The following is a 112,205-nucleotide window of genomic DNA, read 5'->3' as shown; positions in this document are numbered from 1 at the left end:
TAGCACATGTAAATAAGAACAGTATTCGTGGAACATACAATCATGCACAATATATTGAAAATCGAAAAACAATGTTGCAATGGTATAGTGATAAACTAAAGGGAGTACAACTCCCTTATCATTTACTTGACATTGTTATAGCTCATAAGATCTTGTTCCAATCGCTCGCTATTGTAGTATTTGTCCTCGTTAAAGGCTATTATCTGACCATCATTTCTAAACCAATATTTCTTTATACCACTATTCACTTCGATCGCGTACTTCATGAATTCATCCCACTTTAATTCTAAAACAACCAAATTATCACTTAGCGATTCAAGATTTCCATCTGGGAATAATTCATTGTAATAGTAAAGCTTAGCATAGTGCGATTTATTTATTCTTCTCAAATTAAGGTGATGATTTCTTTTTTCCAGTCTACCTGTTAACGCATTAAAAACATGATAAGCAATAAAAAACCTATGTAACTCTTCATCCGTAAGTCTCAATTTTGACAAAGAGTTTTTCTGGAATAATTTCTTTTGCGATCCTTGGTTAATATGACCATTCGCAGAAAAATAGATGCGGAGAAAAAGATTTCGCTCTATCACTTGATAAGATTCGATATAACCACTTTTCAAACCATCTGCAAATTCGCCTCTTTTCCTTTCATATAGTAAACCATATTTATCAAACACTATTTTTTGTACTTTCTGATGAATTGAATCATTTGCGAAACGATCCGCATTAATAACAGGAGTTTGCTTATTGGTCGTCTCTGAGATAGCATCAATTAACTCTAACTTGTCGGTATGACTATCATTATCAATTAATGTTATAACCTTTAGTAAAACTTCTTTACCATCAAATATTGCCTCAACATCATTATCTATATTCTCCTCATAAATCCTACTGAGGATATACGAGGTCTGCCCACCATTTATTATCTGAGGATTCTTAACGCTTAATTGTGCTTTATTTTTCTGGCCAATCCTTTCATTGATATATGTTTCATCGAAAATCATTGTTATTCCATTATTATACAATGCGAACTCATTTGTTTCGCTTCCAAGAATTGTCTTTCTTATTGAGTTATTAACAATTTGCCCCTCCAACTCCAAGTAACTTCTCGGATTGTATTTTAAAATTGAATTTTTATATTTACTCATTATTTTAGCGATTTCAATAACAGGGGCAAACAAAACTGTTATCTCACAATCACTAACTTTTGTTTTTACGGTATAACTAATCTTGCTACCTGCATTTTTATTAGATAAATCCATTGGTATACATATATCATGCGCAGTGAACAATGTTCCGGACACTACAGGAAATACTAATTCACTGTAAGTTCGTGTATAGTCGAAAACTATCGAAGCGTATCCATCAGTTATACTCAATAAACTTCAAAGTGCAGATTGTTTCAGGGAGCCACATTAAGTCCTGCAGATGAAAATATTTATTTTTGACTTTATTGAGTATTTTAACCTTGGTCTTTATTATCAGCAGCCATTAACTCCAGCAGATTTCCATCAGGATCCCGAAAGAAAACAGATTGTGATGGCTGACCTGAACTCGTTTCACGGGGCACCGGGCCATGGATTATTTCGATATCGTTTTTCTCAAGTAGCTCTAACACGCTGAGAATTGTCCCTCCCCACCGGAAGCATAAATCAGCACTCCCTGGCATTGGCCTTTTAGCTACAAGTTCCACGCCATTCTCAACCTGATGTAAACTCAGGACAATATCACCCAGCGATACCTGCCTTACAAGCAGTTTCCCAAAGGGGGCGTACTCTGCATGAATTTTTGCACCAAACAATTTATCGTAAAAACAGTAAGATACTTCAAGGTCGGCAACAGTTATTGCAACATGATCAATGAGAGTTATTTTGTTCACAGGTGAACACCTTACGCTATACGTCGTTATGTCTCTGACACGGAACTGAGCACCTGAAAATTGTCGTTGATACGACAGCCCAGTTTCTGCCCCAGTTCCGGCAGGGTTCGTTCAAAAAATCCTCTTATCGCGTCCCTGAAGGCTTTCGCTGACGCAAAATACCGGTTATTCCGCACATGCTCATTCATCACCTTCCACAACCGTTCTGTCGGGTTCAGGTTCGGGCTGTACGGCGGCAGATAATGCAGTTCAATATTCATCACGAAGGCCCAGTCCTTAACCAGCGATGCCCGGTGATAAGGCGCACCGTCCAGTATCAGATGCACTTTCTGCGACACCGGATAAGTCTGGCGAACTGCAATAAAAAAACGGCAGATAGCATCCGCATTAATCTGCGGATAATCACGGGTCACCGTCCGGGCCAGGTCGTTCACGCTGAGGGCGCTGATGATGTTCAGGCGGGTCCGGCTCCCGGTGGTTTTCACCGCTTTCAGTTCCCCCTTTCTTATCCAGCCACAGCTCAGCTTCGTTGACTGCGTCGGATGTACCGCATCCATAAACAGAATGGGTTCGCTGTCACCGGCAGCCTGCTTCAGCGCTTCATAATGCGTCATGAACTGCTGCTGTTGTGCCGGGCAGAACTTATGGGGAATACCTGACGGTTTTTTCCAGGTGAACCCGTTGCGGTGAAGCCACTTATTCATACCCGGAATGCTGTAGCGCACACCGAAGCGGTCACGGACAAGCGACACGATACTGGCCGTCGTGATGTGAACAGTGTCAGTCAGAAGCTGACGAAGTTCGGCAGACTCCCCGGGAGTCAGATGCTCCTGCGAACCGCCGTTATCAGAGGTGAGCTTACCGTCGCTGAGATAATCCGATAGATGACGCAGAACCGTGGTCTCATGAATGAGCTGAGACTGCGCAATCATGGCAGGAGACCAGCCCTGAGCAGAAAGCAGCACGCAGCGTATCCGGTCGCAGACACGGCGGTCACGACTCTGCCGGTGCTGAGCCTCAAGGGCGGCAATCTGTGCGGAGGTCAGTTTTACGTTCATGGCCTGAGCATGATCCTCAGCACCGACGAAATCAAGCAGTTTCAATGATCACGGGTATAGTTTCTTTAAACGATTCTGAGGTATGTCCTTTAAATTAGCCAAAATTATAATCTTATAAGAATACCTAGCAATATCTGACAACTCACTTATTTCTCTTTGTAGTTGTTTGATTTTCCCATTATATGAATTACCATTATCATCACGATCATTCCCACCGAGTATATTATCAACATCCATACAAAGTATTTCATCGTAGGATATGTCCTTTGACTCAAAGTTATCTTTAGTTGTTCTGAATTTAGACTGTATTATATAAATATGCTTGGATTCATTATCGATATAATATCCATCTATTCCACCATCATAACTTCCGTCAGTTATAAACCTTTCTCGCTCAACAAAACTCATTAATCCAAAGCTTACCTTTAAATACAAGTGAATATATGCTCTTGCTCTAGCGGAATTTACCTTCTCTATATCTGATGAATCGGGCCTATAGGTCTTAGTTTGCTTATCTGGAGCTTCATATCTTATCTTGTCCAAAATACTAACTAGCATCTGATACTTCATAAAATCCTCAACATAATAGTTAATGTGAAGATAAAATAAACATGTGATCTACAAAAATCAATGAAAGCAATCACATGAATGAAAAATTATGACTAGTTTAAAATTCTTGAGCTAGTGAACTTAAAGGCACTGGGAGCGAACATTAAATATCTACATCAGCGCGCAATGCTCTCCCCACCACGCCTGCCCGCTTAAGGAACCGCTTTTAATGCAGGTGCAAAGGTGGCCTCAGGCTGCGCCGCTATCATCCCGCGCCAGCCACGTAACTATCTCTATCACGCCTATCTGGTCTATATGGAATCGCAGGGTTACAAAAATGTGCTCAGTCTGAAAATGTTTGGACTTGGATTGCCGTTAATGCTGAAAGAGTACGGACTGAATTAAGATAAACGACGGACAAATCAGGACATGCAGACCAACCTGACCCTCAGGGAGGAAAGCAACGCTGACTGGCTGCTGAAATGCGGAGAAAGAACGGCGTAATGACCAATTCGAACCGGCGAAAGCCGGTTCTTTACGCCCATTCTTCACCATTAGTGAAGAATATTCGTCACCCCGCACTCACCTATCACCACCTAATGAATTGATTAATAAAGATAAATATTTTTCATTTAGATTGTGATGAGTTATCTGCAAAATCATTAATTGTTTTGCATCGAAATGAGGTAAGTTATAAACTGCATTAATCGTATAAAAATCGAGCATGCATGATGCTTACTACTCAACAAAAGCATGTTTTGGAAACAGATGGGCATATATTCATTTCGGAATTTCTGATGTAGCCCCCTGAAACACCGGACAGTAGCTGTATCTCCAGATAAGAGATAGGCTTAAATATATGTCTAACAACCATGTTAATTTTGAGATGACCGGGATCCTGTTAGGGCAAGAAGCCCGTAAGCGTAAGACTCCGCAAGAGAAAATTGCCATCATCCAGCAAACAATGGAGCCGGGTATGAATGTCTCCCACGTTGCTCGTCTGCACGGTATTCAGCCCAGTCTGCTGTTTAAATGGAAGAAGCAATATCAGGAAGGTAGCCTCACCGCCGTTGCGGCCGGAGAGGAAGTGGTTCCGGCTTCGGAGCTGGCGACTGCACTCAAACAGGTCCGGGAACTACAGCGTCTCCTGGGTAAGAAGACGATGGAAGTTGAGATCCTCAAAGAAGCGGTGGAGTACGGCCAGTCGCGAAAATGGATAGCGCACGCGCCCTTGTTGCCAAAGGACGGGGAATAGCTCTGGTTAGTCGCACCATGAGCGTGTCGCGTGCGCAGTTATCACTGCGGGTGAGCCGCTCTGCCGACTGGCAGGACAGGCGCAGCAACCAGCGTAATGACGAAGCTGATGCAGAGATACTGTCGGAGATCCTCGGCATCATCAGCGACATGCCCAGCTACGGTTACCGGCGGGTGTGGGGTATCCTGCGTAAGCAACGCCGTGTAGAGGGACTTCCACCGGTGAACGCCAAACGGCTTTACAGGATAATGAGCGAGCATAACCTGCTGTTGTTGCGTGATAAACCAGAGCGTCCGAAGCGGGAGCATAAAGGCAAAATCGCGGTAGCGGAAAGCGATATGCGCTGGTGTTCAGACGGCTTCGAGTTCGGTTGTGACAACGGCGAGAAGCTTCGGGTGACGTTCGCACTGGACTGTTGCGACCGGGAGGCCATAGACTGGGCAGCGAGCACGGGAGGCTACGACAGTTCAACGGTACAGGATGTGATGCTGAGGTCAGTGGAAAGGCGCTTCGGTAGCACGCTGCCGGGTAAACCAGTGCAGTGGCTGACAGATAACGGTTCAGCGTACACCGCGCATGAAACGAAGAAGTTCGCGCGAGAACTGAATCTGGAGCCGTGTACAACAGCGGTGAGCAGCCCACAAAGTAACGGCATGGCCGAACGGTTCGTGAAAACGATGAAGGAAGATTACATCGCGTTCATGCCAAAACCAGATGTGGGAACAGCGCTACAGAACCTTGCAGCGGCGTTCAATCACTACAATGAAAATCACCCGCACAGTGCGCTGGGATATCACTCTCCGAGAGAGTACCGGCGGCAGCGGGCATCGTTAACTTAAGATACAAAAGCTGTCCGGAGATGGCGGGTCAAGATCAAATGCAAACAGGCAGTCCAGGCAATAAAGAAATCAGGATTAATACGCGTGATACAAAACCGTGAGTCTGTTCAAACTCGTTTTTGAGCAGGCGAGAGGTTGGACAAGCCCGGCAGGCGCGTCAGTCGGTCACATTGGAATATACTTCATGTATACCATTCATAAACAGGAACTCTCATATTATTGTGACCACATAAGTGATACCATGAATACCAATACCACTTAAACGTTACCACAAGGCCAAAAAATGTTCGTTTTCGGTTATCTCCGGGCATCGACATCAGAGCAGGATGCCAGTCGTGCGAAAAATGCACTGAAAGCATTCGCTAACCAGCACGGTCAACGTATTGCCGGCTGGTATATTGATAATGTATCCGGAACGACAATGAACCGCCCTCAACTGGTCAGGCTTCTTGAGGATGCGGAACCCGGTGATGTCATTCTCATCGAACAGGTCGACAGACTTACACGCCTGGATGATGCCGGCTGGGAGACTCTCAGAAAACAGCTCACCGACAAACAGCTGGCCATAGTCAGTCTTGACCTGCCAACCAGCCATCTGGCGCTGACCCGTGTCGCCAGCGATGATTTTACCCGCAGCATGCTGAAGGCCGTCAATGGCATGATGCTGGATATGCTTGCGGCCATCGCAAGAAAAGATTACGAGGACCGGCGACGTCGTCAGGCGGAAGGCATCAGTAAGGCAAAGGCGGAGGGCAGATACCGGGGCAGGGTGGCCGATGCGCAGAAACATGACCTGATACGCACTTTACGCCTGGCTCATGGAAAATCGCTGCGGGAAACTGCCCGCCTGGCAGGCGTATCCAGAATGACTGTAATTCGCGTCTGCAACAAAGAAAAAGCGTAAAGAAGAGGTGCAGGACCACCCCGGCACCGTCCTCTGAAGCCGTGGGCATTCCGCTCTCTGCCTGTGTCAGCGTTTTCCGCGCTGTGATAACATAACCGGGTCATTTTTCAGAGCCAGGGTTGATGAAGAAAAAAAGCAGCACTCCCACTCCCCACGATGCCACATTCCGGCAGTTTCTGACCCAGCCGGATATTGCCCGGGATTTCATGGAACTCCATCTCCCTACAGAGTTACGCGCCATCTGCGACCTCAGCACGCTGAAACTGGAATCCGGTTCGTTTGTCGAGGATGACCTGCGGCAGTATTTCAGCGATGTCCTCTACAGCCTGAAAACCACCTCCGGTGAGGGATACATTCATGTTCTCATCGAGCATCAGTCTTCCCCGGATAAACACATGGCCTCCAGAATGTTCCGCTACGCCATTGCCGCGATGCAGCGCCACCTTGACGCGGGCCACAGGAAATTACCGCTGGTGATTCCGGTGCTGTTCTACAGCGGCAAGCGCAGCCCGTATCCGTACTCCACCCGGTGGCTCGACGGGTTTGACGACCCGGAACTTGCAGGCAGACTCTACACCCGTCCTTTTCCGCTGGTTGATGTGACCGTCATTCCGGATGAGGAAATTGCCGGCCACCGCAGTATGGCTGCTCTGACCCTGCTGCAGAAGCATATTCATCATCGGGACCTTGCAGAACTGGTGGACAGGCTGGCGGCGATTTTGCTGGCCGGATATCTTTCTTCATCCCAGGTATTATCGCTGGTACACTATATCGTACAGGCAGGCGAAACATCGGACGCCGAAGCCTTTGTACGCGAACTGGCACAGCGTGTGCCGCAACACGGAGACGCACTCATGACCATCGCACAACAGCTTGAGCAGAAGGGCATCGAGAAGGGCATCGAGAAGGGCATCCAGTTGGGTGAACAACGTGGTATCGAAAAAGGTGAGCGTGAAGCCTCGCTGAAAATTGCCCGTGCCATGCTGGTCAATGGCCTCGATCTCGATTCGGTCATGAAGATGACCGGTCTGACCGCTGACGACCTTGCGCAGATCCGCCACTAATCATCCTTTCCTCACACACCCAGTCTGGTATCAGCGTAAACTGGTGGGACAGGGAGGCACACTCTTCAGGCTCTGCCTGCCAGCCACAGCGATTAAAGGTCGAGTCCGTCAAGGTGGTGTAAATTCAGTTACAGTCTTCCGGTCCGGTAATGGGCCCGTTATGCGCTGAGTGGCAGCGCTTCGATTACTTCGGTTTCACCAGTCTGGTCTATCTCCGCCATGCTGTGTTGTGGCAGGTAGCGGTTCTGCAACAGCCATTCTTCGTTCTGCTCCGTCAGCACCGCACCCAGCAGCCGCATGATGCTCTCTTCGTTGGGGAAGATGCCCACCACATCAGCACGCCGTTTCACCTCTTTGTTCAGACGCTCCAGTGTGTTCGTGGAGTGGATTTTCACCCGGTGCGCTTTCGGGAAGCCGAAGTACCCCAGCACGTCTGCTTCCGCCTCGTCCATCATCTCCGTGACTGCCGGCGCGCTTTTTTCCAGCTGGCCGGCGACCTCACGCCAGGTCGCATGGGCACTTTTCTCATCGGTCTGCACGAACACCTGTTGCGTAAGCGTTCAGCGAGTGCCGTATTGACGGCTATTTATTGGTGAGATCCACGTTCCAGGGCAGAAGTTCAGCCACTTTGTTGCTGGGCCACTCCGGCAGAACGCTCAGGATATGGCGTAGGTAAGCCTCCGGGTCGATGCCATTCAGCCTGCACGTACCGATCAGACCGTACAGCAGGGCTCCACGCTCACCACCGTGATCGCTCCCGAAGAAGATATAATTTTTCTTGCCAAGGCAGACAGCTCGCAGCGCGCGTTCTGCCACGTTGTTATCAGGCTCTGCCAGGCCATCATCGCAGTAGTAGCACAGCGCATCCCACTGGTTCAGGGCATATGCGAACGCCTCCCCCAGCCGGGATTTTTTCGACAGCGTTGCGCTTTTCTCCTCCAACCACACATGCAGGGATGCCAGCAGCGGCTTACTCCGGGACTGCCTGGCTGCCAGCCGCTCAGTTGCCGGGAGGCCGCGTATTTCCTCTTCTACCGCGTACAGTTCACCGATACGTTTCAGGGCTTCCTCTGCTGTGACCGTCTGAGTACTTATATAGACGTCGTGGATTTTTCGGCGCGCGTGGGCCCAGCAGGCTGCTTCTGTTAGCGGGCCGCCGTCACGCTCTGCACTGAACAACCTGTCGTAACCAGCGAAGGCATCGGCCTGCAGAACGCCATGGTAATGGCGAAGATGTTGTTGAGGATGTTTCCCCTGCCGATCCGGCGAGAAGGCGAACCACGCTGCGGGCGGGTCTGACGACCCCGCGTTCCGGTCATTGCGAACGTACGTCCAGATGCGCCCGGTTTTCGTCTTCTTTCTGCCCGGTGCCAGTACCGGCACCGGAGTGTCATCCGTATGCAGTTTGCGGCAGTCCATCACGTAGCGGTAAAGAGCCTCATCCAGCGGGATCATCAACCGGCAACAGGCATCCACCCAGTTGGAGAGCAGAGCCCGGCTCAGATCCACGCCCTGACGGGCAAAGATTTCGCACTGGCGATATAGCGGCAGGTGTTCACAGTATTTGGCCGTTAACACCCGGGCCAGCAGACCCGGACCGGCGATACCCCGATCGATAGGGCGTGATGGCGCAGGCGCTTCAACGATGCAGTCGCATCGGGTGCAGGCCTTTTTCACCCTGACCGTGCGGATCACTTTCAGAGCGCTGGAGACCAGCTCCAGTTGCTCTGCGCTGACTTCTCTGAGGTATGCCATATCGCTGCCGCAGTCCGGACAGCAGGTTTCGGCGGGCTCCAGCCTGTTTATTTCGCGTGGAAGATGGTCAGGCAGAGGACGGCGATGGCGCGACTGTCGAAGCTGACGCGGAACCTGCTGATCGTTATCCCGGCCGTTGTAACGATCGCTTTGCTGCTCCTGCTGTTTCAGCAGGGCTTCGGCGTCTTCAACCTGTCGGCGAAGTTTTTCGGAGCGGGTACCGAACAGCATCCGCCGTAGTTTTTCTATCTGTGCCCGCAGATGCTCTATTTCGCGCTCTTCGTTCTCTATTTTCTCTTCTGCGCGGGCCAGCGCAGAACGCAGGAACGACTCAGTCTCTGCAACGAGGCTGAGCCGACTGTCTTTCTGGCGAAGCGCGTCTTCCAGCGCGGCGATACGGGCGATATAGTCCTGACTCATGACCTCATTTATAATGCGGTCATGCTCTTTTTACAACATTGTCAGTGAGTTAAGTCGGGCTGTTTTTGGCTGACGCCAGTCCAGCTTATCGAGGAGCATGGCGAGTTGTGAGCGGGTGATGGCGATTTTACCCTCGCGTACAGCAGGCCAGATGAACTGGCCTTCCTCCAGCCGTTTGGTAAACAGGCACAGACCGTCAGCATCAGCCCAGAGGATCTTCACGGTGTCACCTTTGCGGCCACGGAAGATAAACAGGTGCCCGGAGAACGGATTTTCATCAAGTGCATGCTGTACCAGCTCGCCCAGTCCATTGAACGATTTACGCATATCCGTGACGCCAGCAACCAGCCAGATACGGGTGCCTGACGGGAGGGATATCATTGGCTTCTCCCGGTCAGCTCGCGGAGCAGCACGGCCAGCAACTCCGGTGACGGGTTCTCAAGCGTCATTTTGCCGTGGCGGAACTCGACGCAACAGGAGGAGGCGTTCAGCGCTGAGAACTGAGCTGGCTCAGTGTTCATCCTGCCAGATGGAGTCGGATCAGGTACAACCTCAACAGGTAGTATCGTTGGTAGTGATGAAGTCACTACGGTAGCCGGAAGGCGGCGCGATATGCGGCCTTCATTCTGCCAGAGCCGCAGCCATTTGAAGATGACGTTATCATTAACGCCGTTTTCACGGGCAATCTGAGCAACGCAGGCGCCGGGACGGGAAGCCAGTTCAACCATACGGAGCTTGAAGTCATTCGAATAATTCTTGCGGGGTTCTTTTCGCCAGTATTGGGATTCCATACTTAGATGTCCGTCTGTAACAAGTGGGCGTCTAAGTTACCAGTACTGGTTTAATGGCTACATACGGCACTGGGTTTACGCTTACCCTGTTGCAGCGCCGCGCGCACCACTGACTGGTTCGCCCTGCTGACGCGCCCCATCACATTACGCATGAAGTGGACCCGGCAGCGCTGCCAGCTGGCACAGAACACCTGCTGTATTGCCGCTTTCAGCCCGCTGTGCGAGTCGGAGATAACCAGCTTCACGCCTTCCAGGCCGCGTTCCTTCAGGCTCAGCAGGAAGGCCAGCCAGAACGCTTTGGCTTCTGACTCGCCGATATCCATCCTGATCTGGTCAAGTTAAACAGGACACTTTTTTCTCAGCCATCTGTTCATATCGCACTGGCGATAAATACCCATTCGAAGCATGGTTTCTGTCAAGATTGTAATAACGCATATAGTCTGCAACATCACGTTTCATACCTGCCCGCGTCTGCTGCGGGATCAACAGCACCCATTCATGTTTCAAACTGCCCCAAAAACGCTCCATTACCGCGTTATCCCAGCAGGCGCCAACATCTCCCATGCTGCTTCTGAGTCCGTAACTGGTTAACTGCGTTTGGAAGCGCTTGCTGGTATACTGCGCTCCACGATCGGTATGGACGACCAGCCCTGTCGGTGGATTGCGCAGGTTGTAAGCCTGCATGAGAGCCCGGCAAACCAGCGACGATGTCATTCTCTTGTCAATGTGCCAACCGACGATCCGGCGGGAATATAAATCCATGATCGCAGCCAGGTACAACCAGCCTTCACCCGTTTTCAGATACGTAATATCACTCACCCATATCTGGTCCGGTCCGGGAGGATTGAAGTTCTGATTCAACAGATTTGGTGCAAAATCAGCCCCTTTCTTCGGTTTCGTTGTGACCTTCCAGGCACGGCGTTGCCGGCAGAGAAGTCCCTCTTCGCTCATGATTTTTCTAACGCGCCAACGACTTATGGTGACGCCTTCTTCACGGAGCTTTTTAACCAGCGTTCGGCTCCCGGCACTTTCCCGACTGGCAGAGAATAACGCCTTGAGCATCACCCTGACTGCGGTATCTTTCGGCGGGCAGGCTATCGGCTTTTTTCGCCAGGCATACCATGCGGACGGGCTAATGCGCATCACGCGACAAAGCGTCCGTAGCCTGTAATTACCTGCGTTATCGAGGATAAACTGGTATCTCACGACATGTGCTTCGCAAAGAAGGCGCTCGCCTTTTTTAATATTTCCTTCTCAATGCGTAACTCTTTGTTTTCTAGACGTAGCCTTCGGAGTTCAGCTTGTTCATCTTCACTAAGCGGACTTTCATGGCGCTGGCGCGCGGCGGCGACCCAACTGCGCAATGTTTTGGCGCTGATCCCCAAAGAAGTTGCGGCACGCGCAATGGAGTAATTTTGCGTCAGCACCAGGGCCACCGTTTCCTTCTTAAATTCTGGCGTAAACTTTCGCTTCTGATTCACTAAACACCTCCATTTTGGATGTAAGTTTAGTGTCCTGATTATTCGACCACAGCATCCCGATAATCTCCCGGCGACCGTCCAGGCTGACCGCGCAGGCGATTATAACGGCCACGCTGACCACCCGGCCGTTCTTGCGGACCTTCACGTAGGTCGCATCCAGCCACAGGTAGGGCCATTCCCCTTCCGGCGGTCACTGCAGGAAGGCCTGCACACGCTCATCGATGCCGCGGCAGATGGACGACACCTGGCTGCGGGAGATGCCGGTCATTCCCATCGACTGGACCAGGGCGTCCACCTTGCGGGTGGAGACGCCATTTATCCACGCCTCCTGGATAACCGCGTTGAGCGCCTTCTCCGACAGCCTGCGGGCCTCGAGGAAGGACGGGAAGTACGAGCCTTCCCGCAGCTTCGGGATGCGCAGGTCCAGCGTACCGAGCCGGGTGTTGTACTGGCGGTCACGATAGCCGTTGCGGTAGGTCTCACGCTCATCACTGCGCTCATGGGGCTCCGCGTTGATGCGCTGGGTGACTGATGTAGCCCCCTGAAACACCGGACAGTAGCTGTATCTCCAGATAAGAGATAGGCTTAAATATATGTCTAACAACCATGTTAATTTTGAGATGACCGGGATCCTGTTAGGGCAAGAAGCCCGTAAGCGTAAGACTCCGCAAGAGAAAATTGCCATCATCCAGCAAACAATGGAGCCGGGTATGAATGTCTCCCACGTTGCTCGTCTGCACGGTATTCAGCCCAGTCTGCTGTTTAAATGGAAGAAGCAATATCAGGAAGGTAGCCTCACCGCCGTTGCGGCCGGAGAGGAAGTGGTTCCGGCTTCGGAGCTGGCGACTGCACTCAAACAGGTCCGGGAACTACAGCGTCTCCTGGGTAAGAAGACGATGGAAGTTGAGATCCTCAAAGAAGCGGTGGAGTACGGCCAGTCGCGAAAATGGATAGCGCACGCGCCCTTGTTGCCAAAGGACGGGGAATAGCTCTGGTTAGTCGCACCATGAGCGTGTCGCGTGCGCAGTTATCACTGCGGGTGAGCCGCTCTGCCGACTGGCAGGACAGGCGCAGCAACCGGCGTAATGACGAAGCTGATGCAGAGATACTGTCGGAGATCCTCGGCATCATCAGCGACATGCCCAGCTACGGTTACCGGCGGGTGTGGGGTATCCTGCGTAAGCAACGCCGTGTAGAGGGACTTCCACCGGTGAACGCCAAACGGCTTTACAGGATAATGAGCGAGCATAACCTGCTGTTGTTGCGTGATAAACCAGAGCGTCCGAAGCGGGAGCATAAAGGCAAAATCGCGGTAGCGGAAAGCGATATGCGCTGGTGTTCAGACGGCTTCGAGTTCGGTTGTGACAACGGCGAGAAGCTTCGGGTGACGTTCGCACTGGACTGTTGCGACCGGGAGGCCATAGACTGGGCAGCGAGCACGGGAGGCTACGACAGTTCAACGGTACAGGATGTGATGCTGAGGTCAGTGGAAAGGCGCTTCGGTAGCACGCTGCCGGGTAAACCAGTGCAGTGGCTGACAGATAACGGTTCAGCGTACACCGCGCATGAAACTGATCTGGTCAAGTTAAACAGGACACTTTTTTCTCAGCCATCTGTTCATATCGCACTGGCGATAAATACCCATTCGAAGCATGGTTTCTGTCAAGATTGTAATAACGCATATAGTCTGCAACATCACGTTTCATACCTGCCCGCGTCTGCTGCGGGATCAACAGCACCCATTCATGTTTCAAACTGCCCCAAAAACGCTCCATTACCGCGTTATCCCAGCAGGCGCCAACATCTCCCATGCTGCTTCTGAGTCCGTAACTGGTTAACAGCGTTTGGAAGCGCTTGCTGGTATACTGCGCTCCACGATCGGTATGGACGACCAGCCCTGTCGGTGGATTGCGCAGGTTGTAAGCCTGCATGAGAGCCCGGCAAACCAGCGACGATGTCATTCTCTTGTCAATGTGCCAACCGACGATCCGGCGGGAATATAAATCCATGATCGCAGCCAGGTACAACCAGCCTTCACCCGTTTTCAGATACGTAATATCACTCACCCATATCTGGTCCGGTCCGGGAGGATTGAAGTTCTGATTCAACAGATTTGGTGCAAAATCAGCCCCTTTCTTCGGTTTCGTTGTGACCTTCCAGGCGCGGCGTTGCCGGCAGAGAAGTCCCTCTTCGCTCATGATTTTTCTAACGCGCCAACGACTTATGGTGACGCCTTCTTCACGGAGCTTTTTAACCAGCGTTCGGCTCCCGGCACTTTCCCGACTGGCAGAGAATAACGCCTTGAGCATCACCCTGACTGCGGTATCTTTCGGCGGGCAGGCTATCGGCTTTTTTCGCCAGGCATACCATGCGGACGGGCTAATGCGCATCACGCGACAAAGCGTCCGTAGCCTGTAATTACCTGCGTTATCGAGGATAAACTGGTATCTCACGACATGTGCTTCGCAAAGAAGGCGCTCGCCTTTTTTAATATTTCCTTCTCAATGCGTAACTCTTTGTTTTCTAGACGTAGCCTTCGGAGTTCAGCTTGTTCATCTTCACTAAGCGGACTTTCATGGCGCTGGCGCGCGGCGGCGACCCAACTGCGCAATGTTTTGGCGCTGATCCCCAAAGAAGTTGCGGCACGCGCAATGGAGTAATTTTGCGTCAGCACCAGGGCCACCGTTTCCTTCTTAAATTCTGGCGTAAATTTTCGCTTCTGATTCACTAAACACCTCCATTTTGGATGTAAGTTTAGTGTCCTGATTATTCGACCACAGCAAACGAAGAAGTTCGCGCGGTCGAGTCCGTCAAGGTGGTGTAAATTCAGTTACAGTCTTCCGGTCCGGTAATGGGCCCGTTATGCGCTGAGTGGCAGCGCTTCGATTACTTCGGTTTCACCAGTCTGGTCTATCTCCGCCATGCTGTGTTGTGGCAGGTAGCGGTTCTGCAACAGCCATTCTTCGTTCTGCTCCGTCAGCACCGCACCCAGCAGCCGCATGATGCTCTCTTCGTTGGGGAAGATACCCACCACATCAGCACGCCGTTTCACCTCTTTGTTCAGACGCTCCAGTGTGTTCGTGGAGTGGATTTTCACCCGGTGCGCTTTCGGGAAGCCGAAGTACCCCAGCACGTCTGCTTCCGCCTCGTCCATCATCTCCGTGACTGCCGGCGCGCTTTTTTCCAGCTGGCCGGCGACCTCACGCCAGGTCGCATGGGCACTTTTCTCATCGGTCTGCACGAACACCTGTTGCAGCGCCGCGCGCACCACTGACTGGTTCGCCCTGCTGACGCGCCCCATCACATTACGCATGAAGTGGACCCGGCAGCGCTGCCAGCTGGCACAGAACACCTGCTGTATTGCCGCTTTCAGCCCGCTGTGCGAGTCGGAGATAACCAGCTTCACGCCTTCCAGGCCGCGTTCCTTCAGGTTCAGCAGGAAGGCCAGCCAGAACGCTTTGGCTTCTGACTCGCCGATACCCATCCCGATAATCTCCCGGCGACCGTCCAGGCTGACCGCGCAGGCGATTATAACGGCCACGCTGACCACCCGGCCGTTCTTGCGGACCTTCACGTAGGTCGCATCCAGCCACAGGTAGGGCCATTCCCCTTCCGGCGGTCGCTGCAGGAAGGCCTGCACACGCTCATCGATGCCGCGGCAGATGGACGACACCTGGCTGCGGGAGATGCCGGTCATTCCCATCGACCGGACCAGGGCGTCCACCTTGCGGGTGGAGACGCCATTTATCCACGCCTCCTGGATAACCGCGTTGAGCGCCTTCTCCGACAGCCTGCGGGCCTCGAGGAAGGACGGGAAGTACGAGCCTTCCCGCAGCTTCGGGATGCGCAGGTCCAGCGTACCGAGCCGGGTGTTGTACTGGCGGTCACGATAGCCGTTGCGGTAGGTCTCACGCTCATCACTGCGCTCATGGGGCTCCGCGTTGATGCGCTGGGTGACATCGGCTTCCATGATGCGGTTGAGCATAAATGCGGTGAGTTCACGCAGAAAGTCCTCACCGCCGGGTTGCATCAGGGTATTGGTGAATGTCATGCTGTTGTCAGCCATCGGTTTGTTCCTTTTGGATAATGTCTTCATACCATTATTACCTTACCGGATAAGCCGATGGCTCTCACCATCCTTCCGAATTTACACCACGTCCTAAGACTCTACCGTTCGCGCGAGAACTGAATCTGGAGCCGTGTACAACAGCGGTGAGCAGCCCACAAAGTAACGGCATGGCCGAACGGTTCGTGAAAACGATGAAGGAAGATTACATCGCGTTCATGCCAAAACCAGATGTGGGAACAGCGCTACAGAACCTTGCAGCGGCGTTCAATCACTACAATGAAAATCACCCGCACAGTGCGCTGGGATATCACTCTCCGAGAGAGTACCGGCGGCAGCGGGCATCGTTAACTTAAGATACAAAAGCTGTCCGGAGATGGCGGGTCAAGATCAAGTATCCAGATCTGTAATTAGTTCAAGGAGATAATCATAATGCTCACGCAGCTTCTGCAGTAATCTTGCAAGGTAGGGCGGAAATTTGTTTGTCTCCAGAATTTCTGCAAAATTCTTTATCAACGCAGGACCTTTTGGGGCGCAGACACCAAACTCCAGTAAAAAAGCATGCATCTGATTGGTGGTTTTCACCTTATCCCTGACAAGCGATTCTCTTACCCGATGCAAGGCGTGCATCACCTGCTGAGACTCCGTTCTGGGCTGAACAAACCTCATTGACGGTCGTGATGCCGCTTCGCAGATGGCTTCTGCATCAACAAAGTCGTTTTTGTTACTTTTGACGAACGGGCGAACAAACTGGGGCGAGATTAGCTTTGGTGTATGACCCAGCTCGGTCAGTTTACGCACCATAAAATGAGCACCACCACAGGCCTCCATCGCGATGGTTGTTGCCGGGCATGTTGCCAGAAATTCAAACAGTTTTGGTCTGGTGAATTTTTTGCGATAAACCGCTTTTCCATGGCGATCCTGACAATGGATGTGGAAAGAGTTTTTACCCAGGTCGATACCAATGAGCGCAATGTTTTCCATGATAGTTCTCCGAATGAAAGCCTACCCTCAGCATAGTTCCGAGAAGAAGGGAGTGACCATCTCATTAACTCAATCGGCCCTTATTGGGTTTCCTAACCATGAACAAATCAGCAAACTGACCGGGTGGTCACCGAACCGGGTGAATGCTTCGGTGATGGCGGTTTCTATCGCCAGTACGTTTGCCGGTATGGGTAAAGCGAACGTCGGCAACCAGTACCTGTCATCCAAACTGGTAGGGCCAACCAGCGCCTGGAAAGGGTATCTGGTCAATGAGAAGACTATTCAGCAGGCGGCTACGTTTAAGAGCAGGGTCACAGAATTGAGGGCTGGTTTGCCATCAGATCCGAAACGCAGTGGTAACGTCGCAGTGGCCAGCATCAATGTAGAAGGCATGCCTAAGGAAATGGCGGCACACAGTAGTGTCAGTACTGCAGGAAAAGGTCTTGTAGGTAAGGGGGCAACAATTTCAAATATAGTGAACTCCCTAATAAGGCAGGGGAATTGATAGCACGCAATACCGATTCCGAATATAAAATACTTGATAATCTTGCTGATAAGCTAGGTAAAAACGTCGCTGCAAAAGGGTCTGTAACTATACCCAATAAACTTCAAGATGCATGATGCCATCTTGTGAGTCCGTCATAACAACGGCACTTTGTGGCAACACAACATGCATCTTGAAGTATCGTGAGTATATCTTTACAGAACGTCCTGCTTGTGGGAGTTGCCTAGGTGTGATTGAACAATTCCAGCATAAATACCCCGGCATTAAAGTAGATGTTTTGGATAACAACGGTATTGTTTTGAGGCCAGGAGCAAAAAAATGGGTCATGACTCAAATTTAGTGTTGTAGTATGCTTTGCTTTTTGGATTTCTGATGGCAAAGATTGATGTGGTATGCCCACGTTGTACCAGAACACAGAATGTCATTCGTAACGGGCATTCGGCTTCCGGGAGCCTGTACATAGATTTGTGTAATTGCCTGATTTTGATATGTTCAATCCAACATCAAAAGCAGGTTGATTTATGGACGAAAAACGGCACTGTTGCAAAGTTCGCGATAATGTGCCACGGGTTCAGATCGGAAGGGTTACGCCAGTACCAGCGCAGCCGTTTTTCCATTTCAGGTGCATAACGCTGAACCCAGCGGTAAATCGTGGAATGATCAACGTTGACACCGCGTTCGGCCATCATCTCCTGCAGTTCACGATAACTGATGCCGTATTTACAGTACCAGCGTACCGCCCACAGGATGATGTCGCGCTGAAAATGCCGGCCTTTGAATGGGTTCATGTGCTGCTCCGTCAGCAAAAAGGTGAAGATGAGTTTATCACCAGCAGATTTTTGCAACAGTGCCGTTTTTTTTGACATAACATTGGCCTCGTGAAATTTCACTCAGTTTTGGACAGCAGTGCTAAAGGGCGTCCGAAACAGGACATTTTCGTACGGTTGGCCCTCAAACCCCGATCACCGGAACATCAAACGACGGACGCGACCGATGCCAGGATTCAAATCGTTTCGGCGGGCCCGGTGCCTGTTGGCAGGCATTGAGCTGGTAAAAATGATCCGTAAAGGACAGCTTCATCATCCTGCGGGCGAAGGATTGTCGCCTGCAGAGCAATTTTATCTGTTGGCCGCCTAAAAAAAGACAACATGACTTCTGCTGACCTGTTGTCGTTAATGCGACAGAACCAAAAAAACAGCATGTTACCTGACGGCGTCTTAATGCGACAGAATCTTTTTTAACCCTTTTTGCCGCAGCTTAACGCTGAGCCGCCAGTCGGGCACGGATCTGCGAAAGCGATTCATAGCCGTACAGTTTGCCGTCAAGAAAGCGCGTTTTTAACTCTCCCTGTAGTTCCTGTTCCTGCGTTTGTCCATCGTGCAGCTGCAGTTCTCCCATAGCATCCCTATCAACGCGTAGCAGACCGCGCGCCGAACGTTTGAGGCCATTGTCGGTTTTCGGCTCCTTGAAGAGGGCTCTCCCCTCGCCATTCACCTCCCCCCAGGTCGCCTTCATCGCGAAGCCAAAGGTATCGCGAGTATTGTACTGGTAGGTAAATGACCCCACGCCGAATACTATGTTAGAGCTGGCAAAACCTTTCGCTTCCAGGCGCCGCAGGATCTCATTGGCTCTGGCGAGAGTAATAGAATCTCCGTAAATCAGGCCAACGTGAGAATCGAGCACTTTGTACCCTTTTTCGTTGATCGTGCCTCCGAAGATTTCCCACAACACCTCAACGGATCCTTTTTCCTCGGCGCTGCGTTCGCTTCGAGTGTCGTCATCAGCAGAGGTTCCGCAAAGAATATTAACCGGATCTCCGCTGTCCGGACGGAATACCACTCGCCCTTGACGCTGCATAATAATCGCCTGCAGCTCGCGGGTATATTCAGTCAGCACCTGCCAGTAGTCCCAGGTATCCGAAACGATAGAGACGAACCCCTGCGGGTGTACATCGGTAATCAGCCGACGAAAAGTCTCTATTTCCTGCTCGCGCTCGCCCATACACATCACGCTATGTTCCGTGGCTGGAATGCTGGCACCGATAAGCTCATCTTCGCTGCTGGTGTAATAATTGCGGGCATACAACAGCGAAGGCAGACTGTCAGTACCTTTGAAGCTAACCAGATGTCCGCAGCCCGAGAGCGCGGTGTCATGTAGCCCGGACATTCCACGAAATGAAAAGTCGTGACATTGAAAATCGAGGTGAGCAAGGTCATTACAGGTTTTCTCCGCCCAGCGTTCGCAAATCAGACGATAGTGATGGGCAATGGTGGCATTGGTTGACGCTTTCCACAGCTCCGCAGAAAGCACAGTCTCCAGATAGTTTACCAGCCAAAAGAACTCAGCCTGCGTATTGGTAATGGTCAGCACCGGTACTCTCATCGGTACTTTCATCCCTTCGTCCAGCGCTTTTATATGCAGCGGTAAATACCCCAATCGATGCAGCGCGCGAATATGCCCCACATCAACCGCGTCGCGACCCAGATAACCGTCCATCACCTGCTTATACTCGCTAACGACCTCCTCTTCCGGGCGTGCAAAAAAAGCTTCGTTAAATAAATCCACCAAAAACCACTGCATAAAACCCTGCAAACCAAAAAACACTAGCTTGCCATCCGCCAGCGGCGACTGAAAAAAACGATCGCTACGCGGCGTGAAGTTAGAATAAACCCTCGTTGTACCCTGTGGGTACTGCATGTGATGGGAAACCTTATAACCGTCAATAGCCAGAATCGGATTGATTTTCATCTTGTTATCTCCAATGTGTACGGTAAATGGCATCAATATCGATTAGCTCCAGCTGCGGGTGAGCCAAGGCCTGAGAAGTAAAAGAGGTAGTGGTGTAAATAGCATCGATGCCGTTATTCAGCAGATGCTCTATACCTTTGGAAAAAACGCCGTGGGTGACATACAAACTCACGCTGCGGGCGCCAGCCTCTCGCAGTACCTGTGCCGAGCCGATAAAGGTGCCGCCTGCATCGCACAGGTCGTCGACAATAAGGACATCTTTACCCGCTACATCCCCGGCCAACAGGGAAAAGCCAGTCAATGCGCCGCTGGCAAGATCACGCTCTTTACTGAGGATCGCGAACTCCCCAGCTCCGCAGGCTTTAACGACAGGATGAATTTTCTTCAGCGCGCCGGCATCCGGCGCCACCAGTATCAGCTTCCCGGCAGCAATGGCTTGACGCAGAACAGCGCTTTGTAGAAGACAGTGCTCCTGAGCAATAGCAACCATATTATTGACTGCAGCCGCCGCAGCATCACTATGCGGGTCAAGAACCAAAATTTTGTCAAAGCCAAGAGCATTAAGCTGATGGGCAAAGACCTTCAAGGCAAAGCTGTCACCCGGCACCATATGGCGATCCTGACGTGCCCACGGCAGCCAAGGGAGTTCCAGATGACTAAACTCCACGTCGGTCACATGGCGTACAGCCTCCACCAACTGCGCCAACAGCATAAAATCATTCATGTCGCGTAGAGCAACCGCCCGGATGCGCATCAGACGGGCGGTTGACGGCAGTTCATCGCGCACCTTCAGCCAAACTGCGCCATCAGGATAGACGGCACTGGCAATCGTAAAGGCCTTATTATCCAGTTGTAGTGTAAACTTTTCGCTCATAATGACCTCTTTCTATCAAATCGTGTCCCTAAGACAAAATTAATAATGTCCTTAAGACACATTAAATGCAAGTGATAAATTTAGCTCAATCCAATACCAAGATTAATCATCTGAAAAATAATATTAAAATAGAAGCTTGCTGCCCTGAAAGCGGCTGGTACACTTGTGAGCGTTGTTTTTCTGCTGCGAGTGCTTTATGGTCACCGATGCCGACTACCTGAATCACTACGACGCCAGTCGTTTCCCATCGCCGCTGGTCACTGTGGACAGCGTCCTGTTCACCTTGCATCAACGGTCGCTTTGTGTGCTGCTGGTCAAGCGGGCAAACCAGCCCAAGAAGGGTCTGTGGGGGCTACCCGGCGGCTTTATCGACATGAAGCACGACGACTCGACGCGAGCAACTGCATGTCGGAAGCTGACGGAGAAAACCGGTGTTACCCCCTCATGGCTGGAACAGCTGGACACTTTCTCTGGCCCGGATCGCGATCCGCGTGGCTGGAGTCTGACTATCGCCTGGTTTGCATTAATCTCATGGTGCGATTGTCAGCCGCATATTGCCAGCGTCAGCGATGCCAGCTGGGTGCCGGTGGAACAGCTGGACGGCTATTCACTAGCCTTCGATCATAAAAAGATAATCGACGCCGGGCTGCATCGATTACGTCAAAAAACGATGTATTCTTTATTACCTGTTTACTGTTTACCAGATACATTTACTCATGGTCAGCTACTGGATGCAACGGAAATCATCCTTGGTCAGCCTATCCAGCGAAAAAGCTTGATCCGGCGCTTCGAAGCATCAGGGATGTTTGAGGAGACCGGGAAAACAGCAGCAACTGGCGCGCGGAAAGCGCGGCTGTGGCGACGTAAACCCGGTGTCGATATTCATCTCTTTTCCCGTAACCTGCTTACCGATTAGCCGTATGTAGTGGTGTGATGGACGCCCCTTACTAGGCTGTGTCCCTTAATCCCATGAGTTATACTAACCGGCTGTTTCCTCATCATTTTTAACTATGACTCGTTACGACCTGGTGGATTCAAGTTCGAAGTGCAACGCTAAGCCGCCATTCTTAGCTCTGCAAAAACCACTGAAGGTTGCCGGAACCCCAGACATTTTCGTGGCCTGCTATTCAACGCTCCCTGGTACCTGCGGAGCTCCTCATCCGTAACCGCCGTCAGGTCAGTCCCTTTCGGGATAAACTGCCTCAACAGGCCATTAGTATTTTCGTTCTGACCCCGCTCCCATGAGGCATAGGGGTGAGCGAAGTAGGTTTCCGTTTCCAGCGCTGCCGCGATCTCTTTGTGCCGGGTAAACACCCTGCCATTGTCAAACGTGATGGTATGGCAGACATCTTTGTAGCCGCCCGGCATCGAGATAATGGCGGCGGCCACCTCGGACGAGTCTTTCGAAAACACTTTTTTCGTCAGATACATTCGTCTTTTACGCTCGACCAGCGTAACGATTGCGCCAGTGCCTTGCTTGCCCAAAACAAGATCCGCGTCCCAGTCCGCCAGTCGGCTGCGGGTATCAACAACGGCTGGTCTCTGCTCGATGGACACGGCGTCAGGTATCGGGCTCCGCTTTTTGCCATATCCTTTGCGATACCGGCGCTTACTTATCTGGTCAATTTAAACAGGACACTTTTTTCTCAGCCATCTGTTCATATCGCACTGGCGATAAATACCCATTCGAAGCATGGTTTCTGTCAAGATTGTAATAACGCATATAGTCTGCAACATCACGTTTCATACCTGCCCGCGTCTGCTGCGGGATCAACAGCACCCATTCATGTTTCAAACTGCCCCAAAAACGCTCCATTACCGCGTTATCCCAGCAGGCGCCAACATCTCCCATGCTGCTTCTGAGTCCGTAACTGGTTAACTGCGTTTGGAAGCGCTTGCTGGTATACTGCGCTCCACGATCGGTATGGACGACCAGCCCTGTCGGTGGATTGCGCAGGTTGTAAGCCTGCATGAGAGCCCGGCAAACCAGCGACGATGTCATTCTCTTGTCAATGTGCCAACCGACGATCCGGCGGGAATATAAATCCATGATCGCAGCCAGGTACAACCAGCCTTCACCCGTTTTCAGATACGTAATATCACTCACCCATATCTGGTCCGGTCCGGGAGGATTGAAGTTCTGATTCAACAGATTTGGTGCAAAATCAGCCCCTTTCTTCGGTTTCGTTGTGACCTTCCAGGCACGGCGTTGCCGGCAGAGAAGTCCCTCTTCGCTCATGATTTTTCTAACGCACCAACGACTTATGGTGACGCCTTCTTCACGGAGCTTTTTAACCAGCGTTCGGCTCCCGGCACTTTCCCGACTGGCAGAGAATAACGCCTTGAGCATCACCCTGACTGCGGTATCTTTCGACGGGCAGGCTATCGGCTTTTTTCGCCAGGCATACCATGCGGACGGGCTAATGCGCATCACGCGACAAAGCGTCCGTAGCCTGTAATTACCTGCGTTATCGAGGATAAACTGGTATCTCACGACATGTGCTTCGCAAAGAAGGCGCTCGCCTTTTTTAATATTTCCTTCTCAATGCGTAACTCTTTGTTTTCTAGACGTAGCCTTCGGAGTTCAGCTTGTTCATCTTCACTAAGCGGACTTTCATGGCGCTGGCGCGCGGCGGCGACCCAACTGCGCAATGTTTTGGCGCTGATCCCCAAAGAAGTTGCGGCACGCGCAATGGAGTAATTTTGCGTCAGCACCAGGGCCACCGTTTCCTTCTTAAATTCTGGCGTAAACTTTCGCTTCTGATTCACTAAACACCTCCATTTTGGATGTAAGTTTAGTGTCCTGATTATTCGACCACAGCAGACTGCCCTGGTCGCTGTGGAACATCACGCCCGCTGGCCGACCGCGTAGTTCCCAGGCCATCTGCAACGCTTTGACCGTCAGTGCCGAGTCCGGCGACGTCGACATCGCCCAGCCCACCGGTTTACGGGCGAACAGATCCAGCACGACCGCCAGATACGCCCAGCATTTTCCCGTCCAGATGTAGGTCACGTCACCGCACCAGACCAGGTCTGGTGAGGTGACCGCGAACTGGCGGTTGAGATGGTTGGGTATCTCAACATGTTCGTTGCCGCCGCGTTTGTATTTGTGCGCCGGTACCTGGCAACTGGCTATGTCCAGCTCTTTCATCAGCTTACCGGCCAGCCAGCGTCCCATTTTGACACCAGAGTCCCTGGTGACGATGGAAGCGATGCTTCGGGCACCGGCAGAGCCGCCGCTGGCGTTCCAGGCCTCCATAACCTGGCTGTGTTTAGCCACGCGCTCACCGTCGGGCTCATTGGCCGAAGCCTGCCAGTACCTGTAGCTGCTGCGATGAACTTCAAAAGTCTGGCACAACGCGGAAACCGGATACCGCGCTCTCAGCCTGTCGACTACCGTGAACCGTTGAGTGAGTCCGACATTAAGAGAGCCGTAGCCTTTTTTAGGATTTCATTTTCCATTTCAAGACGTTGGATTTATTTCTTCATTTCACGCAACTCGAGCTGCTCTGGCGTCAGAGGAAGTCCGGCAGGCGTTTTACCCTGGCGCTCGAGTTTCAGCTTATTAACCCAGCGGGTAATAGCTGAATGGCTGACATTAACCGCCTCAGCGGCCTTTAAGTAGGTATAGCCGTGGTCGACAACCAGCTTTGCTGCTTCGAGCTTAAATTCTGCCGTGAAATGTTTAGCCATTTGATCACCTGTCGTGTTGTTGGGGTGAGCATATCACCTCCGACCAGGTGGCCAGTATCAGTGTGCCACTACACCTTGAAGTTTTTTGGGTATATCTGCGTCATATTCTTATCCCATTCGCCATCCTCCGTTAACAGGGATGATAGCGCCAGTGACAAAAGAACCCGCCTCGGAAACCAGCCACATAACTGCTCCAGCAATATCGGCTGGGGTTCCTGGACGCCCCATGGGCGTCTCTGAGACGATGGCAGACACGCGCTCTGAAGGCCACGCTCTGGTAAAGCCAGTTTCAGCGATAAATCCCGGCGCAATGACATTCGCCGTGATTCCCCGGGGAGCAAGCTCACGGGCAAGGGCATAGGTTAACCCGTGAAGACCTGATTTTGCGGCTGCATAAGCAAGACTGCCAGGACGGCTGCCACCTCTTTGTGCTCCTATGGAGCTGATATTGATGATACGGCCCCCGGGACTCGTCAGAAGGCTGGATGCACTATGAGCCATCAAAAAACTCCCCTTGAGATTGGCTCCGACAACCTCATCCCAGCTAGATTCTGCTTCATCGGATGAGGTATCAAGGCTGACGCTACGAGTAAATCCGGCGGCGTTCACTAGCACATCAATTCGCCCGGTTTCGGCAATAGCTGCCCGCACGTCCATGCTCTTGCTGACATCGACCCGCTTCCAGGAGGCAGAAGAGCCCAGCTCTGTCACAGCAGCCTGAAGCGTCGCTTCGTTCCTTCCCATAATGGTGACGAGATAACCGTCCCTAACGAGGCTTTTCGCTATTCCAAAACCTATGCCACTGCTGCCTCCGGTTACAATCGCTTTTTTTTGTTCAATAGCCATCTGTATATAGACCTCATTTATTCAGAATTTATCTGGTTGGTTGGTTGGTTGGTTGGTTGGTTGGTTGGTTGGTCAGGAATTTAATGACTGAATAAAGGAAAAAACTTCTGCCCGACGTACTGCGATCTAAATGTACAAAGTGAGTAGCCTGTGGAATCAATACCGCCTCTGCTACAGGAGCATCTTCAAGAACGGCATCCACGTCTTCAGGTCGGCTCCAGAAATCCAGCGCGGAACGGATAAACAAGACAGGAACCGAAACAAGAGAATTTGCCGACCACTGCTTTCTGCCCGTTGCCAGCTCAAAACTGTCCGCCAATGCACCAGTCGGTGCCCGGAAAGACGGAGGTGTTCTGTCCCATGATGTTATGTCAGAGTCTAAAGCGGCATCCCCATAAGCACGTTTCACAGCGTCATCCCGCCACCGACTCTTATCTTTCACAGGAATGCTGTTATCCCAGGCCGTAAACAGGCTTTTCCGCGTGTTCAGGCGCCATCCTCCAAATTTTTCGGTATTAAAATTCCCAGAATGCCCTGGGGTGTCGAGAGGAGAACCATACCCTAGTGTGGGATGATGACTGCTTCCTCCATAAAGACTGTTATATAAAATAAGGCTTTTAACTGTATGCGGATACTGAGATGCATAAGCGCCTCCCCATTGTCCACCGGTTGCCCATCCCAGCAAGCTTACGCGGTTAGACTGGCTCCACATCTGGATGGAACGAACCGTTACTTTCAGGTCACTGACTGCGTCAGCTGTACTTATAAGGGGGGGGGGAGTGGTTAGGCGGCAAATCCATTTCAGCTGGCCGGCTTGACTTTCCGTAGCCCCGCAAATCGAGTATGTAAACCTGGAATCCGGCGCGGGCGAGGTCCTCTGCCAGTGAGCCGCCTTTAACTGGCAGGTCAAAAGAAGCAAGGCCGGGAACGCGGGCTCCGTGGATTAAAAGAACCGGGGCGTATAGTGACCTTTGCCCGGATATCAGATTCACCTCCCTTACGAAGAGTTGCCCGCCTCCCTTCAGGGTAATATACCGGTCAGTACGTATGACCATCGACGGATGGGAATTATCCGGGGCGGAAAATGCCGAAGCTGAGCACAACAGCAGAGTAAAACTCCCGCACCGTAACCATCGTAATAACATGAGAAATATCATTATTCCCCTCCCCCTGCTCCCGGTCTACGAAGAAATCAGTTTATAAGTATTTTCACTGAGATTTTAAATGTGTCTAATACTATATTGAGGCCATCAAAATACTTTCGAGGTATCGCTCATGCTCACCCTTCGGCATCTCCGGCAGTTCCTGATGGTTACAGAAACGATGAATATTCGTAAGGCCGCTGAACGCCTGAATATGGCTCAGCCCCCCCTGACAGCAGCGATTCGTCATATGGAGGACATGCTGGGCACCCGCCTTTTTGAGCGAACAAATCGTATAACGGCCCTCACTCCAGCAGGTAAAGTTCTGCAGAAGGAAGCGATTACGACGCTGGAGCAGATGGAAAGGACATTGCTGCTGACCAGACGTGCAGCCCGGGGTATGACAGAAACCCTACGTATCGGGTTTGTAGCTACCGCCGTCAGATATTTGATGCCCGAAATGATCACACGTTTGCACATCTCATGTCCTGAAATTGTTCTTGAACTGAAGGAGATGACAACTGCCCGACAGGTTTCGGCTCTTATCGGAGGAACTCTTGACGTGGGGATAGTGGTATTACCTGTTCCTGAATATGCCGCACAGAAACTGTCGTATCATGGATGTTTCAGTTGCCGGCTAATGGCTGTTTTACCACAGAAGCACCCGGCTGCAGTAAGCAGAACTCTGCCACTTTCTGCTCTTGCCGGGGAACCCTGGATATTATTTCCGGAACATGAAGGGCCCGGCCTTTATCGTTCGATTATTGAGAGCTGTGAAAAGAAAGGATTTACTCCGGAGATTGTCCAGCGAGCCTCACAGATGGAAACTATTGTAGCCCTTGTAGCTTCGGGACGGGGAGTCAGTCTGGTCCCTGAATTTATGCAAAAAAATGGATGGAAAAATGTTTCTTTTTGTACTCTTACCGAAGAGCAGGTACTGTACCAAGTTGCCTTAGTTCATATGCAGGAAAGCACCAATCCAAATATTGCTGCTTTGGTCGAGGGCGGATTCAAGTTCGAAATGCAACGCTAAGCCGCCATTCTTACCCTGTACACGATTCTGTGTAAATGCCTTTTCTCAGAAGTGACCGTCCAGGCGGTCACCGAACTCGATAATAAAGCGGCTCATCGCCATACGCCAGTCCCTCAGAGGCATCGTCCATTTCTGTGAGGCTGCCTGGATGGCCAGCCACACCACCTTTTTCACTGACTCATCCGTCGGGAACACCTTACGCTTTTTGATGGCATGCCGGATCATACTGTTCAGCGACTCAATAGCGTTGGTTGTGTAGATGACTTTGCGGATGTCTGCCGGGTAAGCGAAGAGCGTCGCCAGGTTGGTCCAGTTGGCCTGCCAGCTGCGGCTTATTTGGGGATAGCGACTGTCCCATGCCCCGCAGAACGCATCCAGGGCCTGTAGCCCTGCCTCTTCCGTCGGGGCCTGATAGATGGCCTTCAGGTCACGGGTGACAGCTTTGTAATCCTTCCACGAGACGAACCGCAGGCTGTTGCGCACCATATGCACGATGCACAGCTGGATGCGGGCTTCCGGATACACCGTGTTGATGGCGTCCGGGAAGCCCTTCAGACCGTCGACACAGGCGATGAGGATGTCATTCAGGCCGCGATTCTTCAGTTCTGTCAGCACATTGAGCCAGAACTTCGCACCCTCGTTTTCGGCCAGCCACATCCCCAACAGTTCTTTCTGGCCTTCGATATTGATACCCAGCGCCAGGAACACGGATTTATTGATGACGCGGCTGTCCTGCCGGACTTTCAGGACGATACAGTCAAGATAAACAATGGGACAGACTGCATCCAGTGGACGATTTTGCCATTCGACAACCTGCTCAATGACAGCATCGGTGACCTTTGAGACCAGGGCCGGTGAGACATCCGCGTCATACAGCTCTTTGAACGCCGCGGCTATCTCACGGGTGGTCATCCCTTTGGCGTACAACGATAAAATCTGGTTATCCATCCCGGTGATCCGGGTCTGGTTTTTCTTCACCAGTGATCTTGACCCGCCATCTCCGGACAGCTTTTGTATCTTAAGTTAACGATGCCCGCTGCCGCCGGTACTCTCTCGGAGAGTGATATCCCAGCGCACTGTGCGGGTGATTTTCATTGTAGTGATTGAACGCCGCTGCAAGGTTCTGTAGCGCTGTTCCCACATCTGGTTTTGGCATGAACGCGATGTAATCTTCCTTCATCGTTTTCACGAACCGTTCGGCCATGCCGTTACTTTGTGGGCTGCTCACCGCTGTTGTACACGGCTCCAGATTCAGTTCTCGCGCGAACTTCTTCGTTTCATGCGCGGTGTACGCTGAACCGTTATCTGTCAGCCACTGCACTGGTTTACCCGGCAGCGTGCTACCGAAGCGCCTTTCCACTGACCTCAGCATCACATCCTGTACCGTTGAACTGTCGTAGCCTCCCGTGCTCGCTGCCCAGTCTATGGCCTCCCGGTCGCAACAGTCCAGTGCGAACGTCACCCGAAGCTTCTCGCCGTTGTCACAACCGAACTCGAAGCCGTCTGAACACCAGCGCATATCGCTTTCCGCTACCGCGATTTTGCCTTTATGCTCCCGCTTCGGACGCTCTGGTTTATCACGCAACAACAGCAGGTTATGCTCGCTCATTATCCTGTAAAGCCGTTTGGCGTTCACCGGTGGAAGTCCCTCTACACGGCGTTGCTTACGCAGGATACCCCACACCCGCCGGTAACCGTAGCTGGGCATGTCGCTGATGATGCCGAGGATCTCCGACAGTATCTCTGCATCAGCTTCGTCATTACGCTGGTTGCTGCGCCTGTCCTGCCAGTCGGCAGAGCGGCTCACCCGCAGTGATAACTGCGCACGCGACACGCTCATGGTGCGACTAACCAGAGCTATTCCCCGTCCTTTGGCAACAAGGGCGCGTGCGCTATCCATTTTCGCGACTGGCCGTACTCCACCGCTTCTTTGAGGATCTCAACTTCCATCGTCTTCTTACCCAGGAGACGCTGTAGTTCCCGGACCTGTTTGAGTGCAGTCGCCAGCTCCGAAGCCGGAACCACTTCCTCTCCGGCCGCAACGGCGGTGAGGCTACCTTCCTGATATTGCTTCTTCCATTTAAACAGCAGACTGGGCTGAATACCGTGCAGACGAGCAACGTGGGAGACATTCATACCCGGCTCCATTGTTTGCTGGATGATGGCAATTTTCTCTTGCGGAGTCTTACGCTTACGGGCTTCTTGCCCTAACAGGATCCCGGTCATCTCAAAATTAACATGGTTGTTAGACATATATTTAAGCCTATCTCTTATCTGGAGATACAGCTACTGTCCGGTGTTTCAGGGGGCTACATCATAGAGACACAAAAACTTAATTCTCATAACGTCAAAAGCAGTGATCCTGAGCGTCGGAATCCGTGGTCGGATTCATCGGAATATGCACGCAGCCTGCGGGAACAGCGTGACGACCTCGGCGCGTGTCAAGGTAGTTGTCGCCTCAGTTAATTCATGCAGCCAGGGTTTCCCGCTCCGGATTTAGCCACACCTCATCCTGTCGGCTCCAGTTGCGCGTTGGCCCAGACCAGCGATGCGGGGTCTGCATTTTTGCTGCTTCATACACCGATTTCCGTTGTGCAAGCAGCGCATGATCTTCACCCCTGTGCCGCTGGCCTGGCGTGACGTAGCGGATGCCGCTGTGCCGGTGTTCTTCGTTGTACCAGCCGACGCGCGCATCTTCCAGCGTCGCGAACCCCTTATCCGGCCATGCCGGCACGTATTTCAGCGTCCTGAACAGTGACTCTACATGTGCGTTGTCATTGCTCACCCGCGGCCGGCTGTGTGACGGCGTGATCTTTAGTTCTGCAAGCTTCACCTGCAGCACCTGCGACTTCATTGGCGCACCGTTATCTGCATGCAGCACCAGCGGCTCCTGCCAGCAACTCTCGCTCAGCACCGTCCGTTTCAACAGATCTGCCGCATACTCACCGCTTTCAACCAGGTACACTTCGTAACCCACGATTTTACGACTGAATACATCTTCTATCAGGTACAGGTAGAACCAGTGGCCCGCCGTCTGCGACTTCAGCCAGGTGATGTCCCATGACCACACCTGTCTGGGGGCTGTCGCCTTCCAGGTCGACAGTGGTTTGCTCTGCGGGGCCTTCTGCCGGCCACGGTGCGTGGTTTCTCCCGCTCGCCGCAGCACCCGGTAGAACGTTGATTCACTGGCGATATAGCGGTTCTCATCAGCCAGCACCGGAACGATTTGCGATGGCGGCAGGCTGGCGAACCGGGGTTCATGGCAGATGGCCAGCACCTGCTTTTCCTCTTCAGCACTGAGCTTGTTTTTCGGGGCCGGCCGTGGCGTCGAGGTTCGCCGAACGTCCGGTATCTGCTGCCAGCGTTGCAGGGTCCGCTCGCTCAGCCCAACGCAGCGGGAGGCTTCACTCAGTCGGGCCCCGCCAGCGACGGCTTCCTGCACTATCGTCATCAACCGTAGCCTGCCGGCAGTGCGCGTCATTCGACCTCGTTTTATTCGTCGAACAACGCCTTCAGCTTTTTTTCCAGGAGCAACAGCGCTGCAGCTTCGGCAAGCGCTTTATCCTTACGGGCAATTTCACGGTTAAATTGTTGGTTTTCTTTTCTTAATCGTTTTATTTCGGCTTTTTCTTCTCGCTGACCGGGTTGCATTAACTCGTCCTTCCACTGCTGAATTTTCTCAGGATACAGGCCCTTACGGCGACAGTATTCAGCTACAGCATGGGCAGAAAGCGGGGTCGTTTCAGCCAGTACAGCAAAACGCGCTTCCTGAGACCACTCACTGGGAGGTGTTTTCTGTCCGGATACCGGCAGAGTGGAAATATGCTGTGGTCGAATAATCAGGACACTAAACTTACATCCAAAATGGAGGTGTTTAGTGAATCAGAAGCGAAAATTTACGCCAGAATTTAAGAAGGAAACGGTGGCCCTGGTGCTGACGCAAAATTACTCCATTGCGCGTGCCGCAACTTCTTTGGGGATCAGCGCCAAAACATTGCGCAGTTGGGTCGCCGCCGCGCGCCAGCGCCATGAAAGTCCGCTTAGTGAAGATGAACAAGCTGAACTCCGAAGGCTACGTCTAGAAAACAAAGAGTTACGCATTGAGAAGGAAATATTAAAAAAGGCGAGCGCCTTCTTTGCGAAGCACATGTCGTGAGATACCAGTTTATCCTCGATAACGCAGGTAATTACAGGCTACGGACGCTTTGTCGCGTGATGCGCATTAGCCCGTCCGCATGGTATGCCTGGCGAAAAAAGCCGATAGCCTGCCCGTCGAAAGATACCGCAGTCAGGGTGATGCTCAAGGCGTTATTCTCTGCCAGTCGGGAAAGTGCCGGGAGCCGAACGCTGGTTAAAAAGCTCCGTGAAGAAGGCGTCACCATAAGTCGTTGGCGCGTTAGAAAAATCATGAGCGAAGAGGGACTTCTCTGCCGGCAACGCCGTGCCTGGAAGGTCACAACGAAACCGAAGAAAGGGGCTGATTTTGCACCAAATCTGTTGAATCAGAACTTCAATCCTCCCGGACCGGACCAGATATGGGTGAGTGATATTACGTATCTGAAAACGGGTGAAGGCTGGTTGTACCTGGCTGCGATCATGGATTTATATTCCCGCCGGATCGTCGGTTGGCACATTGACAAGAGAATGACATCGTCGCTGGTTTGCCGGGCTCTCATGCAGGCTTACAACCTGCGCAATCCACCGACAGGACTGGTCGTCCATACCGATCGTGGAGCGCAGTATACCAGCAAGCGCTTCCAAACGCTGTTAACCAGTTACGGACTCAGAAGCAGCATGGGAGATGTTGGCGCCTGCTGGGATAACGCGGTAATGGAGCGTTTTTGGGGCAGTTTGAAACATGAATGGATGCTGTTGATCCCGCAGCAGACGCGGGCAGGTATGAAACGTGATGTTGCAGACTATATGCGTTATTACAATCTTGACAGAAACCATGCTTCGAATGGGTATTTATCGCCAGTGCGATATGAACAGATGGCTGAGAAAAAAGTGTCCTGTTTAACTTGACCAGATCAATACCCGCCTCTGAGCGCCAGTGGTAAAGCGTTTTTATTGGGATCTCCTCCTGGCGTGATAACTGGCTGACTGGTTGATTATGCGGTGGAAGCATTCTGGCGATCACAGCCGCTTTACGCTCAGGTGAATAGATTTTCATTGTCGTCTCCGGCCCCCTAGATTTTTTTCAGTCAGAGGCGACAACTACCCTGACATGGGGGGGCGAATTAAATCGGAATCAATGGTCGGTTTGGGTCGGAAAACGCAAGCAGGCCGTCCTCGAAGAATGTACGCCAGATACCGTCACGGTGCTCATCGTCAATTTCGTTAACAACATCATCAAAGATGATGACTGGACAGCCCTCGAGATCGGTAAGAATGTAGTCTACGGACATCAAAGGTGTCGGTTGCTGCAGATCATGGGATGATCGACAATACGGCTTATCGCCTGCGCCAGGGACTCCGCACTATCTTGTGTTAGGCAATTAGCACGTATCATGCGATATCCCAACGCAAGGCTGAACTGCCAATCCAAGTCGAATAAATGATAGTGGCGCCCGTCCTGTGGATCACACCATTGCACAGCAGGATCTTCATAAGCTGCGCCGATGAAATCTATGTACGAGCCAAATGGCGGCATTTCTTGCAATGGTAGATCCGAATCAGGCACACAGGGAGCTAGTAGATCCTCACCGGCACCTACAAATGGCTTAGAACCATCGTAGGCCAACAGCACTAAGCAGAAACTGGTCGGGTGGTCATCGTACTCGGAGCGCGCTCTGGTATCCAGGCAAGCGCGTGCCGTAGGGCCTAAGTAGTAGTGCGGGCTACTCCAATTGCTCTGCTCATCATGCGAAAAAAAATATGGTTCGAGATCCACACCATGGGCAGCCATCAATGCAAATGTTTCGCGAATAGTATCATTATGCCGCACGGGCAAAGCATCCGGCAAATAACCTGACGCCTTGTACCGCTGGATTACATCACCTGTATTGCGTGCATCACTGCAGCATAAGTAAGAATTAGCTTCTTTGCTAGCTATTGCGATGCTCAGATTGTACAAATCTTCATATGGCACAAGGTCTCCACGTAGCTCCAATATATAGCGATCGGTCAACAGACGCTCTTCGAGTGCTGGCCAGTCAGGCGGCGACAAATGCGGATAACGAGGAAATATGAACTGGTGGTGTGTGGACATATAAGATGTTCCTCCGGGTGAGGGTAGAGTCTTAGTACGAGGTGTAAATTCGGCAGTATGGTGGAGGCCATCGGCTTATCCGGTAAGGTAATGATTATGAAGACAATCATGTACAGGGTCAAGAGTGTAAATTTGGGTATCATATGTGACCGCTCTAGACCCTGTACATGATTCTGTGTAAATGCCTTTTCTCAGAAGTGACCGTCCAGGCGGTCACCGAACTCGATAATAAAGCGGCTCATTGCCATACGCCAGTCCCTCAGCGGCATCGTCCATTTCTGTGATGCCGCCTGGATTGCCAGCCACACCACCTTTTTCACCGCGTCGTCTGTCGGGAATACCTTCCGTTTCTTGATTGCATGCCGGATCACGCTGTTCAGCGACTCGATGGCGTTGGTCGTGTAGATCACCTTGCGGATGTCTGCCGGGTAAGCGAAGAACGTCGTCAGGTTGGTCCAGTTTGCCTGCCAACTCCGGCTTATCTGCGGGTAGCGGCTGTCCCAGGCACTGGAGAACGCTTCCAAAGCCTGCAAGCCGGCCTCTTCCGTGGCAGCCTGATAGATGGCTTTCAGGTCACGGGTCACTGCTTTGTAGTCCTTCCAGGAGACGAACCGCAGGCTGTTGCGCACCATATGCACGATACACAGCTGAATGCGGGCTTCCGGATACACCGCGTTGATGGCGTCGGGGAAGCCTTTCAGCCCGTCAACACAGGCGATGAGGATATCGTTCAGACCACGGTTTTTCAGCTCTGTCAGCACATTAAGCCAGAACTTCGCACCCTCATTTTCGGCCAGCCACATACCCAGCAGTTCTTTCTGGCCTTCGATATTGATACCCAGTGCCAGGAACACAGATTTGTTGATAACGCGGCTGTCCTGCCGGACTTTCAGGACGATACAGTCAAGATAAACAATGGGACAGACTGCATCCAGTGGACGATTTTGCCATTCGACAACCTGCTCAATGACAGCATCGGTGACCTTTGAGACCAGGGCCGGTGAGACATCCGCGTCATACAGCTCTTTGAACGCGGCGGCGATCTCACGGGTGGTCATCCCTTTGGCGTACAACGATAAAATTTGGTTATCCATCCCGGTGATCCGGGTCTGGTTTTTCTTTACCAGTTGAGCCATCGCGATCGCGCGGTGTACGCAGCTCCAGCGGGCCATCGCCAGTGATAACTGTCTTTTGGGTATAGCCGTTGCGGGCGTTGGTCGCCGGTTTGGGCTGATGTTTATCGTAGCCGAGGTGATGGGTCATTTCGGCGTTGAGCGCCGCCTCAACACTGATTTTTTTGAGCAGGCGATCGAACTGGTTGAGATCGTCAGGGGTTTTGAGATTTTTGGCCAGTTCATTAGCCAGAGCCTGCAACTGTTTTTCGTCCATAAATTAACCTGTTTTTGATGTTGGATTGAACATATCAAAATCAGGCAATTACACAAATCTATGTACAGGCTCTTTATACAAAAAGTTCATACTCAATTGGGCAGATATCGCTCCTTTGATATTTCCCGGTGTAGATATACTTAATGGCTCCGGAGCTGACTGGTTGATTCATCATAAAGATAAAATGCTCCGGAGCACATGCTTCACTTTTGCCCATAGTAGGCGTTTGGCCCGTGCTTACGCATAAAGTGTTTGTCCATCAGCCAGCGATCTATGGGCTTCAGCTGCGGATTGATGTTACGAGCCATCCAAGCTATCCGCGCCACTTCTTCCATCACCACTGCGTTGTGTACCGCATCGTGAGCATCTTTTCCCCAGGCAAAAGGCCCGTGCTGATGCACCACAATCCCTGGCGTATGCAGCGGCTCCACCGCGCCTAGGGTTTCGATAATCACGAGCCCGGTGTTCAGCTCGTAAGCCTCTTCAACCTCCCTGGCGCTTAACGCCCTGGTGCAGGGAATGTCACCCAAGAAGTAGTCCGCATGGGTCGTACCTAGTGCGGGAATGGCCAGCCCCGCCTGCGCCCAGGCCGTTGCGTGCGTTGAGTGGGTATGCACCACGCCACCGAGATCCGGATAGCGACGGTACATCGCCAGATGTGTGGCAGTATCGGAAGAAGGACGGTACTGGCCTTCAACCACGTTGCCTTCCAGATCCACAACCACCATATCGTCGACTTTCATGGACTCGTAAGCGACGCCGCTGGGCTTAATCGCCACCCGCCCGCATTCGCGGTCGATAGCACTAACGTTGCCCCAGGTAAAGGTCACCAGCCCATAGCGTGGCAAATCCATATTGGCTTCGAAGACCTGCTGTTTGAGCTTTTGCATTATACCACCTCCACCAGGCCAGATCTGGCCATCTGAGCCTTCACCCAATCGCGCGCCTTCGCCACTTCAGCTGCAGGATCGTCTGTTGTTTCGCTCCACATTTCAATCAGGTAAGGTCCGCAGTAACCGGTTTGTTTAAGCGTTGCGAAACAGCGTTCGAAATCAACAATTCCTTCGCCAAACGGGACGTTTTTAAACACGCCGGGTTTAGTGTCCTTCACATGCACCGCCACGATATGCCCTATCCCGGCCTGCAGCTCCATCTGCACATCGTTATCCCATGCCGACAGGTTGCCAATATCCGGATAAATCTGGAACCAAGGATTATTCAGATAATGAGCGTATCCCAGCGCCTTACTGATCGAATTCATCAACGGGTAATCCATGATCTCCATTGCCAATGTGACCTGCGCACGGCTCGCCATTTCGACGCTCTCTTTTAGCCCGTCGCGGAAACGACGGCGCGTCTCGTTGTTGGCTTCCTGATAGTAAACGTCGTAACCCGCCAGTTGGATAACGCGAATACCCACATCCTGCGCCAGCCGAATCGCTTTGCGCATAACCTCCAGGCCCTGAGTCCGAACCGCGTCGTCTTCGCTACCGAGCGGAAAGCGGCGATGGGCGCTCAGGCACATAGAGGGTACCCGCACCCCGGTTTCAGCAATCGCGTTGACCAGCGCAAGGCGCTGCTCCCAGCTCCAGTCGAGCCGCTCCAGACGGGCGTCAGTTTCATCTACCGACATTTCGACGAAATCAAAGCCGAGCTCTTTCGCCAGCCGCAGGCGTTCCTGCCAGCACTCTCCTGCTGGGAGCGCTTTTTCATAGATGCCGAGCGGGATTTGTTTTGACAGCATGACCGCTCCTTAGCCCCACAACTGGGCGATAGAACGTTTAAACTGTCGGGCGGCTTCTACCGGGGAAGCAGCGTCGCGAATACTGCGACCGGCGATAAAGACGTGAATGGGAATACCTTTAAACAGCGGTAAGTCTTCCAGCGCCAGGCCGCCGGTGACGGTGACTTTAAAACCCATTTCGGACAAGCATTTGATAGCGCTGATATCCGCCTCGCCCCACGCCACACCGGCCGCCTGGGCATCCCGGCTACGGTGATAGACCACCTGCTGAATACCCGCTTCGCGCCACTCCTGTGCCTGCTCCCAGGTCCAGTAGCCGGTCAGTTCGATCTGGACGTCACCGTTGAACTCTTTCGCGACGTCCAGCGCGCCTTTGGTGGTATTGATGTCCGCGCAGCAGATCACGGTGACCCAATCGGCGTTGGCTTCAAAGCACATGCGGGAGAGAATTTTACCTGCATCGGCGATTTTGGCGTCCGCCAGCACGATTTTATTGGGATAGAGCGCCTTCAGATCGCGAACGGCGCGTACGCCTTCAGCCACACAAAGAATGGTACCGACTTCAATAATGTCCACTTCATCGGCTATGAGGCGCGTCGTTTCATACGCGGAAGACATGGATTGGTTATCGAGCGCAACCTGCAACATAGGTAATGACATTTTAGTGTTCCTTTTAAACGGCTGCTGCCGTGGCGTTATCAATTAATTCCAGCACTTCCTGCGCGGTGCGGCAGGTGCGTAAACGGTCAAAATTTGCTTCATCTTCAAACAGATTGACGATCTGCATGATGCCGATTTCCTGATGGGTATTGGCATCCACGGCCGCCATGGTGATCAGAATATCGACCGGGTCGTTATCCTCATGATTAAAAACCAGCGGCGTTTTCAGCGTGACCAGCGCAAAACCGGTTTTCTTAACTCCCTCTTCCGGGCGACCGTGCGGCATCGCCAGACCGGGAGCAATCACAAAATAGGGGCCATGCTGGGCTATGCCATCCAGAATGGCCTGGTAGTAGCGCGGCTCTACGACATCAGCCTGCACCAGTAAATCAACGCCCAGCTTTACAGCCTCCTGCCAAGTACTGGCATCAGCCTGCAAAAGGATGGAGTTATTCTCCACAAGCGAATCACGTAATTTCATTTGACGTCCTTACTTCACATCCTGCGGGAAATGCGCTTTGATTACTTCCAGCAGTTTTGGGCCAAAATCCGCCGGCGACAGCATGTTGCGCACGCCAACCACGTATTTGTTGCCAGAGACGCTAATCTCACCGGCAATATGAGTGGAGGCAATGATGATATCCGCACCGCCTAATTCACTTTTGTATTCACCCACCGCGCAACTGTTCACGGTGTGATCGATATTTGACTGAGTCAAAAACTGGTCCACCTTCATCTTCATGATCATGGAACTTCCTTGCCCATTGCCACATACAGCCAGAATACGTACGGTCATAGCCAAAACTCCTTATTGAGCAGAAGCATCTGCCGGTTGTTTTTCCGCGTCCTCTTCAGCACGCAGCGTGCGCCCTGCGAAGAACATATAAGCCAGTGCAATAATAATGATGATGACGGCCATAAACGCGATACCGATGGAGGCAAAGCCCTGCATCATCGGCGGCGCCAGAATTGACCAGTCCGCCATGCCCATCCAGGCGCTCATACCGGTCAGCTTCACCGCCCAGACGCAGCCAAAGATTTCAATCATCCCCATGACCAGACAAATCTTGAGCGCCGCGCGCCAGCCGCCAAAGTGGTTAGCAAACACGCCGATGGTGGCGTTAGAGAAGAACATCGGGATAAAGCCCGGAATAATCAGAATGGATGAACCGAAGCCGACCAGAATACCGACGGCGATCAGCTGGCCGATGGTGCCCCACATAAAGCCCCAGACTACGGCGTTTGGCGCAAAGCTATAAATCGCGGCACAGTCAATCGCCAGCACGGCACCGGGGATCAGGCGCTGGGAGATACCGTTGAACGCTTCAGAGAGCTCGGCGACGAACATGCGTACGCCCTGGGTGATAATGAAAATAGCGACGGCGAACGAGAAGCCGGTTTGCAGGATATAGATCGTCCAGTGGGTTTTACCCGCCATCGCCTGTACGGTGTCGATGCTGAAGGAGAGCAAAATCGCGCCGAAGAAAATGGTCATCACGATGGCCGTGGAGACGATGTTGTCGTGAAAGATGTTCAGCCAGCCCGGCAGCTTGAGATCCTCAACGCTCTCCTCTTTTTTACCCAGATACGGGGCGACCTTGTAAGCAATCCATGAAGCGAACTGCTGCTGGTGTCCGATGGAGAAGCCGCAGCCGTCGGTCACTTCCTGGGTCGGCTTATACATCATGTTTGAGGTAATGCCCCAATAGAGCGACACCAGCACCGCCGTGCAGATAATCGTCGTCCACATCGGATAGCCGAAGATATAAAAAGAGACGGCAATCAGCCCCGCCTGCTGGAACATGATGTGCCCGGTCAGCATGATGGTACGAATACCGGTAATACGCCGCAGCAGGACATAACAAATATTCAGCGCCAGGGCTAACAGCACGGCATAGCCCACCCAACTGTAGGCATCGCCCATCCGTTCAATAGTCGCCATCATGGAGGCGTAGGTATCAGAGATAGCGCCGTTGATGCCGTAAACTTCAGACATTTTCGCCACCACCGGTTTAAACGTGCTGGTCAGAATGCCGGAGCCGGCCTGCAACAGCATAAAACCGATAATGGTTTTAATTGTCCCTTTAACGATAATGCCGGCGCTTTTACGCAGCAGGATATAGCCCAGGCAGGTCACAATACCCAGCAGCAGCGGGGCATTGGTCATAACCTGGTTAAAGAACACGGTAAAGATGTGGTAGAGAATCTCCATAACACACTCCAGAAGGTGGACGCTCTGAATGTACGCTACGCCCAAGTTGGTTGTTATTATCACTCTAATAATCAAAAGTAATCACATCAAGATTACATTTGATTAATTGTGACGCACGCCGCAAATAATCATTCAATCTGTCATGGTATTAATTTTTATTTTCTAAAATTAAAAATAGTTCATTTAAATCAATTAAATAAATTCAAACGCATATCATAAAGTATGTATCCACCTCTTTCCCCCCCCACAAACCCTCTCATGAAAGGCAAAATTCAGGATTGAAATCCTGAACAAATGATGACATCATCAATCAAAACAAATCATATGGTGATTCATTTTGATAATACGTGAGAGGAAAATAAATGAGTAAAGTGCAAACCATCACCCGCGAATCATGGATCCTGAACACTTTTCCGGAATGGGGTAGCTGGCTGAACGAAGAAATTGAACAAGAGCAGGTTGCACCGGGCACCTTTGCTATGTGGTGGTTGGGTTGTACGGGCATCTGGCTGAAATCCGAAAGTGGAGCCAACATCTGCGTCGATTTCTGGTGCGGTACCGGCAAGCAAAGCCACGGGAACCTGCTGATGAAAACGGGCCATCAGATGCAGCGCATGGCGGGCGTGAAAAAACTCCAACCCAACCTGCGAACCACCCCGTTTGTTCTCGATCCCTTCGCCATTCGCCAGATCGATACCGTGCTGTCTACCCACGATCATAACGATCACATTGATGTGAACGTGGCCGCCGCGGTTATGCAGAACTGCGCCGATGACGTGCCCTTTATCGGCCCGCAAACCTGCGTCGATCTGTGGATTGGCTGGGGCGTACCGAAAGAGCGCTGCATCGTGATGAAGCCGGGTGATGTGGTCAAAATAAAAGACGTTGAAATCCACGCGCTCGACGCTTTTGACCGTACGGCCCTGATTACCTTACCCGCGGATCAAAAAGCGGCAGGCGTACTACCGGACGGAATGGATCAGCGCGCGGTGAACTACCTGTTCAAAACGCCGGGCGGCAACCTGTACCATAGCGGCGATTCCCACTACTCCAACTACTACGCGAAGCACGGTAACGAACACCAGATTGATGTGGCTCTCGGTTCCTATGGCGAGAACCCGCGCGGTATCACCGACAAAATGACCAGCGCCGATATCCTGCGCATGGCCGAGTCGCTGAATACCAAAGTGGTGATCCCATTCCATCACGATATCTGGTCAAACTTCCAGGCCGATCCGCAGGAAATCCGCGTTCTGTGGGAGATGAAAAAAGACCGCCTGAAGTATGGCTTTAAGCCTTTCATCTGGCAGGTGGGTGGGAAATTCACCTGGCCGTTGGATAAAGACAATTTCGAATATCACTATCCGCGCGGATTCGACGATTGCTTCACCACGGAACCGGACCTGCCCTTCAGGTCGTTCCTGTAAGGTTTCTCCGGCGGGACGCCCGCCGGAAATTATCCCCGTCAGCATTAGTATTTTCACCTGATTTCAAATATCATCTTTGCTTATCACTTTTAATCGGATTTGCTCATGACGGAAGCGCAAAGACATCAAGTTTTACTGGATATGCTGGCACAAACGGGGTTTGTCACCGTGGAGCAGGTGATTTCACGGCTGGGAATTTCTCCGGCGACGGCACGACGCGATATCAACAAACTCGATGAAAGCAGCAAGTTGAAAAAGGTCCGCAACGGTGCGGAAGCCATCAGCGAGCAGCGCCCGCGCTGGTCGCCAATGAATATTCACCAGGCGCAAAACCACGATGAGAAAATGCGGATTGCGCGTGCGGCTTCGCAACTGGTGAACCCAGGCGAAAGCATCGTCATAAACTGCGGCTCTACAGCATTCCTGCTTGGGCAAGAATTGTGCGGTAAACCGGTACAGATCATCACCAACTATTTACCGCTGGCCAACTATCTGATCGAGCAGGAACACGACAGCGTCATCATTATGGGTGGGCAGTATAACCGCAGCCACTCTATCACCCTAAGCCCACAGGGCAGCGAAAACAGCCTTTACGCCGGGCACTGGATGTTCACCAGCGGCAAAGGATTGACCGCCGAAGGTCTGTATAAAACCGATATGCTGACGGCGATGGCGGAGCAAAAAATGCTTAATGTCGTCGGTAAGCTCGCGGTGCTGGTAGATAGCACCAAAGTTGGTGAACGCGCCGGGATGCTGTTCAGCCAGGCAGAGGAAATAGACCTGGTGATTACCGGGAAACAGGCCGATGAAACTATCCTCAAGCAGCTTGAAGAACTGGGTTTGCTGATTATCCGCGTTTAAATAACCCCTCTCGCAGACAAAGAATTATCTTCTTAACGTGGTTTTTTACATCATTGACCGTCAAACCCCAATTAGCATATGGACTTATTCCGACCTAACTTACTAAAAAAGTTCCTTTCTATGGACTCGTCAGGTTTGAGCAAGAGCAGCGGTGAATTAATCAACGGGGAACAGATCAATACAAATGTAAATGGTAATTATTATCATTTAATGCGTGTGCAAAAGTTGACTTTGAGGTCTTTCACTCTCTCCGCGCCAGTCTGAACATTCAGGTGATTCTGTACAGCTCCGCCCCTACGCCCCTTCCCTGTTTCGTCCGGAGAAACTGTTCTGACCTAGGCAAAACGGCATATTCGGAATAGATATCCACTCAATGACTTTCGCTGATCGGAGTTTTTGTGATCGGACAGCGTGACGGATTTCGTCATACTGATATTCGGTTGCGTCCCCGATGATTTTTATCGGGGCTCCTGAGAACATAGCACGCCTTTGGCGTGAGCGGCGCTGCTGCGCAGCTTCGGGGATGTTCATGACCGCTGCCCCGTTTTATACTCTGCACCATGTATATCCCCCGCCCCGCAAAGCTGCTTTTCTCCATTGATGACGGCTGGAACAAGTTCCTCGAAAAATTCGGTGATACCGTCAGCCCGTGGACCCGGCTCTCCGTTGAACGCATGCTCGCCTGCGGCACCACCGCCATGGGCGTCCGCCGTTACTGTTGTTCTTCTCCGGACTGCTCTCACTCCCGTTTCTTCTGCCAGAGCTGTGGCTCAAGAGCCTGCAGCTCCTGCGGATTTAAAGCCACGGAACAGTGGATTGCACAGCAGACCCACATTCTTCCCGACTGCGACTGGCAGCACATCACCTATATGAACGCATCCCGTTTGCAAGGCATTCATGGTTTTGACGTTGACGGTAGGTTGCAGCTCTATATCCGGCCTTATTGCAGCCAGCGCTGCGGGCCACTATGAGATCCGCCAACCCGTACCTAATTCACCTTGCGAGCTTCAGGCTCAAAGTGATGTCCAGGTTTAACGGGTCCCGGTCTTACCTGTCATTGTCATCGCGTCGACTGCCACAGCAACCTTTTAACATTCATCCTTCAACTGCTATTTATTCATCCGAACTGGTAATCAACAGGGCCTAATACTAATGTGAGTTTTATCATATACCTGCCCATGGGCGGCTATAGCCCAAATCGTACGTGCAAGTTTATTTGCCATCGCGACAGTAACAACTGCTGCCGGACGCCGTTTTTTCATTTCTGTTATCCATGACCCGGGATCTTTAGAGCACAGTGCCGCAGCCCTTGCCCCATGAATTAATAATGTCCGTAAATAAGTATCCCCCCGCTTGCTAATTCCGGTGATGCCTCCAATTAGTAGAACATGTATTTCTCGATGAATGAGGGTAGAGTCTTAGGACGTGGTGTAAATTCGGCGGTCATGACTCAAATTTAGTGTTGTAGTATGCTTTGCTTTTTGGATTTCTGATGGCAAAGATTGATGTGGTATGCCCACGTTGGTAATGCCTCCAATCAGTAGAACTGATCTGGTCAAGTTAAACAGGACACTTTTTTCTCAGCCATCTGTTCATATCGCACTGGCGATAAATACCCATTCGAAGCATGGTTTCTGTCAAGATTGTAATAACGCATATAGTCTGCAACATCACGTTTCATACCTGCCCGCGTCTGCTGCGGGATCAACAGCACCCATTCATGTTTCAAACTGCCCCAAAAACGCTCCATTACCGCGTTATCCCAGCAGGCGCCAACATCTCCCATGCTGCTTCTGAGTCCGTAACTGGTTAACTGCGTTTGGAAGCGCTTGCTGGTATACTGCGCTCCACGATCGGTATGGACGACCAGCCCTGTCGGTGGATTGCGCAGGTTGTAAGCCTGCATGAGAGCCCGGCAAACCAGCGACGATGTCATTCTCTTGTCAATGTGCCAACCGACGATCCGGCGGGAATATAAATCCATGATCGCAGCCAGGTACAACCAGCCTTCACCCGTTTTCAGATACGTAATATCACTCACCCATATCTGGTCCGGTCCGGGAGGATTGAAGTTCTGATTCAACAGATTTGGTGCAAAATCAGCCCCTTTCTTCGGTTTCGTTGTGACCTTCCAGGCACGGCGTTGCCGGCAGAGAAGTCCCTCTTCGCTCATGATTTTTCTAACGCGCCAACGACTTATGGTGACGCCTTCTTCACGGAGCTTTTTAACCAGCGTTCGGCTCCCGGCACTTTCCCGACTGGCAGAGAATAACGCCTTGAGCATCACCCTGACTGCGGTATCTTTCGACGGGCAGGCTATCGGCTTTTTTCGCCAGGCATACCATGCGGACGGGCTAATGCGCATCACGCGACAAAGCGTCCGTAGCCTGTAATTACCTGCGTTATCGAGGATAAACTGGTATCTCACGACATGTGCTTCGCAAAGAAGGCGCTCGCCTTTTTTAATATTTCCTTCTCAATGCGTAACTCTTTGTTTTCTAGACGTAGCCTTCGGAGTTCAGCTTGTTCATCTTCACTAAGCGGACTTTCATGGCGCTGGCGCGCGGCGGCGACCCAACTGCGCAATGTTTTGGCGCTGATCCCCAAAGAAGTTGCGGCACGCGCAATGGAGTAATTTTGCGTCAGCACCAGGGCCACCGTTTCCTTCTTAAATTCTGGCGTAAACTTTCGCTTCTGATTCACTAAACACCTCCATTTTGGATGTAAGTTTAGTGTCCTGATTATTCGACCACAGCAGGCAGCCTGATCTCGCTGGCTCCGCAGCAGACCCGGACCTTCAGCGTGACCACCGGCATCGACGGCTGATAAGGATAATAGTGCTCAAGGCTTGAACAGCAGCGCGCTTATCGCTAAGGTAAGCGCGTTTTTTTATCCGCCGGGAAACGCCATGACCTCCATTGCCCTTATTGACGATCATCTCATCGTCCGCTCCGGTTTTGCGCAGCTGCTGGCGCTGGAAGCCGATTTCCAGGTGGTGGCGGAGTTTGGCTCCGGCCGCGAGGCGCTGGCGGGCCTGCCGGGCCGCGGCGTGCAGGTCTGCATTTGCGATATTTCGATGCCGGATATCTCGGGCCTTGAGCTGCTCAGCCAACTGCCCAAAGGTATCGCGACCGTTATGCTTTCGGTCCACGACAGCCCGGCGCTGGTGGAACAGGCGCTGAACGCCGGCGCCCGCGGCTTTCTCTCCAAACGCTGCAGCCCGGACGAGCTGATTGCCGCCGTCCGCACGGTGGCGACCGGCGGCTGCTACCTGACACCGGATATCGCCATGAAGCTGGCGGCCGGTCGCCAGGACCCGCTCACCAGGCGCGAACGGCAGGTGGCGGAAAAGCTGGCCCAGGGCATGGCGGTGAAAGAGATTGCCGCCGAGCTTGGGCTATCGCCAAAAACCGTCCACGTTCATCGCACCAACCTGCTGGAAAAGCTCGGCGTCAGCAACGACGTCGAGCTGGCGCGGCGCATGTTCGATAGCTGGCAGTGAAGGCGCTGTTTTCGCGGCTGTTCTCGGTCGCCGACTGCTTCTTTATCTTCTCCGCCGCGTGGTTCTGCCTGTGGAGCATCAGCCTGCACGTGGTGGACCGCGCGGATCTCGCAGTGCTGCTGTTTCCCTTCGGCCTGCGCCTTGGCCTGATGCTGCAGTGCCCGCGCGGCTACTGGCCGGTGCTGCTGGGGGCGGAATGGCTGCTGATCTTCTGGCTGGCGCAGGAAGTGGCGCTGGCCCATCCGATAATATTGACGATCGGCAGCCTGTTGACCCTGCTGCCGGTGGCGCTGATTTCGCGCTATCGCCAGCAGCGCGACTGGCTGACCCTGCTGCGCCAGGGCGGGGCGCTGATCGCCGCCGCGCTGCTGCAATCGCTGCCGTGGCTGGGCGAAGGAAGCGATGGCCTTAACGCCCTGCTGCTGACCCTCACCGGCGGCCTGACGCTGGCGCCAACCTGCCTGGTCATTTGGCACTACCTCACCAGCACCGTCTGGCGCCCGCTGGGGCCGGCGCTGGTTTCGCAGCCGGTGAACTGGCGCGGGCGGCACCTGATCTGGTATCTGCTGCTGTTTATGGTCAGCCTGTGGCTGCAGCTGGGGCTGCCCGCCGAGCTCTCGCGCTTTACGCCTTTTTGCCTGGCGCTGCCGATTATCGCCCTCGCCTGGCACTACGGCTGGCAGGGGGCGCTGATTGCCGCCCTGATGAACGCGATCGCCCTCATCGCCAGCCAGACCTGGCACGACCATCCGGTGGATTTACTGCTCTCCCTGTTGGCGCAAAGCCTGACCGGCCTGCTGCTGGGGGCCGGCATTCAGCGCCTGCGCGAGCTGAACCAGTCGCTGCAAAGCGAGCTGGCGCGCAACCGGCGGCTGGCGGAGCGGCTGCTGGAAACCGAAGAGAGCGTGCGCCGCGACGTGGCGCGCGAGCTGCATGACGATATCGGCCAGACCATCACCGCCATCCGCACCCAGGCCGGCATTGTGCAGCGGCTGGCGCCGGAGAACGGCGGCGTCAGGCAGAGCAGCCAGCTGATTGAGCAGCTCTCTCTGGGCGTCTATGACTCGGTGCGCCGCCTGTTGGGGCGCCTGCGCCCACGGCAGCTGGACGATCTGACCCTCGAACAGGCGGTACGCTCGCTGATGCGCGAAATGGAGCTTGAAGATCGCGGTATGGTCAGCCACCTCGACTGGCGCATCGATGAATCCACGCTGAGCGAAAGCCAGCGCGTCACCCTGTATCGCGTCTGCCAGGAAGGGCTGAACAATATCGTCAAGCACGCCAGCGCCAGCGCGGTCACGCTGCAGGGCTGGCAGCAGGACGAGCGGCTGATGCTGGTGCTTGAGGATGACGGCAGCGGCCTGCCGCCGGGCACCGCACCGCAGGGCTTTGGCCTGATCGGCATGCGCGAGCGCGTGACGGCGCTGGGCGGAACCCTAACCATTTCCTGCACCCACGGCACGCGGGTTTGCGTCAGCCTGCCGCTGCGCTACGCCTGAGGAGCGATGATGTTTACCTTTATGAAATCCCCGCCCGACGCCGCGCCGATAGCAGATAAGCAGGCCCTGGACGAGCGCTATCGCTACTGGCGGCGCCATATTCTGCTAACCATCTGGCTGGGCTACGCGCTGTTCTACTTCACGCGCAAAAGCTTTAACGCCGCGGTGCCGGAGATTCTCGCCGGCGGCGTGCTGACCCGCAGCGATATCGGCCTGCTGGCGACGCTGTTTTACATCACCTACGGGCTGTCTAAATTTTTATCCGGCATCGTCAGCGACCGCTCCAACGCCCGCTACTTTATGGGTCTCGGCCTGATTGCGACCGGGGTGGTCAATATCCTGTTCGGCTTCTCCACCTCGCTGTGGGCCTTCGCGCTGCTGTGGGCGCTGAACGCCTTCTTCCAGGGCTGGGGCTCGCCGGTGTGCGCCCGGTTGCTGACCGCCTGGTACTCCCGTACCGAGCGCGGCGGCTGGTGGGCGCTGTGGAACACGGCCCATAACGTCGGCGGCGCGCTGATCCCGATAGTTATCGGCGCCGCGGCGCTGCACTACGGCTGGCGCGCCGGGATGATGATTGCCGGCATGCTGGCGATCCTCGCCGGGCTGTTTCTCTGCTGGCGGCTGCGCGACCGGCCGCAGGCGGTGGGGCTGCCCGCGGTAGGCGACTGGCGTCACGACGAGCTGGAGATCGCCCAGCAGCAGGAGGGGCAGGGCCTGACGCGCCGGGAGATCCTCTACAGATACGTATTAACGAACCCCTATATCTGGCTGCTGTCGCTGTGCTACGTGCTGGTTTACGTGGTGCGGGCGGCGATTAACGACTGGGGCAATCTCTACATGTCGGAGACCCTGGGGGTCAATCTGGTGACCGCCAACTCGGCGGTGACCATGTTTGAGCTGGGCGGGTTTATCGGCGCGCTGGTGGCGGGCTGGGGGTCGGACAAGCTGTTCAACGGCAACCGCGGACCGATGAACCTGATTTTTGCCGCCGGAATAATGCTCTCGGTGGGCGGCCTGTGGCTGATGCCGTTTGCCAGCTACGTGATGCAGGCCGCCTGCTTCTTTACCACCGGTTTCTTCGTCTTCGGCCCACAGATGCTGATCGGCATGGCGGCGGCGGAGTGCTCGCACCGGGACGCGGCGGGGGCGGCAACCGGCTTTGTCGGGCTGTTTGCCTATCTGGGCGCCTCGCTCTCCGGCTGGCCGCTGGCCCAGGTGATGGACGTCTGGCACTGGAGCGGCTTTTTTGTGGTGATCACCATCGCCGCCGGTATTTCGGCGCTGCTGCTGCTGCCATTTTTAAATGCCCAGGCGCCGAGAACCGCCAGCGAAGCGTGACCTGGCTCTCCTTTTTACCCCGAGTGCGGCAAAACTAAGAAATTTTCCCGGTTTCACCTGGACGCTGTCTCAGGCCAGCCGCACGGCCAGTTTTTACAATAGCGGTCATTCAAAATCATTTTCCCAAAATAGTTCATGTTGCAGGAAGGCGGCAGGCGAGCATCGCCAACGTACCTGAGGCTTGAGGCATCAAGGGAAAACCGGGAGTGTCCTATGCTGGCCTTTTTAAACCAGGTACGTAAACCGACCCTGGATCTGCCGCTCGACGTGCGGCGCAAGATGTGGTTTAAACCGTTCATGCAGTCCTATCTGGTAGTCTTTATCGGCTACCTGACCATGTATCTGATCCGCAAGAACTTTAACATCGCCCAGAACGACATGATTTCAACCTACGGGTTGAGCATGACCCAGCTGGGGATGATTGGCCTGGGCTTCTCGATCACCTACGGCGTGGGTAAAACGCTGGTCTCCTACTACGCCGACGGCAAAAACACCAAGCAGTTCCTGCCGTTTATGCTGATCCTCTCCGCCATCTGCATGCTCGGCTTCAGCGCCAGCATGGGCGCCGGGTCGACCAGCCTGTTCCTGATGATCGCCTTCTACGCGCTGAGCGGCTTCTTCCAGAGCACCGGCGGCTCGTGCAGCTACTCGACGATTACCAAATGGACGCCGCGACGCAAGCGCGGATCGTACCTCGGGATGTGGAATATCTCCCACAACCTCGGCGGCGCGGGCGCGGCAGGGGTAGCGCTGTTTGGCGCCAACTACCTGTTCGACGGCCACGTTATCGGAATGTTTATCTTCCCGTCGATTATCGCGCTGATCGTCGGCTTTATCGGTCTGCGTTTTGGTAGCGACTCCCCTGAATCCTACGGCCTCGGCAACGCCGAAGAGCTGTTCGGGGAAGAGATCAGCGAAGAAGATAAAGAGACCGAAGATAGCGCGATGACCAAGTGGCAGATCTTCGTTGAGTACGTGCTGAAAAACAAAGTCATCTGGCTGCTGTGCTTCTCCAATATTTTCCTCTACGTGGTGCGCATCGGCATCGACCAGTGGTCAACCGTTTACGCTTTCCAGGAGCTGAAGCTGTCAAAAGAGGTGGCGATTCAGGGCTTTACCCTGTTTGAAGTCGGCGCGCTGGTCGGCACCCTGATGTGGGGCTGGCTGTCGGATCTGGCCAACGGCCGCCGGGCGCTGGTTGCCTGCGTCGCGCTGGCGCTGATCATTGCGACGCTCGGCGTTTACCAGCATGCCAGCAATCAGTATGTCTATCTGGCATCGCTGTTTGCCCTCGGCTTTTTAGTCTTTGGCCCGCAGCTGCTGATTGGCGTCGCGGCCGTCGGCTTTGTGCCGAAAAAAGCCATCGGCGCCGCTGACGGCATTAAAGGCACCTTCGCCTATCTGATCGGCGACAGCTTCGCCAAGCTGGGCCTCGGGATGATTGCCGACGGCACGCCGGTCTTCGGCCTCACCGGCTGGGCGGGCACCTTCGCGGCGCTGGACGCGGCGGCAATCGGCTGTATCTGCCTGATGGCCATCGTGGCGGTATTTGAAGAACGTAAAATTCGCCGCGAGAAGAAGAAACAAAGTTTGCAGACCGCCTGAGGCATCAGGTATTGGTAACCTTGCCCGGCCTTCCCGCCGGGCTTTTTTATGCCTGCTGTGCAAGAGGGGCATTTATACTCACGATACTTCAAGATGCATGTTGTGTTGCCACAGAGTGCCGTTGTTATGACGGACTCACAAGATGACATCATGCATCTTGAAGTTTAATGGGTATAGTTGCATAAACGTTCGTTTGTGCGTGAAGGTGAGGGAAGGAAAGTTGGCAGTTATCGCAGCTACCCGGTCACTACCCCCTCACGGGCCGCTGACGCGGATGAACGGTGAAACCTTTCAGGCCCGTACCGGCTGACGCCGGGCTGTGGCGGCCTCACTTCTGCGCCCTGTTTTCCTTCGTCATGCCGCCTTTTATGCGCTGAAGCGCATGAAAAAAAGGACAGAATTGTGCGTGATATCATCAGGATATGTTAAAATACCGGGAGTGACAGGCCCCTGAACGGAGACACCATGCCTGAGTCAGTCCCCCCTGCGAAACCCGCGCTCAGCAAAAAACAGCGCCGCACTGCCCGCTCATGGGCTACCGTGAATAAGGTGGTGGCGGTCTTTCCGCACCTCTGGCCGGAGGCCGGGGTCGGGCAGTTCCGCCCGGTGAAGGCCGGGATTTCAGCGGACGTCAGGGTGTGGATTGCGCTTCACCCGCAGGGCGGACTCACTGAGGATGAGTGGCTGAAGGCTATCCGCTTTCTGGTCAGCCGCATGGAATACCTGCGCACCGTCATTGCCGGCACTCCGCGTACGGACCTCAGCGGTGAGCCCGCCGGGGTCGTCACCGCGTCCGACGAACATCATGCCCGGCAGAAAATCGCCGCCATCCGCGCCCGATTCGCTTCGAAGAAGCGCGTCCCCCCGCAGGACGCTAAATGACAGGATATCGGGTGCCGTGACACAGACTCAGAAAACCGGACATCTGGCATGGTGCGCCCTCATTGCTCTGGGGATGGCCCGCCGGGAGGGCTCCGTGACCTCTGCGGCACAGGAAAACCTGTTCCTCACCCGCTGGCTGGCCACCGCCCTGAAGCAGCGGCGCTTTCCCCGGGAGGTCACTCCGGACATCGAGTGGCTGCTGAAGCAGGGGCGTCTGTATGGCGTGAGGGCAAATCTTTCCGGAAAGCTGGATTACTTCTGGCGCGCCTGCAGCGGCGACCTGAAGGTGCAGAGTGACCTGTTCCGCCTGACGTATGCAGTGGAAATGTCAAAAGAGGCGGGCTGGCAGTACCGCGTGCTGAGCGACCGGGAGTGGTCGGGGCGCCATGCGGTACCCCTGAGTGATGCGGTGAACGGGGTGTATCTGCTGCACACGAATCTGGATGCGGCGTTTGATGAGAACGGGGGACAGGTAAGTCCCCTGACGGCGCGCATCACCGGGCGTGCTGAAGGCCTGATGACCCTGCTGGCCTCCTGCGGCTGGCAGGCAGATGCGGAAGGTGACGCCCTGCCCCGGCAGTACCGGCTGACCGCCGGGCGGTAAACAGACGACAAACACGTCACTCTGCGTCACGACCTGAGGTAATGACTCTAATTAGTTGAATGATGTATAATGCCCGCTTTTGAGGTTTTCTCATGGCCAGCGTTAACGTTCATTGTCCCCGTTGTCAGTCTGCTCAGGTTTATCGCCATGGTCAGAACCCTAAAGGCCGTGACAGATTTCGCTGTCGTGACTGCCACCGCGTGTTTTTACTCACCTATACCTATGAAGCCCGTAAGCCGGGTGTCAAAGAGAAAATTACCGAAATGGCCTTCAACGGTGCCGGTGTCCGGGATACGGCAAGAACGCTAAAAATCGGCATTAACACCGTCATCCGCACTCGGATATTGAGCGGCTTAAGCAACAGGAAGGTTACACAACGGCAGATGTGATACGTATGAAACCTGATTCCCCTGACAGGCAGTCCCTGCGTGAAAAATTTTTGCAGGAACATACGCACACAGAGGATGAAGTGCGTTTTTTCGTCAGTGGTAGTGGTACATTTTTCGTTCCGCAGGAAGACAAGGTGTACCGGCTGACCTGTGGAGCGGGTGATTTACTGCGGGTCCCGGCCAGTACCAGGCACTGGTTTGACTGTGGTGAATATCCGAATTTCACAGCGATTCGAATTTTTACCAATCCTGCAGGCTGGGTGGGTAATTTCACCGGACGTAAAACCTTTTACTGAATTCATGCATTAAGACGCGGAAGGATACGCCCTGTCCCGGCAGGTACAGGCTAGAAGTCCGTCAAGGTAGGGGGCCGCTTGGAAAACGGAATCTATCCTACGTTAAGCCTGTTTTTTGAGCTGACATGACGGGCAGCTATGAGCGAAAAACGAACATTCCCCGGCATTAAAATAATTTCATTCTGAAATTATAATGTGCGTGGCGTACAGACTATAAACCGCATACCCGGTGACTGGCTGACATCAAGATTCAGATATTCAAATTCGATCAAACCCTCAGAAGGGTGCTGAATGCGCTTTACTGTCGATGGCTGCTGCAAGACATCCTGCAGAGGCCACCACGCAGAAAATTCCTCACTTTCCTTCATCAGTAAGCCGTGCTGTGGTCGTAAGCGTTCAGCGAGTGCCGTATTGACGGCTATTTATTGGTGAGATCCACGTTCCAGGGCAGAAGTTCAGCCACTTTGTTGCTGGGCCACTCCGGCAGAACGCTCAGGATATGGCGTAGGTAAGCCTCCGGGTCGATGCCATTCAGCCTGCACGTACCGATCAGACCGTACAGCAGGGCTCCACGCTCACCACCGTGATCGCTCCCGAAGAAGATATAATTTTTCTTGCCAAGGCAGACAGCTCGCAGCGCGCGTTCTGCCACGTTGTTATCAGGCTCTGCCAGGCCATCATCGCAGTAGTAGCACAGCGCATCCCACTGGTTCAGGGCATATGCGAACGCCTCCCCCAACCGGGATTTTTTCGACAGCGTTGCGCTTTTCTCCTCCAACCACACATGCAGGGATGCCAGCAGCGGCTTACTCCGGGACTGCCTGGCTGCCAGCCGCTCAGTTGCCGGGAGGCCGCGTATTTCCTCTTCTACCGCGTACAGTTCACCGATACGTTTCAGGGCTTCCTCTGCTGTGACCGTCTGAGTACTTATATAGACGTCGTGGATTTTTCGGCGCGCGTGGGCCCAGCAGGCTGCTTCTGTTAGCGGGCCGCCGTCACGCTCTGCACTGAACAACCTGTCGTAACCAGCGAAGGCATCGGCCTGCAGAACGCCATGGTAATGGCGAAGATGTTGTTGAGGATGTTTCCCCTGCCGATCCGGCGAGAAGGCGAACCACGCTGCGGGCGGGTCTGACGACCCCGCGTTCCGGTCATTGCGAACGTACGTCCAGATGCGCCCGGTTTTCGTCTTCTTTCTGCCCGGTGCCAGTACCGGCACCGGAGTGTCATCCGTATGCAGTTTGCGGCAGTCCATCACGTAGCGGTAAAGAGCCTCATCCAGCGGGATCATCAACCGGCAACAGGCATCCACCCAGTTGGAGAGCAGAGCCCGGCTCAGATCCACGCCCTGACGGGCAAAGATTTCGCACTGGCGATATAGCGGCAGGTGTTCACAGTATTTGGCCGTTAACACCCGGGCCAGCAGACCCGGACCGGCGATACCCCGATCGATAGGGCGTGATGGCGCAGGCGCTTCAACGATGCAGTCGCATCGGGTGCAGGCCTTTTTCACCCTGACCGTGCGGATCACTTTCAGAGCGCTGGAGACCAGCTCCAGTTGCTCTGCGCTGACTTCTCTGAGGTATGCCATATCGCTGCCGCAGTCCGGACAGCAGGTTTCGGCGGGCTCCAGCCTGTTTATTTCGCGTGGAAGATGGTCAGGCAGAGGACGGCGATGGCGCGACTGTCGAAGCTGACGCGGAACCTGCTGATCGTTATCCCGGCCGTTGTAACGATCGCTTTGCTGCTCCTGCTGTTTCAGCAGGGCTTCGGCGTCTTCAACCTGTCGGCGAAGTTTTTCGGAGCGGGTACCGAACAGCATCCGCCGTAGTTTTTCTATCTGTGCCCGCAGATGCTCTATTTCGCGCTCTTCGTTCTCTATTTTCTCTTCTGCGCGGGCCAGCGCAGAACGCAGGAACGACTCAGTCTCTGCAACGAGGCTGAGCCGACTGTCTTTCTGGCGAAGCGCGTCTTCCAGCGCGGCGATACGGGCGATATAGTCCTGACTCATGACCTCATTTATAATGCGGTCATGCTCTTTTTACAACATTGTCAGTGAGTTAAGTCGGGCTGTTTTTGGCTGACGCCAGTCCAGCTTATCGAGGAGCATGGCGAGTTGTGAGCGGGTGATGGCGATTTTACCCTCGCGTACAGCAGGCCAGATGAACTGGCCTTCCTCCAGCCGTTTGGTAAACAGGCACAGACCGTCAGCATCAGCCCAGAGGATCTTCACGGTGTCACCTTTGCGGCCACGGAAGATAAACAGGTGCCCGGAGAACGGATTTTCATCAAGTGCATGCTGTACCAGCTCGCCCAGTCCATTGAACGATTTACGCATATCCGTGACGCCAGCAACCAGCCAGATACGGGTGCCTGACGGGAGGGATATCATTGGCTTCTCCCGGTCAGCTCGCGGAGCAGCACGGCCAGCAACTCCGGTGACGGGTTCTCAAGCGTCATTTTGCCGTGGCGGAACTCGACGCAACAGGAGGAGGCGTTCAGCGCTGAGAACTGAGCTGGCTCAGTGTTCATCCTGCCAGATGGAGTCGGATCAGGTACAACCTCAACAGGTAGTATCGTTGGTAGTGATGAAGTCACTACGGTAGCCGGAAGGCGGCGCGATATGCGGCCTTCATTCTGCCAGAGCCGCAGCCATTTGAAGATGACGTTATCATTAACGCCGTTTTCACGGGCAATCTGAGCAACGCAGGCGCCGGGACGGGAAGCCAGTTCAACCATACGGAGCTTGAAGTCATTCGAATAATTCTTGCGGGGTTCTTTTCGCCAGTATTGGGATTCCATACTTAGATGTCCGTCTGTAACAAGTGGGCGTCTAAGTTACCAGTACTGGTTTAATGGCTACATACGGCACTGGGTTTACGCTTACTAGGGTTTGGTATTACCGCTGTGCTCATATCGTCTCCAGCAACTTTTGCTGTGTTGAAATTTTTCGGAACCGCCTATCTGCTTTGGTTAGGAGCGATGCTCATACGTAACGGCATAAGGGCAAACCCAGAAGGGTTTGCTGATACGAAGCATTCGGTGACTTTAAGAGAGGCCTGGATAGCGAATGTTTTGAATCCTAAAGCCATCATTTTCTATCTGACAGTCGTTTCGCAGTTCGCAGGGATACAGGGAGGTGTTTGCAACTATCTGACACTGGCATCAGTACATGTAGTCGTCATGAGCGTTTGGCTTTACGCTGTAAGCCAAATACTGATCTTTTCAGTAAAAAAAGCCAACCCATTAATGCTCAAAAGATACGTCAACATTGCGGGCGGGATGTTGCTAATTGCTTTTTCTCTGCACAGCCTGATCCCGTAATACATCACCTATATCGACAACGCCCGCTCTTGGCACATAGCAGACCGTACAGCTGAGAACTCAGGGTCATGACTGCCCAGTCTTTACTCTGAGTATGGTTTGCCGGGTAGTATTAAATTCCCGGGCAATGGCGCTGATACTGATCCCGGCGTTAATCCGTGCAATCACCGTGGTTTTCTGCTCTTCATTCAGCACTGAAGGACGTCCAAACCGCTTTCCGGATGCTTTTGCCCGCGCAATACCAGAGTGCGTACGCTCTAGCAGCAAATCCCGCTCAAACTCAGCCACGGCTGAAATCACCTGCATTGTCATTTTCCCTGCCGGACTGGTCAGGTCCACGCCACCCAGCGTCAGGCAATGTACCCGAATGTCAGACACTGCAAGTTGTTCGACGGTTTTTCTTATATCCATCGCATTGCGGCCAAGGCGGTCAAGTTTGGTGACAATCAGTACATCACCATTTTCCATGCGGTCAAGAAGCCTGATAAATCCCGGTCTTTCGCTGGCCGCGACTGACCCACTGATGTGTTCCTCATGATCTGGTCAAGTTAAACAGGACACTTTTTTCTCAGCCATCTGTTCATATCGCACTGGCGATAAATACCCATTCGAAGCATGGTTTCTGTCAAGATTGTAATAACGCATATAGTCTGCAACATCACGTTTCATACCTGCCCGCGTCTGCTGCGGGATCAACAGCACCCATTCATGTTTCAAACTGCCCCAAAAACGCTCCATTACCGCGTTATCCCAGCAGGCGCCAACATCTCCCATGCTGCTTCTGAGTCCGTAACTGGTTAACTGCGTTTGGAAGCGCTTGCTGGTATACTGCGCTCCACGATCGGTATGGACGACCAGCCCTGTCGGTGGATTGCGCAGGTTGTAAGCCTGCATGAGAGCCCGGCAAACCAGCGACGATGTCATTCTCTTGTCAATGTGCCAACCGACGATCCGGCGGGAATATAAATCCATGATCGCAGCCAGGTACAACCAGCCTTCACCCGTTTTCAGATACGTAATATCACTCACCCATATCTGGTCCGGTCCGGGAGGATTGAAGTTCTGATTCAACAGATTTGGTGCAAAATCAGCCCCTTTCTTCGGTTTCGTTGTGACCTTCCAGGCGCGGCGTTGCCGGCAGAGAAGTCCCTCTTCGCTCATGATTTTTCTAACGCGCCAACGACTTATGGTGACGCCTTCTTCACGGAGCTTTTTAACCAGCGTTCGGCTCCCGGCACTTTCCCGACTGGCAGAGAATAACGCCTTGAGCATCACCCTGACTGCGGTATCTTTCGACGGGCAGGCTATCGGCTTTTTTCGCCAGGCATACCATGCGGACGGGCTAATGCGCATCACGCGACAAAGCGTCCGTAGCCTGTAATTACCTGCGTTATCGAGGATAAACTGGTATCTCACGACATGTGCTTCGCAAAGAAGGCGCTCGCCTTTTTTAATATTTCCTTCTCAATGCGTAACTCTTTGTTTTCTAGACGTAGCCTTCGGAGTTCAGCTTGTTCATCTTCACTAAGCGGACTTTCATGGCGCTGGCGCGCGGCGGCGACCCAACTGCGCAATGTTTTGGCGCTGATCCCCAAAGAAGTTGCGGCACGCGCAATGGAGTAATTTTGCGTCAGCACCAGGGCCACCGTTTCCTTCTTAAATTCTGGCGTAAACTTTCGCTTCTGATTCACTAAACACCTCCATTTTGGATGTAAGTTTAGTGTCCTGATTATTCGACCACAGCACAACAGGTTGGGCGCAACTTCTGCTCCTGCACGAGGCTTTGTCGTGACTTTATAAGCCCGGTGCTGACGGCATTCCAGTCCCTCTTCCTGCATGAGTTTCATCACCCGCCAGCGGCTGACTGTGACACCTTCTTCACGAAGCTTTTTAACCAGAGTCCGGCTGCCGGCACTTTCTCTGCTGGCGGCAAACAGGGCTTTCAGTCTGACCCGGATACCGACATCGTCTGGGGAGGTGACAACAGGTCTTTTTTGCCACGCATACCAGGGACCCGCATCACCCGGAAAAGCCGCCTGACACCGAACTCACCGGCAAGATCGCGGATAAACAGGTATCTCACGACATGTGCTTCGCAAAGAAGGCACTCGCCTTCTTTAAAATGTCCTTCTCAAGGCGTAACTCTTTGTTTTCTTTGCGCAGGCGTTTAAGTTCTGCCCGCTCATTCTCATTGAGTTCGCTTTCACTCTGCTGACGGGTGCCAACAACCCATCCCCTCAGAGTTCTGTCGCTGCTCCCCAGCGACGCTGCGGCTTTGGCGATGGTATAACCCTGTTCACTGACCAGGGCCACGGCTTCCTTTTTAAACTCTGGGGTAAATGTTCTCTTTTTCATCACTAAACATCTCCGTTATGGATGTAAGTTTAGTGTCCGGTTTATTCGACTACATCACCTGCGAACCGCCGTTATCAGAGGTGAGTTTACCGTCGCTGAGATAATCAGAAAGATGACGCAGAACCGTGGTCTCATGAATAAGCTGAGACTGCGCAATCATGGCAGGAGACCAGCCCTGAGCAGAAAGCAGCACGCAGCGTATCCGGTCGCAGACACGGCGGTCACGACTCTGCCGGTGCTGGGCCTCAAGGGCGGCAATCTGTGCGGAGGTCAGTTTTACGTTCATGGCCTGAGCATGATCCTCAGCACCGACGAAATCAAGCAATTTCAATGATCACGGGTACAGTACATATAAAGTTGTGTGCCGGTCGTGAATACCATCGGAACGGCAAAGCGGTGACGGTCGCCCTGTAAGGGCGCTACTATTCAACGCTCGACCGTGATGCCTGTCGCAATCTTCTCTATGATTTTACCAAACTCCACCTGTTGATCTTTTCTTTTCGTAATGGTGATAGTTCTGTCAACGCCGGCCGATGTTATCTGTAATTTAAACGATTGAGGTTTATCCTTTATAAGCGTAACGTCGCTAAGCGGGACGATATAAGTATCGGCATACACCGCCGGCGTGATAATTAGCTTATCTTGTGCTAGACCAATCATAATACGTTTTTCTAAGCGAAACGCATTGATCAGTGTCACTAGTCCGGCGGCGACAACCACCCAAGCGGTATTGATGCCAAGCAGGCCGATAACGATACCGAGGACTATGCACGCAATGCCGGATAATGTGAATTTTTTTAAATTAAATCCAAGTCTGATGTCGAGAGGTCGGTGGAGATCAATGACAAATGGGGTCAGCCCCTGGTTGTAACGCCATTCATAGCTGAATAAGTATCCAATATAAAAGATCATGCTCCATGGCAGCATGAGGACAGTAGTTATGAAAGCGAACGCACGGCCTGTTTTCGGAGCTTTAGATAAAAGAAACAGGCTGATAATCTGCATAACGATTGATATTGAGAATATAATAATAAATATTGAAGTAAACTTAGCGGGTAGGGGCTCTTCGTAATTTATTACTAATTCATCCTGAGATAAATAAAGTGAAATGAGCGCTATCGATGCGATATTGACTGCCAAGCCAGTCCAGACAAGTTTGCTTATTTTTACCATGTTAAATTCCATTTGGTTAAGATTGATTGTTTAGCCGACCTTTATTTTTTCTTAGAGCCTATCCCAGTAGGTAATAGATACTCGTTCCAACTGGTGTTCTGGCTGCGGGCAGATCACCGGATTACATTGACTGGAGCATTAGAAATTACTATTTTAAGCCCCGTTTTTATTGCCTATTGAGATAGGCTCATTAATAATGAAGTTAATGAGCTACCAGTTTCAGACTAGCACAATAAGCGAGGCTTTGTTAATGGAATGGTCGCCCCCTACATCTTGTGCCACAGTGGGACGATAAATCGCCACTACTTGAGCGGAGCGGCCATCATGAACGTTAAAACTATCGGCATCGATTTGGCAAAAGAGGTTTTCCAGGTCCACGGAATTGACGAACACGGCAAGCGGTTGTTCAACAAGCAACTCAAACGAGCAAAAATGCTTTCCTTTTTTGCCAACATCCCTCCATGTTTGATCGGCATGGAAGCCTGTGCTTCTGCCCACTTTTGGGCCGGAAAACTAGGCTGTGTCCCTTAATCTCCTGAGCTATAGTAACTGTCTGTTTACACAACACATTGAACTATGGCTCGCTACGACCTCCCCGATGAAGCATGGGCTCTCATCCAGCCACTATTACCTGCTGAACCAGCAATACCAAGGGCCGGACGTCCATGGGCAGAACATCGTATGATCATCAACGGCATGTTCTGGGTGCTGTGTTCAGGCGCACCCTGGCGCGATTTGCCTGAGCGATATGGTTCATGGAAGACCGTTTACAACCGTTTTAACCGCTGGTCTAAGTCAGGAGTGATTAACATTATTTTCAATAAGTTACTATCGTCTCTTGACGCCTATGGCCTTGTTGACTGGTCAGCTTATCTGGTCAATTTAAACAGGACACTTTTTTCTCAGCCATCTGTTCATATCGCACTGGCGATAAATACCCATTCGAAGCATGGTTTCTGTCAAGATTGTAATAACGCATATAGTCTGCAACATCACGTTTCATACCTGCCCGCGTCTGCTGCGGGATCAACAGCACCCATTCATGTTTCAAACTGCCCCAAAAACGCTCCATTACCGCGTTATCCCAGCAGGCGCCAACATCTCCCATGCTGCTTCTGAGTCCGTAACTGGTTAACTGCGTTTGGAAGCGCTTGCTGGTATACTGCGCTCCACGATCGGTATGGACGACCAGCCCTGTCGGTGGATTGCGCAGGTTGTAAGCCTGCATGAGAGCCCGGCAAACCAGCGACGATGTCATTCTCTTGTCAATGTGCCAACCGACGATCCGGCGGGAATATAAATCCATGATCGCAGCCAGGTACAACCAGCCTTCACCCGTTTTCAGATACGTAATATCACTCACCCATATCTGGTCCGGTCCGGGAGGATTGAAGTTCTGATTCAACAGATTTGGTGCAAAATCAGCCCCTTTCTTCGGTTTCGTTGTGACCTTCCAGGCACGGCGTTGCCGGCAGAGAAGTCCCTCTTCGCTCATGATTTTTCTAACGCACCAACGACTTATGGTGACGCCTTCTTCACGGAGCTTTTTAACCAGCGTTCGGCTCCCGGCATTTTCCCGACTGGCAGAGAATAACGCCTTGAGCATCACCCTGACTGCGGTATCTTTCGGCGGGCAGGCTATCGGCTTTTTTCGCCAGGCATACCATGCGGACGGGCTAATGCGCATCACGCGACAAAGCGTCCGTAGCCTGTAATTACCTGCGTTATCGAGGATAAACTGGTATCTCACGACATGTGCTTCGCAAAGAAGGCGCTCGCCTTTTTTAATATTTCCTTCTCAATGCGTAACTCTTTGTTTTCTAGACGTAGCCTTCGGAGTTCAGCTTGTTCATCTTCACTAAGCGGACTTTCATGGCGCTGGCGCGCGGCGGCGACCCAACTGCGCAATGTTTTGGCGCTGATCCCCAAAGAAGTTGCGGCACGCGCAATGGAGTAATTTTGCGTCAGCACCAGGGCCACCGTTTCCTTCTTAAATTCTGGCGTAAACTTTCGCTTCTGATTCACTAAACACCTCCATTTTGGATGTAAGTTTAGTGTCCTGATTATTCGACCACAGCAATCATGAGCGTCAGTTGCTCGATCTGACTTACGCACAAATGAGCCCCTCAGATCAGTATGCAACCAGACAACTCAGAGATGACCATCGGATATGGTTAAAATCCTTACCTGCCACGCTCCGGATTGACCAGGATGTACTCCTGGTACATGGCACTCCTGATGACGACATGACGTACTTTCTTGAAACCGTAACGCCTGACGGTCTGAGAGAGGCAACACCTGAGGAAATTATTCAACGTGCGGGAACATCAGATGCGAAAGTCATCCTGTGCGGTCATACCCATTTGCCGCGTAAAGTCAGTCAGAATAATGGCGGTATTATCGTCAATCGCGGGAGTGTTGGCCTGCCAGCATATGCTGATGAGCATCCTTATCCTCACGTCATAGAAAATGGCACGCCGCATGCCAGATATGCAATACTTGCTGTGGTCGAATAATCAGGACACTAAACTTACATCCAAAATGGAGGTGTTTAGTGAATCAGAAGCGAAAGTTTACGCCAGAATTTAAGAAGGAAACGGTGGCCCTGGTGCTGACGCAAAATTACTCCATTGCGCGTGCCGCAACTTCTTTGGGGATCAGCGCCAAAACATTGCGCAGTTGGGTCGCCGCCGCGCGCCAGCGCCATGAAAGTCCGCTTAGTGAAGATGAACAAGCTGAACTCCGAAGGCTACGTCTAGAAAACAAAGAGTTACGCATTGAGAAGGAAATATTAAAAAAGGCGAGCGCCTTCTTTGCGAAGCACATGTCGTGAGATACCAGTTTATCCTCGATAACGCAGGTAATTACAGGCTACGGACGCTTTGTCGCGTGATGCGCATTAGCCCGTCCGCATGGTATGCTTGGCGAAAAAAGCCGATAGCCTGCCCGCCGAAAGATACCGCAGTCAGGGTGATGCTCAAGGCGTTATTCTCTGCCAGTCGGGAAAGTGCCGGGAGCCGAACGCTGGTTAAAAAGCTCCGTGAAGAAGGCGTCACCATAAGTCGTTGGCGCGTTAGAAAAATCATGAGCGAAGAGGGACTTCTCTGCCGGCAACGCCGTGCCTGGAAGGTCACAACGAAACCGAAGAAAGGGGCTGATTTTGCACCAAATCTGTTGAATCAGAACTTCAATCCTCCCGGACCGGACCAGATATGGGTGAGTGATATTACGTATCTGAAAACGGGTGAAGGCTGGTTGTACCTGGCTGCGATCATGGATTTATATTCCCGCCGGATCGTCGGTTGGCACATTGACAAGAGAATGACATCGTCGCTGGTTTGCCGGGCTCTCATGCAGGCTTACAACCTGCGCAATCCACCGACAGGGCTGGTCGTCCATACCGATCGTGGAGCGCAGTATACCAGCAAGCGCTTCCAAACGCAGTTAACCAGTTACGGACTCAGAAGCAGCATGGGAGATGTTGGCGCCTGCTGGGATAACGCGGTAATGGAGCGTTTTTGGGGCAGTTTGAAACATGAATGGGTGCTGTTGATCCCGCAGCAGACGCGGGCAGGTATGAAACGTGATGTTGCAGACTATATGCGTTATTACAATCTTGACAGAAACCATGCTTCGAATGGGTATTTATCGCCAGTGCGATATGAACAGATGGCTGAGAAAAAAGTGTCCTGTTTAACTTGACCAGATCAACTGACGAAAACAGAGAATACATGGGACGTAGAATTCATCACCCTTGAATATGACTGGGGTTTCGCATCTCAGGCGGCAGCCTCTCATGGCCGGGGAGACTGGGCAAAATGCATCCTTACAGGGTGTTGTTAAAACAAATGTCAAATTATCCAGGGGAATTAAACTGTTTTTTTATCCTGAAGTAAGTAGCGCGTGAAATGCCCGTTTTTTCCTGAACGGCCTTCAAGGAAAGCCCCTTTTTCATGAGAGCAAAAGCCAATGTAGTTGCCGGATGCGGCTTCCTGCCAAATCTGACACCCGATGCCATTGCCGCCATCCGTCCGTCATTGGTTCGCTCCAGAATGCGCTCGCGCTCAGCTTCTGCCACAGCTGCCAGGATCTGAATCACCATTTTCCCCATTGTACCTTCTGTACTGAGGCCGTTTTCCAGAAACCGGATGGCGATCCCTTTCTTATAGCAGGTGTCAACGATATGGATCATATCAGCTGTATTGCGTCCGAGACGGTCCATTTTGGTACAGATAATGATGTCATCTTTCTCGGCACTGTTGCAAAAATCTGCTGGTGATAAACTCATCTTCACCTTTTTGCTGACGGAGCAGCACATGAACCCATTCAAAGGCCGGCATTTTCAGCGCGACATCATCCTGTGGGCGGTACGCTGGTACTGTAAATACGGCATCAGTTATCGTGAACTGCAGGAGATGCTGGCCGAACGCGGAGTCAACGTTGATCATTCCACGATTTACCGCTGGGTTCAGCGTTATGCACCTGAAATAGAAAAACGGTTGCGCTGGTACTGGCGTAACCCTTCCGAGCGGAACCCGTGGCACATTGACGAAACGTACGTGAAGGTGAATGGCCGGTGGGCTTATCTTTACAGGGCCGTCGACAGCAGGGGGCACACCGTCGATTTTTATCTCTCCCCGCGTCGTAACAGCAAAGCTGCATACCGGTTCCTGGGTAAAATCCTCAACAACGTGAAGAAGTGGCAGATCCCGCGATTTATCAACACGGATAAGGCGCCCACCTACGGCCGTGCGCTTGGCCTGCTCAAACGCGAAGGCCGGTGTCCGTCAGACGTTGAACACCGACAGATTAAGTACCGCAATAACGTCATTGAATGCGATCACGGCAAGCTGAAAAGGATAATCGGTGCCACGCTGGGATTTAAATCCATGAAGACGGCTTACGCCACAATAAAGGGTATTGAAGTGATGCGGGCACTACGCAAGGGACAGGCCTCATCATTTTATTATGGAGATCCCCTGGGCGAGATGCGCCTGGTGAGCAGAGCATTTGAAATATAAGGCCTTTCAATAAAACTACAGGCTACCTTATCGCGAACTTTGCAACAGTGCCAAAAAATGTTCGTTTTCGATTATCTCCGGACATCGACATCAGAGCAGGATGCTGGTCGTGCAAAAAATGCACTGAAAGCATTTTCAAATCAGTATCGCCACCGTAATTGCTGGCTGGTATATTGATAATGTCTCTGGCACGACAATTCACATCCCCCCGGAATAACCGTCCAGGTTCGCCAGAATACACAAACAAAGCCAAAAAAAACCCTCAGATGTCTTGATCTGCATCTTTAATGAAAAGGAATATATGCCTTTGATAATCCGCATTAGCTTATCAGTACTTGCCGCCGCACTCCTTTTCATAGAGCCTGTCCATGCCTCTAATCATGATAACGACTGTGGATCAGGAGCAGAGCAAATATTGAAAGCACTGTATCCCCGAGCTGAAAAAACGAGATCTAATTATACCGTTGGTAGCGCGTCTGTAACGATTTCCGCTGACCACCATCTTGGCGACCCCTATACGATGATCTGCCGACAATGGCCGGCTTATCCCAGGTTTCTGCTTGTCGCTTTGCCGTTACTGAAAGAACAAGGCGAACACCGCGCGGTTGGCGATATCGAAGTCGCAGTGCTGAACCATGACAACTTTAAGCCTGTCGCGCGCCTCCGTCTCGTGAACATACTTGATGAGGACGCCATTAGTCTGAACCAGCTTGATTTGGACACAGCAGCTTATCGGTTGTTTGATGATCGCCTGGCCTTTGGCCTTCGCATATCGAGAGAGGGCTCCTCCCGTGCAAATCCGTTCTATCAGACTGGACTATGGTTGTTCGATATGAGTGGTTCTTCACTTCGGCCTGTCCTTGAACGTCTGGAAGTAAACAAAGACACCGGTGAATGGGATGGCATCTGCGATGGGCATTTCGAAGACATAAGCCGCACACTCGTCATTGACAAGGAAAAAAATAATGGGGCTGCCAATCTCATGGTCACGACCCGAACGGAAAAAACTGGGGCTTTTACAAACAAGGAGGGTCAGTGCGACTCAATTGATAATGGTAAAGATATCAGCCGTAGTCTCCTGCGATATGACGGCCATCGTTATATCGTTCCCGAGGGAATGCAGTCACTAAGGTAATCTGTCTGTCAGAGCAGACAGGTAAACGATTTGGCCGCCTCCGGCGCTGTACCGGGAACAGCAGCAGACAGTAACCGGACGCCTCAAAGCGGGGCCAGTATCAGCACTGTTGCCCGCTAATCCGTCATCTCACGGTAAACCATTATGCGCCTATGTGATGGCACAGTACGCCCGGAGAGACCAGAACAGCAGGGAAGGGGACCGGCCCCGTTACAGCCCCTGAAGCTGTCAGCTTGATGATGTTCAATGATACCTCACAGAATATGTCCGAAATCGGTCGGTTTCGTACACCCTCTGCAAAATATGTACGAAAGTAAGTGTAATTCGTTTCGTACATGCATTATGATTCGTACATCTATTTCGTACAGAAAATTACGCCATGTCACGAGTATTTGCTTACTGCCGGGTGTCCACGCTGGAGCAGACCACGGAAAACCAGCGCCGGGAAATTGAAGCCGCCGGTTTTGCCGTCAGACCTCAGCGACTGGTCGAAGAACATATCAGCGGTTGGGTGACCGCCAGCGAACGCCCCGGTTTTGCCAGACTACTTGACCGTATGGAAAATGGCGACGTGCTGATTGTCACCAAACTTGACCGTCTGGGACGCAATGCGATGGACGTACGAAAGACCGTGGAACAACTGGCAAAGTCAGACATTCGGGTTCACTGCCTGGCGCTGGGCGGTGTTGATCTTACCAGCTCGGCGGGGAAAATGACCATGCAGGTGATTTCGGCGGTGGCCGAATTCGAACGTGACTTGCTTCTTGAACGTACTCATTCTGGTATTGCCAGGGCAAAGGCAGCAGGAAAACGCTTCGGGCGTCCACCTGCATTGAATGAGGAACAACGGCAGGCGGTGATCATCCGTCTGAAAGCCGGAGACAGCATCAGTGCTGTTGCCCGTCAGTTCAGTACGACGTGGCAAACTATTCACAGAATAAAGGCGGCAAGTTCATCCTGTTAATCCGGGATGATTTTATAGCTTGAAGGGGCAAATAACAGGCCCAGGTGTTTCATACAGCCAGCCTCAGGAGGAGCTTCATGGCACCGTTAACAAAAAAACAAACCGCACAGCTTTCAGAGATGAGTCATGACGTGCTGGTCAATATTATCTATGACCTGATACAGGATAATAAGCAGGCCAGGGCCACACTGGTGAATGGGTATCTGCTATCGGCAGCTGAGGTACTTAAAGCCGTCGAGAAGGAGTATGCCAGAAGAGCCAAAAGCAAACGTTTTTATGATTACTATGATGCCGATGCCTTTTTTGACGAGCTGACACGCAGTATAGCGAACCCCCTTGTGGGTATCGCCCACGAGCTCCCCGAGCAAGCGGAAAGTCTGAGCGTAAAAATGATGCTTGAGTTCGAAAAATTCACAGGGAACGTGGACACTTCCAGCGGAAGCTGGATGAGTTACTATACCATTCTGTTGGATGCGTGGATGAAATCACTGGAAGCACAAAAAAACAACGATCCAGTATCCATCGCTAAAAAAATATTCACCGTTGTTGAAAGAGAATTCTATTTTGGAATTGAGATATTTAAAAAATACCGGACATTACTCGGCACGGATATTTTACGTGTAATCCGTGATATGTATTATCAAAAAAAATCCCCCCGGGAAGCTCTTGGTCTCAGTATGATAATAAAAGACCTCGATTTTCTGACAATGGCGTTTAAAAACGATGAGTTTTGCCATTCCACCCATTATTTTGATTATGTCAGATTACTTATGGAAGATCTGCGGTCCGATGATGCCCTCGCTGTATTAAACAGCCAGCGGGCTGACGATGAGGAGATCACGGATAACATTATATGGAATGAACTCTTCATTCAGGCCCTGATTGAAGAAGGGAGAAAAGAGGAAGCCAAAGCCCACTGTATTACAGCATTCACTTTTCAATGTGATACCCGTTTTTATCATCTGTACACAAAAGTCGGTGAAAAAAATGTCGATCACAGACCTGCATTCCTGAAAATAGCAAAAGATACAGGCTTAGCGCCGTATGTCTGTTTTGCGTCAGACATCGAACGGTATGATTTAATCGACGCCTGTATTATGGCCATGCAAAAAAACAACCTCACCGACTCGCTGGCTTATATCACCCATTCATTTTTACGGACATTATCCAGCACCCTGTACAAACACGGCTATGCGCATACGGCGACCTTGTTGCGTCGCTTTTTGGTGGAGGACAACATTCAGCAATCAAAAAGCAAGTATTACAGCTATGCCGCCTCAGACATGAAAAAAGCCATCGATTACGGCGAAGGTCTGGAAGATTGCCCTCAGCTTCCGGAAACAAAGGACTACCTCAGAACGCTCTATGAACAACATAAACGTAAAACCGCACTCTGGCCGTTGATGGCAGATAAAATCAAAGGATTATCAGTAGGAAAGGACGGTATCCGTTATAGCGGAGATGTCTCATGACATCACAGGAACTGTATGACCACGCGGTGTCACTACTGGCAAGGCGGGATTACGCATCCGGTGAGTTGGCCCGGACACTGAGTAAGATGACGGAAAACAGAGAAAATATCGACAAGGCGTTGTCGAGGCTGGTTGAGTGTGGTTATCTGGATGATAACCGACTGATAACGCACATGATTGATAAACATGTTCGAAAAAAATATGGCCCGTCCAGAATCAAACAGGAGATCAGGCAAAAAGGTTTTTCTCCGGAGTTGGTCGAGCAGATGCTGGAGAAAGTGGATGTGGACTGGTATGCCATGGCAAGGGAACTGAAAGTCAGTAAATTTGGTGATGCGGTGGCATCAGAAGCCAAAGAAAAAAACAAACAGATCCGCTACCTCCAGTACAAGGGGTTTTCGATGGACATGATATTTGAGGCGTTAAGCTGATCATGGTTTGCTGTCGGAGCTCCATCCCAGACAAATGTTGTCATATTGTAGCTTCGCTCCCATTACCCCAATGGAACGAAATCACCCGTTAAGCTTGAAAAGCTTAACGTAGGATAATTTCCGAATTCCAGACGGACCCCATAAACCCCAGTTCTTCAGTGGAACGAAAACTCACGCTAACAGGGTAGTGACCGGGTAGCTGCGCTAACCGCTAACAAAATTAGCCTATAGGTTAATTTTATCTTGACCGTAATTAGCCTGTAGGTTAATATTGATAGGAATGGGAGGTCACATGTTTAGCGTTGTTTATCACCCGGAAGCCAGGGAAGAAGCCACAACATTACCCGTAAAAATCAGGGTGAAGTTTGACCGTCTCATCGGCAAACTGGAGTATGACGCCCGATTACTGCGGGAGCCGGACACGAAGCCCCTGGGCGATGGACTTTTTGAGATCCGCACGATGGGAACGGACATAGCCAGGGGTATCTGGGTATACCACAAAGGCAATACCATCATCATGCTCCGGGTTTTCATCAAGAAGTCACAGAAAACGCCAGCAAAAGAAATCGATCTCGCCAAAAAGCGGTTAGCGGAGGTACTTAATGAAACTGGTAAGCCATAAAGAACTGCATAACGAGTGGATGCAGGACGATGAATATCGCGCTGCATGGCAGGAAGAAGAACGCAAGGAGAAGCTCAGAGAGCTACTTGCGGAATGGCGTAAACATGACAACCTGACAAAAGCGCAGGTTGCTGAACGCATGGGGGTTACACCTCCGGTTATTTCCCGTCTGGAAAACAACATCACCAAAGCCAGCATCGACACACTGACCCGCTACGCTCATGCCTGCGGCATCAAGAAACCTGTCATTGCCCTGTACTGAATAACCAGCCCTCAGGGACTGATGTGGTCGAATAAACCGGACACTAAACTTACATCCATAACGGAGGTGTTTAGTGATGAAAAAGAGAACATTTACCCCAGAGTTTAAAAAGGAAGCCGTGGCCCTGGTCAGTGAGCAGGGTTATACCATCGCCAAAGCCGCAGCGTCGCTGGGGATCAGCGACAGAACATAGCACGCCTTTGGCGTGCGTTCGATAAACGCCAGCCCCGCCAACTCCTGGATCTGACTTCGCGGCACGCCGCTGGCATAGGCGTAATCGAACTGTTCCAGCGTTTTTATCACCGGCAGACCTGATAACCGCAAAATAGTCTGCCGACGCCGTTCGTTCAGGCCATCATGCTGAAGCTGCAAAACCGCTTCCAGGAAGTCGGCATGGGTGCCGTCGTTGTCGATGGTCGTCTGTGCCACACCTGGCCACTCTGCCGGCAGCCGGTCGAGCTTGAGTTGTTCGCAGAGCGCAGTAATACGATCATGTTGAAGGTTCACGCCTGCGCCTCCAGCAAAGCCTGGTACGTTGCCAAAGGATGTTGCAGGCTCTCGGTGGGCACCGGACGCGGGTTGACCGTCGGGACTGGAGCGGGCAGTGCCAACGTCACCTTCGGTAACGGTAGTAGTGCTGCCCGTTCACGTGGCATGCGCTGTTCAGGCGGTACACCAGTGGTGCCATGAACTCGCATGTTCGCAACGGTGAGCAGCCACTCGCCAATGCGTGCGTTGGCGGCGGGTACATCCAGTACCAGCCCGGCCTGGCGGAAGGTCGCGGTAAGGGGCACAACAAAGCTGTTCTTGAGGTAATGGTTAAATCGCTCAACCTTGCCCTTGGTTCTGGCGCGATAGGGGCGGCAGACCTTGGGGGTAAAGGCATACTTCTCTGCGACATGCATTAACTGCGGGTTCCATCGATGCTTGCCGGGGCCGTAGACATCGCGCTCAATGATGATAGTCCTGGCGTTGTCGAACAACAGCTGATGCGGCGTCCCGCCGAAGAACCTGAGCGCAGACTCAATGCCATCACACCAGGCTGCGGAATCCTGGTTGGAGTAGAACTTGACGAAAGTCGCGCGGCTCCAGCCCAGCGTGGCGACGAAGGCCAGCAGTGGGTTATGGCCGAGTCTGATGATGGTGAAATCAACCTGCATCTGAAAGCCAGGTGCATATTCCGACCCAAACCGACCATTGATTCCGATTTAATCCGATCGCACTTTCCGATTTAATTCGACCACGAATTCCGATTTGTTCCGGCCAGATTTGGTCATCCGTCGGAATCCGTGATCCTGGCTCCGGAATCCGCGATCGGATTGTCGGAATCGGTGATCCCGGCGCGTGTCAAGGTAGTTGTCGCCTCAGTTAATTCATGCAGCCAGGGTTTCCCGCTCCGGATTTAGCCACACCTCATCCTGTCGGCTCCAGTTGCGCGTTGGCCCAGACCAGCGATGCGGGGTCTGCATTTTTGCTGCTTCATACACCGATTTCCGTTGTGCAAGCAGAGCATGATCTTCACCCCTGTGCCGCTGGCCTGGCGTGACGTAGCGGATGCCGCTGTGCCGGTGTTCTTCGTTGTACCAGCCGACGAAGTTTTCCACCCAGGCGCGCGCATCTTCCAGCGTCGCGAAGCCCTTATCCGGCCATGCCGGCACGTATTTCAGCGTCCTGAACAGTGACTCTACATGTGCGTTGTCATTGCTCACCCGCGGCCGGCTGTGCGACGGCGTGATCTTTAGTTCTGCAAGCTTCACCTGCAGCACCTGCGACTTCATTGGCGCACCGTTATCTGCATGCAGCACCAGCGGCTCCTGCCAGCAACTCTCGCTCAGCACCGTCCGTTTCAACAGCTCTGCCGCATACTCACCGCTTTCAACCAGGTACACTTCGTAACCCACGATTTTACGGCTGAATACATCTTCTATCAGGTACAGGTAGAACCAGTGGCCCGCCGTCTGCGACTTCAGCCAGGTGATGTCCCATGACCACACCTGTCTGGGGGCTGTCGCCTTCCAGGTCGACAGTGGTTTGCTCTGCGGGGCCTTCTGCCGGCCACGGTGCGTGGTTTCTCCCGCCCGCCGCAGCACCCGGTAGAACGTTGATTCACTGGCGATATAGCGGTTCTCATCAGCCAGCACCGGAACGATTTGCGATGGCGGCAGGCTGGCGAACCGGGGTTCATGGCAGATGGCCAGCACCTGCTTTTCCTCTTCAGCACTGAGCTTGTTTTTCGGGGCTGGCCGTGGCGTCGAGGTTCGCCGATCGTCCGGTATCTGCTGCCAGCGTTGCAGGGTCCGCTCGCTCAGCCCAACGCAGCGAGAGGCTTCACTCAGTCGGGCCCCGCCAGCGACGGCTTCCTGCACTATCGTCATCAACCGTAGCCTGCCGGCAGTGCGCGTCATTCGACCTCGTTTTCTTCGTCGAACAACGCCTTCAGCTTTTTTTCCAGGAGCAACAGCGCTGCAGCTTCGGCAAGCGCTTTATCCTTACGGGCAATTTCACGGTTAAGTTGTTGGTTTTCTTTTCTTAATCGTTTTATTTCGGCTTTTTCTTCTCGCTGACCGGGTTGCATTAACTCGTCCTTCCACTGCTGAATTTTCTCAGGATACAGGCCCTTACGGCGACAGTATTCAGCTACAGCATGGGCAGAAAGCGGGGCCGTTTCAACCAGTACAGCAAAACGCGCTTCCTGAGACCACTCACTGGGAGGTGTTTTCTGTCCGGATACCGGCAGAGTGGAAATACCCGCCTCTGAGCGCCAGTGGTAAAGCGTTTTTATTGGGATCTCCTCCTGGCGTGATAACTGGCTGACTGGTTGATTATGCGGTGGAAGCATTCTGGCGATCACAGCCGCTTTACGCTCAGGTGAATAGATTTTCATTGTCGTCTCCGGCCCCCCCGATTTTTTTCACTCAGAGGCGACAACTACCCTGAAATGGGGGGTGCTGAAGGGGGTCAATAACGCCAGCAGCGCCTGACATGTCTCATCATTACGGGGGCCGAACGTATAAGCCAGAACGCCCCCTGTTTTGGTGTTGTAGGCATACCAGAGCCAGTGCTGCCGGGCTTTACTGCCGACAAAGCCCCATTGCTCATCGAGTTCACAGATAAGAGCCACATCTGCATGGGCAACCGGAGAGGATGTTATTCGCTTCGGCGCGAGTTTTTTAAAGTGCGGATGACGGTGTTAATGCCGATTTTTAGCGTTCTTGCCGTATCCCGGACACCGGCACCGTTGAAGGCCATTTCGGTAATTTTCTCTTTGACACCCGGCTTACGGGCTTCATAGGTATAGGTGAGTAAAAACACGCGGTGGCAGTCACGACAGCGAAATCTGTCACGGCCTTTAGGGTTCTGACCATGGCGATAAACCTGAGCAGACTGACAACGGGGACAATGAACGTTAACGCTGGCCATGAGAAAACCTCAAAAGCGGGCATTATACATCATTCAACTAATTAGAGGCATTACCAACGTGGGCATACCACATCAATCTTTGCCATCATAAATCCAGAAAGCAAAGCATACTACAACACTAAATTTGAGTCATGACCACTTCAAGTAGGTGTACAACGAATTTTTCAACAAGTTGGTAAGAAGGCTGATGTTGAGGTTGATTTAAAAACCTCTCACGATTTTATTTAAGTAGACATACTTGCTATTGACACAAGAAGTGTAGATGTCTGCTTTTCGCGTGAAGCGGACAGTATGGTATATGATTGACCCAGACTGAGTGGACACGCCTCTAAGAGAGCGCTTGTCGTTCATATGCCATAGAGCTGATATAACCCAGGGTTGAAAATGACAGTACATATATCCGCATACGGGCGTCTGGTCGCCGATCCGAATACCAGAACAACAGGCAAGGGAACAAATATGGCAATGGCACGGCTGGCGGTATCGCTACCATGCAATGCTGCTGAGGACGGACAGGCTACTTTCTGGCTGGGCGTTCTCGCATTTGGTAAGCAGGCTGATGCTCTGGCGCGACATGTCAAAGGCGACTTTGTTAGCGTGTCGGGCAACATGCAGCTTAATCAGTGGACCGGGCAGGATGGCACGACACAGCAGGGGTACCAGGTAATCGCTGACAGCGTGATCAGCGCAAAGACGGTGAGACCGAGCGGCAGGAGGATGTCTGTTTCAGATAATGACGCAGAGAAACCGTCATCTACCACCGCGCCGGAATGGGAAATATATAACACGCAGGAAGACTTTGATCAGCGCCCTCAACATGATGATTTTTGATATGCGCTCCACGAAATGATGACCAGCTATTTGGCGGATTGAAGCCTATGGCGTACCTTTTGATATCTCAGTTTTAACATACTAAGAACCTTCCGGACATGTATGTGAACAGCGAAAGGACCTAAAATGGACGCAGATAGCTTTAACGGCTTAATCCTCTACTTTTCTTTGAACGGTACAGGATTGGTTTTTTTTTGCATCGCTATCGGGCACTTACTGTTCAAGAGAACCATCGCAATTCCTGCTGCTTTGATTGTCAGCGCTCTCAATGTATGTGGTGGATACTGGCTTATTAACAGCTCAAAGCATTGGGGAGTATGGATCGATTATAGCTCGGCATTCTGGATTATATTGAGTATCGCGCTATTCTGGATTTTAACAAAAATACTCGTTCAGAAACCCTCTGAGTAGCTCCCTTCATATCGTTCATGGTTAGGAATCTATGGTCACTCCCGTTTTTGGGTAATGCCTTCAATCGATAGAAAACCATGATATGCTACTGGTATTTAGGGCTTTCTATGGCTACCGTTACTGTTCATTGTCCTCGTTGCCATTCCGATTCTGTTTATCGCCATGGGCACAGCTGTTCCGGGCACGAGCGCTTTCGTTGCCGGTCATGTCGCCGCGTTTTTCAGCTGGCTTATACCTATGAAGCCAGAAAACCCGGTGTAAAAGAACAGATAGTTGAACTAGCACACAACGGTGCCGGCGTCCGCGATACCGCCAGAGTTCTTAAGGTCGGTATCAATACCGTCATACGGACATTAAAAAGCTCTCGCCGTCCCGGATAACCGCTTCTCCTGTCGCTCATGCCGATGTGGCACTCATCTGCGAGCTTGATGAGCAGTGGGGCTTTGTTGGCAGTAAAGCCCGGCAGCACTGGCTCTGGTATGCTTACAATACCAAAACGGGTGGCGTACTGGCTTATACTTTCGGCCCACGTACCGATGAGACATGTCGGGAACTGTTGGCCCTGTTGACGCCCTTTAGCATCGGCATGATTACCAGCGATAACTGGGGCAGTTATGCCAGAGAGGTGCCGAAGGAGATACATCTGACTGGTAAAATTTTCACACAGCGCATTGAGCGAAACAATCTGACGCTGCGAACCCGTATCAAGCGGCTGGCACGCAAAACAATATGTTTTTCACGTTCCATCGAATTGCACGAAAAGGTCATCGGTGCCTTCATCGAAAAGTACATGTTTGCTGTGGTCGAATAATCAGGACACTAAACTTACATCCAAAATGGAGGTGTTTAGTGAATCAGAAGCGAAAGTTTACGCCAGAATTTAAGAAGGAAACGGTGGCCCTGGTGCTGACGCAAAATTACTCCATTGCGCGTGCCGCAACTTCTTTGGGGATCAGCGCCAAAACATTGCGCAGTTGGGTCGCCGCCGCGCGCCAGCGCCATGAAAGTCCGCTTAGTGAAGATGAACAAGCTGAACTCCGAAGGCTACGTCTAGAAAACAAAGAGTTACGCATTGAGAAGGAAATATTAAAAAAGGCGAGCGCCTTCTTTGCGAAGCACATGTCGTGAGATACCAGTTTATCCTCGATAACGCAGGTAATTACAGGCTACGGACGCTTTGTCGCGTGATGCGCATTAGCCCGTCCGCATGGTATGCCTGGCGAAAAAAGCCGATAGCCTGCCCGTCGAAAGATACCGCAGTCAGGGTGATGCTCAAGGCGTTATTCTCTGCCAGTCGGGAAAGTGCCGGGAGCCGAACGCTGGTTAAAAAGCTCCGTGAAGAAGGCGTCACCATAAGTCGTTGGCGCGTTAGAAAAATCATGAGCGAAGAGGGACTTCTCTGCCGGCAACGCCGTGCCTGGAAGGTCACAACGAAACCGAAGAAAGGGGCTGATTTTGCACCAAATCTGTTGAATCAGAACTTCAATCCTCCCGGACCGGACCAGATATGGGTGAGTGATATTACGTATCTGAAAACGGGTGAAGGCTGGTTGTACCTGGCTGCGATCATGGATTTATATTCCCGCCGGATCGTCGGTTGGCACATTGACAAGAGAATGACATCGTCGCTGGTTTGCCGGGCTCTCATGCAGGCTTACAACCTGCGCAATCCACCGACAGGGCTGGTCGTCCATACCGATCGTGGAGCGCAGTATACCAGCAAGCGCTTCCAAACGCAGTTAACCAGTTACGGACTCAGAAGCAGCATGGGAGATGTTGGCGCCTGCTGGGATAACGCGGTAATGGAGCGTTTTTGGGGCAGTTTGAAACATGAATGGGTGCTGTTGATCCCGCAGCAGACGCGGGCAGGTATGAAACGTGATGTTGCAGACTATATGCGTTATTACAATCTTGACAGAAACCATGCTTCGAATGGGTATTTATCGCCAGTGCGATATGAACAGATGGCTGAGAAAAAAGTGTCCTGTTTAACTTGACCAGATCAGCCGTTACGCTGCGCCGCCAGGAATCCTTCGGGGCGACAGGTGGCCGGTAGCGCAAAAGCCGCCACCTGCTGATCGCCGTTATAGAGGATCCAGCGGGTCACATAGTTCAGCTCTGCGCTGGAGAAGCGGGTGATAAACGTGGTGCCATCCGGGGCCGTCATGTGAAATTCCGGCCTGTCGGTGTAGCGATCCAGCTTATCGGCGAAAAAGACGATTTCCGGGTCGTAGTCGTCCGGCTCGTTCAGCGCGGACAGCGATGCCTCCCCTTGCAGAATGCGCCGGTTGAACGCCAGCCACCGCTCGGTCGGCCGCACGTGGGCCGGTACCGACTCGCGCAGCGCGAGGGCGTCGTCGGGGATATTCTGGCTAAAGCAGGCCCCGGCCACGTAGGCATAGTTCATATGGCACATATACTGCAGCGGCATCGCGACGGAGGCGAGGTTGGTGACCGCCATGTGAATATCAAAGAGCGCGCTCCCTTTATGCAGATCCACCGCGGGCTGCGCGCGATAATGATGACCGAAGCCCATCACGTATTCGTAGCGTCCCGTTACCCGCAGGCTCTCCTCCCCCAGCTCCAGCCAGGCCTCATCCATCGCGGCGCAGGCCATTTCGCCGTGCAGCGGATGCGTATCCTCCGGCGAAGGACAGCCGTTCGCCAGCAGCCCGGAGTGGAAGGCGAAGCAGCCGTAGGTGGCCACCACTTCCGCCGCCGGCTTCGGCTCGCTGAACATATTGCGCATCGTCAGATCGTGACCATCGAACTCCGCGTCCCAGATCATTTGCCCCAGCCAGGGCAGAATAACCAGGTGGCCGCGCGAGTTCTCTACCCGCAGGCCCTCTACGCCGCTGGCGTAGCGGAACGCGATGACCGTAAAGGCATCGTTTGCCAGCAGGACGCGAGGATGCTCGGTAAACAGCTGACGCCATAGGGTTAAACGTGTCGTCATAATGATTCTCCTCAGGAGGCCGTCGCTTCGGTCAGGGCGCGGCGCGCTTTGCACTCGCGCCAGAAGTAGACGCCCACGTAGATGAAGCACAGCATCGGCACGAGGAACGACACCTGCAGAGAGTGGAACATGTCCGCGACGTAGCCCTGAATCGCCGGCACCACCGCCGCGCCGATAATCGCCATCACAATCACCGCTCCGGCCATTTCGGTATGCTCGTTATCAACCGTGTCGAGGGTTCCGGCATAGATGGTTGCCCAGCAGGGTCCAAACAGGACGCTCACCAGCACCGCCACGTACACCGCGCTAAAGCTTGGCGCCAGCGCCACGTAGGCGAGGAACAGCGCGCCGATCGCCGAGTAGATAATCAGCACTTTTTCCGGCGTAAAGCGCGTCATCAGGATGTTGGCGATAAACTTGCCGATGAAGAAGCAGGCGAAGCTGTAGACCATAAAGGTTGAGGCATTACGCTCGTTGATATCGCCCAGCTCCAGCGCCAGGCGGATGGTGAACGACCAGACGGTGACCTGCATCCCGACGTAGAGAAACTGGGCGATAATCCCGCGGCGAAAGCGGGCGTTTTTCGCCAGGTAGCGCAGGGTATCCAGCGCCGACGGACGCTTATGGTTCGCCGTCTGCGCCACTTTGCAGGTCGGGAAGCGGGTCAGCAGGAACAGCACCATCACCACCACCAGTACCATGATCATGTACTTGTAGGGCTCAAGAGTGTTTTCCAGCATCAGGATTTTAAAGTTATGGATCTGTTCGGCGTTCATGCCCGCCATCTGTTTTTCCAGGCTTTCACCATCGGAGAAGACCAAATATTTGCCCAGCAGGATGCCGGCCGCGGCGCCAATCGGATAGAAGGTCTGGCTGATATTGAGGCGTAGCGTCGCCTGCGCTTTCGGACCGATCATTGAGCTGTAGGTGTTCGCCGCGGTCTCAAGGAAGCTCAGGCCGATGGCAATGGCGAAAATCGCGGCCAGGAACATGGTGTAGGTTGCCATGTGCGAGGCCGGGAAAAAGAGCGTACAGCCGACGATATAAAGCGTCAGGCCGGTTAAAATCGCCACCTTATAGCTGGTTTTTTTAATCACTAACGAAGCCGGAATGGCAATTAAAAAATAACCGCCATAAAAGGCGCTTTGCACCAGCGCCGAGGCAAAGTTGCTCAGCGCAAATACGCTTTTAAACTGAGTAATTAAAATATCATTTAATGCCGCAGCGCATCCCCATAGCGGGAATAAACAGGATAACAAAATAAACTGGAACAGAGGGGTTTTATTCAGATAGCCGTCGGCCATCTGAACGATGTTTTTATCGTTCATAGTGCTACCTTTTACAGTGCAGAGGGTTATTCGTTTAACGCCAGATATTCATTGAATTGCTCAATGCTGGGATAAGACGACTGGGTACCTTTGCCGGTGACGCTGAAGGCGGCAAAGAGCGAGGCTTTTTTCATCGCGGCTTCAACATCGCCGCTCTGGACGTAGTAATGCGCAAAACAGCCGATAAAGGCGTCGCCGGCGCCGCTGGTATCAACCGCGCTGACCTTAAACGCCGGAACGTGCACGTCCCGATCGCGCGTCATCCATAGCGCACCTTTCTCACCCATAGTCACGATAATATTATTCAGCCCTTTTTCCACGAGGCTGCGAGCGGCGGCGCGAATATTATCGTAACTATCGACGGGTAGTCCGGTTAATATTTCCAGCTCGGTTTCATTGGGGACGAAAAAATCGCACTTGCAGGCGTAGGACATATCTAATTCACGCAGCGCCGGCGCCGGATTTAATAACACTTCGATGCCGTGCTTTTTACCAAATTCAATGGCGTGATATACCGTCTCCAGCTGTACCTCAAGCTGTAACACAATCAGCCGGCACTTTTTTAAATCTTCGGCGGCACGGTCGATATCCTCCGGGGAGAGAAACTTATTGGCGCCTTTAATAATCAGAATACTGTTGCTGGAGTTGGCGTTGACAAAAATCGGCGCCACCCCGCTGCTGGTGCAGGGGACTTTTTCAACATAGGTCGTATTAATGCCCCAGGACTCCAGATTGCGAATCGTGTTATCGGCGAAGATGTCGTCCCCGACCTTGGTCAGCATCAGGACTTTAGAATTAAGCTTGGCTGCCGCGACGGCCTGGTTGGCGCCTTTACCGCCGCAGCCAATTTTAAAAGAGGGCGCCTCGAGGGTTTCCCCCTCTTTTGGCATCTGATTGGTGTAGGTGATCAGATCCACCATATTTGAGCCGATAACCGCGATATCCATTTTACTACCTCTTAGAAACAATCACATAACAATGATATTATAGTAACATTATCATGTTACTTTAGTATCATTTGTGACCAGGATCGCGATTGCAGAATCACAGTCTGTTTATTTAACAACCACCCCTGTTCAGCCGCTCGGTATAGGCGTTGGGCGTAAAATGCGGGATATTAAAATAAGATATTGAAAATAGTATATTTATAATTAACAAGACGCGATCTTCCCCGCTTTTAATTCTCGATAGCCCACAGTATAGTAGTGTGAATGCGGAATGTTTCGATGAACGATAAATGTTACTAAAGGAACATTTTTACCCGGACCTGCGGAGAAGGTGAATGGAAACAAAGCAAAAAGAACGTATCCGGCGTCTGATGGAGCTGCTCAAGAAAACTGACCGCATCCACCTTAAAGAAGCCGCGCGGATGCTGGAAGTGTCGGTAATGACCATTCGTCGGGATCTCAGCCTCGAGAGTGACCAACCGCTACCGCTGACGCTGCTGGGCGGCTACGTGGTGATGGTGAACAAACCCTCGTCGCCTTCGGCCAGCGCTGCGCCGGCGGGCAAAAGCCCCCATCACCGGGACGATTTGTCCGTCGCCATCCTCGCCGCCGGGCTGGTCAGCGAAAACGACCTCGTCTTTTTTGATAACGGCAGCGAGATGCCGCTGGTTATCGGCATGATCCCGGACGACATTACCTTTACCGGAATCTGCTACTCGCACCGGGTGTTTATGGCGCTGAATGAAAAGCCTAACGCCACCGCCATCCTCTGCGGCGGCACCTACCGGGCCAAGAGCGATGCCTTTTATGATGCCAGCAACCCCTCGGCTCTCGATTCGCTGAATCCGCGGAAGGTGTTTATCTCCGCCAGCGGCGTGCACGAACACTTCGGCGTGAGCTGGTTTAACCCCGACGATCTCACCACTAAGCGCAAGGCGCTGGATCGCGGGTTACGCAAAATCCTGCTCGCCCGCTACGGGCTGTTCGATGACGTCGCGCCCGCCAGCATCGCCCCGCTGTCGGCCTTTGATGTCCTGATCAGCGATCGCCCTCTACCGGCAGACTACGCGCTGCACTGCCGGAACGGGTCGGTAAAAGTCATCACGCCGGATGCGTCGAGCGACTAGCTCACTCAAAAAAGACGGCGATTTTATTGAACATGGAAGGGTCGGACTGATTGCGCGTTACCTTCTCGACATCCTCCAGCTTATCGATCTGGCTGATCATCTGCTCGAGGCGCTGATCGTTATTGACCAGTAGCCAGATGCGGCTCTGATTGCTGTTTTGAATCGGCAGGCAGAGGATGCCTTCCACGTTGAAGGCGCGACGGGCGAACAGGCCGCAAACGTGGGTCATGACCCCAGGGTGGTTGCGTACGGTGAGTTCCAGAATAACGTTGTCATGAGTCTGCTGTTGCATGGTTTATTCCCCCACCATTTCTGTATTTGCCGCACCCGGCGGTACCATCGGATAAACTTTTTCTGCGGCATCGATTCGCACATGAATCAGCGCCGGGCCGGGGCGGTCAATAATCGCCTGCAGCGCCGCCTGCGGATCGGCTTCGTGATTTAAGTCGCAGGTTTGCAGGCCGAAGCCGGCGGCAATCTGCATAAAGTTAATCATCCCCGGATAGGTGGCGGCAAATACCCCCTGCGGATAGAACAGGCTCTGCTGCTGGTGCACCAGGCCCAGCGCTTCGTTGTTCATCAGAATGATTTTTACGTCGAGCTGATTTTCAGCGGCGGTGGCCATCTCCTGAATGTTCATCATCAGGCTGCCGTCGCCGGAGAAGCAGATAACCTTCCGCTGCGGGTTCGCCAGGGCTGCGCCCACCGCCGCCGGCAGGCCAAAGCCCATGGTGCCCAGGCCGCCGGAGGTCAGCCACTGGCGAGGGCGGTTCAGCGGATAGGCCTGCGCGGTCCACATCTGATGCTGGCCCACGTCGGTGGTAATAATCGCTTCATCATCCACGCAGGCGGCTACGGCATTAATCAGGCCATAATGAGAGAGCGGGTCCTGCTGCTGCGGAATGGTGCACGGGAATTCACGCTGCAGATCGGCGACCAGCTGACGCCATTCGTCGCGCGGCTGCGCTTCAACCTGCGGGATCAGCTGCGCCAGAACCTCGGCGACATCCCCCTGGATAGCCACGTGGGGCTGCTTGATTTTACCCAGCTCGGAGCGGTCGATATCGACGTGAATAATCTTCGCGTTCGGGCAGAACTGCTCGGTTTTACCAATCGCCCGGTCATCAAAACGCGCGCCTAACACGATCAGTAAATCAGCCTCCTGCAGCGTAAAGTTGGTGCTGCGCGCGCCGTGCATGCCGAGCATACCCAGCGACAGCGGGTGCGCCTTTGGCAGCATGCCCAGCGCCATTAGGGTCATGGTGGTCGGCAGGCTGGCCTTTTCCGCCAACTGGCGAACCTGCTCCGGAGCGTTAATCACCCCGCCGCCCAGGTAGAGCACCGGGCGCTTAGCGGCATTAATCATCGCCGCCGCTTCGCGTACGCTGGCGCCGTCAAACTCAGGCGCCGCCGCGCGAACGCCGGGCTCGGGCAACGCCTCCAGTTCGATGGTCGCGCTCTGCACGTCCTTAGGAATATCTATCCACACCGGCCCCGGACGCCCGGACTGCGCAATGCGAAAAGCGTCGCTCATCACCTGCGGCAGCTCGGCGATGTCGCGAACCAGATAGTTGTGTTTGGTGATGGGGATAGAGATGCCGTAGGTATCGACTTCCTGGAACGCATCGGTGCCAATCATTGAGGCCGGCACCTGACCGGTAATACAGATCAGCGGGATTGAGTCCAGGCGCGCGTCGGCGATGGCGGTGATCAGGTTCGTCGCCCCCGGGCCGCTGCAGGCCATGCACACCGCCGGCTTGCCCTCGGTACGCGCCATGCCCTGGGCGATAAATCCGGCCCCCTGCTCGTGACGCGCCAGGATATGGCGAATCTGCTTGCTTTGGCTTAACGCGTCGTAGACCGGAAGAATGGAGCCGCCCGGAATACCCGTTACCGTGGTGATCCCCTGACGTTCCAGTAAATGAACAACTAACTGCGCGCCGGTGAAGCGCATTTTCTGTGATGCTGTGCCCGAACTTGCCATGCTCCAGTCCTTTTATTCTGAGCCGACCTACCGGGCGAGGGTCGAAAAAAAACCCCGCTCGGTTTGCGCCGGCGGGGTTTGGAATCGTGTTGTTCCGGACCCTACGGCGCATTGCCGACGACGACCACCACACGCACGACGACCACCGCGGCAGGCGCGGTTTTTAGTAGGGTCGAAGTCAGCATGGAAGCGTTCATTAGGGGCCTTTGTGTCGAAAAATTAGCTGAATTTATACAAACACAGCCGCGGCCATTAAACAACGGATTTATTTTCAACCGCGGAGATTTGCGCGGAGGATCACAATTTTTTAACCCGGCGGGAAAAAGCAAAAAACCCCGCCGCAGCGAGGTTTTTCTTTCAGCATTTTGCGGCTGGTAACCGCAAGCACACTGTATTACATCAACGGCAAAAGTATACGCGTTCACGGCAGTTCACGCAATTTTAGCCACGGTTTTTCATAAAATAGAGTATGGATCGGCGGTGGATTTTTGTCGAGAAAAATACTGTTTATTTATACAGTATATGCTTATACTGAAAGCGTTCACTCTGTGCCATTCGGGGGCCGCATGTTTACCGGCGCAATCAAGTCCTGGCTGAAACGGGTGGTGCCGTCAGCGCCTTAACCCTGAAAGAGCACACTGTGTTACGTCAACAAATACGCTAATGTCTTTCGGGCACGGCAACGTGTTCAGGCAGCGGCGTAGATCCTGGCTGGCAACAGGCGGCGGAAAGGTACGCCAGCCGGCTGTGCTCCTTTACCGAGGAGACGCGTATGGGCACGATGGATATTATCCTGCTTATCCTGAAACTCATGGTTGCCGCGTTGCAACTGCTTGATGCTGTCCTGAAACAGTTCCGCTGATTCAGGTTCAGGCCGCACCTGGGAGGGGCGGGCAACCGCCCCTCTACAGGCAGTCTCCCTTAACCTGCGCTGACTGATGGAGAAACGTATGCCACCGCTGCTGATTGCCGCCACCACGCCGGACGACGCCGGATTTCTCGCCCTGCGTAGCGAAAGCCTCGCCCAGCACTTTAATATGCTGCGCCGCCTGGCGGAGAACTGGCAAAGCGGAGAGAACCGCTTTAACGCGCCGGGAGAAAAGCTGCTCGGGGCCTTCTGTGGAGGAGAGCTGGTGGGCGTTTGCGGGCTGAACGTTGACGCCTACAGCCAGCAGCCGCGGGCCGGGCGCATTCGCCACCTGTACATCGGCGAACGCTACCGTCGCCAGGGCGTCGGGCAGCAGCTGCTGGCGGCGGTTATCACCCACTCCGGCACCTGGTTCGATTTCCTCAATACCCACGCGCCGTCGTCGGCGTGGCCGTTTTATGAAAGCCTGGGATTCCGTCCGGTTTACGATGAGCCGCGGGTGACGCATCGTCTGTTCTGCTCGCTGTAGCCATCTCTGGCTGGGTGAAAAAGCGCATGTTACAGTTTCATCACCACGCCACCACGGTGCTCCGCCCTCATGACGATAAACGTTTTCTGCATTCTGTTGTTCGCCGCCCTGCTGCACGCTAGCTGGAATGCGATCGTCAAAGCCAGCGGCGATAAGATGTACGCGGCAATTAGCGTGAGCGGTTCGGCGGCGATCGTTGCCCTGCTGCTGCTGCCCTTCGCGCCGCAGCCGTCCCTCGCCAGCGCGCCCTATCTGCTGCTTTCCAGCGCCCTTCAGGTGGTTTACACCGTACTGGTAGCCAAAACCTACCAGGTGTCGGACATGAGCCAGACCTACCCGCTGATGCGCGGCACGGCGCCGCTGCTGGTGGCGATAATTAGCGTTGTGTTTCTCGGCGATCGCCTCTCTCCTCTGGCGTGGTCAGGCATTGGGGTCATCTGCCTGGCGATCCTGGCGATGGCCTACAACGGGCGGGCCAGCTCGCGGCGCGGCGTGGTGCTGGCGCTGATTAACGCCTGCTTTATTGCCGGCTATACGCTGGTTGACGGCACCGGCGTCAGGCTATCCGGTTCCGCGCTGGGCTACACGCTGTGGTCCTTTTTGATGAACGGCTGCAGCCTGCTGGCCTGGTCGCTGGTCACCCGCCGGCGGGAGGTTAGCCGCTATCTGAGCCAGCACTGGCGCAAGGGGCTGCTCGGGGGCGCCAGTACGATGGGCTCCTACGGCCTCGCGCTGTGGGCCATGACCCAGGCGCCGCTGGCGGTCGTGGCCGCGCTGCGTGAAACCTCAATTCTGTTCGGCGCGCTCATCGCCTTTGTCCTGCTCAAAGAGCGGGTTATGGCGCTGCGCATCGTTGCCGCCTGCGGCATCGCCGCCGGCGCGATCCTGCTGCGCCTCTCTTAGCGCATCATGGCAACATTAGTTGCCGATGATTGTTTACAAAACCTGCCTTTAATTCCCCGACAATCGCCGCCGGGTGGTTGTTCTGTCATTTTTATGTGGTAGATTCCTCCATCGTTTTCGGGATGTGCCAGTCACATATTCTTTATTATCCTCTACTCACAAAGTATTCATCGACATGAAACGGCATAAGAACTTCAATTTGTTGTTGATGCTGGTCGTGCTGGTGGCCGTTGGCCAGATGGCGCAGACCATATATATTCCGGCCATTGCCGACATGGCCGTCTCGCTCAACGCCCGCGAAGGCGCCGTGCAGAGCGTGATGGCGGCCTATTTGCTGACCTACGGCGTATCCCAGCTCTTTTACGGGCCGCTCTCCGACCGCGTCGGGAGGCGCCCGGTGATTCTGGTCGGGATGTCTATCTTTATGCTGGCAACGCTGATCGCCATCACCACCCATAGCCTGACGGTGCTGATTGCCGCCAGCGCGATTCAGGGAATGGGCACCGGCGTCGGCGGCGTCATGGCGCGAACCCTGCCGCGCGATCTGTACGAAGGCGCGCAGCTAAGGCATGCCAACAGCTTGTTGAATATGGGTATTCTGGTCAGCCCGCTGCTGGCGCCGCTGCTTGGCGGGATCCTCAATACGCTGTGGAGCTGGCGCGCCTGCTACGCCTTCCTGCTGGTGCTGTGCGCCGCGGTGACCTTTAGCATGGCGCGCTGGATGCCGGAAACCCGCCCGGCCGCCGCGCCGCGCACCCGCCTCTCCACCAGCTACCGCACGCTTTTTGGCAACGGCGCGTTCAACTGCTATCTGCTGATGCTGATTGGCGGCCTCGCGGGAATTGCCGTTTTTGAGGCCTGCTCCGGCGTGCTGATGGGCGCCGTGCTGGGCTTAAGCAGCATGGCGGTCAGTATTCTGTTTATTTTGCCGATCCCGGCGGCCTTCTTCGGCGCCTGGTTCGCCGGACGGCCGAACAGGCGCTTCCCGACGCTGATGTGGCAATCGGTGATTTGCTGCCTGCTGGCGGGAATTATGATGTGGGTGCCGGGGCTGATGGGCGTCATGACCGTCTGGACGCTGCTGGTGCCCGCCGCGCTGTTCTTCTTCGGCGCCGGCATGCTGTTTCCGCTGGCAACCAGCGGCGCAATGGAGCCGTTCCCGTTCCTCGCCGGTACCGCCGGCGCGCTGGTTGGCGGCCTGCAGAATATCGGTTCCGGCGTCCTGGCCTGGCTCTCGGCCATGATGCCGCAGACCGGCCAGGGCAGCCTCGGCCTGCTGATGATGCTGATGGGGCTGCTGATTATGCTGTGCTGGCTGCCGCTGGCGTCGCGCTTTAGCCGCCATCAGCAGCCGGTTTAGGGCTTTCGCTTTTCTCCCCGGGCCGCGACGCAAGGCGTCCCGCCCGGGTTCCCCATCCCGCCGCTATGCCTTATGCCTGCGCCAGGCTCTGCAGCCAGTTAATAAAGGCGTCGATTTTTGGCCACTGGCGGCCCGGCAGCGTGGTCACGTAGTAGTGCTGGTGGCATTTCAGCGTCATCTCGCCAAACGGTGCGATCAGCTCCCCGCTCTCCAGCCGCTTTTGCACCAGCCTTTTTCGCCCCATCGCCACGCCGACGTGATTCATCGCCGCAATCACCGCCAGGTCGGAACGATCGAAGCCAATCCCCGACAATTGCCGCATATTAACCCCAAACTGCTGCGCCCAGCTAAACCACTCGTCGGTGCCGGAGTCGTTGCTCCAGGCCTGGCGATCGTGCAGCAGCGTGCAGTGCTGGAGGTTATCGGGATTCTGCTGCAGCTGGTGCCGGCGCGCATAGTCCGGGCTGCATACCGGCACAATCTCCTCGTCCATCAGGAAGTGGTGGCTGAGCCGCGATGACGGCAAATCGTCAAAGTAGATAGCCAGGTCGATGCCGGCGCGCTGCATATTAACGTTATCGTTGCCGGTCAACACGGTCAGCGAGATCGACGGATAGCGGTGGGTAAAGTCGCCCAGCGCCGGAACCAGCCAGCACTGAGCGATCGACGGCCGCGAGTAGACCGTCAGGGTGCCGGACAGCTCCTGGTTTTTGATATCCAGGATCTCCTGATTCAGGCTATCGAGGGATGACTTCAACGCCCAGAACACCCGCCGGCCCTCATGGGTGAGCTCCACCTTGCGGTGCGAGCGCACGAACAGCTGAATCCCCAGCTCCTCTTCAAGCTGGTTCATGCGGTGGCTCACCGCGCTGGGCGTCAACGACAGCTCTTCCGCCGCCAGGGCAAAGGACTCGTGCCGCGCGGCCACCTCAAAGGTATAGAGCTTTGACAGCTGCCAGCCGTTAAGCAGCCGGTTACCTCTCTCTTTTAGCGCATCCATCTTCCGTCTCCCCTATTTATTACCGCTGATTGTAAAGAAACGAGCCGCCGTCCGCCGTTTTAAAGATGAATAAAAGTGATTCATGGCGCAAAATTCCGCCATTTTTAGACGTTAATCACTAGTTTGATTCAATCTGATTCATCTGAAGGAGCAATTATATCGTTTGTCAGCCGGTGGCGTTTTTCCGTTCAATAAGCGCAGATTATTCACAGGCGAGGTGGGGTATGGAGTCGCAGATTTGGGTTGTGAGCACGCTGCTGATAAGCATCGAGCTGATCGTGTTAACTATCGTCAAACTGAAGTTTCATCCCTTCCTGGCGCTGCTGTTAGCCAGCTTTTTTGTCGGCGCAATGATGGGGATGAGCCCGCTGGATATGGTAAACGCCATTGAAAGCGGGATTGGCGGCACCCTGGGCTTCCTTGCGGCGGTCATCGGCCTCGGCACCATTCTGGGCAAAATGATGGAGGTCTCCGGCGCCGCAGAGCGTATCGGCCTGACGCTCCAGCGCTGCCGCTGGCTTTCAGTTGACGTCATTATGGTGCTGGTCGGCCTGATTTGCGGGATTACGCTGTTTGTGGAAGTTGGCGTCGTGCTGCTGATCCCGCTGGCATTCTCCATCGCCAAAAAGACCCGCACCTCGCTGCTGAAGCTGGCTATTCCGCTGTGTACCGCGCTGATGGCCGTCCACTGCGTGGTCCCGCCGCATCCGGCCGCGCTGTTCGTTGCCAATAAGCTCGGCGCCGATATCGGCACGGTCATTGTCTACGGCCTGCTGGTCGGGCTGGTGGCCTCGCTGGTTGGCGGCCCGCTGTTCCTTAAGCTTCTCGGCGACCGCCTGCCGTTTAAGCCGGTTCCCGCCGAGTTTTCCAACATGGAAGTCCGTCAGGAAGAGACGCTGCCATCCCTTGGCGCCACGCTCTTTACCATCCTGCTGCCTATCGCGCTGATGCTGGTAAAAACCGTTGCCGAGCTGAATATGACCAAAGGCAGCACGCTGTACATGCTGCTGGAGTTTATCGGTAACCCGATCACCGCCATGTTTATTGCCGTCTTCGTGGCTTACTACATCCTCGGCATCCGCCAGAATCTCGGGATGAGCGTGCTGCTGACTCATACCGAAAACGGCTTCGGCTCGATTGCCAATATTCTGCTGATTATCGGCGCCGGCGGCGCGTTCAACGCCATACTGAAAAGCAGCGGCCTGGCCGACTCTTTGGCAGTGATTCTGTCGAACATGCATATGCACCCCATCCTGCTGGCCTGGCTGGTGGCGCTGATCCTCCACGCGGCGGTCGGCTCAGCCACCGTCGCGATGATGGGCGCTACCGCCATCGTTGCCCCGATGCTGCCGCTCTATCCCGGTGTAAGTCCGGAGATCATCGCCATTGCCATCGGTTCCGGCGCCATTGGCTGCACGATCGTCACCGATTCCCTGTTCTGGCTGGTCAAACAATACTGCGGAGCGAGCCTGAACGAGACGTTCAAATACTATACAACGGCCACATTTATCGCATCCTTACTTGCGCTGGCCTGCACGTCCCTGCTTTCTTTCATCATCTGAGCGCCAAAGAGACGTAATATGAAAAACGCTGACATGACCACTTTAATCGCACAGTTTCCTCTGCTGAAGGAGCTGATTGCCCTGAAAGAAACCGCCTGGTTTAACCCGGCCACCACTTCTCTGGCCGAGGGTTTACCCTACGTCGGCCTGACCGGTGAAGACGTCCAGGACGCTCGCGCCCGCCTCGATCGCTTTGCGCCGTATCTGGCGCAGGCCTTCCCGGAAACCGCGGCTACCGGCGGGATTATCGAATCCGAGCTGGTGGCGATCCCGGCCATGAAGGCGCGGCTGGAGCAGGAATTTGCGCAGCCGGTGGCGGGCGAGCTGCTGTTGAAAAAGGACAGCCATCTGCCGATCTCCGGCTCAATTAAAGCGCGGGGCGGCATTTACGAGGTGCTGACCCACGCGGAAAAGCTGGCGCTGGAGGCCGGACTGCTCACCCCCGCGGACGACTACAGCAGGCTGCTGGCGCCCGAGTTTAAACAGTTTTTCAGCCGCTACAGCATCGCCGTCGGCTCCACCGGCAACCTCGGCATGTCGATTGGCATCATGAGCGCGCGCATCGGCTTTAAGGTCACCGTGCATATGTCCGCCGATGCCCGGGCGTGGAAGAAAGCGAAGCTGCGAAGCCATGGCGTGACGGTGGTGGAGTACGATCAGGATTACGGCGTGGCGGTTGAGCAGGGGCGTAAAGCCGCCGAATCAGACCCTAACTGCTTCTTTATCGACGACGAAAACTCGCGCACGCTGTTCCTCGGCTACGCCGTTGCCGGCGAGCGTCTGAAGGCCCAGTTTGCTCAACAGGGCCGCGCGGTCGATGCCGATCATCCGCTGTTCGTCTATCTGCCGTGCGGCGTTGGCGGCGGCCCTGGCGGAGTGGCGTTTGGCCTCAAGCTGGCCTTCGGCGACCACGTGCGCTGCTTCTTCGCCGAACCGACCCACTCGCCCTGTATGCTGCTGGGGATTTATACCGGACTGCACGACGCGATTGCGGTCCAGGATTTAGGTATTGATAACCTGACCGCCGCCGACGGGCTCGCCGTTGGCCGGGCGTCGGGATTCGTCGGTCGGGCGATGGAGCGTCTGCTGGATGGTCTGTACACCCTCGACGACCAGACGATGTACGACATGCTGGGCTGGCTGGCGCAGGCTGAAAATATCCGCCTCGAGCCGTCGGCGCTGGCGGGCATGGCCGGGCCGCAGCACGTTTGCGCAAGCGAAACTTACCGCCAGATGCACGGCTTTAGCCCGGAGCAGATGCAGAACGCCACCCACCTGGTGTGGGCCACCGGCGGCGGCATGGTGCCGGAAGAAGAGATGGCGCAGTACCTGGCGAAGGGGCGCTAGCCCGCCGTTAGCGCAGCAGCGGCATCAGCTCGGCGGGCGACCGCTGCTGGTTTTGTAGATCACGCATGACACGCATATAGGGCGCGCTCATGCTGTAAAACTGGCGATAGCCCGCGCACAGCGGGTTTTGCCCCTTGCCCGCATCCGGCGGCGGGCAATCACCGCCGCATAACCTCAGCCACGGGCAGTCGCGACAATCCGACGTAACCGGCGCGTCGGCGGGACGTACCGGTTCACCACACCAGCCACGCAGGGCGCTCTCAAAGGGCAACACCAGGATCCGGCCGATATCTTCGCGTACCCAGATAGCAAAAACCGCGCACAGGAACTCCCCCCAGGATTCGGCATCTTCCGGCTGAAGCTGCGGAACAAAGCGGATCGCTGAAACGCCCTGCTGGCGTAGCTGGTGATAATATTGCCGCGGACTCTGGCAGTGATGGCGATAAATATTGACGTCCAGTACCTTCAGCTCCCTCTCTGCGGCACTCCTGCTGTGGCAACGTCCTGTCATGTCACATCCTTAATGAATAAAACAATCTGCCGTAGATGAGTTACAGCAAACATTAACGCCAGCGAAAGCACTGCGAGAGAGATCAAAAATTTGTCACGTATCGCCCGGGAGTGTGCGAAATCGCTCTCGTTGATATCCATCAGGTTGCGACTGCGGGTATAGCGCCAGAGCATAATGGCTACGGCAACCAGCACGGCAATCGACAGCCAGAACAGCGCCCCCGCGCTGTGCCAGTTATGCTTGATAGCCAGCGCCATCAGCGCGCCGTAGCCCAGCAGCGTGCGAAACCAGGCCAGCGACGTGCGCTCCGGCTGCAGGCCCGGATCGCTCTCCCGCCGCATCCGCCGCCTATCCACCGTAGAGCACCAGTCCCATCACCACCACGACCACAATCATCAGCAGAATACTGATCGCCAGCAGGGTCCGGGTATAGGGCAAGTCCTGTTTCAGACGCATCGCCTTTTCATTACTCAGCCAGCGCAGATAGCCGTAAATAGCCAGGCCGCCGGCAAACAGGCACAGCAGCAGCGCCAGCGCTTCGCGAATCAGCGGCGTGGCAAAGTCGGGCGCCAGCTGATCGAGGCCAACGCCGGCGGCGAGAAAGCCCAGCGCCGTACGGATCCAGGCGAGAAAAGTACGTTCATTGGCGAGTGAAAAGCGGTAATCCGGCGCTTCGCCGACGCGGGAGATTTTCATCAGGGTTCCTTGTTCGTGCCACGGCCAGGCTCCAGCATAGCGTAATTCATCGCGAACAGGGGAAGAGGGAAGAACCGGCACCCAACGGATGCCGGTTAGAGGGAGGGATTAGCGCAGCTCTGGCCAGTACTCTTTATTGGCCGTAATCAGGTCGTCGAGGATCGCTTTAGCGACGGAGGCGCTCGGCACGGTTTTCGACAGCGTAATGGCCTGCCACAGCTTGTGGTAGGAGCGATGTTCCCAGGCATCGACCACCAGTTTTTCGACCGCCACCTGCTGGCCCATCATCCCTTTCTGGAAGTTCGGGATATCGCCAACCGTCAGCGGCTCCGGCCCGTTATGGCCAACCAGGCACGGAATTTCAACCATCGCGTCGGCGTCAAAGTTATGGATGGCGCCATTATTCGGCACAATTAGCAGCATGCGCTCCTGGGTGTTGAAGGCGATCGCCGCCGCGAGGTCAACGATGTACGAGGCGTGTTCGTCGATCTCCAGATCGCCGGCAGATGATTTACCGGCGGCAATAATGGCCCGGCAGGCGCTGAAGACGTTTTTCTCACGATGATCCATGACCTCGTTTGCGCGGGTGCGCTCAGGGTTGGAGTGCGCAACCACATAGTCCGGGAACAGATAGTACTTGAGGTAGGTGTTCGGCATGGTGTCCGGGTCCAGCGCCTGCACGTCTCTTGCCTTGGCAAAGGTATCGTTCCAGCTCGCTTCGGTATGCGGGTCGTTAGATGGCGGAACATAGCCATATTTAGCGACATATTCCCGCAGTTTTGGCATCAGATCGTTACCCTGCAGATCTTCAATCGACGTCCACCAGCCGAAGTGGTTAAGGCCGTAGTAGCGCACGCGCATCTGCTTGCGGTCTTTCAGGCCGACGATTTGCGCCATCCGCCCTTCAATACCGATCGGCATATCGCAAATGTTGAGGATTTTCGCGTTCGGACGCAGGCGGCGGGTCGCCTCTGCCACGATGGCCGCCGGATTGGAGTAGTTCAGCATCCACGCGTTCGGCGAATATTTTTGCATATAGTCCACCAGCTCCAGCACGCCGCCGATCGAACGCATTCCGTAGGCAATGCCGCCAGGCCCGCAGGTTTCCTGGCCCAGCACGCCGTGGCGCAGGGGGATTTTTTCATCTTTTTCACGCATCGGATATTTACCGACGCGAATATGCGCCATCACGAAATCCACGTCGGTAAACGCCGCCTGCGGGTCGGTGGTGTAGCTGAACTCAATATCCGGCGCCTGCTCTTTGAGAATGACTTTACAGGCTTCGGCGATAGTCTCCTGCCGCGCGCCGTCGTTGTCATAAAATTTCAGCGCCCGCAGCGGGAAACGGTCCTGATTCGCCAACAGCATTAATACGATGCCCGGGGTAAAGGTACTGCCACCGCCTGCGATAACAACTGAGAATTTTTTCATGATACTGCCTCCGTCATGGTGTTTTGTTCGGTCTGTAGAGAATCTTTGATGAGGGTTTCAAGCTGGTCGCGAACCTGAGGAACGTGCAGGCCGACGATGACCTGAATCCCGTTGCCGCGCCGCACCACCCCGTGGGCGCCCAGCGCTTTAAAGACGTCGTCACTTTGCGTTTTCGCCATATCGACCAGCGTGATACGCAGGCGGGTGGCGCAGTTATTGATGCTCTCGATATTGCTCGCCCCGCCGAGCGCCTGCAGGAAGCCTGCGGCCTGGCCGAGCTTGGCCTCCGTCGCGCCTGCGGCGCTGGTTTTGCCGCGCGCCGCCTGGTAGTCGGCCTTGCTGTAGAGCTTGATTTCACTCTCTTCGCGGCCCGGCGTTTTCAGGTTGAGGCGCAGGATCAGGGTGCGGAAGATAACGAAGTAGATGCCGGTGAAGCACGCCCCGACGCCGATTTGAATAAACATCATCGACGCGTGGTTATGGAACATCGGGATCCAGTTCTGCGGCAGGAACTGATCCAGCAGACCGCCGCCGAAGTTGCCCACCACGCCGCACATATACATCACCGTCGCCATCGTCGCCGCCAGCACGGCGTGCACGGCGAACAGCAGCGGAGAGATAAACAAGAAGGTGAACTCCAGCGGTTCGGTAATGCCGACCAGCATGGCGGTCAGGGTGGCCGGTATCAGCAGCCCGGCAACCTTGACGCGATTTTGCGGGGCGGCGGTGAAGTAGAGAGCCAGCGCAATCCCCACCGATCCAAAGACCTTCGAATTGCCGTGCAGGGCGAAGCCGCCTTCCGGGAACAGGGCCTTCAGCGGCTCGGTGCTCTGACTGAACTCCTGCAGATGCTGCGCCCAGTACATCTGAATGCCGCCCTCCACCACCGCCGGGCCGAAGATAAACGGACCGTAGACAAAATGATGCAGGCCGGTTGGGATCAGGATCCGTTCAAGGAAAATATAAACCCAAACCCCGAGCGCCCCGGCCGAGCGTAAAAACGCCTGCAGAGATTCAATACCCATCTGTACTTTCGGCCAGCACAATAGCGTCAGCCAGGCGCAGGGGATCATCGCCAGGAACGCCACGATAACGACAAACGAGGAGCCCTGGAAAATACCGAGGAAAACCGGGAGAGGTTTATCAAAATAGCGGTTATGGATCGCCGTCACGAAGCCGGAAATAACGATCGCGCCGATGATGCTGGTATCCAGCGTTTTAATCCCGGCAATCATCGCCAGGCCGCTGCCGGCGGTAGGTTCGACGGAGAAGTCGACGCCGAAGAAGTGGCCCCAGGTCATCCCCATCGCGTTGATGAAGTAGTTCCAGGTGAGGAAGCTAACCAGCACCGCCAGGCAGGCCCGGCCCTGCGCCTGTTTAGCGAGGCCAATCGGCAGGCCGACGGCGAAAATCAGCGGCATATTACGAAATACCGTCCAGCCGCCCTCTTCAATAATGTGAACAATTTGCGCAAATAAACTATCGGGAGCCGTAAGCGCTTCACCGACAAACATCGGGTTGCGTAACATAATGGCTATTCCGACCACGATCCCGGCAAACGGAAACAGTAAAACCGGGGTAAACATGGCACCGCCAAAACGTTGTATTTGACTGAGCATTTTAAAATCCTCATTTAACAACCAGTAGGGTAAGAGAGGCCTTATTTGTGTTGAGTATCGGCCTAAAGCGAGAATAGGAATTTACCCATCATCCAACATGCAATGTCGGTGCGATTCGTGATCGCTTTCATGGTTTTAATAACCGCAATGTTGTCTACTTTTTTAATAAAAAATAGACAACAACAATTCCACCCAACATGGGGCTGAAAAAAAATCAGCATATACGCATGTAATTTAATGTTTTTTAATACGAAACAGAGGTTTGATAATCACCTCTGTTACTGAAATAGAGGTCTACTGGTGATCTAAAAATCGATTGCGGAAAGATTGCGTCTGCGGCTCAATTCATCGGATTTCAACATCGGCAGCCCTCTGCCGGGAGAGAAAAAGCTGGCGCAGGAGTTTGGCGTCGCGCGGATGACCATTCGCAAAGCCATCGACCTGCTGGTGAACTGGGGGCTGGTGGTGCGGCGGCACGGAAGCGGCACCTACGTCGCGCGCAAAGACCTGCACCACGAAACGACCAACCTTACCGGCCTCGCCGAAGTGCTGCGCCAGCAGGGGAAAGAGGTGGTCAGTCAGGTACTGGTTTTCGAGGTAATGCCCGCCCCACCGGCGATTGCCAGCCAGCTGCGGATTCAGATTAACGAGCGGATCTATTTCTCGCGACGCGTGCGCTACGTTGATGGGAAGCCCCTGATGCTGGAAGACAGCTATATGCCGGTAAAACTGTTTCGTAATCTGTCGCTGGTGCATCTGGAGGGGTCAAAATTTGACTACATCGAGAAGGAGTGCGGGCTAACGATAAGCGGTAACTACGAGAGCCTCTCTCCGGTGCTGGCGGACAGGCAGCTGGCGCAGTCAATGAACGTGCCGGAGCAGACGCCGCTGCTGCGTGTCACCTCGCTCTCCTACAGCGACAGCGGCGAATTTCTCAATTACTCGGTTATGTTTCGCAACGCCAGCGTGTATCAGGTGGACTACCATTTGCGCCGCGTCCACCTCGATGGCCCGTTAGCCTATCCCCCAGAACAGCACGGCGAGGAGCTGCGGGGTGATGATGCGTAAAAACATCACCAGCGGATAGACCGTGGCATACGACAGCGCCGCCGCGCCGCTGGTGGCGTGCAGGTTGTTGGCGAAAGCCAGCGCCGGCGGATCGGTCATAGAACCGGCCAGCATGCCGCAGAGGGTCAGATAGTTCATCTTCAGCAGCATTCGCGCCAGAATACCCACCGTCAGCAGCGGAATGCCGGTGATGAAAATACCGTAGGCTATCCAGTTCAGGCCGTCGCCGCGAGTCAGCGTCAGGATAAAATCACCACCCGACTTCAGACCAACCACCGCCAAAAACAGCACGATCCCAAGCTCGCGCAGCGCAAGGTTGGCGCTGGGCGGCATAAACCAGTACAGCTTGCCGATGCTGCCGATTCGCCCGAGGATCAGCGCCATAATCAGCGGCCCGCCGGCCAGCCCCAGCTTAAGCGCGACGGGAAAACCGGGAATAAACAGCGGGATAGAGCCCAGCAGCACCCCTAAACCAATGCCGATAAATACCGGCAGCATCTGGACCTGCTGCAGTTTTTGCTGCGCGTTACCCAGCTCGGCGGCAACCGCGTCAATCGCCTCCGGGCGCCCGACCAGGTTAAGAATATCGCCAAACTGCAGGCTGGCATGGCTGCTGGCCACCAGCTCCACGCCGGCGCGATTAAGCCGCGAGATAACCACGTCATAGCGCTGCTTAAAGTTGAGATCGCGGATTTTCTTGCCGAGGATCTTCTCGCTGGTCACCACCACCCGCTCAACTTTCAGGTCGGTACCGCGAGTGGAAAGCGAGGTGGAAACCTCCTTGCCGATCACCAGCTGCGCATTGTGTAAATCCTCCGGGCGCCCCACCAGATGCAGCAGGTCTCCGGTCTGGATCAGCGTGCCGGGAGCCGGGACCATCAGCAGCTCATCGCGCTTCAGGCGCGAACAGATCAGCCTGTCGCTATTGAGCATCGGTACGTCCTGAATCGCCATATTATTCAGGTTAGGGTTTTCAACGCGAACGTTAATCGTCTGCAGCAGCGCATGGCCGTTGCCGCTGCTCTCATCAAACTGTTGCGCCTCTTTGTCGACGTTGACGCGAAAGAACAGGCGCACCAGCCACATGGTGAGCAAAATGCCGCAAATGCCAAACGGATAGGCCATGGCATAGCTCATCCCCATCTGATCTACCATATCGAGCGGCACGCCAAGGTCGCGCAGGATCTGCTGCCCGGCGCCCAGCGCCGGGGTATTGGTGACCGCCCCGGAGAAAATACCGAGCACTATCGGCAGCGGGATATTAAAAAGCTTATGCAGTACCGCGGTCACCAGACCGCCGAGGATCACGATGAGGATGGCAAAGAGATTGAGGCGCAGACCTGAGACGCGCAGAGAGGCGAAGAACCCCGGCCCGACCTGAATACCGATGGTATAGACGAAGAGGATCAGGCCGAATTCCTGAATAAAGTGCAGCATGGGGCCGCTGAGGGTAACGCCTGCCTGATCGACAAAGTGGCCGACGATGATACCGCCAAACAGCACGCCGCCAATGCCAAAACCCACGCCGCGAATTTTGACATTGCCGATCCACAATCCGACAACCGCAACCAGCGCCAGGACGCTGACGGTCAATGCTATATCACTCATCGTGTTTTCCCTGTGAATAACATTAGTAATGACAGGGATTATGGCCCAACCCTCCGGGCCTGTATGCAGCCTGGCGCACAATAATCAGCGGGTCATCGCAAGCGCGTAGCGGGTATTTCTGGCGGTCATTGCAGCGCGGGAGGGCAAAAAAAAGCCCCGCAGAATCGGGGCTTTGATGGTCTTGCCAAATTAGCTGTCGAGCGCCGGGCGCTCGCTAATCGCGATCCGCTGCGGGACAACCGCCTCCGGTTCATTGCGGGTGAGGTCGATATGCAACAAGCCGTTGTTGAAGGTGGCTCCGGAGACTTCCATATTTTCGGCCAGCGTAAAGCTGAGGCTGAAGGCCTGGCTTACCTGCCCCTGATGCAGCCACTTCGTCTCTTTGTCCGCCTGCTGCGGCGCGCCTTTCACGCTCAGGCGCGTCCCCTCCAGCTGAATGTCCAGATCTTCCTGACGGAAACCGGCCAGCGCAAGGGTAATGCGATAGTGGTTATCGTCGCTTTTTTCGATGTTATAAGGCGGGAAGCTCTGGCTTTCACCGGCGGTTTGCAGAGCGTTGGCCAGTTTGTCAAAACCGATCCATTGACGCAGCAGCGGGGATAAATCGTAGTTACGCATAGTGTGTTTCTCCTTCTAAGAAGCGAGTGAATACCGCAGGTTTGATAACCCGCATCTGCCCCCTGACGGCGAGCAAGTTTCAATAGCGGGCCGCGCGGGCGACCCAACGGGATTAGTTGATTTCGATACGGCGCGGTTTATCCGCTTCCGGGATCACGCGTTCCAGTTCGATATACAGCAGACCGTTCACCAGGTTCGCGCCGCGGATGTGGATGTTTTCCGCGATCTGGAATTTACGCTCAAAGTTGCGCTCGGCAATGCCCTGATAGAGGTAGGTACGCTCTTGCGGCTCGCCGGCATGGGCGCCTTTGACGATCAGCAGATTATCCTGGGCGGTGATCTCCAGTTCGCTTTCGGCAAAGCCGGCAACGGCGATCGCAATGCGATAATGGTTTTCGTCTACCAGCTCAACGTTGTACGGAGGGTAGCCGCCATTACTTTGGCTCTGATTGTTTTCTAACAGATTAAAAAGGCGGTCAAAACCAATAGCAGAACGATACAGCGGAGAGAGATCGAAATTACGCATAATAAATAGCTCCTGAAATCAGCGAGAATTTTATGACCTTCCATCATGGACAGGTCGTTATTACCCGGAATACCCCGCAGGCGTATTCTCATTGGGCCACGTTTCTAAAATGGGTTTCCCGGCGCGTTTTTCAAGACGAATGCCGCAATTTTTTTTGCAGTTTGCCGACGATTGCTTAGACTGGGGGTAGCACAAAAAGCAAAATGCGATGCCTGCCACAGTGCGGCGTAATAACGCTATGCATTCAGAGGATGGCCCGATATAACCGATAAATGGTTATCTCAATGCCCGAAACAATAATGGAAGAATGATGAAAAGCGGTCTGTTAAAGCTGGTCCTGTTCGGTGGAATGGTAGGCTTGAGCGGTTGCTCCAGCGTGATGTCTCATACCGGCGGCAAGGAAGGAACCTACCCGGGAACGCGAGCCAGCGCGCAGATGCTGGGCAACAGCGATGCCAACTGGGGCACCAAATCCCTGGTAGCGCTGGATATGCCCCTCACCGCGGTGATGGATACGCTGCTGCTGCCGTGGGATATGTTCCGTACCGATAGCTCGATAAAATCGCGCGTAGAAAAAAGCGAACAAGAGTCGCTGGCGACCAATTCGGTTATCCCGCCAGCGTCAATGCCAAATCCTTGATCTAACGCGTAACCTCGGTGGTCCACAGCTGACGATAGCCGTCCACCTCCGCCATCCATGCCAGATATTTGCCATCCGGCGAAAAGACGATCGCATCCGCCGAAGGCGCGCTTTCCCCCTCGGCCGTTAAAAAGGTTACCGCGCCCGACCGGGCGTCACAAAGCGCAATCCGATTATCCAGCACGAATCCCAGCCATTCGCCCGACGGGTGCCAGTTAAACGCAGACTGAATATCGGAACGATTAGCGGTGAGCTGTCGCAGGCTGCTACCCTGCGGCGAAATCAGCCACAGCTGAACCACGCCGGCGTCATCGCGCATCAGAAACGCAATCTCCGTCGCCTGCGGATTAGCCCGCACCCAGTGGCGCGGCGCGGTGGCTAATCCCGGATAGCGACGGTCATGGGTAAAGGTCAGGCGCCGCTGCATCACTCCGGCCGGCGGCGCGGGGAGCATCGTATCGGTTCCCGCCAGCGGCGCATCGCCCTGCAGCTTCCAGCCTTGTTCGCTCTCCGGCAGGGCGACGATAAACAGCTCGGGAACCTTTTCCCCCTCTGCCGATAGCGTGTCGCCAATAAAGGCCAGGGCATGGTTACCGACCCAGCCCTCTTCATAGGCGCGGTTGATTTCATCGCTGCCCGGCGTCGGCTCAGCCGTCGTCCGGCTGACCAGCACGCACCAGTGGCTGCCGCCATATTCACGCGGATGCTGTCCACGCGGTACCACCGGGCCATAGGGCACGGCCACCCCAACGTTGCGCAGATCCAGCGCCAGCGAGCGCTCGTGCAGCACGTGATCGTTATAGGTAAAGCTCACCCGCTGGCCGTCAGGGCTGTAAACGTGGACGTGGCTACCGCCGCGCAGCGCGCCCGCGGTATAAGGTGCGGTGATATCCATCGCGTCGAGGTTATGACACTCGCCCTGAAACGACACTACGCCGCGGCGGTGGTGGAAATCATAATGCCAGCTTTCGTCCGGCCGTTCAGGCCCGTGAATAAAGACGTAGGCATCTTTCGTCGGATGAACGGTCACCACCCCAACGTGAGCGCCCTGTTGCGCGCGATAGATAGTCTCTACCGCGCCGGTGTGGACGTTGACCCGCTCAATCGTCTCCCCGGTGAAGGAGGCCCCGGAAGGGCGGACGTCAAAAACCAGCCACTGGCTGTCCGCAGTCCAGACGCGCGTATTGGTCAACTGATGATGACGAGAGGCAAAAGTGATTTGTTTCATAGGACTACCCTGATGCACGGCGTTCGCATCAGGGTATAGTATCGGCAAGAATTAGCCTACACGTTTAATATCGCCCACCAGCACAATGTAGGAAAGCGCGCCAATCAGAGCCACGACGGCAATATAAACCAGAGCAGGAGCAAAGCCATATCCCTGCGCCAGATAGCCAATAACCAGCGGAACGGTAATCCCGCCCAGACCGCCGACAAAGTTAAACACGCCGCCGGTCAGGCCAATCAGGCGCATCGGCGCCAGCGATGACACCAGTGACCAGGTGATAGAAGCAAAGCCGTTACCGAAGAAGGCGATGGCCATCAGGGTCATAATCCATACCGGATCGTTGGTGTAATTCGCGCCGATAATACAGGTCGAGATCAGCAATCCACAGATAATGGGCGTTTTACGCGCGGCGCCCAGCGACACGCCTTTTCGCACCAGCCTGTCCGCCAGCCAGCCCGAGAGCAGCACGCCAACGAACGCGGCAAGGAACGGCACCGTGGTCATAAAGCCCGCTTTTAGCGCGGTAATCCCCTTTTCCTGAGTCAGGTAGTTGGGGAACCAGGTCAGGAAAAACCACAGCGTGGAGGTGACGGCAAACTGCCCGAGGTAGACGCCGACCAGCTTACGATGGAATACCAGCTTCCAGTCGGCCGCGGTCATCGACTGTCGCGCCTCTTTTTGGACCGGCGCATCGCCGTCCACCAGGCCGCCGCCGTCGCGGATATAGTCCAGCTCGGCTTTGCTGATGCTTTTAGTCAGGCGCGGAGGCTGGTAAACCTTGAACCAAACTAACGACCAGACAATACCGATAGCGCCGGTGACGATGAACACCCAGTGCCAGCTCAGCAGCTCCTGGATCCAGATCAGCAGCGGCGTCAGGAACGCCAGCCCAACAAACTGACCGGAGGTATAGAAGCCGACCGCCGATGCGCGCTCATGCTCCGGGAACCAGCTGGTCACCATGCGGTTATTGGTCGGGAAAGCCGGGGCTTCAAACACGCCCGTAATCGCTCGCAGACCAATCAGCGACATCAGCCCCGTGGCAAAGCCCTGAAATAGCGTCGCCACCGACCAGCCAAAAATGGCAATAAAGTAGGTCATTCGCGAACCGACGCGGTCGAGGAACCAACCGCCGGGAATTTGACACAGCGTATATAGCCAGGCAAAAGCAGAAAAAATATAGCCCATTTCCGTTTTGCTAATCCCAAACTCTTCCTGAATATGCGCTGACGCGACGGCAAGGTTAGCCCGGTCAACGTAGCAAATAACAACGGTAATAAAGATCATAACCAGCGTCAAATAACGACGGCGCCCGGTTTTTGCAGCTGTCACTGATATATCCATAGCAATCTGTCTCCAGATTTTGGGCATAGCGAAACCGCTCACCATGCCCTGTAATTACAGAGGGTTTATTTGAATTTTTTTTAATAGCTTAAGCGTAATGCGCTAAATAATTTGTGCCGGGGAAAGGCGGCGAATTTTCGCATTCCCAGGAGCATACGTTTGTATGTGACTGGGGTAAGAAAATACAGCCAACGCATCACCGGTACAAAGTATGACGGACATTACCATTCGGCGACGGAACCATCCTCATGACGCCACAATGGGTTACGCCAGTCCGGCGCATTTTTACTGAGCTCAATCACTCTGGCTTCGTCAATTTCCACTCCCAGCCCAGGCTTCATTAACGGTTTAAAGAAGCCGCCTTCCATACTGAAGTCTTCTTTATTTTTCACAAAGTCGAGCAGCTCCGCGCCCTTGTTGTAGTGGATACCCATGCTTTGCTCCTGGAGAACCGCATTGCGTGAGACGAAATCGACGTGCAGGCAGGCGGCCAGGGCGATCGGACCCAGCGGGCAGTGCGGCGCCAGCGCCACATCATAGGCCTCAGCCATGCCGGCAATTTTATAGCATTCGGTAATGCCGCCCGCATGCGACAGGTCCGGCTGCAGAATGGCCAGACCGCCCGCTTCCAATACCCGCTTGAATTCGAAGCGCGAGAACATACGTTCACCCGCCGCGAGTGGAATATGGGTTTGCGCCGCCAGTTTCGGATAATATTCCGCCTGCTCTGCCAGCACCGGTTCCTCAATAAATAGCGGGCGATACGGTTCCAGCTCTTTAATCAGCACCCTGGCCATCGGCGCGCTGACGCGGCCGTGGAAATCAAGACCAAACTCAATTTCATTGCCGAAGGCTTCGCGAATTTGCGCCACGGTATTGACCGCTGCGTCTACCGCGCGGGAATTATCAATAACCCCCATCTCTTCGCAGCCGTTTAATTTGAAGGTATCAAAACCAATCCCGCGCAGCTTTTTAATACCATCGATAACTTCCGCCGGGCGATCGCCGCCGACCCAGCTGTAGGCTTTAATTTTGTCGCGCACCAGGCCTCCCATCAGCTGCCATACCGGAGCATTGAGCACTTTGCCTTTGATATCCCACAGCGCCTGATCGATGCCGGCAATGGCGCTCATCAAAATGGGGCCGCCGCGATAGAAGCCGGCCCGGTACATCACCTGCCACAGGTCGTTAATACGCGCCGGGTCCTGGCCAATCAGGTACTCCCCCAGCTCGTGCACCGCCGCTTCGACGGTACGCGCGCGCCCTTCAATGACCGGCTCGCCCCAGCCAACGACGCCTTCATCGGTTTCAATTTTCAGGAACATCCACCGCGGAGGTAAACGGTAAGTAGTCAGTTTGGTTATTTTCATTGCACTGCCTCTCGATACGCTTTAACAAATGCGGCCGCCTGCTGCGCGGTGCGCTCGACGGACTGTCCGGCGCGATAAAGATCGCTCCCCAGCCCGGCGCCGGCACAGCCGGCATCAATCCATTGCGCCAGGTTCTCCGGCGTTACGCCACCGACGGCGAAGACGGGAACCTCTGGCGGTAAAACAGCCTTCAGCGCCTTGATATAATCCGGGCCAAACGCGGAGGACGGGAACACCTTCAGCGCGCCGGCCCCCGCATCGAGCGCGGTGAAAGCCTCCGTGGCGGTAGCGCATCCGGGGCAAACGGTCATGCCGTAGCCCACCGCGCGGCGAATGACCTCAGCGTGAATATTGGGCGTAACGATTAGCCGACAGCCCATCTTCGCCAGCTCGTCAACCTGCTCCGGCTGCAGCACGGTGCCTGCGCCAATCAGCGCCCGATCGCCAAACGCCTCGACGATGGCCGGAATACTTTGCTGCCAGCGGGGAGAATTCAGCGGAATTTCGACGGCATCGAAGCCCGCGTCGATAACGGCGCCAACGTGCGCCAGCGCCTCTTCCGGCGTGATGCCGCGCAGAATAGCGATCAGCGGAAGCTTAGTTTGCCACTGCATATGCGATGCTCCTTATTTAGACAAAATCATTCAGACTGCGTCGGGACAGCGGGCCCGGGCATCCCCGGTCGCCGGCTCAATTCAGCGAGCGGGCGCGGCCGATAAGGAGGCCGACTGGATGATGGACTGGATACCCGCCTGGAAAGCCGTATCGCCGGAAATAACCGTCGCCTGGCGGCCAAATGCGGCCAGCGCCTGCTGATAGCGGTTCGCCAACGCTTCTCCGGCCACGATGGTTATCTGCTGGTCAATCACGCTTTCGCTCATGGTGGCAACCTCGGCGCCAATCAGCAGACCGGATAAAAAATCGCTGACGTGCTCGCGCGGTAGCGTGCCCAGCACGTGCGAAGCGCGAACCTGAAAAAGCTGCGCTAATACGGCGGGCGAGATCAGCCCGCGCTCGAGGCCGGCGGAAAACGCCTCCGCAGAGGTTTCCTGCTGCGGCAGGCCGGCGCCCACCAGCGAATGTTGCAGCAGTAAATGATGCAGTTCACCGGTCATCACGGTGCGAAAATCAACAATTTGCTCGCCATCGGCCTGCACCCATTTGCAGTGGGTGCCGGGCATCACGTAGACGGAAGAAGGAGCGATCGCGCGTGCGCCAAGCAGCTGCGTCTCTTCGCCGCGCATCACGTTGCGGTTATCGTCCCGGGAGACGCTAAGGCCGGGAACGATCCAGATATTGTCGCCAACGGCGGTTAACTGTTGGCAAATAGCCGAAAAATAGACCGGAACCGGTAAATATGGGGCGATCTTCCAGCCCACGTTGCTGCCGACCATTCCCGCCATCACCGCCGGCGTGGCTTCATCGCGCCAGTTTTCGGTGATCTCGCTAAACACCGCGGCCGGGGACCTGCCGTTGAGGCGGGTGACGCCTGCTTCCGACCGCCTGCTCTCCAGGCACCTGTCGCCCTCAAAAAGCCAGGCGCGCAGGTTGGTCGATCCCCAGTCAATTGCGATGTAGCGTGATGTCATGTGATTTCCTTCAGCCTTCGTGTTGAGCTGGCGATCATGGTGAGCGCCGCCTGCTCCGCCGCTTCGCTATCCTGATGCCGGATGGCATCAAACAGCGCCTTATGTTCCTGGAGGGTCTTCGGCATGTTGCCTTCATCGCCCATCCAGGTTCGTTCAAATACCGCTCTCTGCAGCGAGCTGATTGCCACGCTCAGCTGCTGTAACACCGGGTTATGTACCGACTGCAGCACCGCTTCGTGATAGCGAATGTCGGCTTCGTTAAAGGCGTCCCGGTCCTGGTTATTGGCAATCATCTCGTTGAGCGCGTCTTCGATTTGCGCTAAATCGCCCGAGGTTGCGCGTTCCGCCGCCCAACGGGCGATGGCCGGCTCTACCAGGTTTCGCACTTCGCTCATCGCGCCAATCAGGCGCGGGTCGTAATCATTCTCCAGCACCCACTGCAGCACCTCAGTATCCAGGTAGTTCCAGTGGTTACGCGGTGCGACGAAGGCGCCGCGATAGCGCTTCATTTCTATCAGCCGCTTGGCCATCAGGGAGCGAAACACTTCGCGAATAATGTTGCGTGAGGTTTCAAACTCTTCACACAGCTCCGCTTCCGCCGGCAGCGCCGAGCCGGGAACGTATTTGCCGCTGACGATCTGCTTGCCCAGCGTGATAACGATGCGATCGGTTTTATTGAGAGTCATGGAGAGTCCTTGTGCTCTGTATGTACTGCTCTACTTTACCGTGACCGCCGGATTTCGCCTCAACTTTGTAGTACTAACGTGATAGCACTCATCATTGCCCGTGACCACAATGTAGTACAACAATACCGTGTTGTACTACAATTTAGATCACAAAAACGACAATTGATGATAAGAATATTAATGGCGGGGAAACGGCAGGCATAAAAAAACCCGCGAGGGTCGCGGGCTGATTTCCAGGGAAGAGGGCTTAATTTAGAACATATTTTTCAATGGCATACGCCACGCCGTCTTCAAGGTTTGATTTGGTAATAAAGTTTGCCGCTTCTTTAACGGTCGGTATCGCGTTATCCATCGCCACGCCGACGCCGGCGAACTCGATCATCGCAATATCATTTTCCTGATCGCCAATCGCCATGATCTCTTCCTGCTTGATATTCAGCGCATCGGCCAGCGACTTCACTCCGGTGCCTTTATTGACGCGCTTATCGAGGATCTCAAGGAAGTATGGCGCGCTTTTCAGCACGGTATATTTCTCTTTCACTTCTGCCGGAATGCGGGCGATGGCCTGGTCCAGAATCACCGGCTCATCAATCATCATCACCTTCAGCAGCTGGATGTTGGGATCCATATTTTCGGCTTCACAGAAGACCAGCGGGATGGTTGCAACGTAGGATTCATGCACCGTGTAGTAGCTTACATCGCGGTTAGCGGTATACAGCGTATTGCGGTCAAGCGCGTGGAAGTGGGAGCCGACGTCGCGGGAAAGCTGTTCCAGATAGCGGTAGTCATCATAGCTCAGCGCCGTTTGCGCAACGGTGCTGCCGTCGCTGGCCTTCTGCACTAACGCACCGTTGTAGGTGATGCAGTAGTCTCCCGGCTGCTCCATGTGCAGTTCTTTCAGGTAGCTGTGCACGCCGGCATACGGCCGACCGGTGGTCAGAACCACGTTGACGCCGCGCGCGCGCGCCGCGGCAATCGCGGTTTTAACGGCAGGAGAGATGGTATGGTCCGGCAGCAGAAGCGTGCCGTCCATATCAATTGCAATCAGTTTAATGGCCATGAGATCCCCAGGTAAGATGAGTCCTGACTCATGCTAACGCGATTCCGCTCAAAAAACAGCAACAGAAACCAGGGAAAACGAGGATGGTTTGGCAGGAGAGATTCCCCTTTTCCTGCGTAAAAAAACCCGGATGACGCCGTTGAGCGTGCGATCCGGGTTTATCAAACGCCTACCCCGGTCAGCGAAGCGCCAGACCGGGGAATCTGCGGCTTAGATATCGATATTTGCCGCTTTCAGGGCGTTTTCTTCGATAAAGGCGCGGCGCGGTTCAACGGCGTCGCCCATCAGGGTGGTGAACAGCTGGTCAGCGGCGATCGCGTCCTTAACGGTGACGCGCAGCATACGGCGGCTATCCGGGTCCATGGTGGTTTCCCACAGCTGATCCGGGTTCATCTCGCCCAGACCTTTATAGCGCTGGATAGCCAGGCCGCGACGGGACTCTTTCACCAGCCACTCCAGCGCCTGCTCGAAGCTGGCAACCGGCTGACGGCGTTCGCCGCGTTCGATAAACGCGTCGTCTTCGACCAGGCCGCGCAGCTTCTCACCCAGGGTGCAGATACGACGGTACTCGCCGCCGGTCACAAACTCATGATCCAGCGGATAATCGGTATCTACGCCGTGGGTACGGACGCGAACAATCGGCTCAAACAGCTGCTGTTCGCTGTTTTCGTGAATGTCGAATTTCCACAGGCTACCGTGCTGCTCTTTCTCATTCAGATCGGTTACCAGCGCATTCACCCAGCGCGTAACGGCCTGCTCGTCAGAAAGCTCGGCTTCGCTCAGCGTTGGCTGGTAGATAAGCTCTTTCAGCATCGTTTTCGGGAAGCGACGCTCCATGCGGCCAATCATTTTCTGCGTGGCGTTGAACTCAGCAACCAGCTTCTCTAACGCTTCGCCGGCCAGGGCCGGGGCGCTGGCGTTAGTGTGCAGGGTAGCGCCATCGAGGGCGATGGAGATCTGGTACTGATCCATCGCTTCATCGTCTTTAATGTACTGTTCCTGCTTGCCTTTCTTCACTTTGTACAGCGGCGGCTGCGCAATATAGACGTGGCCACGCTCAACGATTTCCGGCATCTGACGGTAGAAGAAGGTCAGCAGCAGGGTACGAATGTGCGAACCATCGACGTCCGCATCGGTCATGATGATGATGCTGTGATAGCGCAGCTTATCCGGGTTGTACTCATCGCGGCCGATACCGCAGCCCAGGGCGGTAATCAGCGTCGCGACTTCCTGAGAAGAGAGCATCTTGTCAAAACGGGCCTTCTCGACGTTGAGGATTTTACCCTTCAGCGGCAGGATAGCCTGGTTTTTACGGTTACGGCCCTGCTTGGCAGAACCGCCCGCGGAGTCCCCTTCCACGAGGTACAGTTCGGAGAGCGCCGGGTCGCGTTCCTGACAGTCAGCCAGCTTGCCAGGCAGGCCAGCCAGGTCCAGCGCGCCTTTACGACGGGTCATCTCACGGGCGCGGCGTGCCGCTTCGCGCGCGCGCGCGGCATCGATAATTTTGCCCACTACGATTTTGGCGTCGGACGGGTTTTCCAGCAGGTATTCATTCAGCAGCTCGTTCATCTGCTGCTCTACCGCTGATTTCACCTCGGAGGAGACCAGCTTGTCTTTGGTCTGCGAGGAGAACTTAGGATCCGGTACTTTCACGGAAACGACGGCAATCAGGCCTTCGCGGGCGTCGTCGCCGGTGGCGCTGACTTTAGCCTTTTTGCTGTAGCCTTCTTTATCCATGTAGGCGTTCAGGGTACGGGTCATCGCCGCGCGGAAGCCCGCAAGGTGAGTCCCGCCGTCGCGCTGCGGAATGTTGTTGGTGAAGCAGTAGATATTTTCCTGGAAGCCGTCGTTCCACTGCAGCGCAACTTCAACGCCGATACCGTCTTTTTCGGTGGAGAAATAGAAGATATTCGGGTGAATTGGCGTTTTGTTCTTGTTGAGATACTCAACGAACGCCTTGATGCCGCCTTCGTAGTGGAAGTGGTCTTCCTTGCCATCGCGCTTGTCGCGCAGGCGGATGGAGACGCCGGAGTTCAGGAACGACAGCTCGCGCAGGCGTTTTGCCAGAATCTCATATTCGAACTCGATCACGTTGGTGAAGGTTTCATAGCTCGGCCAGAAACGTACCATGGTGCCGGTTTTTTCGGTATCGCCGGTCACGGTCAGCGGCGCCTGCGGCACGCCGTGGGCGTACAGCTGACGGTGAACTTTATTATCGCGCTGAATCACCAGCTCCAGCTTCTGCGACAGGGCGTTAACCACGGAAACGCCCACGCCGTGCAGGCCGCCGGAAACTTTATAGGAGTTATCATCGAATTTACCGCCCGCGTGCAGTACGGTCATGATGACCTCTGCCGCCGATACGCCCTCTTCCGGGTGAATGCCGGTCGGGATGCCGCGGCCATCATCCTGTACGGAGACGGAGTTATCGCTATGGATGGTGACAACGATGTCTTTACAGTACCCTGCGAGCGCTTCGTCGATAGCGTTATCCACAACCTCGAATACCATGTGGTGCAGACCGGTGCCGTCATCCGTGTCGCCGATATACATACCCGGGCGCTTACGCACCGCATCCAGCCCTTTCAGGACTTTGATACTGGAGGAGTCATAAGAATTCGACATCAACGTTTCTCGCTCATTTAATCTTGGGTTAATCCGTTATTTTACCCTTTTCCACGGTGAACATCTTCGAATTTTTGTCCGACATGTCCATTACGTGCTCAGCGCTTATTGCGCTGACGAAAACCTGCGACTGCGTGGCTTTTAAGCGGCTGGCAAGCAGCCCGCGCCGCGCGTCATCAAGTTCCGAGGCAAAATCATCTATCAAATACAGACAGCGTCTCCCGCTTTCGCGGGTTAAAAACTCGCCCTGTGCCAGCCGTAGCGCACACATCAGGAGTTTGAGCTGTCCGCGTGACAAGGTATCTTCGACCGGCGCACCATCGGCGCGTATGCGGAAATCCGCTTTGTGCGGGCCGTGGGCGGTGTAGGTCAGCATGCGGTCACGCTCGAAGTTTCTCTCCAGCACCTCGGCGTAATCCGTTTCTTTTTCCCAGCCGCGCTGGAAAGAGAAGGTCAGAGAGAATTCAGGTAAAAACTGCTTACAGGTATCCGCCATGTCTTCGACGATAGCGGCGCTGTAATCGGCGCGCCAGCGGCTAATCTGCTCCGCCAGCGGGATCAGCTCCAGATCCCAGGGCCGAATTTGCGCATAGCGGCCGACCTGACGCAGCGCGGCGTTGCGCTGCTTCAGCAGGCGCTTCAGGTTGCTCCAGGCGGTAAAAAACCCGGCTTCATTGTGAAAGCATCCCCAGTCAAGGAAGGCTCTACGGTATTTGGGTCCGCCATTGAGCAAAGTAAACCCTTCCGGCGTAATCAGCTGCATCGGCATTAAATGCGCCAGCTCGGCGACCTTGTGCCCATCGGTACCGTCAATACGAACCTTGCTGTCGCCCAGCTTGTCTTTGGTCAGGCCGATGGCGACCTCACGCTCTGCGTCCTGTAGGCGCCCGTGCAGCACAAACGACTCCTGCTCGTGGCGGATGACGCGACCAATCTGCAAACTGCGAAACGCCCGGCCGTGGCCGAGCGTATAAATAGCTTCCAGCACGCTGGTTTTGCCGCTGCCGTTGGCGCCAACCAGGAAGTTAAAGCCGGGGGATAGGGCGAGATCCGCATTTTCGATATTGCGGAAGTCTTTAATCAGAAGTCGAGATAGCGACATATCAGCTCATAGCCAGGGCGTTATCGTCGCAGTTAGTCTGGTTACGGCCAGCGCGCAGCAACCGGAGCGTACTAAAGTACGCGAGGATTGCGAGCACTGCCCGGAGCCAGAATAACAAGTAAGATAGCCCGATATTTTCTACAACCTCATGGGCATGACGACGTAGGCTGCCGATTGCGACGCCGCATCCTCAATCTGCACGCTCGACACCGAATCGGTCAGCAAAATACGCACGTTTTCGCACTTCAGCGCATTCAGCACGTCCAGCACGTAGCTGACGTTAAAGCCGATTTCCATTTCGCTGCCGGAGTAGGAAACGTCGAGGATCTCTTCCGCCTCTTCCTGCTCCGGGTTGTTGGCGGTGATTTTCAGCTGATTTTCGCTGACGTACAGACGCACGCCGCGGAACTTCTCGTTCGACAAAATCGCCGCCCGGGCAAACGCCTGCTTGAGGATATCGCAGCCGGCGTCCAGGTGCTTATCGGGATTTTTCGGCAATACGCGGCGGTAGTCAGGGAAACGGCCATCAACCAGCTTCGAGGTAAAGATGAAGTCGCCAACGTGGGCGCGGATGTTGTTGCTGCCAATCTGCACGCGCAGCGGCGTATCGCCGCCGTCGAGCATGCGCATCAGCTCAATCACCCCTTTACGCGGCACGATCACCGAATGGTTTGGCAGCGATTCGCCCAGCGGCATCGAGCAGACCGCCAGGCGGTGCCCGTCGGTAGCCACGGTGCGCAGTTCGTCGCCTTCGGTTTCAAACAGCATTCCGTTTAAGTAATAGCGGACGTCCTGATGGGCCATTGAAAACTGGGTGGCTTCAATCAGGCGCTTCATCGTCGCCTGCGGCAGGGTGAATTCAACTTCGCTCTGCCAGTCGTCGAGATTCGGGAAATCGGCGGCAGGCAGCGTCGATAGCGAGAAGCGGCTGCGCCCGGAGCGCACCAACATCCGATCGCCTTCCAGCTGCACCGCGATCTCCGCCCCTTCAGGCAGGCCGCGGCAGATATCAAAGAATTTACGCGCCGGAACCGTCGTTGCGCCCGTTTCATGCGGTTGCATCAGCGCAACGCGCGCCACCATTTCCATCTCCAGGTCCGTGCCGGTGAGCGACAGCGCGCCTTCCGAGACCTGAAGCAGCAGGTTACCGAGAATAGGCAGCGTCGGACGACCACCTAACGGGCCGCTTACCTGTTGCAGCGGTTTTAATAAATGTTCACGTTCTACGGTAAATTTCATAGCGTCACGAGGATAATATTCTGATTAAATTGGAAAAATCTTCTTTGATATCGTGGCTTTCTTCACGCAGCTGCTCAATCTTACGACAGGCGTGCAGCACGGTGGTATGGTCGCGGCCGCCAAACGCGTCGCCGATTTCCGGCAAACTATGGTTGGTCAGCTCTTTGGCCAGCGCCATCGCCATCTGACGAGGACGCGCCACCGAACGGGAGCGGCGTTTAGACAGCAGGTCCGCTACCTTAATTTTGTAATACTCCGCCACCGTCTTCTGAATATTGTCGATAGTGACCAGCTTTTCCTGAAGCGCCAGCAGATCGCGCAGCGCTTCGCGCACGAAATCGATGGTAATCGCCCGGCCGGTAAAGTTGGCGTTCGCGATGACGCGGTTCAGCGCCCCTTCCAGCTCGCGGACGTTGGAACGTAGGCGCTTGGCAATAAAGAAGGCCACTTCCCCCGGCAGACGAATGTCGTTTTCGTCCGCTTTTTTCATCAGGATCGCCACGCGGGTTTCCAGCTCCGGCGGCTCGATCGCCACCGTCAGCCCCCAGCCGAAGCGTGATTTCAGACGATCCTCAACGCCATTGATCTCTTTCGGATAGCGATCCGAGGTGAGAATGATCTGCTGATTGCCTTCGAGCAGGGCGTTGAAGGTGTGGAAAAACTCTTCCTGCGAACGCTCTTTATTAGCAAAGAACTGAATATCATCGATCAAAAGGGCGTCGACGGAGCGGTAGTAGCGCTTAAACTCTTCGATGGCGTTGTTCTGCAAGGCCTTAACCATGTCCTGAACAAAGCGCTCGGAGTGCATATAGACCACTTTGGCGTTCGGTTTACGCGCAACGATGCCGTTACCGACCGCGTGCAAAAGGTGGGTTTTACCCAAACCGGTGCCGCCATAAAGGAACAGCGGGTTGTAGGCGCCGCCCGGGTTATCCGCAACCTGACGCGCCGCCGCGCGGGCCAGCTGGTTAGACTTACCTTCGACAAAGTTATCAAAGGTATGCTTGACGTTGACGTTGGAGCGGTAGGTCGGTTCCGCCGGAGCCGGGACGTTATCCCAGCCCGGACGCACGATAGCCGGCGCAGCGCGCGCCATCTGCACCTGCGCGGCCGGCACGGCTGCCGCGACGTTGTTTACCGCGCCGCGCTGCGGCTGTACCGCCGGTTTAGTGCCGACTTCAAACCGCAGCTGTGGGGCATCAGCACCGCAAAAATCATTGAGGAGTCCATTGATATTATTGAGGTATTTATCCCTTACCCAATCGAGCACAAAACGGTTTGGCGCATACAGTGCCAGCGTGTTATCGCTCAGTTCCGCCTGCAACGGGCGTATCCACATACTGAATTCTGTGGCTGGTAACTCATCCTGCAATCGGGCAAGACACTGCTGCCAAAGCGAAAGTGACAC

General features: G+C 54.1%; 108 protein-coding genes, 25 pseudogenes and 1 other annotated feature (1 of these 134 running past the window's edge). Of the genes and pseudogenes, 54 read left to right on the top strand and 79 right to left on the bottom strand.

The window, feature by feature from the left end; all coding sequences use genetic code 11:
• Positions 1-98 (top strand): annotated as a pseudogene (locus tag AC1M2H_RS00665) (tyrosine-type recombinase/integrase); its annotated part reaches 1,050 nt to the left of the window's first position; the annotation flags it as partial.
• 24 nt (positions 99-122) lie between these two features.
• On the opposite strand, the gene AC1M2H_RS00660 reads toward AC1M2H_RS00665, so the two are convergent.
• The 4 genes from AC1M2H_RS00660 to AC1M2H_RS00645 all read right to left on the bottom strand — a co-directional run bounded on the left by AC1M2H_RS00660 (position 123) and on the right by AC1M2H_RS00645 (position 3,507).
• Complete coding sequence (locus AC1M2H_RS00660) at positions 123-1,262, bottom strand: AIPR family protein (RefSeq protein ID WP_480149914.1); 1,140 nt, start codon at positions 1,260-1,262, stop codon at positions 123-125.
• A 200-nt stretch (positions 1,263-1,462) separates the two neighbouring features.
• A complete protein-coding gene (locus AC1M2H_RS00655) occupies positions 1,463-1,879 on the bottom strand; it encodes a VOC family protein (protein ID WP_480147914.1) in 417 nt (138 codons plus the stop codon).
• Between the two features lie 26 nt (positions 1,880-1,905).
• On the bottom strand, positions 1,906-2,937 hold the full coding sequence (locus AC1M2H_RS00650) for an IS630 family transposase (protein ID WP_480151833.1): 1,032 nt from the start codon (positions 2,935-2,937) through the stop codon (positions 1,906-1,908).
• Positions 2,938-2,985: 48 nt separating this feature from the next.
• Positions 2,986-3,507 carry a hypothetical protein gene (locus tag AC1M2H_RS00645; RefSeq protein ID WP_480149913.1) on the bottom strand — a complete coding sequence of 174 codons (522 nt, stop codon included), beginning with the start codon at positions 3,505-3,507 and terminating at the stop codon, positions 2,986-2,988.
• A gap of 231 nt (positions 3,508-3,738) precedes the next feature.
• Here AC1M2H_RS00645 and AC1M2H_RS00640 point away from each other — a divergent pair.
• The 4 genes and pseudogenes from AC1M2H_RS00640 to AC1M2H_RS00625 form a co-directional block, all read left to right on the top strand.
• Positions 3,739-3,990: pseudogene (locus tag AC1M2H_RS00640) on the top strand (winged helix-turn-helix domain-containing protein); the annotation flags it as partial.
• Between the two features lie 382 nt (positions 3,991-4,372).
• Positions 4,373-5,580, top strand: a protein-coding gene (locus AC1M2H_RS00635) for an IS3 family transposase (RefSeq protein WP_480151872.1) whose coding sequence is annotated in 2 segments (ribosomal slippage) — positions 4,373-4,694 and positions 4,694-5,580 — 1,209 coding nt in all. Because the reading frame shifts where the segments join, the coding sequence is not laid out codon by codon here.
• Between the two features lie 283 nt (positions 5,581-5,863).
• A complete protein-coding gene (locus AC1M2H_RS00630; protein WP_480149912.1) occupies positions 5,864-6,484 on the top strand; it encodes a recombinase family protein in 621 nt (206 codons plus the stop codon).
• A 122-nt stretch (positions 6,485-6,606) separates the two neighbouring features.
• Positions 6,607-7,548 (top strand): Rpn family recombination-promoting nuclease/putative transposase, encoded by a 942-nt coding sequence (locus AC1M2H_RS00625; RefSeq protein WP_480149911.1) that lies wholly within the window; start codon positions 6,607-6,609, stop codon positions 7,546-7,548.
• Positions 7,549-7,706: 158 nt separating this feature from the next.
• On the opposite strand, the pseudogene AC1M2H_RS00620 reads toward AC1M2H_RS00625, so the two are convergent.
• The 7 genes and pseudogenes from AC1M2H_RS00620 to AC1M2H_RS00590 all read right to left on the bottom strand — a co-directional run.
• Positions 7,707-8,099, bottom strand: a pseudogene (locus tag AC1M2H_RS00620) (transposase); the annotation flags it as partial.
• 31 nt (positions 8,100-8,130) lie between these two features.
• Entirely contained in the window at positions 8,131-9,723 is a 1,593-nt protein-coding gene (tnpC, locus tag AC1M2H_RS00615; protein ID WP_480148900.1) for an IS66 family transposase, read from the bottom strand.
• Between the two features lie 30 nt (positions 9,724-9,753).
• Positions 9,754-10,104, bottom strand: a complete 351-nt coding sequence (gene tnpB / locus AC1M2H_RS00610) for an IS66 family insertion sequence element accessory protein TnpB (protein WP_191939720.1) — start codon at positions 10,102-10,104, stop codon at positions 9,754-9,756.
• Positions 10,101-10,514 carry an IS66-like element accessory protein TnpA gene (gene tnpA, locus AC1M2H_RS00605; protein WP_480148419.1) on the bottom strand — a complete coding sequence of 138 codons (414 nt, stop codon included), beginning with the start codon at positions 10,512-10,514 and terminating at the stop codon, positions 10,101-10,103. The genes tnpB (AC1M2H_RS00610) and tnpA (AC1M2H_RS00605) overlap by 4 nt, the downstream gene beginning before the upstream one ends.
• 86 nt (positions 10,515-10,600) lie before the next feature.
• Positions 10,601-10,843: pseudogene (locus AC1M2H_RS00600) on the bottom strand (transposase); the annotation flags it as partial.
• A 4-nt stretch (positions 10,844-10,847) separates the two neighbouring features.
• Positions 10,848-12,034, bottom strand: a protein-coding gene (locus AC1M2H_RS00595; protein WP_480151836.1) for an IS3 family transposase whose coding sequence is annotated in 2 segments (ribosomal slippage) — positions 10,848-11,758 and positions 11,758-12,034 — 1,188 coding nt in all. Because the reading frame shifts where the segments join, the coding sequence is not laid out codon by codon here.
• Positions 11,961-12,512 (bottom strand): annotated as a pseudogene (locus AC1M2H_RS00590) (IS256 family transposase); the annotation flags it as partial. The pseudogene AC1M2H_RS00590 and the gene AC1M2H_RS00595, both read right to left, overlap by 74 nt.
• Before the next feature lie 103 nt (positions 12,513-12,615).
• Here AC1M2H_RS00590 and AC1M2H_RS00585 point away from each other — a divergent pair.
• Positions 12,616-13,568, top strand: a pseudogene (locus AC1M2H_RS00585) (IS3 family transposase); the annotation flags it as partial.
• Between the two features lie 7 nt (positions 13,569-13,575).
• Here AC1M2H_RS00585 and AC1M2H_RS00580 read toward each other — a convergent pair.
• Both AC1M2H_RS00580 and AC1M2H_RS00575 read right to left on the bottom strand, forming a co-directional pair.
• Positions 13,576-14,762 (bottom strand): IS3 family transposase gene (locus AC1M2H_RS00580; protein ID WP_480151901.1). Its coding sequence is split into 2 segments (ribosomal slippage): positions 13,576-14,486 and positions 14,486-14,762, totalling 1,188 coding nucleotides; the frame shifts between segments, so codons are not numbered across the junction.
• A gap of 93 nt (positions 14,763-14,855) precedes the next feature.
• Complete coding sequence (locus AC1M2H_RS00575) at positions 14,856-16,061, bottom strand: IS256 family transposase (RefSeq protein WP_480149910.1); 1,206 nt, start codon at positions 16,059-16,061, stop codon at positions 14,856-14,858.
• Positions 16,062-16,156: 95 nt separating this feature from the next.
• Here AC1M2H_RS00575 and AC1M2H_RS00570 point away from each other — a divergent pair.
• A pseudogene (locus AC1M2H_RS00570) lies at positions 16,157-16,417 on the top strand (integrase core domain-containing protein); the annotation flags it as partial.
• Positions 16,418-16,454: 37 nt separating this feature from the next.
• On the opposite strand, the pseudogene AC1M2H_RS00565 reads toward AC1M2H_RS00570, so the two are convergent.
• A pseudogene (locus AC1M2H_RS00565) lies at positions 16,455-17,045 on the bottom strand (IS110 family RNA-guided transposase); the annotation flags it as partial.
• Positions 17,046-17,097: 52 nt separating this feature from the next.
• Here AC1M2H_RS00565 and AC1M2H_RS00560 point away from each other — a divergent pair.
• The 4 genes and pseudogenes from AC1M2H_RS00560 to AC1M2H_RS00545 all read left to right on the top strand — a co-directional run.
• Positions 17,098-17,550 carry a hypothetical protein gene (locus AC1M2H_RS00560; RefSeq protein ID WP_480152308.1) on the top strand — a complete coding sequence of 151 codons (453 nt, stop codon included), beginning with the start codon at positions 17,098-17,100 and terminating at the stop codon, positions 17,548-17,550.
• Positions 17,547-17,666: a hypothetical protein gene (locus AC1M2H_RS00555; RefSeq protein WP_480149908.1), complete on the top strand. Its 120-nt coding sequence runs from the start codon at positions 17,547-17,549 to the stop codon at positions 17,664-17,666. Before AC1M2H_RS00560 ends, AC1M2H_RS00555 begins: the two co-directional genes overlap by 4 nt.
• A complete protein-coding gene (locus tag AC1M2H_RS00550; RefSeq protein ID WP_480149907.1) occupies positions 17,663-17,890 on the top strand; it encodes a deaminase domain-containing protein in 228 nt (75 codons plus the stop codon). Before AC1M2H_RS00555 ends, AC1M2H_RS00550 begins: the two co-directional genes overlap by 4 nt.
• A 32-nt stretch (positions 17,891-17,922) precedes the next feature.
• A pseudogene (locus AC1M2H_RS00545) lies at positions 17,923-18,001 on the top strand (IS1 family transposase); the annotation flags it as partial.
• Positions 18,002-18,086: 85 nt separating this feature from the next.
• On the opposite strand, the pseudogene AC1M2H_RS00540 reads toward AC1M2H_RS00545, so the two are convergent.
• Positions 18,087-18,338, bottom strand: a pseudogene (locus AC1M2H_RS00540) (IS6 family transposase); the annotation flags it as partial.
• Positions 18,339-18,510: 172 nt separating this feature from the next.
• Here AC1M2H_RS00540 and AC1M2H_RS00535 point away from each other — a divergent pair.
• Positions 18,511-18,687 (top strand): annotated as a pseudogene (locus tag AC1M2H_RS00535) (DDE-type integrase/transposase/recombinase); the annotation flags it as partial.
• A 120-nt stretch (positions 18,688-18,807) separates the two neighbouring features.
• Here the strand turns inward: AC1M2H_RS00535 and AC1M2H_RS00530 are convergent.
• Together AC1M2H_RS00530 and prs are read right to left on the bottom strand one after the other, a co-directional pair.
• On the bottom strand, positions 18,808-20,298 hold the full coding sequence (locus AC1M2H_RS00530) for a nicotinate phosphoribosyltransferase (protein ID WP_480149906.1): 1,491 nt from the start codon (positions 20,296-20,298) through the stop codon (positions 18,808-18,810).
• Positions 20,299-20,302: 4 nt separating this feature from the next.
• Entirely contained in the window at positions 20,303-21,172 is an 870-nt protein-coding gene (prs, locus tag AC1M2H_RS00525) for a ribose-phosphate diphosphokinase (protein WP_480149905.1), read from the bottom strand.
• Positions 21,173-21,368: 196 nt separating this feature from the next.
• Between prs and AC1M2H_RS00520 the strand changes: the two genes are divergently transcribed.
• Entirely contained in the window at positions 21,369-22,088 is a 720-nt protein-coding gene (locus tag AC1M2H_RS00520; protein ID WP_480149904.1) for an NUDIX hydrolase, read from the top strand.
• A gap of 137 nt (positions 22,089-22,225) precedes the next feature.
• On the opposite strand, the pseudogene AC1M2H_RS00515 reads toward AC1M2H_RS00520, so the two are convergent.
• The 6 genes and pseudogenes from AC1M2H_RS00515 to AC1M2H_RS00490 form a co-directional block, all read right to left on the bottom strand.
• Positions 22,226-22,783, bottom strand: a pseudogene (locus AC1M2H_RS00515) (IS30 family transposase); the annotation flags it as partial.
• Between the two features lie 10 nt (positions 22,784-22,793).
• Positions 22,794-23,980, bottom strand: a protein-coding gene (locus tag AC1M2H_RS00510; protein WP_480152061.1) for an IS3 family transposase whose coding sequence is annotated in 2 segments (ribosomal slippage) — positions 22,794-23,704 and positions 23,704-23,980 — 1,188 coding nt in all. Because the reading frame shifts where the segments join, the coding sequence is not laid out codon by codon here.
• Between the two features lie 16 nt (positions 23,981-23,996).
• A pseudogene (locus tag AC1M2H_RS00505) lies at positions 23,997-24,865 on the bottom strand (IS3 family transposase); the annotation flags it as partial.
• Positions 24,866-24,973: 108 nt separating this feature from the next.
• Entirely contained in the window at positions 24,974-25,711 is a 738-nt protein-coding gene (locus AC1M2H_RS00500) for an SDR family NAD(P)-dependent oxidoreductase (RefSeq protein WP_480149903.1), read from the bottom strand.
• Between the two features lie 28 nt (positions 25,712-25,739).
• Entirely contained in the window at positions 25,740-26,423 is a 684-nt protein-coding gene (locus AC1M2H_RS00495) for an alpha/beta fold hydrolase (protein WP_480152307.1), read from the bottom strand.
• A 40-nt stretch (positions 26,424-26,463) separates the two neighbouring features.
• Positions 26,464-26,766, bottom strand: a complete 303-nt coding sequence (locus AC1M2H_RS00490) for an alpha/beta fold hydrolase (RefSeq protein ID WP_480152306.1) — start codon at positions 26,764-26,766, stop codon at positions 26,464-26,466.
• Positions 26,767-26,986: 220 nt separating this feature from the next.
• On the opposite strand from AC1M2H_RS00490, the gene AC1M2H_RS00485 reads away from it, so the two are divergent.
• Positions 26,987-27,886: a LysR family transcriptional regulator gene (locus AC1M2H_RS00485; protein WP_480149901.1), complete on the top strand. Its 900-nt coding sequence runs from the start codon at positions 26,987-26,989 to the stop codon at positions 27,884-27,886.
• 45 nt (positions 27,887-27,931) lie between these two features.
• Here the strand turns inward: AC1M2H_RS00485 and AC1M2H_RS00480 are convergent.
• The 4 genes and pseudogenes from AC1M2H_RS00480 to AC1M2H_RS00465 all read right to left on the bottom strand — a co-directional run.
• Positions 27,932-28,867, bottom strand: a pseudogene (locus AC1M2H_RS00480) (IS256 family transposase); the annotation flags it as partial.
• Positions 28,868-28,904: 37 nt separating this feature from the next.
• Positions 28,905-30,112 (bottom strand): IS3 family transposase gene (locus tag AC1M2H_RS00475; protein ID WP_480151872.1). Its coding sequence is split into 2 segments (ribosomal slippage): positions 28,905-29,791 and positions 29,791-30,112, totalling 1,209 coding nucleotides; the frame shifts between segments, so codons are not numbered across the junction.
• 241 nt (positions 30,113-30,353) lie between these two features.
• Positions 30,354-31,367, bottom strand: coding sequence for an IS3 family transposase (locus AC1M2H_RS00470; protein ID WP_480149900.1), 1,014 nt, complete (start codon positions 31,365-31,367; stop codon positions 30,354-30,356).
• Positions 31,368-31,378: 11 nt separating this feature from the next.
• A complete protein-coding gene (locus AC1M2H_RS00465; RefSeq protein ID WP_480152060.1) occupies positions 31,379-31,636 on the bottom strand; it encodes a hypothetical protein in 258 nt (85 codons plus the stop codon).
• Positions 31,637-31,724: 88 nt separating this feature from the next.
• Here AC1M2H_RS00465 and AC1M2H_RS00460 point away from each other — a divergent pair.
• Positions 31,725-32,911, top strand: a protein-coding gene (locus tag AC1M2H_RS00460; RefSeq protein WP_480152059.1) for an IS3 family transposase whose coding sequence is annotated in 2 segments (ribosomal slippage) — positions 31,725-32,001 and positions 32,001-32,911 — 1,188 coding nt in all. Because the reading frame shifts where the segments join, the coding sequence is not laid out codon by codon here.
• A gap of 215 nt (positions 32,912-33,126) precedes the next feature.
• Here the strand turns inward: AC1M2H_RS00460 and AC1M2H_RS00455 are convergent.
• The 9 genes and pseudogenes from AC1M2H_RS00455 to ulaA all read right to left on the bottom strand — a co-directional run bounded on the left by AC1M2H_RS00455 (position 33,127) and on the right by ulaA (position 40,102).
• Positions 33,127-33,294: a hypothetical protein gene (locus AC1M2H_RS00455; RefSeq protein ID WP_480149899.1), complete on the bottom strand. Its 168-nt coding sequence runs from the start codon at positions 33,292-33,294 to the stop codon at positions 33,127-33,129.
• Positions 33,294-34,097, bottom strand: coding sequence for a hypothetical protein (locus AC1M2H_RS00450; protein WP_480149898.1), 804 nt, complete (start codon positions 34,095-34,097; stop codon positions 33,294-33,296). The genes AC1M2H_RS00455 and AC1M2H_RS00450 overlap by 1 nt, the downstream gene beginning before the upstream one ends.
• Before the next feature lie 191 nt (positions 34,098-34,288).
• Positions 34,289-35,486: pseudogene (locus AC1M2H_RS00445) on the bottom strand (IS256 family transposase).
• 203 nt (positions 35,487-35,689) lie between these two features.
• Positions 35,690-36,376: an L-ribulose-5-phosphate 4-epimerase gene (locus AC1M2H_RS00440; protein ID WP_480149897.1), complete on the bottom strand. Its 687-nt coding sequence runs from the start codon at positions 36,374-36,376 to the stop codon at positions 35,690-35,692.
• On the bottom strand, positions 36,376-37,230 hold the full coding sequence (locus tag AC1M2H_RS00435) for an L-ribulose-5-phosphate 3-epimerase (RefSeq protein ID WP_480149896.1): 855 nt from the start codon (positions 37,228-37,230) through the stop codon (positions 36,376-36,378). Before AC1M2H_RS00435 ends, AC1M2H_RS00440 begins: the two co-directional genes overlap by 1 nt.
• A 9-nt stretch (positions 37,231-37,239) precedes the next feature.
• A complete protein-coding gene (gene ulaD, locus AC1M2H_RS00430; RefSeq protein ID WP_480149895.1) occupies positions 37,240-37,890 on the bottom strand; it encodes a 3-keto-L-gulonate-6-phosphate decarboxylase UlaD in 651 nt (216 codons plus the stop codon).
• Between the two features lie 13 nt (positions 37,891-37,903).
• Positions 37,904-38,371: a PTS ascorbate transporter subunit IIA gene (gene ulaC, locus AC1M2H_RS00425; RefSeq protein ID WP_480149894.1), complete on the bottom strand. Its 468-nt coding sequence runs from the start codon at positions 38,369-38,371 to the stop codon at positions 37,904-37,906.
• Between the two features lie 9 nt (positions 38,372-38,380).
• Positions 38,381-38,686 (bottom strand): PTS ascorbate transporter subunit IIB, encoded by a 306-nt coding sequence (gene ulaB, locus AC1M2H_RS00420; RefSeq protein ID WP_480149893.1) that lies wholly within the window; start codon positions 38,684-38,686, stop codon positions 38,381-38,383.
• A gap of 12 nt (positions 38,687-38,698) precedes the next feature.
• Positions 38,699-40,102, bottom strand: a complete 1,404-nt coding sequence (ulaA, locus tag AC1M2H_RS00415; protein WP_480149892.1) for a PTS ascorbate transporter subunit IIC — start codon at positions 40,100-40,102, stop codon at positions 38,699-38,701.
• Positions 40,103-40,464: 362 nt separating this feature from the next.
• On the opposite strand from ulaA, the gene ulaG reads away from it, so the two are divergent.
• From ulaG to AC1M2H_RS00400, 3 genes and pseudogenes are all read left to right on the top strand, one after another.
• Positions 40,465-41,529: an L-ascorbate 6-phosphate lactonase gene (gene ulaG / locus AC1M2H_RS00410; RefSeq protein ID WP_480149891.1), complete on the top strand. Its 1,065-nt coding sequence runs from the start codon at positions 40,465-40,467 to the stop codon at positions 41,527-41,529.
• A 105-nt stretch (positions 41,530-41,634) separates the two neighbouring features.
• Positions 41,635-42,390 carry an HTH-type transcriptional regulator UlaR gene (gene ulaR, locus AC1M2H_RS00405; RefSeq protein WP_480149890.1) on the top strand — a complete coding sequence of 252 codons (756 nt, stop codon included), beginning with the start codon at positions 41,635-41,637 and terminating at the stop codon, positions 42,388-42,390.
• A 560-nt stretch (positions 42,391-42,950) separates the two neighbouring features.
• Positions 42,951-43,259: pseudogene (locus AC1M2H_RS00400) on the top strand (transposase zinc-binding domain-containing protein); the annotation flags it as partial.
• Positions 43,260-43,523: 264 nt separating this feature from the next.
• On the opposite strand, the pseudogene AC1M2H_RS00395 reads toward AC1M2H_RS00400, so the two are convergent.
• A pseudogene (locus AC1M2H_RS00395) lies at positions 43,524-43,760 on the bottom strand (IS110 family transposase); the annotation flags it as partial.
• 185 nt (positions 43,761-43,945) lie between these two features.
• Positions 43,946-45,132 (bottom strand): IS3 family transposase gene (locus AC1M2H_RS00390; protein WP_480151852.1). Its coding sequence is split into 2 segments (ribosomal slippage): positions 43,946-44,856 and positions 44,856-45,132, totalling 1,188 coding nucleotides; the frame shifts between segments, so codons are not numbered across the junction.
• Positions 45,133-45,298: 166 nt separating this feature from the next.
• Here AC1M2H_RS00390 and uhpA point away from each other — a divergent pair.
• From uhpA to AC1M2H_RS00350, 8 genes and pseudogenes are all read left to right on the top strand, one after another.
• Positions 45,299-45,892, top strand: coding sequence for a response regulator transcription factor UhpA (gene uhpA / locus AC1M2H_RS00385; protein WP_480149889.1), 594 nt, complete (start codon positions 45,299-45,301; stop codon positions 45,890-45,892).
• Positions 45,893-45,909: 17 nt separating this feature from the next.
• Complete coding sequence (gene uhpB / locus AC1M2H_RS00380) at positions 45,910-47,391, top strand: signal transduction histidine-protein kinase/phosphatase UhpB (protein WP_480152058.1); 1,482 nt, start codon at positions 45,910-45,912, stop codon at positions 47,389-47,391.
• A gap of 9 nt (positions 47,392-47,400) precedes the next feature.
• Positions 47,401-48,729, top strand: coding sequence for an MFS transporter family glucose-6-phosphate receptor UhpC (gene uhpC, locus AC1M2H_RS00375; protein WP_480152057.1), 1,329 nt, complete (start codon positions 47,401-47,403; stop codon positions 48,727-48,729).
• Positions 48,730-48,942: 213 nt separating this feature from the next.
• Positions 48,943-50,334 (top strand): hexose-6-phosphate:phosphate antiporter, encoded by a 1,392-nt coding sequence (gene uhpT, locus AC1M2H_RS00370; RefSeq protein ID WP_480149888.1) that lies wholly within the window; start codon positions 48,943-48,945, stop codon positions 50,332-50,334.
• Positions 50,335-50,799: 465 nt separating this feature from the next.
• Positions 50,800-51,216, top strand: coding sequence for a ProQ/FINO family protein (locus AC1M2H_RS00365; protein WP_480149887.1), 417 nt, complete (start codon positions 50,800-50,802; stop codon positions 51,214-51,216).
• Between the two features lie 16 nt (positions 51,217-51,232).
• A complete protein-coding gene (locus tag AC1M2H_RS00360) occupies positions 51,233-51,820 on the top strand; it encodes a DUF2913 family protein (RefSeq protein ID WP_480149886.1) in 588 nt (195 codons plus the stop codon).
• A gap of 92 nt (positions 51,821-51,912) precedes the next feature.
• A pseudogene (locus tag AC1M2H_RS00355) lies at positions 51,913-52,194 on the top strand (IS1-like element transposase); the annotation flags it as partial.
• 20 nt (positions 52,195-52,214) lie between these two features.
• Entirely contained in the window at positions 52,215-52,505 is a 291-nt protein-coding gene (locus AC1M2H_RS00350) for a hypothetical protein (protein ID WP_480149885.1), read from the top strand.
• Between the two features lie 188 nt (positions 52,506-52,693).
• Here the strand turns inward: AC1M2H_RS00350 and AC1M2H_RS00345 are convergent, their stop codons facing one another.
• From AC1M2H_RS00345 to tnpA (AC1M2H_RS00330), 4 genes are read right to left on the bottom strand one after another with little or no spacing between them, the layout of a single operon-like run.
• A complete protein-coding gene (locus AC1M2H_RS00345; protein WP_480149884.1) occupies positions 52,694-52,873 on the bottom strand; it encodes an MmyB family transcriptional regulator in 180 nt (59 codons plus the stop codon).
• 50 nt (positions 52,874-52,923) lie between these two features.
• Positions 52,924-54,516 carry an IS66 family transposase gene (gene tnpC, locus AC1M2H_RS00340; RefSeq protein ID WP_480148900.1) on the bottom strand — a complete coding sequence of 531 codons (1,593 nt, stop codon included), beginning with the start codon at positions 54,514-54,516 and terminating at the stop codon, positions 52,924-52,926.
• A gap of 30 nt (positions 54,517-54,546) precedes the next feature.
• A complete protein-coding gene (gene tnpB / locus AC1M2H_RS00335; RefSeq protein ID WP_191939720.1) occupies positions 54,547-54,897 on the bottom strand; it encodes an IS66 family insertion sequence element accessory protein TnpB in 351 nt (116 codons plus the stop codon).
• Complete coding sequence (gene tnpA / locus AC1M2H_RS00330; RefSeq protein ID WP_480148419.1) at positions 54,894-55,307, bottom strand: IS66-like element accessory protein TnpA; 414 nt, start codon at positions 55,305-55,307, stop codon at positions 54,894-54,896. Before tnpA (AC1M2H_RS00330) ends, tnpB (AC1M2H_RS00335) begins: the two co-directional genes overlap by 4 nt.
• A 63-nt stretch (positions 55,308-55,370) precedes the next feature.
• Between tnpA (AC1M2H_RS00330) and AC1M2H_RS00325 the strand changes: the two are divergent.
• Positions 55,371-55,829 (top strand): annotated as a pseudogene (locus AC1M2H_RS00325) (LysE family translocator); the annotation flags it as partial.
• Between the two features lie 66 nt (positions 55,830-55,895).
• On the opposite strand, the pseudogene AC1M2H_RS00320 reads toward AC1M2H_RS00325, so the two are convergent.
• The 5 genes and pseudogenes from AC1M2H_RS00320 to AC1M2H_RS00300 all read right to left on the bottom strand — a co-directional run.
• Positions 55,896-56,363: pseudogene (locus tag AC1M2H_RS00320) on the bottom strand (recombinase family protein); the annotation flags it as partial.
• A gap of 9 nt (positions 56,364-56,372) precedes the next feature.
• Positions 56,373-57,559, bottom strand: a protein-coding gene (locus AC1M2H_RS00315) for an IS3 family transposase (RefSeq protein WP_480151852.1) whose coding sequence is annotated in 2 segments (ribosomal slippage) — positions 56,373-57,283 and positions 57,283-57,559 — 1,188 coding nt in all. Because the reading frame shifts where the segments join, the coding sequence is not laid out codon by codon here.
• Between the two features lie 349 nt (positions 57,560-57,908).
• Complete coding sequence (locus AC1M2H_RS00310; RefSeq protein ID WP_480149883.1) at positions 57,909-58,184, bottom strand: transposase; 276 nt, start codon at positions 58,182-58,184, stop codon at positions 57,909-57,911.
• A gap of 49 nt (positions 58,185-58,233) precedes the next feature.
• Positions 58,234-58,515 (bottom strand): helix-turn-helix domain-containing protein, encoded by a 282-nt coding sequence (locus tag AC1M2H_RS00305; protein WP_480149882.1) that lies wholly within the window; start codon positions 58,513-58,515, stop codon positions 58,234-58,236.
• 95 nt (positions 58,516-58,610) lie between these two features.
• Positions 58,611-59,357, bottom strand: coding sequence for a hypothetical protein (locus AC1M2H_RS00300; RefSeq protein ID WP_480149881.1), 747 nt, complete (start codon positions 59,355-59,357; stop codon positions 58,611-58,613).
• Positions 59,358-59,681: 324 nt separating this feature from the next.
• Here AC1M2H_RS00300 and AC1M2H_RS00295 point away from each other — a divergent pair.
• Together AC1M2H_RS00295 and AC1M2H_RS00290 are read left to right on the top strand one after the other, a co-directional pair.
• Positions 59,682-59,873 (top strand): annotated as a pseudogene (locus tag AC1M2H_RS00295) (IS110 family transposase); the annotation flags it as partial.
• A 60-nt stretch (positions 59,874-59,933) separates the two neighbouring features.
• Positions 59,934-60,227 (top strand): annotated as a pseudogene (locus AC1M2H_RS00290) (IS5 family transposase); the annotation flags it as partial.
• Between the two features lie 7 nt (positions 60,228-60,234).
• Here the strand turns inward: AC1M2H_RS00290 and AC1M2H_RS00285 are convergent.
• Positions 60,235-61,421, bottom strand: a protein-coding gene (locus tag AC1M2H_RS00285; protein WP_480152056.1) for an IS3 family transposase whose coding sequence is annotated in 2 segments (ribosomal slippage) — positions 60,235-61,145 and positions 61,145-61,421 — 1,188 coding nt in all. Because the reading frame shifts where the segments join, the coding sequence is not laid out codon by codon here.
• A gap of 182 nt (positions 61,422-61,603) precedes the next feature.
• Between AC1M2H_RS00285 and AC1M2H_RS00280 the strand changes: the two genes are divergently transcribed.
• Both AC1M2H_RS00280 and AC1M2H_RS00275 read left to right on the top strand, forming a co-directional pair.
• The gene (locus AC1M2H_RS00280) at positions 61,604-61,873 is read left to right on the top strand and encodes a hypothetical protein (protein ID WP_480149880.1); all 270 of its coding nucleotides are present in this window, start codon (positions 61,604-61,606) and stop codon (positions 61,871-61,873) included.
• A protein-coding gene (locus tag AC1M2H_RS00275) for an IS3 family transposase (RefSeq protein ID WP_480151836.1) occupies positions 61,873-63,059 on the top strand; the annotation gives its coding sequence in 2 pieces (ribosomal slippage) (positions 61,873-62,149 and positions 62,149-63,059; 1,188 coding nt in all). The genes AC1M2H_RS00280 and AC1M2H_RS00275 overlap by 1 nt, the downstream gene beginning before the upstream one ends.
• A 154-nt stretch (positions 63,060-63,213) precedes the next feature.
• On the opposite strand, the gene AC1M2H_RS00270 is transcribed toward AC1M2H_RS00275, so the two are convergent.
• Positions 63,214-63,645 (bottom strand): recombinase family protein, encoded by a 432-nt coding sequence (locus tag AC1M2H_RS00270; protein WP_480149879.1) that lies wholly within the window; start codon positions 63,643-63,645, stop codon positions 63,214-63,216.
• Between the two features lie 28 nt (positions 63,646-63,673).
• Between AC1M2H_RS00270 and AC1M2H_RS00265 the strand changes: the two genes are divergently transcribed.
• From AC1M2H_RS00265 to AC1M2H_RS00225, 9 genes and pseudogenes are all read left to right on the top strand, one after another.
• Positions 63,674-64,378: an IS6 family transposase gene (locus AC1M2H_RS00265; RefSeq protein ID WP_480152055.1), complete on the top strand. Its 705-nt coding sequence runs from the start codon at positions 63,674-63,676 to the stop codon at positions 64,376-64,378.
• A 57-nt stretch (positions 64,379-64,435) separates the two neighbouring features.
• Positions 64,436-64,586, top strand: a pseudogene (locus tag AC1M2H_RS00260) (recombinase family protein); the annotation flags it as partial.
• Positions 64,587-64,679: 93 nt separating this feature from the next.
• Entirely contained in the window at positions 64,680-65,513 is an 834-nt protein-coding gene (locus AC1M2H_RS00255; RefSeq protein ID WP_480152305.1) for a PA3715 family protein, read from the top strand.
• A 379-nt stretch (positions 65,514-65,892) separates the two neighbouring features.
• The gene (locus AC1M2H_RS00250) at positions 65,893-66,477 is read left to right on the top strand and encodes a recombinase family protein (protein ID WP_480149877.1); all 585 of its coding nucleotides are present in this window, start codon (positions 65,893-65,895) and stop codon (positions 66,475-66,477) included.
• A gap of 77 nt (positions 66,478-66,554) precedes the next feature.
• Complete coding sequence (locus AC1M2H_RS00245) at positions 66,555-67,949, top strand: DUF6880 family protein (RefSeq protein WP_480149876.1); 1,395 nt, start codon at positions 66,555-66,557, stop codon at positions 67,947-67,949.
• On the top strand, positions 67,946-68,380 hold the full coding sequence (locus tag AC1M2H_RS00240) for a regulatory protein RecX (RefSeq protein WP_480149875.1): 435 nt from the start codon (positions 67,946-67,948) through the stop codon (positions 68,378-68,380). The genes AC1M2H_RS00245 and AC1M2H_RS00240 overlap by 4 nt, the downstream gene beginning before the upstream one ends.
• Positions 68,381-68,672: 292 nt before the next feature.
• Complete coding sequence (locus tag AC1M2H_RS00235) at positions 68,673-69,002, top strand: type II toxin-antitoxin system RelE/ParE family toxin (RefSeq protein ID WP_480149874.1); 330 nt, start codon at positions 68,673-68,675, stop codon at positions 69,000-69,002.
• Positions 68,983-69,264, top strand: a complete 282-nt coding sequence (locus AC1M2H_RS00230; protein WP_000780222.1) for a helix-turn-helix domain-containing protein — start codon at positions 68,983-68,985, stop codon at positions 69,262-69,264. Before AC1M2H_RS00235 ends, AC1M2H_RS00230 begins: the two co-directional genes overlap by 20 nt.
• 76 nt (positions 69,265-69,340) lie before the next feature.
• The gene (locus AC1M2H_RS00225; protein ID WP_480149873.1) at positions 69,341-69,457 is read left to right on the top strand and encodes a transposase; all 117 of its coding nucleotides are present in this window, start codon (positions 69,341-69,343) and stop codon (positions 69,455-69,457) included.
• Here AC1M2H_RS00225 and AC1M2H_RS00220 read toward each other — a convergent pair.
• The 4 genes and pseudogenes from AC1M2H_RS00220 to AC1M2H_RS00205 form a co-directional block, all read right to left on the bottom strand.
• A complete protein-coding gene (locus tag AC1M2H_RS00220; RefSeq protein ID WP_480149872.1) occupies positions 69,406-69,771 on the bottom strand; it encodes an ATP-binding protein in 366 nt (121 codons plus the stop codon). The genes AC1M2H_RS00225 and AC1M2H_RS00220 overlap by 52 nt on opposite strands.
• Positions 69,768-70,445: pseudogene (gene istA, locus AC1M2H_RS00215) on the bottom strand (IS21 family transposase); the annotation flags it as partial. The pseudogene istA and the gene AC1M2H_RS00220, both read right to left, overlap by 4 nt.
• A gap of 192 nt (positions 70,446-70,637) precedes the next feature.
• Positions 70,638-72,148, bottom strand: a protein-coding gene (locus AC1M2H_RS00210) for an IS3 family transposase (protein ID WP_480149871.1) whose coding sequence is annotated in 2 segments (ribosomal slippage) — positions 70,638-71,713 and positions 71,713-72,148 — 1,512 coding nt in all. Because the reading frame shifts where the segments join, the coding sequence is not laid out codon by codon here.
• A gap of 63 nt (positions 72,149-72,211) precedes the next feature.
• Positions 72,212-72,684: pseudogene (locus tag AC1M2H_RS00205) on the bottom strand (IS1 family transposase); the annotation flags it as partial.
• A gap of 384 nt (positions 72,685-73,068) precedes the next feature.
• Between AC1M2H_RS00205 and AC1M2H_RS00200 the strand changes: the two are divergent.
• From AC1M2H_RS00200 to AC1M2H_RS00185, 4 genes are all read left to right on the top strand, one after another.
• The gene (locus tag AC1M2H_RS00200) at positions 73,069-73,515 is read left to right on the top strand and encodes a single-stranded DNA-binding protein (RefSeq protein ID WP_480149870.1); all 447 of its coding nucleotides are present in this window, start codon (positions 73,069-73,071) and stop codon (positions 73,513-73,515) included.
• A 126-nt stretch (positions 73,516-73,641) separates the two neighbouring features.
• Positions 73,642-73,926 carry a hypothetical protein gene (locus tag AC1M2H_RS00195; protein ID WP_480149869.1) on the top strand — a complete coding sequence of 95 codons (285 nt, stop codon included), beginning with the start codon at positions 73,642-73,644 and terminating at the stop codon, positions 73,924-73,926.
• A 107-nt stretch (positions 73,927-74,033) separates the two neighbouring features.
• Positions 74,034-74,737, top strand: a protein-coding gene (locus AC1M2H_RS00190; RefSeq protein WP_480149868.1) for an IS1 family transposase whose coding sequence is annotated in 2 segments (ribosomal slippage) — positions 74,034-74,280 and positions 74,280-74,737 — 705 coding nt in all. Because the reading frame shifts where the segments join, the coding sequence is not laid out codon by codon here.
• Positions 74,737-75,923 (top strand): IS3 family transposase gene (locus AC1M2H_RS00185; protein WP_480151852.1). Its coding sequence is split into 2 segments (ribosomal slippage): positions 74,737-75,013 and positions 75,013-75,923, totalling 1,188 coding nucleotides; the frame shifts between segments, so codons are not numbered across the junction. Before AC1M2H_RS00190 ends, AC1M2H_RS00185 begins: the two co-directional genes overlap by 1 nt.
• A gap of 5 nt (positions 75,924-75,928) precedes the next feature.
• Here the strand turns inward: AC1M2H_RS00185 and AC1M2H_RS00180 are convergent.
• The 3 genes from AC1M2H_RS00180 to rbsK are packed head-to-tail and all read right to left on the bottom strand — an operon-like array spanning position 75,929 to position 79,157.
• Entirely contained in the window at positions 75,929-76,882 is a 954-nt protein-coding gene (locus tag AC1M2H_RS00180; RefSeq protein WP_480149867.1) for an aldose 1-epimerase family protein, read from the bottom strand.
• An 11-nt stretch (positions 76,883-76,893) separates the two neighbouring features.
• A complete protein-coding gene (gene fucP / locus AC1M2H_RS00175) occupies positions 76,894-78,210 on the bottom strand; it encodes an L-fucose:H+ symporter permease (RefSeq protein ID WP_480149866.1) in 1,317 nt (438 codons plus the stop codon).
• 26 nt (positions 78,211-78,236) lie between these two features.
• Positions 78,237-79,157 carry a ribokinase gene (gene rbsK, locus AC1M2H_RS00170; RefSeq protein WP_480149865.1) on the bottom strand — a complete coding sequence of 307 codons (921 nt, stop codon included), beginning with the start codon at positions 79,155-79,157 and terminating at the stop codon, positions 78,237-78,239.
• A gap of 335 nt (positions 79,158-79,492) precedes the next feature.
• On the opposite strand from rbsK, the gene AC1M2H_RS00165 reads away from it, so the two are divergent.
• On the top strand, positions 79,493-80,284 hold the full coding sequence (locus AC1M2H_RS00165; RefSeq protein WP_480149864.1) for a DeoR family transcriptional regulator: 792 nt from the start codon (positions 79,493-79,495) through the stop codon (positions 80,282-80,284).
• Between the two features lies 1 nt (position 80,285).
• Here the strand turns inward: AC1M2H_RS00165 and ilvN are convergent, their stop codons facing one another.
• The 3 genes from ilvN to ivbL all read right to left on the bottom strand — a co-directional run bounded on the left by ilvN (position 80,286) and on the right by ivbL (position 82,465).
• The gene (ilvN, locus tag AC1M2H_RS00160) at positions 80,286-80,576 is read right to left on the bottom strand and encodes an acetolactate synthase small subunit (RefSeq protein WP_095102467.1); all 291 of its coding nucleotides are present in this window, start codon (positions 80,574-80,576) and stop codon (positions 80,286-80,288) included.
• A 3-nt stretch (positions 80,577-80,579) separates the two neighbouring features.
• Complete coding sequence (ilvB, locus tag AC1M2H_RS00155; protein WP_480149863.1) at positions 80,580-82,268, bottom strand: acetolactate synthase large subunit; 1,689 nt, start codon at positions 82,266-82,268, stop codon at positions 80,580-80,582.
• Between the two features lie 101 nt (positions 82,269-82,369).
• The gene (ivbL, locus tag AC1M2H_RS00150; RefSeq protein ID WP_071844866.1) at positions 82,370-82,465 is read right to left on the bottom strand and encodes an ilvB operon leader peptide IvbL; all 96 of its coding nucleotides are present in this window, start codon (positions 82,463-82,465) and stop codon (positions 82,370-82,372) included.
• Between ivbL and AC1M2H_RS00145 the strand changes: the two genes are divergently transcribed.
• The 5 genes from AC1M2H_RS00145 to emrD all read left to right on the top strand — a co-directional run bounded on the left by AC1M2H_RS00145 (position 82,452) and on the right by emrD (position 85,928).
• Positions 82,452-82,646 (top strand): hypothetical protein, encoded by a 195-nt coding sequence (locus AC1M2H_RS00145; protein WP_480152068.1) that lies wholly within the window; start codon positions 82,452-82,454, stop codon positions 82,644-82,646. The two genes, ivbL and AC1M2H_RS00145, sit on opposite strands and share 14 nt — an antisense overlap.
• A gap of 394 nt (positions 82,647-83,040) precedes the next feature.
• Positions 83,041-83,130, top strand: a complete 90-nt coding sequence (gene tisB, locus AC1M2H_RS00140; protein WP_237372187.1) for a type I toxin-antitoxin system toxin TisB — start codon at positions 83,041-83,043, stop codon at positions 83,128-83,130.
• A gap of 88 nt (positions 83,131-83,218) precedes the next feature.
• A complete protein-coding gene (locus AC1M2H_RS00135; RefSeq protein ID WP_480149862.1) occupies positions 83,219-83,665 on the top strand; it encodes a GNAT family N-acetyltransferase in 447 nt (148 codons plus the stop codon).
• A 69-nt stretch (positions 83,666-83,734) separates the two neighbouring features.
• Positions 83,735-84,568, top strand: a complete 834-nt coding sequence (locus AC1M2H_RS00130) for an EamA family transporter (protein WP_480149861.1) — start codon at positions 83,735-83,737, stop codon at positions 84,566-84,568.
• 175 nt (positions 84,569-84,743) lie between these two features.
• Positions 84,744-85,928, top strand: coding sequence for a multidrug efflux MFS transporter EmrD (gene emrD / locus AC1M2H_RS00125; protein ID WP_480149860.1), 1,185 nt, complete (start codon positions 84,744-84,746; stop codon positions 85,926-85,928).
• 70 nt (positions 85,929-85,998) lie between these two features.
• Here the strand turns inward: emrD and dsdC are convergent, their stop codons facing one another.
• Entirely contained in the window at positions 85,999-86,928 is a 930-nt protein-coding gene (gene dsdC, locus AC1M2H_RS00120) for a DNA-binding transcriptional regulator DsdC (RefSeq protein ID WP_480149859.1), read from the bottom strand.
• Between the two features lie 224 nt (positions 86,929-87,152).
• Between dsdC and dsdX the strand changes: the two genes are divergently transcribed.
• Together dsdX and dsdA are read left to right on the top strand one after the other, a co-directional pair.
• Entirely contained in the window at positions 87,153-88,490 is a 1,338-nt protein-coding gene (gene dsdX, locus AC1M2H_RS00115; RefSeq protein ID WP_480149858.1) for a D-serine transporter DsdX, read from the top strand.
• A gap of 18 nt (positions 88,491-88,508) precedes the next feature.
• On the top strand, positions 88,509-89,837 hold the full coding sequence (gene dsdA / locus AC1M2H_RS00110; protein ID WP_480149857.1) for a D-serine ammonia-lyase: 1,329 nt from the start codon (positions 88,509-88,511) through the stop codon (positions 89,835-89,837).
• A gap of 7 nt (positions 89,838-89,844) precedes the next feature.
• Here dsdA and AC1M2H_RS00105 read toward each other — a convergent pair whose 3' ends face one another.
• The 5 genes from AC1M2H_RS00105 to AC1M2H_RS00085 form a co-directional block, all read right to left on the bottom strand.
• Positions 89,845-90,285: a regulator gene (locus AC1M2H_RS00105; protein WP_480152054.1), complete on the bottom strand. Its 441-nt coding sequence runs from the start codon at positions 90,283-90,285 to the stop codon at positions 89,845-89,847.
• Positions 90,286-90,344: 59 nt separating this feature from the next.
• Entirely contained in the window at positions 90,345-90,689 is a 345-nt protein-coding gene (locus AC1M2H_RS00100) for a DUF202 domain-containing protein (RefSeq protein WP_480152053.1), read from the bottom strand.
• 7 nt (positions 90,690-90,696) lie between these two features.
• Entirely contained in the window at positions 90,697-91,044 is a 348-nt protein-coding gene (locus tag AC1M2H_RS00095) for a YidH family protein (protein ID WP_426813707.1), read from the bottom strand.
• A gap of 108 nt (positions 91,045-91,152) precedes the next feature.
• Positions 91,153-92,475 carry a 6-phospho-alpha-glucosidase gene (locus AC1M2H_RS00090; protein ID WP_480149856.1) on the bottom strand — a complete coding sequence of 441 codons (1,323 nt, stop codon included), beginning with the start codon at positions 92,473-92,475 and terminating at the stop codon, positions 91,153-91,155.
• The gene (locus AC1M2H_RS00085) at positions 92,472-94,094 is read right to left on the bottom strand and encodes an alpha-glucoside-specific PTS transporter subunit IIBC (RefSeq protein WP_480149855.1); all 1,623 of its coding nucleotides are present in this window, start codon (positions 94,092-94,094) and stop codon (positions 92,472-92,474) included. The genes AC1M2H_RS00090 and AC1M2H_RS00085 overlap by 4 nt, the downstream gene beginning before the upstream one ends.
• Before the next feature lie 315 nt (positions 94,095-94,409).
• On the opposite strand from AC1M2H_RS00085, the gene AC1M2H_RS00080 reads away from it, so the two are divergent.
• Complete coding sequence (locus AC1M2H_RS00080; RefSeq protein ID WP_480152052.1) at positions 94,410-95,162, top strand: GntR family transcriptional regulator; 753 nt, start codon at positions 94,410-94,412, stop codon at positions 95,160-95,162.
• Here AC1M2H_RS00080 and AC1M2H_RS00075 read toward each other — a convergent pair.
• From AC1M2H_RS00075 to ibpA, 3 genes are all read right to left on the bottom strand, one after another.
• On the bottom strand, positions 95,109-96,770 hold the full coding sequence (locus tag AC1M2H_RS00075; protein ID WP_480149854.1) for a putative transporter: 1,662 nt from the start codon (positions 96,768-96,770) through the stop codon (positions 95,109-95,111). The two genes, AC1M2H_RS00080 and AC1M2H_RS00075, sit on opposite strands and share 54 nt — an antisense overlap.
• 189 nt (positions 96,771-96,959) lie before the next feature.
• On the bottom strand, positions 96,960-97,388 hold the full coding sequence (gene ibpB, locus AC1M2H_RS00070; protein ID WP_480149853.1) for a small heat shock chaperone IbpB: 429 nt from the start codon (positions 97,386-97,388) through the stop codon (positions 96,960-96,962).
• A 112-nt stretch (positions 97,389-97,500) separates the two neighbouring features.
• Positions 97,501-97,914 carry a small heat shock chaperone IbpA gene (gene ibpA / locus AC1M2H_RS00065; protein WP_480149852.1) on the bottom strand — a complete coding sequence of 138 codons (414 nt, stop codon included), beginning with the start codon at positions 97,912-97,914 and terminating at the stop codon, positions 97,501-97,503.
• Positions 97,908-97,982 (bottom strand) — a sequence feature (ROSE (Repression Of Heat Shock gene Expression) occurs in the 5'-region of heat shock genes and acts as an RNA thermometer to modulate expression.). It overlaps the preceding gene by 7 nt.
• Before the next feature lie 239 nt (positions 97,983-98,221).
• On the opposite strand from ibpA, the gene AC1M2H_RS00060 reads away from it, so the two are divergent.
• The gene (locus tag AC1M2H_RS00060) at positions 98,222-98,554 is read left to right on the top strand and encodes a YceK/YidQ family lipoprotein (RefSeq protein WP_480149851.1); all 333 of its coding nucleotides are present in this window, start codon (positions 98,222-98,224) and stop codon (positions 98,552-98,554) included.
• A gap of 1 nt (position 98,555) precedes the next feature.
• On the opposite strand, the gene AC1M2H_RS00055 is transcribed toward AC1M2H_RS00060, so the two are convergent.
• From AC1M2H_RS00055 to dnaA, 11 genes are all read right to left on the bottom strand, one after another.
• Positions 98,556-99,782: a YidR family protein gene (locus AC1M2H_RS00055; protein WP_480149850.1), complete on the bottom strand. Its 1,227-nt coding sequence runs from the start codon at positions 99,780-99,782 to the stop codon at positions 98,556-98,558.
• 51 nt (positions 99,783-99,833) lie between these two features.
• Positions 99,834-101,171 (bottom strand): MFS transporter, encoded by a 1,338-nt coding sequence (locus AC1M2H_RS00050; RefSeq protein ID WP_480149849.1) that lies wholly within the window; start codon positions 101,169-101,171, stop codon positions 99,834-99,836.
• A 176-nt stretch (positions 101,172-101,347) separates the two neighbouring features.
• On the bottom strand, positions 101,348-102,496 hold the full coding sequence (gene dgoD, locus AC1M2H_RS00045; protein ID WP_480149848.1) for a galactonate dehydratase: 1,149 nt from the start codon (positions 102,494-102,496) through the stop codon (positions 101,348-101,350).
• Entirely contained in the window at positions 102,493-103,110 is a 618-nt protein-coding gene (locus AC1M2H_RS00040) for a 2-dehydro-3-deoxy-6-phosphogalactonate aldolase (protein ID WP_426813698.1), read from the bottom strand. Before AC1M2H_RS00040 ends, dgoD begins: the two co-directional genes overlap by 4 nt.
• Before the next feature lie 81 nt (positions 103,111-103,191).
• Positions 103,192-104,085, bottom strand: a complete 894-nt coding sequence (locus AC1M2H_RS00035; protein ID WP_480149847.1) for a 2-dehydro-3-deoxygalactonokinase — start codon at positions 104,083-104,085, stop codon at positions 103,192-103,194.
• Positions 104,082-104,771 carry a D-galactonate utilization transcriptional regulator DgoR gene (gene dgoR / locus AC1M2H_RS00030; RefSeq protein ID WP_480149846.1) on the bottom strand — a complete coding sequence of 230 codons (690 nt, stop codon included), beginning with the start codon at positions 104,769-104,771 and terminating at the stop codon, positions 104,082-104,084. The genes AC1M2H_RS00035 and dgoR overlap by 4 nt, the downstream gene beginning before the upstream one ends.
• A gap of 247 nt (positions 104,772-105,018) precedes the next feature.
• Complete coding sequence (yidA, locus tag AC1M2H_RS00025) at positions 105,019-105,831, bottom strand: sugar-phosphatase (RefSeq protein ID WP_045853748.1); 813 nt, start codon at positions 105,829-105,831, stop codon at positions 105,019-105,021.
• Between the two features lie 210 nt (positions 105,832-106,041).
• Positions 106,042-108,456, bottom strand: coding sequence for a DNA topoisomerase (ATP-hydrolyzing) subunit B (gene gyrB, locus AC1M2H_RS00020; RefSeq protein ID WP_480149845.1), 2,415 nt, complete (start codon positions 108,454-108,456; stop codon positions 106,042-106,044).
• Positions 108,457-108,484: 28 nt separating this feature from the next.
• Complete coding sequence (gene recF / locus AC1M2H_RS00015; protein ID WP_480149844.1) at positions 108,485-109,558, bottom strand: DNA replication/repair protein RecF; 1,074 nt, start codon at positions 109,556-109,558, stop codon at positions 108,485-108,487.
• Between the two features lie 138 nt (positions 109,559-109,696).
• Entirely contained in the window at positions 109,697-110,797 is a 1,101-nt protein-coding gene (gene dnaN / locus AC1M2H_RS00010) for a DNA polymerase III subunit beta (protein WP_076947911.1), read from the bottom strand.
• Between the two features lie 4 nt (positions 110,798-110,801).
• On the bottom strand, positions 110,802-112,205 hold the full coding sequence (dnaA, locus tag AC1M2H_RS00005; RefSeq protein ID WP_480149843.1) for a chromosomal replication initiator protein DnaA: 1,404 nt from the start codon (positions 112,203-112,205) through the stop codon (positions 110,802-110,804).

The sequence above is a fragment of the Klebsiella sp. F11 genome (assembly GCF_056712265.1).
The sequence above is the reverse complement of the archived record's forward strand: the minus strand, read 5'-3'. Positions and strand labels throughout refer to the sequence as shown.

What these genes read in the sequence shown, in the direction of transcription:
- AC1M2H_RS00660 (WP_480149914.1), bottom strand. Translation starts at nt 1,262, where the DNA reads ATGGATTTATCTAATAAAAATGCAGGTAGCAAGATTAGTTATACCGTA.
- AC1M2H_RS00650 (WP_480151833.1), bottom strand. Translation starts at nt 2,937, where the DNA reads ATGAACGTAAAACTGACCTCCGCACAGATTGCCGCCCTTGAGGCTCAG.
- AC1M2H_RS00645 (WP_480149913.1), bottom strand. Translation starts at nt 3,507, where the DNA reads ATGAAGTATCAGATGCTAGTTAGTATTTTGGACAAGATAAGATATGAA.
- AC1M2H_RS00630 (WP_480149912.1), top strand. Translation starts at nt 5,864, where the DNA reads ATGTTCGTTTTCGGTTATCTCCGGGCATCGACATCAGAGCAGGATGCC.
- AC1M2H_RS00625 (WP_480149911.1), top strand. Translation starts at nt 6,607, where the DNA reads ATGAAGAAAAAAAGCAGCACTCCCACTCCCCACGATGCCACATTCCGG.
- tnpC (WP_480148900.1), bottom strand. Translation starts at nt 9,723, where the DNA reads ATGAGTCAGGACTATATCGCCCGTATCGCCGCGCTGGAAGACGCGCTT.
- tnpB (WP_191939720.1), bottom strand. Translation starts at nt 10,104, where the DNA reads ATGATATCCCTCCCGTCAGGCACCCGTATCTGGCTGGTTGCTGGCGTC.
- tnpA (WP_480148419.1), bottom strand. Translation starts at nt 10,514, where the DNA reads ATGGAATCCCAATACTGGCGAAAAGAACCCCGCAAGAATTATTCGAAT.
- AC1M2H_RS00575 (WP_480149910.1), bottom strand. Translation starts at nt 16,061, where the DNA reads ATGGCTGACAACAGCATGACATTCACCAATACCCTGATGCAACCCGGC.
- AC1M2H_RS00550 (WP_480149907.1), top strand. Translation starts at nt 17,663, where the DNA reads ATGATGCCATCTTGTGAGTCCGTCATAACAACGGCACTTTGTGGCAAC.
- AC1M2H_RS00530 (WP_480149906.1), bottom strand. Translation starts at nt 20,298, where the DNA reads ATGAAAATCAATCCGATTCTGGCTATTGACGGTTATAAGGTTTCCCAT.
- prs (WP_480149905.1), bottom strand. Translation starts at nt 21,172, where the DNA reads ATGAGCGAAAAGTTTACACTACAACTGGATAATAAGGCCTTTACGATT.
- AC1M2H_RS00520 (WP_480149904.1), top strand. Translation starts at nt 21,369, where the DNA reads ATGGTCACCGATGCCGACTACCTGAATCACTACGACGCCAGTCGTTTC.
- AC1M2H_RS00500 (WP_480149903.1), bottom strand. Translation starts at nt 25,711, where the DNA reads ATGGCTATTGAACAAAAAAAAGCGATTGTAACCGGAGGCAGCAGTGGC.
- AC1M2H_RS00495 (WP_480152307.1), bottom strand. Translation starts at nt 26,423, where the DNA reads ATGTGGAGCCAGTCTAACCGCGTAAGCTTGCTGGGATGGGCAACCGGT.
- AC1M2H_RS00490 (WP_480152306.1), bottom strand. Translation starts at nt 26,766, where the DNA reads ATGGTCATACGTACTGACCGGTATATTACCCTGAAGGGAGGCGGGCAA.
- AC1M2H_RS00485 (WP_480149901.1), top strand. Translation starts at nt 26,987, where the DNA reads ATGCTCACCCTTCGGCATCTCCGGCAGTTCCTGATGGTTACAGAAACG.
- AC1M2H_RS00470 (WP_480149900.1), bottom strand. Translation starts at nt 31,367, where the DNA reads ATGACGCGCACTGCCGGCAGGCTACGGTTGATGACGATAGTGCAGGAA.
- AC1M2H_RS00455 (WP_480149899.1), bottom strand. Translation starts at nt 33,294, where the DNA reads ATGTCCGTAGACTACATTCTTACCGATCTCGAGGGCTGTCCAGTCATC.
- AC1M2H_RS00450 (WP_480149898.1), bottom strand. Translation starts at nt 34,097, where the DNA reads ATGTCCACACACCACCAGTTCATATTTCCTCGTTATCCGCATTTGTCG.
- AC1M2H_RS00440 (WP_480149897.1), bottom strand. Translation starts at nt 36,376, where the DNA reads ATGCAAAAGCTCAAACAGCAGGTCTTCGAAGCCAATATGGATTTGCCA.
- AC1M2H_RS00435 (WP_480149896.1), bottom strand. Translation starts at nt 37,230, where the DNA reads ATGCTGTCAAAACAAATCCCGCTCGGCATCTATGAAAAAGCGCTCCCA.
- ulaD (WP_480149895.1), bottom strand. Translation starts at nt 37,890, where the DNA reads ATGTCATTACCTATGTTGCAGGTTGCGCTCGATAACCAATCCATGTCT.
- ulaC (WP_480149894.1), bottom strand. Translation starts at nt 38,371, where the DNA reads ATGAAATTACGTGATTCGCTTGTGGAGAATAACTCCATCCTTTTGCAG.
- ulaB (WP_480149893.1), bottom strand. Translation starts at nt 38,686, where the DNA reads ATGACCGTACGTATTCTGGCTGTATGTGGCAATGGGCAAGGAAGTTCC.
- ulaA (WP_480149892.1), bottom strand. Translation starts at nt 40,102, where the DNA reads ATGGAGATTCTCTACCACATCTTTACCGTGTTCTTTAACCAGGTTATG.
- ulaG (WP_480149891.1), top strand. Translation starts at nt 40,465, where the DNA reads ATGAGTAAAGTGCAAACCATCACCCGCGAATCATGGATCCTGAACACT.
- ulaR (WP_480149890.1), top strand. Translation starts at nt 41,635, where the DNA reads ATGACGGAAGCGCAAAGACATCAAGTTTTACTGGATATGCTGGCACAA.
- uhpA (WP_480149889.1), top strand. Translation starts at nt 45,299, where the DNA reads ATGACCTCCATTGCCCTTATTGACGATCATCTCATCGTCCGCTCCGGT.
- uhpC (WP_480152057.1), top strand. Translation starts at nt 47,401, where the DNA reads ATGTTTACCTTTATGAAATCCCCGCCCGACGCCGCGCCGATAGCAGAT.
- uhpT (WP_480149888.1), top strand. Translation starts at nt 48,943, where the DNA reads ATGCTGGCCTTTTTAAACCAGGTACGTAAACCGACCCTGGATCTGCCG.
- AC1M2H_RS00365 (WP_480149887.1), top strand. Translation starts at nt 50,800, where the DNA reads ATGCCTGAGTCAGTCCCCCCTGCGAAACCCGCGCTCAGCAAAAAACAG.
- AC1M2H_RS00350 (WP_480149885.1), top strand. Translation starts at nt 52,215, where the DNA reads ATGAAACCTGATTCCCCTGACAGGCAGTCCCTGCGTGAAAAATTTTTG.
- AC1M2H_RS00345 (WP_480149884.1), bottom strand. Translation starts at nt 52,873, where the DNA reads ATGAAGGAAAGTGAGGAATTTTCTGCGTGGTGGCCTCTGCAGGATGTC.
- tnpC (WP_480148900.1), bottom strand. Translation starts at nt 54,516, where the DNA reads ATGAGTCAGGACTATATCGCCCGTATCGCCGCGCTGGAAGACGCGCTT.
- tnpB (WP_191939720.1), bottom strand. Translation starts at nt 54,897, where the DNA reads ATGATATCCCTCCCGTCAGGCACCCGTATCTGGCTGGTTGCTGGCGTC.
- tnpA (WP_480148419.1), bottom strand. Translation starts at nt 55,307, where the DNA reads ATGGAATCCCAATACTGGCGAAAAGAACCCCGCAAGAATTATTCGAAT.
- AC1M2H_RS00310 (WP_480149883.1), bottom strand. Translation starts at nt 58,184, where the DNA reads ATGAAAAAGAGAACATTTACCCCAGAGTTTAAAAAGGAAGCCGTGGCC.
- AC1M2H_RS00300 (WP_480149881.1), bottom strand. Translation starts at nt 59,357, where the DNA reads ATGGTAAAAATAAGCAAACTTGTCTGGACTGGCTTGGCAGTCAATATC.
- AC1M2H_RS00280 (WP_480149880.1), top strand. Translation starts at nt 61,604, where the DNA reads ATGACGTACTTTCTTGAAACCGTAACGCCTGACGGTCTGAGAGAGGCA.
- AC1M2H_RS00270 (WP_480149879.1), bottom strand. Translation starts at nt 63,645, where the DNA reads ATGAGTTTATCACCAGCAGATTTTTGCAACAGTGCCGAGAAAGATGAC.
- AC1M2H_RS00265 (WP_480152055.1), top strand. Translation starts at nt 63,674, where the DNA reads ATGAACCCATTCAAAGGCCGGCATTTTCAGCGCGACATCATCCTGTGG.
- AC1M2H_RS00255 (WP_480152305.1), top strand. Translation starts at nt 64,680, where the DNA reads ATGCCTTTGATAATCCGCATTAGCTTATCAGTACTTGCCGCCGCACTC.
- AC1M2H_RS00250 (WP_480149877.1), top strand. Translation starts at nt 65,893, where the DNA reads ATGTCACGAGTATTTGCTTACTGCCGGGTGTCCACGCTGGAGCAGACC.
- AC1M2H_RS00245 (WP_480149876.1), top strand. Translation starts at nt 66,555, where the DNA reads ATGGCACCGTTAACAAAAAAACAAACCGCACAGCTTTCAGAGATGAGT.
- AC1M2H_RS00240 (WP_480149875.1), top strand. Translation starts at nt 67,946, where the DNA reads ATGACATCACAGGAACTGTATGACCACGCGGTGTCACTACTGGCAAGG.
- AC1M2H_RS00235 (WP_480149874.1), top strand. Translation starts at nt 68,673, where the DNA reads ATGTTTAGCGTTGTTTATCACCCGGAAGCCAGGGAAGAAGCCACAACA.
- AC1M2H_RS00230 (WP_000780222.1), top strand. Translation starts at nt 68,983, where the DNA reads ATGAAACTGGTAAGCCATAAAGAACTGCATAACGAGTGGATGCAGGAC.
- AC1M2H_RS00225 (WP_480149873.1), top strand. Translation starts at nt 69,341, where the DNA reads ATGAAAAAGAGAACATTTACCCCAGAGTTTAAAAAGGAAGCCGTGGCC.
- AC1M2H_RS00200 (WP_480149870.1), top strand. Translation starts at nt 73,069, where the DNA reads ATGACAGTACATATATCCGCATACGGGCGTCTGGTCGCCGATCCGAAT.
- AC1M2H_RS00195 (WP_480149869.1), top strand. Translation starts at nt 73,642, where the DNA reads ATGGACGCAGATAGCTTTAACGGCTTAATCCTCTACTTTTCTTTGAAC.
- AC1M2H_RS00180 (WP_480149867.1), bottom strand. Translation starts at nt 76,882, where the DNA reads ATGACGACACGTTTAACCCTATGGCGTCAGCTGTTTACCGAGCATCCT.
- fucP (WP_480149866.1), bottom strand. Translation starts at nt 78,210, where the DNA reads ATGAACGATAAAAACATCGTTCAGATGGCCGACGGCTATCTGAATAAA.
- rbsK (WP_480149865.1), bottom strand. Translation starts at nt 79,157, where the DNA reads ATGGATATCGCGGTTATCGGCTCAAATATGGTGGATCTGATCACCTAC.
- AC1M2H_RS00165 (WP_480149864.1), top strand. Translation starts at nt 79,493, where the DNA reads ATGGAAACAAAGCAAAAAGAACGTATCCGGCGTCTGATGGAGCTGCTC.
- ilvN (WP_095102467.1), bottom strand. Translation starts at nt 80,576, where the DNA reads ATGCAACAGCAGACTCATGACAACGTTATTCTGGAACTCACCGTACGC.
- ilvB (WP_480149863.1), bottom strand. Translation starts at nt 82,268, where the DNA reads ATGGCAAGTTCGGGCACAGCATCACAGAAAATGCGCTTCACCGGCGCG.
- AC1M2H_RS00145 (WP_480152068.1), top strand. Translation starts at nt 82,452, where the DNA reads ATGGAAGCGTTCATTAGGGGCCTTTGTGTCGAAAAATTAGCTGAATTT.
- ivbL (WP_071844866.1), bottom strand. Translation starts at nt 82,465, where the DNA reads ATGAACGCTTCCATGCTGACTTCGACCCTACTAAAAACCGCGCCTGCC.
- tisB (WP_237372187.1), top strand. Translation starts at nt 83,041, where the DNA reads ATGGGCACGATGGATATTATCCTGCTTATCCTGAAACTCATGGTTGCC.
- AC1M2H_RS00135 (WP_480149862.1), top strand. Translation starts at nt 83,219, where the DNA reads ATGCCACCGCTGCTGATTGCCGCCACCACGCCGGACGACGCCGGATTT.
- AC1M2H_RS00130 (WP_480149861.1), top strand. Translation starts at nt 83,735, where the DNA reads ATGACGATAAACGTTTTCTGCATTCTGTTGTTCGCCGCCCTGCTGCAC.
- emrD (WP_480149860.1), top strand. Translation starts at nt 84,744, where the DNA reads ATGAAACGGCATAAGAACTTCAATTTGTTGTTGATGCTGGTCGTGCTG.
- dsdC (WP_480149859.1), bottom strand. Translation starts at nt 86,928, where the DNA reads ATGGATGCGCTAAAAGAGAGAGGTAACCGGCTGCTTAACGGCTGGCAG.
- dsdX (WP_480149858.1), top strand. Translation starts at nt 87,153, where the DNA reads ATGGAGTCGCAGATTTGGGTTGTGAGCACGCTGCTGATAAGCATCGAG.
- dsdA (WP_480149857.1), top strand. Translation starts at nt 88,509, where the DNA reads ATGAAAAACGCTGACATGACCACTTTAATCGCACAGTTTCCTCTGCTG.
- AC1M2H_RS00100 (WP_480152053.1), bottom strand. Translation starts at nt 90,689, where the DNA reads ATGCGGCGGGAGAGCGATCCGGGCCTGCAGCCGGAGCGCACGTCGCTG.
- AC1M2H_RS00095 (WP_426813707.1), bottom strand. Translation starts at nt 91,044, where the DNA reads ATGAAAATCTCCCGCGTCGGCGAAGCGCCGGATTACCGCTTTTCACTC.
- AC1M2H_RS00090 (WP_480149856.1), bottom strand. Translation starts at nt 92,475, where the DNA reads ATGAAAAAATTCTCAGTTGTTATCGCAGGCGGTGGCAGTACCTTTACC.
- AC1M2H_RS00085 (WP_480149855.1), bottom strand. Translation starts at nt 94,094, where the DNA reads ATGCTCAGTCAAATACAACGTTTTGGCGGTGCCATGTTTACCCCGGTT.
- AC1M2H_RS00075 (WP_480149854.1), bottom strand. Translation starts at nt 96,770, where the DNA reads ATGAGTGATATAGCATTGACCGTCAGCGTCCTGGCGCTGGTTGCGGTT.
- ibpB (WP_480149853.1), bottom strand. Translation starts at nt 97,388, where the DNA reads ATGCGTAACTACGATTTATCCCCGCTGCTGCGTCAATGGATCGGTTTT.
- ibpA (WP_480149852.1), bottom strand. Translation starts at nt 97,914, where the DNA reads ATGCGTAATTTCGATCTCTCTCCGCTGTATCGTTCTGCTATTGGTTTT.
- AC1M2H_RS00060 (WP_480149851.1), top strand. Translation starts at nt 98,222, where the DNA reads ATGATGAAAAGCGGTCTGTTAAAGCTGGTCCTGTTCGGTGGAATGGTA.
- AC1M2H_RS00055 (WP_480149850.1), bottom strand. Translation starts at nt 99,782, where the DNA reads ATGAAACAAATCACTTTTGCCTCTCGTCATCATCAGTTGACCAATACG.
- AC1M2H_RS00050 (WP_480149849.1), bottom strand. Translation starts at nt 101,171, where the DNA reads ATGGTGAGCGGTTTCGCTATGCCCAAAATCTGGAGACAGATTGCTATG.
- dgoD (WP_480149848.1), bottom strand. Translation starts at nt 102,496, where the DNA reads ATGAAAATAACCAAACTGACTACTTACCGTTTACCTCCGCGGTGGATG.
- AC1M2H_RS00040 (WP_426813698.1), bottom strand. Translation starts at nt 103,110, where the DNA reads ATGCAGTGGCAAACTAAGCTTCCGCTGATCGCTATTCTGCGCGGCATC.
- AC1M2H_RS00035 (WP_480149847.1), bottom strand. Translation starts at nt 104,085, where the DNA reads ATGACATCACGCTACATCGCAATTGACTGGGGATCGACCAACCTGCGC.
- dgoR (WP_480149846.1), bottom strand. Translation starts at nt 104,771, where the DNA reads ATGACTCTCAATAAAACCGATCGCATCGTTATCACGCTGGGCAAGCAG.
- yidA (WP_045853748.1), bottom strand. Translation starts at nt 105,831, where the DNA reads ATGGCCATTAAACTGATTGCAATTGATATGGACGGCACGCTTCTGCTG.
- gyrB (WP_480149845.1), bottom strand. Translation starts at nt 108,456, where the DNA reads ATGTCGAATTCTTATGACTCCTCCAGTATCAAAGTCCTGAAAGGGCTG.
- recF (WP_480149844.1), bottom strand. Translation starts at nt 109,558, where the DNA reads ATGTCGCTATCTCGACTTCTGATTAAAGACTTCCGCAATATCGAAAAT.
- dnaN (WP_076947911.1), bottom strand. Translation starts at nt 110,797, where the DNA reads ATGAAATTTACCGTAGAACGTGAACATTTATTAAAACCGCTGCAACAG.